At 42.6% G+C, this 115,343-nt stretch carries 101 protein-coding genes and 1 pseudogene (1 of these 102 running past the window's edge); 60 read left to right on the top strand and 42 right to left on the bottom strand.

What is annotated here, in order from left to right; all coding sequences use genetic code 11:
- From JMX07_RS04940 to cobA, 3 genes are all read left to right on the top strand, one after another.
- Positions 1 to 1,072: the 3' portion of an NAD(P)/FAD-dependent oxidoreductase gene (locus tag JMX07_RS04940; RefSeq protein WP_227522874.1), read on the top strand. 407 nt of this gene lie to the left of the window's left edge; the window shows 1,072 of its 1,479 coding nt (coding positions 408-1,479); its start codon lies beyond the left edge, outside the window; its stop codon occupies positions 1,070 to 1,072.
- Complete coding sequence (locus JMX07_RS04935) at positions 1,069 to 4,560, top strand: nitrate reductase (protein WP_201606675.1); 3,492 nt, start codon at positions 1,069 to 1,071, stop codon at positions 4,558 to 4,560. The genes JMX07_RS04940 and JMX07_RS04935 overlap by 4 nt, the downstream gene beginning before the upstream one ends.
- A 205-nt stretch (positions 4,561 to 4,765) precedes the next feature.
- On the top strand, positions 4,766 to 5,629 hold the full coding sequence (cobA, locus tag JMX07_RS04930; RefSeq protein WP_227522881.1) for a uroporphyrinogen-III C-methyltransferase: 864 nt from the start codon (positions 4,766 to 4,768) through the stop codon (positions 5,627 to 5,629).
- Positions 5,630 to 5,793: 164 nt separating this feature from the next.
- On the opposite strand, the gene JMX07_RS04925 is transcribed toward cobA, so the two are convergent.
- Positions 5,794 to 6,678: a LysR family transcriptional regulator gene (locus tag JMX07_RS04925; protein ID WP_102094142.1), complete on the bottom strand. Its 885-nt coding sequence runs from the start codon at positions 6,676 to 6,678 to the stop codon at positions 5,794 to 5,796.
- A gap of 174 nt (positions 6,679 to 6,852) precedes the next feature.
- On the opposite strand from JMX07_RS04925, the gene JMX07_RS04920 reads away from it, so the two are divergent.
- Both JMX07_RS04920 and JMX07_RS04915 read left to right on the top strand, forming a co-directional pair.
- A complete protein-coding gene (locus tag JMX07_RS04920; RefSeq protein ID WP_101204543.1) occupies positions 6,853 to 7,992 on the top strand; it encodes an alkene reductase in 1,140 nt (379 codons plus the stop codon).
- A 171-nt stretch (positions 7,993 to 8,163) separates the two neighbouring features.
- Positions 8,164 to 8,385 carry a hypothetical protein gene (locus tag JMX07_RS04915; RefSeq protein ID WP_057760053.1) on the top strand — a complete coding sequence of 74 codons (222 nt, stop codon included), beginning with the start codon at positions 8,164 to 8,166 and terminating at the stop codon, positions 8,383 to 8,385.
- 35 nt (positions 8,386 to 8,420) lie between these two features.
- Here the strand turns inward: JMX07_RS04915 and JMX07_RS04910 are convergent, their stop codons facing one another.
- From JMX07_RS04910 to tnpA, 7 genes are all read right to left on the bottom strand, one after another.
- The gene (locus JMX07_RS04910; protein ID WP_227684627.1) at positions 8,421 to 8,888 is read right to left on the bottom strand and encodes a DUF305 domain-containing protein; all 468 of its coding nucleotides are present in this window, start codon (positions 8,886 to 8,888) and stop codon (positions 8,421 to 8,423) included.
- 43 nt (positions 8,889 to 8,931) lie between these two features.
- Positions 8,932 to 9,999: a copper resistance protein B gene (locus JMX07_RS04905; protein ID WP_201606673.1), complete on the bottom strand. Its 1,068-nt coding sequence runs from the start codon at positions 9,997 to 9,999 to the stop codon at positions 8,932 to 8,934.
- Between the two features lie 25 nt (positions 10,000 to 10,024).
- Complete coding sequence (locus JMX07_RS04900) at positions 10,025 to 11,725, bottom strand: copper resistance system multicopper oxidase (RefSeq protein WP_320157998.1); 1,701 nt, start codon at positions 11,723 to 11,725, stop codon at positions 10,025 to 10,027.
- Between the two features lie 117 nt (positions 11,726 to 11,842).
- Entirely contained in the window at positions 11,843 to 12,478 is a 636-nt protein-coding gene (locus tag JMX07_RS04895; RefSeq protein ID WP_165597927.1) for a DUF411 domain-containing protein, read from the bottom strand.
- Between the two features lie 155 nt (positions 12,479 to 12,633).
- A complete protein-coding gene (locus JMX07_RS04890; RefSeq protein ID WP_201606671.1) occupies positions 12,634 to 13,227 on the bottom strand; it encodes a c-type cytochrome in 594 nt (197 codons plus the stop codon).
- Positions 13,228 to 13,421: 194 nt separating this feature from the next.
- On the bottom strand, positions 13,422 to 13,700 hold the full coding sequence (locus tag JMX07_RS04885) for a hypothetical protein (RefSeq protein ID WP_201606669.1): 279 nt from the start codon (positions 13,698 to 13,700) through the stop codon (positions 13,422 to 13,424).
- 185 nt (positions 13,701 to 13,885) lie between these two features.
- Positions 13,886 to 14,284 carry an IS200/IS605 family transposase gene (tnpA, locus tag JMX07_RS04880; protein WP_058025812.1) on the bottom strand — a complete coding sequence of 133 codons (399 nt, stop codon included), beginning with the start codon at positions 14,282 to 14,284 and terminating at the stop codon, positions 13,886 to 13,888.
- 74 nt (positions 14,285 to 14,358) lie between these two features.
- Between tnpA and JMX07_RS04875 the strand changes: the two genes are divergently transcribed.
- Positions 14,359 to 15,666, top strand: a complete 1,308-nt coding sequence (locus tag JMX07_RS04875) for an RNA-guided endonuclease InsQ/TnpB family protein (protein WP_201606668.1) — start codon at positions 14,359 to 14,361, stop codon at positions 15,664 to 15,666.
- A 111-nt stretch (positions 15,667 to 15,777) separates the two neighbouring features.
- Here the strand turns inward: JMX07_RS04875 and JMX07_RS13570 are convergent, their stop codons facing one another.
- A complete protein-coding gene (locus tag JMX07_RS13570) occupies positions 15,778 to 15,939 on the bottom strand; it encodes a hypothetical protein (protein ID WP_227511550.1) in 162 nt (53 codons plus the stop codon).
- Positions 15,940 to 16,301: 362 nt separating this feature from the next.
- Here JMX07_RS13570 and JMX07_RS04865 point away from each other — a divergent pair, with 362 nt between their 5' ends.
- The 3 genes from JMX07_RS04865 to JMX07_RS04855 all read left to right on the top strand — a co-directional run bounded on the left by JMX07_RS04865 (position 16,302) and on the right by JMX07_RS04855 (position 19,909).
- Positions 16,302 to 17,024, top strand: coding sequence for a heavy metal response regulator transcription factor (locus JMX07_RS04865; RefSeq protein WP_201606667.1), 723 nt, complete (start codon positions 16,302 to 16,304; stop codon positions 17,022 to 17,024).
- 1 nt (position 17,025) lies between these two features.
- Positions 17,026 to 18,573 (top strand): ATP-binding protein, encoded by a 1,548-nt coding sequence (locus tag JMX07_RS04860; RefSeq protein ID WP_201606723.1) that lies wholly within the window; start codon positions 17,026 to 17,028, stop codon positions 18,571 to 18,573.
- Between the two features lie 208 nt (positions 18,574 to 18,781).
- Complete coding sequence (locus tag JMX07_RS04855; RefSeq protein ID WP_201606666.1) at positions 18,782 to 19,909, top strand: M14-type cytosolic carboxypeptidase; 1,128 nt, start codon at positions 18,782 to 18,784, stop codon at positions 19,907 to 19,909.
- Positions 19,910 to 19,975: 66 nt separating this feature from the next.
- On the opposite strand, the gene JMX07_RS04850 is transcribed toward JMX07_RS04855, so the two are convergent.
- Both JMX07_RS04850 and JMX07_RS04845 read right to left on the bottom strand, forming a co-directional pair.
- Positions 19,976 to 20,941 (bottom strand): EamA family transporter, encoded by a 966-nt coding sequence (locus JMX07_RS04850; RefSeq protein ID WP_201606664.1) that lies wholly within the window; start codon positions 20,939 to 20,941, stop codon positions 19,976 to 19,978.
- A gap of 139 nt (positions 20,942 to 21,080) precedes the next feature.
- Positions 21,081 to 22,460, bottom strand: a complete 1,380-nt coding sequence (locus JMX07_RS04845; protein WP_201606663.1) for a PLP-dependent aminotransferase family protein — start codon at positions 22,458 to 22,460, stop codon at positions 21,081 to 21,083.
- A gap of 265 nt (positions 22,461 to 22,725) precedes the next feature.
- On the opposite strand from JMX07_RS04845, the gene JMX07_RS04840 reads away from it, so the two are divergent.
- On the top strand, positions 22,726 to 23,907 hold the full coding sequence (locus JMX07_RS04840) for an MFS transporter (RefSeq protein ID WP_201606662.1): 1,182 nt from the start codon (positions 22,726 to 22,728) through the stop codon (positions 23,905 to 23,907).
- 259 nt (positions 23,908 to 24,166) lie between these two features.
- Positions 24,167 to 25,384, top strand: a complete 1,218-nt coding sequence (locus JMX07_RS04835; RefSeq protein ID WP_201606661.1) for an acetamidase/formamidase family protein — start codon at positions 24,167 to 24,169, stop codon at positions 25,382 to 25,384.
- Positions 25,385 to 25,517: 133 nt separating this feature from the next.
- Here the strand turns inward: JMX07_RS04835 and ampC are convergent, their stop codons facing one another.
- A complete protein-coding gene (gene ampC / locus JMX07_RS04830; protein WP_057760078.1) occupies positions 25,518 to 26,693 on the bottom strand; it encodes a class C beta-lactamase in 1,176 nt (391 codons plus the stop codon).
- Positions 26,694 to 27,119: 426 nt separating this feature from the next.
- On the opposite strand from ampC, the gene JMX07_RS04825 reads away from it, so the two are divergent.
- Together JMX07_RS04825 and JMX07_RS04820 are read left to right on the top strand one after the other, a co-directional pair.
- Complete coding sequence (locus JMX07_RS04825) at positions 27,120 to 29,477, top strand: ATP-binding protein (protein ID WP_201606659.1); 2,358 nt, start codon at positions 27,120 to 27,122, stop codon at positions 29,475 to 29,477.
- Between the two features lie 33 nt (positions 29,478 to 29,510).
- On the top strand, positions 29,511 to 30,437 hold the full coding sequence (locus JMX07_RS04820; protein WP_201606658.1) for a response regulator: 927 nt from the start codon (positions 29,511 to 29,513) through the stop codon (positions 30,435 to 30,437).
- 188 nt (positions 30,438 to 30,625) lie between these two features.
- On the opposite strand, the gene JMX07_RS04815 is transcribed toward JMX07_RS04820, so the two are convergent.
- Positions 30,626 to 30,931: a LysR substrate-binding domain-containing protein gene (locus JMX07_RS04815; protein ID WP_201606657.1), complete on the bottom strand. Its 306-nt coding sequence runs from the start codon at positions 30,929 to 30,931 to the stop codon at positions 30,626 to 30,628.
- Positions 30,932 to 31,219: 288 nt separating this feature from the next.
- Here JMX07_RS04815 and JMX07_RS04810 point away from each other — a divergent pair, with 288 nt between their 5' ends.
- The 3 genes from JMX07_RS04810 to JMX07_RS04800 all read left to right on the top strand — a co-directional run bounded on the left by JMX07_RS04810 (position 31,220) and on the right by JMX07_RS04800 (position 33,836).
- Positions 31,220 to 32,083 (top strand): SDR family NAD(P)-dependent oxidoreductase, encoded by an 864-nt coding sequence (locus JMX07_RS04810; RefSeq protein ID WP_201606656.1) that lies wholly within the window; start codon positions 31,220 to 31,222, stop codon positions 32,081 to 32,083.
- Between the two features lie 298 nt (positions 32,084 to 32,381).
- Entirely contained in the window at positions 32,382 to 33,431 is a 1,050-nt protein-coding gene (locus JMX07_RS04805) for a zinc-binding alcohol dehydrogenase family protein (RefSeq protein ID WP_201606721.1), read from the top strand.
- Between the two features lie 99 nt (positions 33,432 to 33,530).
- Positions 33,531 to 33,836, top strand: coding sequence for a putative quinol monooxygenase (locus tag JMX07_RS04800; protein WP_165597920.1), 306 nt, complete (start codon positions 33,531 to 33,533; stop codon positions 33,834 to 33,836).
- 145 nt (positions 33,837 to 33,981) lie between these two features.
- On the opposite strand, the pseudogene JMX07_RS04795 reads toward JMX07_RS04800, so the two are convergent.
- From JMX07_RS04795 to JMX07_RS04780, 4 genes and pseudogenes are all read right to left on the bottom strand, one after another.
- A pseudogene (locus tag JMX07_RS04795) lies at positions 33,982 to 34,365 on the bottom strand (transposase family protein); the annotation flags it as partial.
- Between the two features lie 8 nt (positions 34,366 to 34,373).
- On the bottom strand, positions 34,374 to 34,814 hold the full coding sequence (locus JMX07_RS04790; protein ID WP_201606655.1) for a transposase family protein: 441 nt from the start codon (positions 34,812 to 34,814) through the stop codon (positions 34,374 to 34,376).
- A gap of 65 nt (positions 34,815 to 34,879) precedes the next feature.
- Complete coding sequence (locus JMX07_RS04785) at positions 34,880 to 35,047, bottom strand: zinc-binding dehydrogenase (RefSeq protein ID WP_201606654.1); 168 nt, start codon at positions 35,045 to 35,047, stop codon at positions 34,880 to 34,882.
- A gap of 79 nt (positions 35,048 to 35,126) precedes the next feature.
- Positions 35,127 to 35,600 (bottom strand): winged helix-turn-helix transcriptional regulator, encoded by a 474-nt coding sequence (locus JMX07_RS04780; RefSeq protein ID WP_191115303.1) that lies wholly within the window; start codon positions 35,598 to 35,600, stop codon positions 35,127 to 35,129.
- 102 nt (positions 35,601 to 35,702) lie between these two features.
- Between JMX07_RS04780 and JMX07_RS04775 the strand changes: the two genes are divergently transcribed.
- Positions 35,703 to 36,431, top strand: a complete 729-nt coding sequence (locus JMX07_RS04775; RefSeq protein ID WP_201606653.1) for an SDR family oxidoreductase — start codon at positions 35,703 to 35,705, stop codon at positions 36,429 to 36,431.
- Positions 36,432 to 36,496: 65 nt separating this feature from the next.
- Positions 36,497 to 37,084, top strand: a complete 588-nt coding sequence (locus JMX07_RS04770; protein ID WP_201606651.1) for a 2-hydroxychromene-2-carboxylate isomerase — start codon at positions 36,497 to 36,499, stop codon at positions 37,082 to 37,084.
- Positions 37,085 to 37,255: 171 nt separating this feature from the next.
- On the opposite strand, the gene JMX07_RS04765 is transcribed toward JMX07_RS04770, so the two are convergent.
- Both JMX07_RS04765 and JMX07_RS04760 read right to left on the bottom strand, forming a co-directional pair.
- A complete protein-coding gene (locus JMX07_RS04765) occupies positions 37,256 to 38,002 on the bottom strand; it encodes a carbon-nitrogen hydrolase family protein (RefSeq protein WP_201606649.1) in 747 nt (248 codons plus the stop codon).
- Positions 38,003 to 38,124: 122 nt separating this feature from the next.
- A complete protein-coding gene (locus JMX07_RS04760) occupies positions 38,125 to 39,015 on the bottom strand; it encodes a LysR family transcriptional regulator (protein ID WP_101204563.1) in 891 nt (296 codons plus the stop codon).
- Between the two features lie 131 nt (positions 39,016 to 39,146).
- Here JMX07_RS04760 and JMX07_RS04755 point away from each other — a divergent pair, with 131 nt between their 5' ends.
- Together JMX07_RS04755 and dddP are read left to right on the top strand one after the other, a co-directional pair.
- Positions 39,147 to 40,016 carry a DMT family transporter gene (locus tag JMX07_RS04755; protein WP_228153121.1) on the top strand — a complete coding sequence of 290 codons (870 nt, stop codon included), beginning with the start codon at positions 39,147 to 39,149 and terminating at the stop codon, positions 40,014 to 40,016.
- A gap of 198 nt (positions 40,017 to 40,214) precedes the next feature.
- Positions 40,215 to 41,564 carry a dimethylsulfonioproprionate lyase DddP gene (dddP, locus tag JMX07_RS04750; protein WP_201606647.1) on the top strand — a complete coding sequence of 450 codons (1,350 nt, stop codon included), beginning with the start codon at positions 40,215 to 40,217 and terminating at the stop codon, positions 41,562 to 41,564.
- 88 nt (positions 41,565 to 41,652) lie between these two features.
- On the opposite strand, the gene JMX07_RS04745 is transcribed toward dddP, so the two are convergent.
- Both JMX07_RS04745 and JMX07_RS04740 read right to left on the bottom strand, forming a co-directional pair.
- A complete protein-coding gene (locus JMX07_RS04745; protein WP_201606646.1) occupies positions 41,653 to 42,267 on the bottom strand; it encodes a GNAT family N-acetyltransferase in 615 nt (204 codons plus the stop codon).
- A 134-nt stretch (positions 42,268 to 42,401) separates the two neighbouring features.
- The gene (locus JMX07_RS04740) at positions 42,402 to 43,277 is read right to left on the bottom strand and encodes an MBL fold metallo-hydrolase (RefSeq protein WP_201579997.1); all 876 of its coding nucleotides are present in this window, start codon (positions 43,275 to 43,277) and stop codon (positions 42,402 to 42,404) included.
- Positions 43,278 to 43,424: 147 nt separating this feature from the next.
- Here JMX07_RS04740 and JMX07_RS04735 point away from each other — a divergent pair, with 147 nt between their 5' ends.
- Positions 43,425 to 44,318 (top strand): LysR family transcriptional regulator, encoded by an 894-nt coding sequence (locus tag JMX07_RS04735; RefSeq protein WP_201606644.1) that lies wholly within the window; start codon positions 43,425 to 43,427, stop codon positions 44,316 to 44,318.
- Between the two features lie 180 nt (positions 44,319 to 44,498).
- On the opposite strand, the gene nfsB is transcribed toward JMX07_RS04735, so the two are convergent.
- From nfsB to JMX07_RS04720, 3 genes are all read right to left on the bottom strand, one after another.
- Positions 44,499 to 45,155, bottom strand: a complete 657-nt coding sequence (gene nfsB, locus JMX07_RS04730) for an oxygen-insensitive NAD(P)H nitroreductase (protein ID WP_101205838.1) — start codon at positions 45,153 to 45,155, stop codon at positions 44,499 to 44,501.
- Positions 45,156 to 45,668: 513 nt separating this feature from the next.
- Positions 45,669 to 46,817 carry a DUF1624 domain-containing protein gene (locus tag JMX07_RS04725; protein ID WP_201606642.1) on the bottom strand — a complete coding sequence of 383 codons (1,149 nt, stop codon included), beginning with the start codon at positions 46,815 to 46,817 and terminating at the stop codon, positions 45,669 to 45,671.
- A gap of 160 nt (positions 46,818 to 46,977) precedes the next feature.
- A complete protein-coding gene (locus tag JMX07_RS04720) occupies positions 46,978 to 47,952 on the bottom strand; it encodes a hypothetical protein (protein WP_201606640.1) in 975 nt (324 codons plus the stop codon).
- Positions 47,953 to 48,127: 175 nt separating this feature from the next.
- On the opposite strand from JMX07_RS04720, the gene JMX07_RS04715 reads away from it, so the two are divergent.
- Complete coding sequence (locus tag JMX07_RS04715) at positions 48,128 to 49,042, top strand: LysR family transcriptional regulator (RefSeq protein WP_160022907.1); 915 nt, start codon at positions 48,128 to 48,130, stop codon at positions 49,040 to 49,042.
- 82 nt (positions 49,043 to 49,124) lie between these two features.
- Here JMX07_RS04715 and JMX07_RS04710 read toward each other — a convergent pair whose 3' ends face one another.
- The 6 genes from JMX07_RS04710 to pqqA all read right to left on the bottom strand — a co-directional run bounded on the left by JMX07_RS04710 (position 49,125) and on the right by pqqA (position 53,496).
- On the bottom strand, positions 49,125 to 50,180 hold the full coding sequence (locus tag JMX07_RS04710; protein ID WP_201606639.1) for a dipeptidase: 1,056 nt from the start codon (positions 50,178 to 50,180) through the stop codon (positions 49,125 to 49,127).
- Entirely contained in the window at positions 50,177 to 51,349 is a 1,173-nt protein-coding gene (gene pqqE, locus JMX07_RS04705; RefSeq protein ID WP_201606638.1) for a pyrroloquinoline quinone biosynthesis protein PqqE, read from the bottom strand. The genes JMX07_RS04710 and pqqE overlap by 4 nt, the downstream gene beginning before the upstream one ends.
- Positions 51,346 to 51,642, bottom strand: a complete 297-nt coding sequence (gene pqqD, locus JMX07_RS04700; protein WP_057760106.1) for a pyrroloquinoline quinone biosynthesis peptide chaperone PqqD — start codon at positions 51,640 to 51,642, stop codon at positions 51,346 to 51,348. The genes pqqE and pqqD overlap by 4 nt, the downstream gene beginning before the upstream one ends.
- Positions 51,639 to 52,397, bottom strand: coding sequence for a pyrroloquinoline-quinone synthase PqqC (gene pqqC / locus JMX07_RS04695; protein ID WP_101205842.1), 759 nt, complete (start codon positions 52,395 to 52,397; stop codon positions 51,639 to 51,641). Before pqqC ends, pqqD begins: the two co-directional genes overlap by 4 nt.
- A gap of 41 nt (positions 52,398 to 52,438) precedes the next feature.
- Positions 52,439 to 53,350 (bottom strand): pyrroloquinoline quinone biosynthesis protein PqqB, encoded by a 912-nt coding sequence (gene pqqB / locus JMX07_RS04690; RefSeq protein WP_101205843.1) that lies wholly within the window; start codon positions 53,348 to 53,350, stop codon positions 52,439 to 52,441.
- Positions 53,351 to 53,421: 71 nt separating this feature from the next.
- The gene (pqqA, locus tag JMX07_RS04685) at positions 53,422 to 53,496 is read right to left on the bottom strand and encodes a pyrroloquinoline quinone precursor peptide PqqA (RefSeq protein ID WP_075107140.1); all 75 of its coding nucleotides are present in this window, start codon (positions 53,494 to 53,496) and stop codon (positions 53,422 to 53,424) included.
- A 361-nt stretch (positions 53,497 to 53,857) separates the two neighbouring features.
- Between pqqA and JMX07_RS04680 the strand changes: the two genes are divergently transcribed.
- Positions 53,858 to 54,109, top strand: coding sequence for a hypothetical protein (locus tag JMX07_RS04680; RefSeq protein ID WP_201606637.1), 252 nt, complete (start codon positions 53,858 to 53,860; stop codon positions 54,107 to 54,109).
- A 255-nt stretch (positions 54,110 to 54,364) separates the two neighbouring features.
- A complete protein-coding gene (locus JMX07_RS04675; protein WP_201606636.1) occupies positions 54,365 to 54,610 on the top strand; it encodes a hypothetical protein in 246 nt (81 codons plus the stop codon).
- Between the two features lie 165 nt (positions 54,611 to 54,775).
- On the opposite strand, the gene JMX07_RS04670 is transcribed toward JMX07_RS04675, so the two are convergent.
- Together JMX07_RS04670 and JMX07_RS04665 are read right to left on the bottom strand one after the other, a co-directional pair.
- The gene (locus tag JMX07_RS04670; protein ID WP_101205846.1) at positions 54,776 to 55,672 is read right to left on the bottom strand and encodes a 3-hydroxyacyl-CoA dehydrogenase; all 897 of its coding nucleotides are present in this window, start codon (positions 55,670 to 55,672) and stop codon (positions 54,776 to 54,778) included.
- 542 nt (positions 55,673 to 56,214) lie between these two features.
- Complete coding sequence (locus tag JMX07_RS04665; protein WP_101205847.1) at positions 56,215 to 57,120, bottom strand: LysR family transcriptional regulator; 906 nt, start codon at positions 57,118 to 57,120, stop codon at positions 56,215 to 56,217.
- Between the two features lie 266 nt (positions 57,121 to 57,386).
- Between JMX07_RS04665 and JMX07_RS04660 the strand changes: the two genes are divergently transcribed.
- From JMX07_RS04660 to JMX07_RS04650, 3 genes are all read left to right on the top strand, one after another.
- Entirely contained in the window at positions 57,387 to 59,093 is a 1,707-nt protein-coding gene (locus JMX07_RS04660) for an L-lactate permease (protein WP_227684625.1), read from the top strand.
- A 33-nt stretch (positions 59,094 to 59,126) separates the two neighbouring features.
- Positions 59,127 to 60,878: a D-lactate dehydrogenase gene (gene dld / locus JMX07_RS04655; protein WP_101205848.1), complete on the top strand. Its 1,752-nt coding sequence runs from the start codon at positions 59,127 to 59,129 to the stop codon at positions 60,876 to 60,878.
- A 302-nt stretch (positions 60,879 to 61,180) separates the two neighbouring features.
- Positions 61,181 to 62,863 carry an NAD-dependent malic enzyme gene (locus JMX07_RS04650; RefSeq protein ID WP_160022925.1) on the top strand — a complete coding sequence of 561 codons (1,683 nt, stop codon included), beginning with the start codon at positions 61,181 to 61,183 and terminating at the stop codon, positions 62,861 to 62,863.
- Between the two features lie 1,649 nt (positions 62,864 to 64,512).
- On the opposite strand, the gene JMX07_RS04645 is transcribed toward JMX07_RS04650, so the two are convergent.
- Both JMX07_RS04645 and paaZ read right to left on the bottom strand, forming a co-directional pair.
- Positions 64,513 to 65,835, bottom strand: coding sequence for an MFS transporter (locus JMX07_RS04645; protein ID WP_201606634.1), 1,323 nt, complete (start codon positions 65,833 to 65,835; stop codon positions 64,513 to 64,515).
- A 249-nt stretch (positions 65,836 to 66,084) separates the two neighbouring features.
- On the bottom strand, positions 66,085 to 68,136 hold the full coding sequence (paaZ, locus tag JMX07_RS04640) for a phenylacetic acid degradation bifunctional protein PaaZ (RefSeq protein ID WP_227684624.1): 2,052 nt from the start codon (positions 68,134 to 68,136) through the stop codon (positions 66,085 to 66,087).
- Positions 68,137 to 68,401: 265 nt separating this feature from the next.
- On the opposite strand from paaZ, the gene paaA reads away from it, so the two are divergent.
- The 16 genes from paaA to JMX07_RS04560 all read left to right on the top strand — a co-directional run bounded on the left by paaA (position 68,402) and on the right by JMX07_RS04560 (position 86,054).
- Positions 68,402 to 69,358: a 1,2-phenylacetyl-CoA epoxidase subunit PaaA gene (gene paaA / locus JMX07_RS04635; protein WP_201606632.1), complete on the top strand. Its 957-nt coding sequence runs from the start codon at positions 68,402 to 68,404 to the stop codon at positions 69,356 to 69,358.
- Positions 69,359 to 69,400: 42 nt separating this feature from the next.
- Positions 69,401 to 69,691 carry a 1,2-phenylacetyl-CoA epoxidase subunit PaaB gene (gene paaB, locus JMX07_RS04630; RefSeq protein ID WP_201606631.1) on the top strand — a complete coding sequence of 97 codons (291 nt, stop codon included), beginning with the start codon at positions 69,401 to 69,403 and terminating at the stop codon, positions 69,689 to 69,691.
- Between the two features lie 15 nt (positions 69,692 to 69,706).
- Complete coding sequence (paaC, locus tag JMX07_RS04625; RefSeq protein ID WP_201606629.1) at positions 69,707 to 70,462, top strand: 1,2-phenylacetyl-CoA epoxidase subunit PaaC; 756 nt, start codon at positions 69,707 to 69,709, stop codon at positions 70,460 to 70,462.
- A gap of 27 nt (positions 70,463 to 70,489) precedes the next feature.
- Complete coding sequence (gene paaD, locus JMX07_RS04620) at positions 70,490 to 70,990, top strand: 1,2-phenylacetyl-CoA epoxidase subunit PaaD (RefSeq protein ID WP_201606627.1); 501 nt, start codon at positions 70,490 to 70,492, stop codon at positions 70,988 to 70,990.
- A gap of 108 nt (positions 70,991 to 71,098) precedes the next feature.
- Positions 71,099 to 72,157 carry a 1,2-phenylacetyl-CoA epoxidase subunit PaaE gene (gene paaE, locus JMX07_RS04615; protein ID WP_201606625.1) on the top strand — a complete coding sequence of 353 codons (1,059 nt, stop codon included), beginning with the start codon at positions 71,099 to 71,101 and terminating at the stop codon, positions 72,155 to 72,157.
- 92 nt (positions 72,158 to 72,249) lie between these two features.
- Positions 72,250 to 73,020, top strand: a complete 771-nt coding sequence (locus JMX07_RS04610) for an enoyl-CoA hydratase-related protein (RefSeq protein ID WP_201606622.1) — start codon at positions 72,250 to 72,252, stop codon at positions 73,018 to 73,020.
- The gene (gene paaG / locus JMX07_RS04605) at positions 73,020 to 73,811 is read left to right on the top strand and encodes a 2-(1,2-epoxy-1,2-dihydrophenyl)acetyl-CoA isomerase PaaG (RefSeq protein WP_201606621.1); all 792 of its coding nucleotides are present in this window, start codon (positions 73,020 to 73,022) and stop codon (positions 73,809 to 73,811) included. The genes JMX07_RS04610 and paaG overlap by 1 nt, the downstream gene beginning before the upstream one ends.
- A 2-nt stretch (positions 73,812 to 73,813) precedes the next feature.
- Complete coding sequence (locus JMX07_RS04600; protein ID WP_201606620.1) at positions 73,814 to 75,370, top strand: 3-hydroxyacyl-CoA dehydrogenase; 1,557 nt, start codon at positions 73,814 to 73,816, stop codon at positions 75,368 to 75,370.
- A gap of 26 nt (positions 75,371 to 75,396) precedes the next feature.
- A complete protein-coding gene (gene pcaF / locus JMX07_RS04595; RefSeq protein ID WP_201606719.1) occupies positions 75,397 to 76,602 on the top strand; it encodes a 3-oxoadipyl-CoA thiolase in 1,206 nt (401 codons plus the stop codon).
- A gap of 64 nt (positions 76,603 to 76,666) precedes the next feature.
- The gene (gene paaK / locus JMX07_RS04590) at positions 76,667 to 77,968 is read left to right on the top strand and encodes a phenylacetate--CoA ligase PaaK (RefSeq protein ID WP_201606619.1); all 1,302 of its coding nucleotides are present in this window, start codon (positions 76,667 to 76,669) and stop codon (positions 77,966 to 77,968) included.
- A 67-nt stretch (positions 77,969 to 78,035) separates the two neighbouring features.
- Positions 78,036 to 78,971 (top strand): PaaX family transcriptional regulator C-terminal domain-containing protein, encoded by a 936-nt coding sequence (locus JMX07_RS04585; protein WP_201606617.1) that lies wholly within the window; start codon positions 78,036 to 78,038, stop codon positions 78,969 to 78,971.
- 81 nt (positions 78,972 to 79,052) lie between these two features.
- The gene (locus JMX07_RS04580; RefSeq protein WP_201606718.1) at positions 79,053 to 79,652 is read left to right on the top strand and encodes a gamma carbonic anhydrase family protein; all 600 of its coding nucleotides are present in this window, start codon (positions 79,053 to 79,055) and stop codon (positions 79,650 to 79,652) included.
- A 78-nt stretch (positions 79,653 to 79,730) separates the two neighbouring features.
- Positions 79,731 to 82,061: a primary-amine oxidase gene (gene tynA, locus JMX07_RS04575; protein ID WP_201606615.1), complete on the top strand. Its 2,331-nt coding sequence runs from the start codon at positions 79,731 to 79,733 to the stop codon at positions 82,059 to 82,061.
- 175 nt (positions 82,062 to 82,236) lie between these two features.
- Entirely contained in the window at positions 82,237 to 83,661 is a 1,425-nt protein-coding gene (locus JMX07_RS04570; protein WP_201606613.1) for an aldehyde dehydrogenase family protein, read from the top strand.
- A gap of 224 nt (positions 83,662 to 83,885) precedes the next feature.
- Positions 83,886 to 85,544 carry a GMC family oxidoreductase gene (locus JMX07_RS04565; protein WP_201606611.1) on the top strand — a complete coding sequence of 553 codons (1,659 nt, stop codon included), beginning with the start codon at positions 83,886 to 83,888 and terminating at the stop codon, positions 85,542 to 85,544.
- Between the two features lie 246 nt (positions 85,545 to 85,790).
- A complete protein-coding gene (locus JMX07_RS04560) occupies positions 85,791 to 86,054 on the top strand; it encodes a hypothetical protein (RefSeq protein ID WP_201606603.1) in 264 nt (87 codons plus the stop codon).
- 703 nt (positions 86,055 to 86,757) lie between these two features.
- On the opposite strand, the gene JMX07_RS04555 is transcribed toward JMX07_RS04560, so the two are convergent.
- The gene (locus tag JMX07_RS04555) at positions 86,758 to 88,632 is read right to left on the bottom strand and encodes an FAD-binding monooxygenase (protein WP_201606601.1); all 1,875 of its coding nucleotides are present in this window, start codon (positions 88,630 to 88,632) and stop codon (positions 86,758 to 86,760) included.
- Positions 88,633 to 89,061: 429 nt separating this feature from the next.
- Between JMX07_RS04555 and JMX07_RS04550 the strand changes: the two genes are divergently transcribed.
- From JMX07_RS04550 to hpaR, 12 genes are all read left to right on the top strand, one after another.
- On the top strand, positions 89,062 to 90,483 hold the full coding sequence (locus tag JMX07_RS04550) for an aldehyde dehydrogenase family protein (RefSeq protein WP_201606600.1): 1,422 nt from the start codon (positions 89,062 to 89,064) through the stop codon (positions 90,481 to 90,483).
- 101 nt (positions 90,484 to 90,584) lie between these two features.
- Positions 90,585 to 91,733: a tyramine oxidase subunit B gene (locus JMX07_RS04545; protein WP_201606599.1), complete on the top strand. Its 1,149-nt coding sequence runs from the start codon at positions 90,585 to 90,587 to the stop codon at positions 91,731 to 91,733.
- 88 nt (positions 91,734 to 91,821) lie between these two features.
- Positions 91,822 to 92,238: a RidA family protein gene (locus JMX07_RS04540; RefSeq protein ID WP_201606598.1), complete on the top strand. Its 417-nt coding sequence runs from the start codon at positions 91,822 to 91,824 to the stop codon at positions 92,236 to 92,238.
- A gap of 22 nt (positions 92,239 to 92,260) precedes the next feature.
- Entirely contained in the window at positions 92,261 to 93,574 is a 1,314-nt protein-coding gene (locus JMX07_RS04535; protein WP_201606596.1) for an NAD(P)/FAD-dependent oxidoreductase, read from the top strand.
- 252 nt (positions 93,575 to 93,826) lie between these two features.
- Entirely contained in the window at positions 93,827 to 95,287 is a 1,461-nt protein-coding gene (locus JMX07_RS13665; RefSeq protein WP_265088343.1) for a fumarylacetoacetate hydrolase family protein, read from the top strand.
- Positions 95,288 to 95,361: 74 nt separating this feature from the next.
- Positions 95,362 to 96,816, top strand: a complete 1,455-nt coding sequence (hpaE, locus tag JMX07_RS04525; RefSeq protein ID WP_201606594.1) for a 5-carboxymethyl-2-hydroxymuconate semialdehyde dehydrogenase — start codon at positions 95,362 to 95,364, stop codon at positions 96,814 to 96,816.
- A 1-nt stretch (position 96,817) separates the two neighbouring features.
- Positions 96,818 to 97,717, top strand: a complete 900-nt coding sequence (gene hpaD, locus JMX07_RS04520) for a 3,4-dihydroxyphenylacetate 2,3-dioxygenase (protein ID WP_201606591.1) — start codon at positions 96,818 to 96,820, stop codon at positions 97,715 to 97,717.
- Between the two features lie 91 nt (positions 97,718 to 97,808).
- Positions 97,809 to 98,201, top strand: a complete 393-nt coding sequence (locus JMX07_RS04515) for a 5-carboxymethyl-2-hydroxymuconate Delta-isomerase (protein WP_201606589.1) — start codon at positions 97,809 to 97,811, stop codon at positions 98,199 to 98,201.
- Positions 98,202 to 98,262: 61 nt separating this feature from the next.
- Positions 98,263 to 99,099, top strand: coding sequence for a transporter (locus JMX07_RS04510; RefSeq protein ID WP_201606587.1), 837 nt, complete (start codon positions 98,263 to 98,265; stop codon positions 99,097 to 99,099).
- Between the two features lie 144 nt (positions 99,100 to 99,243).
- A complete protein-coding gene (hpaH, locus tag JMX07_RS04505) occupies positions 99,244 to 100,056 on the top strand; it encodes a 2-oxo-hept-4-ene-1,7-dioate hydratase (RefSeq protein WP_265088342.1) in 813 nt (270 codons plus the stop codon).
- A 205-nt stretch (positions 100,057 to 100,261) separates the two neighbouring features.
- A complete protein-coding gene (locus JMX07_RS04500; RefSeq protein ID WP_201606585.1) occupies positions 100,262 to 101,059 on the top strand; it encodes an aldolase/citrate lyase family protein in 798 nt (265 codons plus the stop codon).
- Between the two features lie 193 nt (positions 101,060 to 101,252).
- Positions 101,253 to 101,675 (top strand): homoprotocatechuate degradation operon regulator HpaR, encoded by a 423-nt coding sequence (gene hpaR, locus JMX07_RS04495; protein WP_201606584.1) that lies wholly within the window; start codon positions 101,253 to 101,255, stop codon positions 101,673 to 101,675.
- Positions 101,676 to 101,840: 165 nt separating this feature from the next.
- Here hpaR and JMX07_RS04490 read toward each other — a convergent pair whose 3' ends face one another.
- The 4 genes from JMX07_RS04490 to JMX07_RS04475 all read right to left on the bottom strand — a co-directional run bounded on the left by JMX07_RS04490 (position 101,841) and on the right by JMX07_RS04475 (position 105,844).
- On the bottom strand, positions 101,841 to 103,250 hold the full coding sequence (locus JMX07_RS04490) for an APC family permease (protein ID WP_201606583.1): 1,410 nt from the start codon (positions 103,248 to 103,250) through the stop codon (positions 101,841 to 101,843).
- Positions 103,251 to 103,912: 662 nt separating this feature from the next.
- Positions 103,913 to 104,179 carry a MoaF C-terminal domain-containing protein gene (locus tag JMX07_RS04485; RefSeq protein WP_201606582.1) on the bottom strand — a complete coding sequence of 89 codons (267 nt, stop codon included), beginning with the start codon at positions 104,177 to 104,179 and terminating at the stop codon, positions 103,913 to 103,915.
- Positions 104,180 to 104,514: 335 nt separating this feature from the next.
- Positions 104,515 to 105,105, bottom strand: coding sequence for a 3'-5' exonuclease (locus JMX07_RS04480; RefSeq protein WP_227684623.1), 591 nt, complete (start codon positions 105,103 to 105,105; stop codon positions 104,515 to 104,517).
- Between the two features lie 328 nt (positions 105,106 to 105,433).
- The gene (locus JMX07_RS04475) at positions 105,434 to 105,844 is read right to left on the bottom strand and encodes a helix-turn-helix domain-containing protein (RefSeq protein WP_201606581.1); all 411 of its coding nucleotides are present in this window, start codon (positions 105,842 to 105,844) and stop codon (positions 105,434 to 105,436) included.
- Positions 105,845 to 105,922: 78 nt separating this feature from the next.
- On the opposite strand from JMX07_RS04475, the gene JMX07_RS04470 reads away from it, so the two are divergent.
- On the top strand, positions 105,923 to 106,414 hold the full coding sequence (locus JMX07_RS04470; RefSeq protein WP_201606580.1) for a DUF2938 domain-containing protein: 492 nt from the start codon (positions 105,923 to 105,925) through the stop codon (positions 106,412 to 106,414).
- A gap of 567 nt (positions 106,415 to 106,981) precedes the next feature.
- Here JMX07_RS04470 and JMX07_RS04465 read toward each other — a convergent pair.
- From JMX07_RS04465 to JMX07_RS04455, 3 genes are all read right to left on the bottom strand, one after another.
- Positions 106,982 to 107,206: an antitoxin VbhA family protein gene (locus JMX07_RS04465; protein WP_198332402.1), complete on the bottom strand. Its 225-nt coding sequence runs from the start codon at positions 107,204 to 107,206 to the stop codon at positions 106,982 to 106,984.
- A 750-nt stretch (positions 107,207 to 107,956) separates the two neighbouring features.
- Positions 107,957 to 110,218, bottom strand: a complete 2,262-nt coding sequence (locus JMX07_RS04460; RefSeq protein WP_201606578.1) for a DUF262 domain-containing protein — start codon at positions 110,216 to 110,218, stop codon at positions 107,957 to 107,959.
- Positions 110,219 to 110,232: 14 nt separating this feature from the next.
- Complete coding sequence (locus tag JMX07_RS04455) at positions 110,233 to 111,714, bottom strand: DUF262 domain-containing protein (RefSeq protein WP_201606576.1); 1,482 nt, start codon at positions 111,712 to 111,714, stop codon at positions 110,233 to 110,235.
- Positions 111,715 to 111,899: 185 nt separating this feature from the next.
- On the opposite strand from JMX07_RS04455, the gene JMX07_RS04450 reads away from it, so the two are divergent.
- From JMX07_RS04450 to JMX07_RS04435, 4 genes are read left to right on the top strand one after another with little or no spacing between them, the layout of a single operon-like run.
- On the top strand, positions 111,900 to 112,757 hold the full coding sequence (locus JMX07_RS04450) for a PP2C family protein-serine/threonine phosphatase (protein WP_201606575.1): 858 nt from the start codon (positions 111,900 to 111,902) through the stop codon (positions 112,755 to 112,757).
- 54 nt (positions 112,758 to 112,811) lie between these two features.
- Positions 112,812 to 113,903: a helix-turn-helix transcriptional regulator gene (locus JMX07_RS04445; RefSeq protein ID WP_201606571.1), complete on the top strand. Its 1,092-nt coding sequence runs from the start codon at positions 112,812 to 112,814 to the stop codon at positions 113,901 to 113,903.
- Positions 113,904 to 113,930: 27 nt separating this feature from the next.
- Positions 113,931 to 114,605 carry a hypothetical protein gene (locus JMX07_RS04440; RefSeq protein WP_201606569.1) on the top strand — a complete coding sequence of 225 codons (675 nt, stop codon included), beginning with the start codon at positions 113,931 to 113,933 and terminating at the stop codon, positions 114,603 to 114,605.
- A 50-nt stretch (positions 114,606 to 114,655) separates the two neighbouring features.
- On the top strand, positions 114,656 to 115,108 hold the full coding sequence (locus tag JMX07_RS04435) for a DUF1810 domain-containing protein (protein ID WP_201606568.1): 453 nt from the start codon (positions 114,656 to 114,658) through the stop codon (positions 115,106 to 115,108).
- Positions 115,109 to 115,343: the final 235 nt, after the last annotated feature.

Raw genomic sequence — 115,343 nt, 5'->3', positions numbered from 1 at the left:
GGCCACAGGATCAACTGCTCGAGTCATTCCGTTCCCCAATCACACGGCTAAGGGCGTGCATGTGTTTCGAGACCTTGCCGATGTGACCGCTCTGATGGACTATGCCCGCCAAGGAAAAACGGGTTTGGTGATTGGCGGTGGCGTACTGGGATTGGAGGCTGCCTGCGCGTTAGCGGCACAGGGCGCGAGTATGACGGTCATTCATATGGATGGTTATGTCCTCAATCGTCAATTAGACCTGCCAGCCGCCGAACTTTTGCAAGCCGAGCTCCGCCGCCGAGGGGTTTGTCTCGCGGTTTCTGCACACACTGAAGCCATTGAGATGAATGACGCAGGAGAAGTATGCGGACTATCTTTAAAAGACGGGCGCATGCTAGCGGCCGATTTTATCGTGATGGCAGTGGGTGTGATACCCAATACAGCGCTTGCTAAGCAAAGCGGACTCGAGGTTAATCGCGGTATTGTGGTCGATGATTTTATGCATACCAGTTGTCCCAATGTTTATGCGATTGGTGAGTGTATAGAGCGAGAGGGCGAGCTATTTGGAATGGTGGCGCCGGTCAATCAACAAGTAGATACGTTGGTCACGGTTTTAAAAGATGCTTTGATAAAAAACGATACAAATGTGATAGACAATAAAACTGCCGTACCAGATCACTGGGTTTCTTTTGTGAGCAAACCGTTGTCATTAAAATTAAAAGTATCTGGTATGTCGGCATTTTCTGCAGGGCAAATCGCTTTTGATGACGAAGCCGCTGATACTGTTGAAACCCTCGTATATCGTCAGCCTGAATTAAACCATTATCATTGTCTGTACCTCAAAGAAAACAAACTCATTGGTGCTGTGCTTTATGGGGACACCAGCGATGGCAGCTTTTATAGCCAGTTGATTATAGATAACGTTGATATTACGTCCATCAAAGACACACTCATATTTGGTGAGGCATATTGTCATTTGGATGAAATCACACTTAACAATTTGCCAACTACGGAAGTAGATATAGAATTTAATGAGACAGACAAGAACGTCGATCATCATAAAGCGGCTGAACTGTTAGAGGATGCATTATGAATGACGCTATTGCCAATGAATCTGCTGCAAGCAAAGTAGTATCAGCTAATAAATCGAACGGCCTACCTAATAGCGTGCAAAAAGCAACAGACTGCGTCATTGAAACACATGATATAAGTGCTGCCAAAAATATAAAAAAAGCACTGACGTCTTCTGATGGCGATTTGATTGATAGCTCTATCACTACTATCCGCACGACGTGCCCTTATTGCGGAGTGGGATGCGGTGTTTTAGCGAGCGTAAATGAGACAGAGGTGCTGAGCGTTAAAGGAGATCCTGAGCATCCGGCTAACTTTGGTAAATTGTGCTCCAAAGGGAGTGCGCTAGCACAAACACTGGGCACTGCGCGCCGCTTGACCGAGCCATATTATCAAAACAAGCAAGCAGTCATGAAACAGCATCAGCCTATGCAATTGGGTAATGATTTCAATGCTATAGACGTATCCGACAAGCCACTTATAAATCAGACAGACTGGGACACCGTTTTAGATGACGTAGCCAGTCGTTTAAATGACACTATCGCTAAACACGGGCGAGACAGCATTATGTTTTATGTCTCAGGTCAATTGCTGACTGAAGACTATTACGTGGCTAACAAATTTATAAAAGGGTTTATTGGTAATAATAACATCGACTCCAACTCTCGGCTGTGTATGTCATCTGCAGTAGCTGGGCACAAACGTGCGTTTGGTGCAGACCTTGTGCCGGGTAATTACGAGGATTTGGAAGCTTGTGATTTATTGGTACTGGTAGGCTCCAATATGGCGTGGTGCCATCCTATTTTGTTTGGTCGATTTTTAGCAGCCAAAAAAGCCAATCCTAATAAAAAACTGATTGTAATAGACCCGCGCCGTACGGACTCTTGTGAATTTGCTGATTTGCATTTACCAATTGCTGCGGGTACGGATACACATTTATATAATGGGTTGCTGCATTACCTAGATCAGCAGGGTTGCCAAGATGATGAATATGTTAACCAAAGCTTGGGCGTTGATGATGCGGTGAATGTTGCCAAAGCATGGAGCATTGACAAAGTTGCACACGCCTGCCAAGTGTCGGCAGATAGTATCCGCCAGTTCTATGAATGCGTTGCCGCCACTGATAAAACAGTCACTGCCTTTAGTATGGGCGTTAATCAATCACAAAGCGGAACCGATAAGGTCAATGCTATTACCAATACCCATTTGTTCACGGGGCGTGTGGGCAAAGTAGGGGCCAGTCCGTTTTCACTTACTGGACAGCCTAATGCAATGGGTGGACGAGAAGTCGGCGCCCTTGCAAATCTGTTGGCGGCGCATTTAGAACTAGACAATGCCGATCATCGTCAGCTTGTGGCAGACTTTTGGCAGTCGCCTCAACCTATCTCCCCAAACGTGGGTGTCAAAGCCTGCGATGCTGCCGCTGCCATATTGGATGGTCGTATCAAGGCCATTTGGATTATGGCCACCAACCCTGTGGTCAGCTTGCCAGATGCGGATAATTTTCGTCAAGCGCTTGCTGCATGTGATTTGGTAATTGTCTCTGATTGCTCGGTAGACAGTGATACGGTAAAGTGTGCCGACATTGTACTGCCTGCTCAAGGGTGGGGTGAAAAATCTGGAACGGTCACCAATTCTGAACGGCGTATCTCTCGGCAGCGGACATTAATGCCTGCAGCAGGGCTTGCCAAACCAGATTGGTGGATACTGTCTCAAGTTGCCACACGAATGGGATTAACGGGGTTTGATTACCAACATCCTAGCGAGATATTTAATGAGCATGTGGCATTGACCGCTGATGGTAATACGCATAGCCACAGAACATCTCACTCTAATAAGAATTACCCTCGTTATCTGAACCTTAGCAAAGACTTGTCTGCTTTAATGACAGATGAGGTACCAGCCGATAAACCTGCTCAACAATATATTAGCCAGCATATTAACCAGAACGGCAATCAAATACATCAGCCAATCGTACTCAGTCAGCAAGCATACGAAGAGATGCTACCGTTTCAATGGGGTGGCACGCGTATCTCTATGATTGATAAGATAAAACCTTTAGAAAACGAGATTATTAATTCCGCTGCTACTATTACTAAGTCACAGTTAATCGCTATTACACCCTCTAATGAAGCGAGCGTAGCTAATGTGCATCGATATCAAAGCAGGCAAAAACCCCAACTGATTGTTGATAATCGAACACCCTCTAAACACGAGGTTGAGTATGATACTCAATCTGAAAACGAAGTGTTTCATGTACGCCTGATTACTGGCAGGCTGCGTGATCAATGGCACACCATGACTCGCACTGGCCTTGCATCGCAGTTAAATCAACATCAGCCAGTACCGACACTGACCATACATCCTAATGATGCACGGCAGCTAGGTGTTCAAGACAATGATTTTGTGCAACTGCATCGTAGGTATGAAAACTACGGAAAGTATGAAAGTTATGAGAACGGCGTGACCAATAATGGCATAGTCATTGATATCGCGATGAGTACGGCTAGGGATGGCAACGAGCCCGCAAGTACCGTAATGGCGCAAGTTGCCATTAGCGATACGTTGCGCGTTGGTGATGCGTTTATGCCCATGCATTGGAGCAATGCTTTTGCTAGCTTTGCTCGGGTAGGTCCCCTTATTCCAACAGTCGTCGATCCACATTCAGGGCAGCCAGAGCTCAAAAATTCGGCGATCAGTGTCACGTCCGTTCCTATGCAATCATTTGGCAAGATTTTGGTGCATCCTGAGTGGCAAGACGCCGTTATAGTGCAACTACGTACTATTTTGGCCAATTTTTCTGCGCAATCGTCAGAGAAAGAATTGTCTGAAACAAAATGCGAAGCACATTCGAATAATATTTTGCCAGAGGCATTACCTGCACTTACTTGGAGTTTGAGTCATCAAAATAACAGTGTCTTGATAAATCTCGCTAGCCCGATGGTGGAGGCTAGCAGTACCTTAGCGTGCCCCGAGTTTTGGCAGCAGTTTATGGCCTCTATGCAATCATTATCACAGCCAAACTGTCAAGAGCGTGTCATGCATACGGCGTTTACGGTCGATAATGTACAGAATCAATTGCGTTTTATTGTGACGCAATCTGCGCCTGAGACGGACTCAAATAACGCTGCCATAAATAGTGGGTCATCTGATGATGAGAGACCCAGCACACAACTGATTATGGCTATTTATGTTGCTCCAACGCAAAAGCAATTACCGAGTGTACGTTGGCTCGATAGCTGCTTTACGGATACTAGTCAAATACCTGTTAATCAACGATATAAATGGTTGCTAGCGGGGCGGCCTGCCAGCGGCTATGTTGATCCAGGACCTTTAGTGTGCTCATGTATGTCAGTTGGAAAAAATACCATTCTCAACGCTATCACACAGCATGGTTGTATTAGTGCGACGGCAGTGGGTAAGCAGTGCCGAGCAGGTACCAATTGTGGCTCTTGCGTGGGGCAAATTAACGCATTAATCGCAGAATGCGGCCCATTGGCACAAGCTTAAATGATGTTATGGCACGTCGCTTGCAGCCTTTTATATGCAATTACTGGTTGAGTGTTGTGTTATGAACAATAAGCCATTTTAGGGTAGGGGTTTATTGACAACTTTGCTTGTGGTTGCCCATTTTGCTGTATTCACGCTGTTATCAGGAGTCACCACCATGACCAATATATCTGCCGCTACCTCAATGCATGAGACCTATCAGCTAATGGATCAACACTGCGCAGAAAACGTGCAAACTTGCACCAAAAGAGGCACTGTGCATCTGATTGGCGCAGGATCTGGTGACCCTGAGCTATTAACATTAAAAGCGTGGCGAGTAATGCAGCGCGCAGAGGTAGTGTTATACGACAGTCTGGTGTCTGAGGATATTTTGGATATGTGCGCGAGCACGGCTGAAAAAATATTCGTTGGTAAGCGCCGCGCCAATCATGCATTGCCACAAGAAAGTATTAACGAGCTACTGGTCAAACACGCGCTGGCAGGTAAGATGGTGGTTCGCTTAAAAGGTGGCGACCCTTTTATTTTTGGACGCGGCGGCGAAGAGCTACAGGAAGTGGTACGTCATGGCATTCATTTTGAGTCTATTCCAGGTATTACTGCCGCCAGTGCCGCTGCTAGCCGTACAGGAATTCCACTAACGCACCGTGACCATGCTCAATCGGTCAAGTTTGTTACTGCTTGCAAAAAAAATGGCGCGCCTAATAACGATTATAGTGAGCTAATGGACAGCAGCCAGACAGTTGTGTTTTACATGGGTTTGCACCGTTTGCATGAGATGACACAAGGGTTGATAGCAGGCGGACGTGACAGCGAAACGCCTTTTGCTATCATTAGTCATGCCAGTATGCCAACGCAGCAAGTACTTATCGGCACATTAAGTGATATCGCTGATCAGCAAGCTGAAGCAAAACTGCCAACCCCTGCACTATTGATTATGGGTGATGTGGTCACTTTATATCATGAGTTTGCAGACTATAATCTTGGCGCCATGGGTAAAGGTGAGTTTGTTGATGTTGATAAAGTGATAAGCAGTAATGATTTAATACCCAATTTGGAGAGTATTGCGTAGGATAACTATGTTTAAAAGACTGTTATTTTAAGAAACTGTTACTAAGGTGATTATGTGCACCCGTCTAGAATCTTGTGTAGAACCATGTTTAGTCTAGATAATACTTACATCAAGTTTAAGAGTGTTCGATGTCGTTTCAAGGTTGGCTATAGCTAAGTTACTTATTATAGATTTCGTAATTGCTCGATTAACCAACGATGTATGCCACTGTCAGCAGTACGTGGATGCCATGCTGCGATGACCTTAAAAGTAGGCGGCAATGCTTCCACCTCAAGTTCTTTGACCTTATTGCTCGGCAATAATCGCGAAGGATAAAACGCAATCATGTCAGTCGTGTGCAAAATATCTGGTACAGCCGAAAAGCTAGGAACCGACATCACAATATTTCGTTTTAGACCTTTTTCTGCAAACCATTGATCATGAGAGCCGCGTAAATTAGCACGCGAGGGTGACACGACTAGCTGCGCGTGTGCAGCCACTTGCGACAGCGTCAATGGCTCTGTGGCAAAGGTATTTTCACAACCCGTCACGCATAAATGTTGCTCTTCAAATAAAGTCACATATGATAAGTTATCAGGGATAAATTCAGGGAAGGTAATCAACAAATCAAGCTCGCCTGCTGCAATCAGCTGATTGATATTGTCTGAGGCAAAATCACGTACGATTAACTTCAAATCTGGTGCTTCGCGTCGCGTAATATTAAACAATTGCGGTAATAATGCCTGCGTCGCATAGTCAGTCGCACTAATCGTAAATATGCCTTTGTATGTGTGCGGCATAAAAATCTCTGGCTCTAACAAATCTTCCAACTGCTTTAATATATGGTCAATAGGTTGCTGCATCGATAGCGCTTTTGGTGTTGCCACCATGCTATTGCCTTGACGAATAAACAAACGATCATCAAACACCTCACGTAACTTGCGTAACTGCTCACTGATGGCTTGTTGGGTCAGCCCCATTTTGCGTGCGACTTGCGACAAGTTTTTTAGATCAAGTAGCGCCTGCAATACTCTAAGTTGCTTGATATCGAGCCGATTCATACCATTCATAATTTCATACCATTAATAATTGTATCTTAAACAAGAAACGGTTGTTTCTAATTGTACCTGCAAAACGCTATGCTGACCAACATTGCTTAAGTAGCCACTAAATGAGCTGTTAAGCATTAAAACAGGCTCAATACATTCAATAATAAGCCATCAGCTGCTTTAAAAGAGATACTTATGACACAAACTATTCCAGGTACAAAGACATTATTTTCCTCTGTAGCACTTGGGCCTTATACGCTCAACAACCGTATCGTAATGCCGCCATTGACACGCTCTCGTAGCACGCAACCTGACAATATCCCTAATGACTTAATGGCCAGCTATTATGCACAGCGTGCGTCAGCAGGCTTTATGGTGACGGAAGGTACGCAGATTGAGCCAAGAGGTCAAGGTTATGCTTGGACACCGGGTATCCATTCACCAGCCCAAGTTGAAGGCTGGAAAAAAGTCACGCAAGCAGTACATGACAAAGGCGGTATTATTTTTGCTCAGCTTTGGCATGTAGGCCGTGTGTCGCACACCAGCTTGCAGCCTAATGGTGCTCAGCCGGTAGGGCCGTCTGATATTACCGCTGATAACGTCAAAGTATTTATTGAAACAGGTCCAGGTGCAGGTGCATTGGCTGATCCAAGTGAGCCACGCGCTCTCAGTACCGATGAAGTTGGTGAGTTGGTAACGATGTATGCGGCCGCTGCGCGCAATGCATTGGAAGCGGGTTTTGATGGGGTAGAGTTGCATTGTGCCAATGGTTATTTGGTCAATCAGTTTATCTCTGAGCACACCAATCACCGTGATGATCAATATGGTGGGTCGTTGACCAATCGTTTGCGCTTCTTAAAAGAAATCGTCGCTGCTGTCAGTGATGTGGTGGGTGCTGATCGTTTAGGCGTACGCTTTGCGCCATTATTTGCGAGTACGGATGAGACGCGCGTGTATTTAGGCTTGGTAGAGTCAGATCCCCATCATACCTATGTCGAAGCAGTCAAATTGCTTGAGCAAGCGGGTATTGCTTATTTGTCCATTGCAGAAGCTGATTGGGATAATGCGCCTGATTTACCAGACACTTTTTATCAAGCAGTCAGAGAAGAGTTTTCAGGCCGTATTATTTATGCTGGCAAGTACACGGTACAAAAAGCTGTGAACATTTTAGAAAAAGGCTACGGTGATTTATTCGCGTTTGGTCGTCCTTTTATCGCCAATCCTGATCTGCCAGAGCGTATTGCCAATAACTGGCCATTGAATGAAGTAGATCCTACCACGATGTATGGTGGTACTGATGTGGGCTACAGTGATTATCCTTACTATCAAGAATAGCAAAGTACATAAACAGTGACTGAGATAAGGCCATTAATACTAATGGCCTTATTTTCATTTATAAATTTGTGACTTGTTGGATATTCACAGACAGTCAATCTTTAAGCGACAATTATTGTTTTTGTCGCTTAAAGGTTTTTCTTTTATCGTTTTATCAATAGGTAGTAGGCAATGAATCAGAATTCCAAAGACAGACTTATACGCATATTGATAGGATATGTCGGACTTTATCCAACGCTCCTAATCGTATTGACGTTATTGAAGCCTGTGACCCAAGGATTAAGCCTGCCAGTGGTGGTATTAATTGAAACGATAATACTTGTTCCACTGACACAGTTGGTGTCTTTCCCACTAGCAGGCTGGGTCATTGAGCGTCTGAGCAGAAAAAAGTAATCGCTTTTCGCAGCGTTCACTGGTACGCTATTCTCTTATTCAAGCTCATCAATCAACTGCTTCATCTCAGCGATTTCACGCTTTTGTGCTTTTATAATATCATCAGCAAGCTTTTGTACACGCGGATCTTCAATATCAGCGCGACTACTAGTGAGAATGGCAATCGAGTGATGCGGTATCATCGCCTGCATCCAATCGACTTGATCGACAGTCCCTTGAGATCTAACGCCCCAAATACCAACTACAAACATCAATACACTTAGACCATAGATCATCAAATTGACCTTGGTCTTCTTATACATATTGGTCATAAATGCCAACATGACGACTGCCATACCGGCACCCATGTATAGCGCCATATAAGCTCGGGTTTCACTAAAGTAAATGTGATCCCACTGGTAGGTATTGAAGTACATCATGATATACATGATGACAGTCGATGTCAGAATCATTAAGGTAAATTTTACATAAGGGTTCATATTTTTTTGCTTAGCAGCTTCCATGATATGACCTCCATTGTTTTGTTAAATTAAAATGGGTAGACAGTTAAAACCAGAATTTAACCCCCGCAGTCAAACTACTGCTATCAACTGATTCATTTTCTTGACGTCGTTGGCCACGAGCCTTGCCAAGCGCTGTCTCATAACTAACACCTACATAAGGAGCTAGCTGGCGACTGAATGTCTCGTAAGTCAGCCTGACCTCAGTTTCCATCTCATTAAAGCCTTTGGTAATACCATTATCATGGTCATCTTTACTAAAGGCAGTCAGTCCAACCTCCGGTATGACTACCCAATGCTGATCCAAACGCCATTCGTACTCTGCGCCCAGATCAAGACGAAGTTGACCATCGGTATATAAGTAGGCTCTCGCATCCGTTTCTATAAAATAAGGCGCGGTACCGACAATACCTGCCATTACGGCAGCGTTGTCGTTTTCAGTATCGTAAGCGACACCAGCTTCACCATTCCAAAAAATACTTAGTGGTTTCCAATAGGCAAGGGAGCTTAAGCTATCGATTTCTTTATCATCTTTAGTCTGAGCACTACCTTCCGTGCGTAGTCTTATACGATTGCTATCAGTACCATACCAACCCGTCGCCTCAAAGTTGATTTGGTCTTCATCAAACTGATAACCCAAATCGTCTACTGATACTCCCCATAATGGCATGCTGCCCATCATCATGGGCTTACCATACTGCCCGTATGGAACCCCATTTGAATAGTCTGGACTGCGAGCATCAGCTGGTGGCTGCCCACCTTGCATGCCCGACATATCCATACTGCCATGATCCATGCCACTGTGATCCATATCAGACATACCACCTGACATATCCATGCCACTGTGATCCATATCAGACATACCACCTGACATATCCATGCCGCTGTGGTCCATATCAGACATACCACTTGACATATCCATGCCGCTGTGGTCCATATTGGACATATCACCTGACATATCCATGCCGCTGTGGTCCATATTGGACATATCACCTGACATATCCATGCCGCTATGATCCATACCAGACATATCAGCAGCCGTTGCAAACGATGATGTGAGCAAGACTAGCGATGACAAACCAATGAATGACAGATTTTTCTTAGATATTTTCATAATAAGCCTCATATTCGAAGGTTTGTTAAACGACGGCAACTTCTCTGAACATGCCGGCTTCCATGTGATACAGCAGATGACAGTGCCATGCCCATCGTCCAACTTCTCCCGTCACATCGAAGCTAATTTTTTGCGCAGGCTGCACCACAATCGTATGTTTACGTACTTGAAAGTCTCCAGATGGTGTGCGTAAGTCACTCCACATTCCATGCAGGTGCATAGGATGGTTCATCATCGTGTCATTGACTAAGGTAATACGTACGCGCTCGTTAGGCTTAATATTGACAGGCGTTGCATCCTTAAACATGACACCATCCAACGCCCAAATATAGCGCTCCATGTTACCCGTTAAATGTAGCTCGATCTCTCGGGTAGGCTTACGCTGCTCTGTAAATATAGTCTCATCCACGGAACGTAATTGGTCATAAGTCAAAACCTTTCTATCAATATCACGCAGATTAATACCGGGGTCATCGAGGTTCATACGTGGACTGTCGACACGCATATCAGATTTAAAGTCATACTCGGTCTTGGCGTGCTTTGCTTTGTAGCCTTTATCACCCATCGCACCCATCATATCTGCCATAGTCAACCATTCGATCTTGTCCATAGCAGGTATGGCAGCTCGCGCACCTTTTTTGGTCGCAAGTGTGGTCGCGACATAGCCTGAACGATCGATATTTTGGGCAAATATCGTATGTGCATCTTGAGTAGGCGTGACGATGACATCATAGGTCTCAGCCACGCCAATGCGGAAATCATCAATCGCAACGGGTGCGACATCAATACCATCTGTTGCTACCACCGTCATTTTGAGACCCGGTATACGCACATCAAAAATGGTTTGCGCTGAAGCATTGATAAAGCGTAATTTAACGGGCTGTCCCGCTTTCACTAGCTGTGTCCAATTAGCCGCTGTGGTTTTACCATTCATCAGATAGGTAAAGGTCTTTTCGCCAGATAAATCAGTAAAATCCGTCGGCATCATGCGCATCTGATTCCACATTTTGCGCTTGTCATAAGCAGCTTCTAAATCTGTTGCGGCAATATCAGACAATAGTTTTTTGAAATCCGGCAAATGATAGTTATCAAAGTCAGCGCGCTGTTTGAGCAACTTCAAGAGATTGTGCGGATCGCGGTGCGTCCAATCACTCAGCACGATTACATGGTCTTCCTCGATTGGATGACGCTCACGGCCTTTGGGTTCAATGACGATAGCACCAAGCATACCGGTTTGCTCTTGGAAACCACTGTGTGAGTGATACCAATAGGTGCCTGATTGTTTAAGTTTGAATTTATAGGTAAAGGTGCTATTTGCAGGAATACCATCGAAACTGATACCTGGTACGCCATCCATCTCAAAAGGTACGAGCAAGCCATGCCAATGGATAGAGGTTGACTCATTCATCTGATTATGAACACGAATGGTTACTGTATCGCCTTCACGCATCTTTAGCGTTGGCGCTGGCAGCGAGTCATTAATCAGCGTCGCCATACTCGACTTGCCATTAACAGTAACGAGCTTCTTGCTGACATACAGATCAAACTCATTCCCAGTTAGGATAGGTACGATATGGTCAGATTTATCACTGCTGACGGCTACATTCTGCTGGCCTTTACCGAGCGCACTATTGGCAATAGACGGTAGGGTGGACAGCATGGATGCCCCTAACAAGGTAGAAGATCCTGTCAAAAAACGCCTGCGGTTAAGCATAGTTTTGTTCATAATTATTCACCTGATTTATGTCCATAAAGTGAGAGTTGAGTCTGTATTTATCAGCTAAGCCTATGTCTTTGGCCGCTTATTAATAGAGCTGGATAAGCTATTTAAACGACAACCAAGCTAGATTTGCTGCTGCGGTGAGTCAATAGTTGCATAAATAGCTGTTGAGCCATCTTTGTTAAGCTGCATCACTTTATATGGCATAAATTTATCTTGGTATTCCATACCTGGGCTACCGACTGGCATGCTCGGTACAGCAAGTCCGATCGCATCACTTGGCGGGTTTTTTAGGAACTGCGCCATATACTTTGCAGGGACATGACCTTCGAATACGTAGCCATCAGTAGTGACGGTGGTATGGCAAGAGCGCATTTGCTGCGGTACGCTGTATCGCTCTTTAAACAAGGACACGTCTTCGACATTCTGTGCAGTTGCGTTTAAACCATGACCTTCGGCATAACCGACCCATTCTTTGCAGCAGCCACAATTGGCATCTTTATAGACGGTGGCTGAGATATTTTTTAGGATAGTTGATTGGGTATCTGAAGGAGCGCTGACTGGCATTATTTCAGCTGTTGGTTGCTCCGTGTGCGTAGCAACAGTTGGCTCAGTCGCTGGTGTTGAGTCAGCAGCAGCGGAGTTAGGTTGACTACAAGCGGCAATCGTTAACGATAACGGCAATACCACGATCGCCGAGAGCACACGGCCAGATATCAGATTATGTTCATTAATAAATCTATTAGTATAGCGTCTCATAAAACCACTCCCGAGCGTCTGTCTGACGATTAAATATTATAAAAATTAGAGCCACATCACTGGATAAAATAGCACTGGACAAAATAGTGCTAGCAAAGCTTAAAACTCAAATCGCAAAAAGCAGCACTATTGAGCACTGCATTTTGTACAAAACATCAATGTTGCATGCCGGATCCATCACCTGACATATCCATCTCACCATCAAATGACATATCCAACATACTATCGTCTAACCGAGTCGTTAGCATGGTGTACTGGTTTTCATTTAAGTCAGGTAACGATCTAATAAAAGCAACCATCGCCCATATTCTGTCATCATCGTGAGTAGCGCCCCAAGCGGGCATGCCAGACGCCATAATGCCATGTTTAATCGCCCAAAAGCTTTGTCTGGCACCAGCCTCGTTTTGATAGCGCTTAACGATATCCGCCTCAGTAAAGTTAGGAGGCTTTGGGTACATACCGCTATTTAAATCTGTGCTGTTGACGCCAGGAGACAAATGACAGCCAGCACACATATCTTTGTAATCTGCACCGCCCGAGCTGATCATTTCTGCCTTCTTTAAATTGGGAACCAAAATATTCTTACTGGCATGTTCAATTGAGCGTGTGCGGGCAGTTTCTAAAAAATCGTAAACCAGTGGACTATGAGCTCGATCAGCACCGATATTTATCATGCCGCTAGTCACCGTAATAAAAATACCCGTAATAGCGACAAAGACAGTAAAAAGTATTCCTAACAAAAACTTCATAGGTTTGTCCTAAAAATCCATTTTCTTTAATATTCCATTACTGCTTGATCAGCTTCTCTGACAATATAGTCAAGTCTATATAAATCCGCTACAGCGTCATCCTCGCTAAGCATACTAATGTATAACTTGCACTCGGTTTCCTTGTATTGAAATTATATTGAACTGACTATAGTATTGAACTTATAAATTGATATTTAAGAGTCGCTATCGCTGCTCACACAGTGCTTTTGGTACATCGCTTTCATTTTGCTCATGTTAGCCATCATGGCTTTCATAGCAGGATCATTCATATCCATTTTGCTATGATCCATTTTTTGCATCATCTGCATATGCTTTTGCATTTTCTCACAGTTCATTTGGTCTTTTTTAGCATGCATTTTTGGATCGTGTGCCAACGCAGAGGTTGAAACGACTAAGGCTATAGCAGTTGCTACGATTGATTTAGACAGTGGCGTTGATTTGAATAATGACATGGTAAATCCTTATTTGATTTGGTATGTAGTCGAAAAGACTTTAAGATATTAAGTTACTTTAAAGCATACTTTAGTGATTCTGACAGAGAGATGACGGTAAGATTACAACTCTGTCATCCTACTATCAAAAAAACGAAAGAGGACTCCACCTGACATTAGGGTGGAGGTGAATTTCGCATCACTGGTTAGCCTCGCTGGTTCTGAATATATTGCTTAATAATATCTAATGCCGCACCGCCACAAGAGCTTGCAAAGTAGGAGCGTGACCAAAGCACAGGCTTGGAATAAGCTGCTCTTAAATCAATGAAATCACCCCTCATTCGTCTACTTGTGACTGACTTCAAGTTATTAACCAATTTGCTTAATTGCACCGTTGGCGGGTACTGGATAAGCATGTGGATATGATCTGTCTCACCGTTACATTCTTTCAACTCAGCATCAAAACTTTTACATACCTCAGCAGCACACTCACTGAAATAATCATGATGCAGCTCACCTAAAACTTTTTTTCGGTACTTAGTGATAAAAACCAAATGAACGTGGAGGTTAAAGGTAGCATGGCGGTTTTTATATACCTCACTCATTGCAATAAATATCCTTAAATGCTAGTATTATAAGCATAATATCAAATACACACTCATTAATAAATAACGCATTTATGAAAATCAACAAAGCGTATAAATTTAGGCTTGAGCCTAATGCGGAGCAGGAGATTGTTCTAAATAATCTTGTCGGCTCTGCACGTTTTGTTTGGAATCAAATGCTAGCGATCTCATTTGAGATGTTTGCTAAAGATGAGTTTATCAATGCCACGAACCTTGTTAATAAAATCATGGATCTAAAGAGCAACCCTGATTTCGAGTTCTTAAAAACCAGCTCAAACGCTGTATCTTTACAACAAAAAGTACGTGATCTGGCATCGGCTTGGTCGCGTTTCTTTGATCCTAAAGTACATGCCAGATTGAAAGAAAATAAAAAGAAACCTCGCAAACCCAAGTTCTTTAAACTGGCTGATGGCACAGAAATCCAGCTACGCCCGTTGATGCCAAAATTTAAGCGCAAATCAGATGGGCGTGACTCAATTCGCTTGGTTCAGTTTGACAAATACTGCCGTGTTGAGGGCAATCGAGTAAAACTACCGAATGGCGTGGGCTTGGTGAAGTTTAGAAAATCGCAAGACATCATCGGCACGGTTAAAAATGTCACCATTAGCAAGAAATCGGGGCACTGGTATGTGTCGTTTGGCACAGAGCGCGAACTGGATGAGAACCCACGCCATCCTGCCACAAGCGCCATTGGCTTGGACGTGGGCATCAGCAAACTACTCACCACCTCAAACGGTGAATATATTAAACCTAAGAATAGCTTTAAAGCCAATCAACTCAAACTTGCCAAGCTGCAACGAGGGCTAGCAAAGAAAGTAAAATTCAGTGAGAACTGGAAAAAGCAAAACCGCAAGATTCAAAAACTCCACAGCCACATTGCCAATATCAGACATGACTACTTGCATAAAATCACCACCAGCATCAGCAAAAGCCACGCCATGATTGCTTGTGAAGATTTAAAAGTCGCCAATATGTCAAAATCAGCCAGTGGTACGGTGGAGAACAAAGGTCATCATGTCAAAGCCAAATCAGGATTAAATAAATCCATCCTAGATCAAGGCTGGGGCATGATGGTCAATATGCTTGAGTACAAGCAACAATGGCGCGGTGGGTTACTGATTAAGGTAAACCCACGATACACTAGCCAAACCTGCTCTGAATGCCATCATATCGCTGTCGATAACAGACAAACTCAGTCAAAATTTGAGTGCGTCAAATGTAGGTATGTTGCGAACGCTGATTTTAATGCGGCTCGTAACATATTAGCGGCAGGACATGCCGTTTTGTCTGCGGAGGGAGGATGCAGTAAAGGTCGCCCGTTGAAACAGAAAATAAGCGACCTTCGTGAGAAAGTCGCCTAAGAGCATCTGCTTTTAGAATCCCCCACTTGAGCTTCGCGAAAGTGGTGGGAGTGTGTCAATTATGGTTTTTAATGTTGTCAATAATCCTTTAGTATGACATCAGAGCTGATGTTACTTATCGCTACCATATTTATTGATAAAGTATTTTTCAGACTGTAGATGTTGATCTTTGTGTTCAATCTCACAAGCCACCCTCGCATCGATATAGCTTTTCATTTGTGAATTTGAGAGCTGAGCATCGTTATGATCCAAGTTTTTTGCAAACTCAGTCACAGCATCGCAGTTATTGATGATTGAGGTGCTTAGATCAGTCGTATGCGCATTGGCAGTGGTAGTACCAATAAGTACAGAGACTGATAGCAGTACTGCTTTTTTTGAATGAGCCGTGAATTTTCATATAAAACCTCTTTTGTAAGTTGTTTACATTGATTACCGATAAAAATAATTCATCGTAGCTAAGTATTGGATAGTAGCTAGGCATTGGAAACGAGCACCTATGTACCGTTTATATAGATTAGCAAAATAAAACTGACAGTCTGATTACGAGCACATGACATCTTTGTCAGTTACCCATCAATGTTGTCACCTGTGCTGGTTAGAACGTTAAACAATCATGACCGTATTGAGGAATCACAATGAAAGTACTGCTGGTAGAAGATGAATTGAAGCTTGGCGAGTATATAAAAAAAGGCTTAACCGAAGCTGGGTTTATCGTGGATCATCAGCTAACAGGATTAGATGGATATCATGCATTGATGACGGAAGAATTTAGCGTGATACTGATAGATGTGATGCTACCTGACGTTAGTGGTTTTGAGCTGGTGCGTAATTACCGAGCGGCTGGCAAGCATACGCCCGTGCTATTTCTAACCGCAAAAGATGACTTAAGTGACAAGATAAAGGGGATTGAGATTGGTGGTGATGATTATTTGACCAAACCTTTCGCCTTTGCAGAATTGATCGTTAGGATGAAAAGCTTATTACGACGTGCCAATCAAGCCGACTATCAAAGTACGATTATGCAAATAGCGGATCTCAAGATGGACATTGGCAAGCGTACGGTGCATAGAGGAGATAAGCCTATTAAGCTCACGGCAAAAGAGTTTTCCTTACTACAGTTTTTATTAGAGCGTCGCGGTGAAGTGCTTCCACGCTCAATCATCGCCTCCCAAGTATGGGATATGAACTTTGAAAATGATACCAATGTGATTGATGTGGCGATAAGGCGTCTGCGTATAAAAATAGACGATGATCATGACGCAAAGCTGATTCATACGGTGCGCGGGATGGGCTATCGGTTAGAAGCTGTCGATACAGCGCTTGATAGCAAACCATCTCACGAAGCTGGCAATGTCTAATATGAAATATAGGTTTGATAATCGGCGCTTGCCACTATTATGGCGTACTGTGCTATTGCTCACGATATTTGTTGTTATATCGCAGGTTATTATTTATATATGGATACAGCGTTCTGTTAAAGGCCATTTTGAGCAAATGGACGCTGAGATTATGACCCATGCGGCTTTTAACCTACGTAAACGAGTGATAGAACCTAGTAGCCCTATAACTTCTCAAACCCTACCTAGCTCTCAAAATCTATTGAATAGTCAACAGCCGCTAAGAGCGGCACCTGACGTAATGCCTGATGGAGATACTTCTACCGCAGTGATATCAGAGGAAGCTGATCATCAGCATTCTTCTTGGCTAGATTACGATCTAAAAACCATTATCGCTAATAAAGAAGGGCAGATACTGTCTAGTACCCCCAATAACTTTGCTCAAGAGCTAGGGGAAAGGTTTAATCTGTCATCACTGAAACAAGATAATGATAAGCAACAGTTTGTGATGAATATCAATAGCCGATACTATCGAGCAATGGTCATTGAAGACGACAAAATGCTCGCGCTTATCGCACTGCCTATAGATGTGCATCATCAGTATTTATTACAGTTCAATCGTCAGCTTAGTATGATTTTGTTCGCGATTACCTTGTTACTCGTCTCAGTAGCGGCGTTGAGTGTGTACTGGGGTTTTGCACCTTTGGCGACCATCGTCCAAAAGATGAAAACAATGAATCCTGACAGATTGGATGACAGAGTCACGGTCAGCGATATGCCGTTAGAGCTGCGACCACTAGCAGAATCTTACAATTCGATGATGGCCAAGCTTGAAAGTAATTTTGAATCATTGTCACGGTTTTCAGACAATATCGCCCATGAGCTGCGCACTCCAATAGCGACACTCAGCACGCAAACGCAAGTCATGTTAAATAAACCAAGAGCGGGCGATGAATATATTGAGCAGCTACATCATCAGCATGACACGTTAGAGCAGCTGTCAGCCATGATAAATAATATGCTACTGCTGGCAAAAACCCAAAAAGGATTGAGTGACTCGCAAATCAGTCACGTGGATACGGACAGCTTAATCACCAAGCTCGTTGATTACTATGAAATGATTGCAGAAGACCGAGGTATCGCTATTGAAACCAAAGGTGAGTTCAGCGCTGTTTTAGGAGATAAAAGTTTATTACAAAGGCTCTTTGCTAATCTGATATCGAATGCGATTTATTATGCTGCTCAAGATAGCGTTATAACCATTAGGGCAGATAGAGTAATCTCAGATGAGATAGTGGGCACAATGATAACCAGCCTCCAACAATCAAAACAGGCCGTTCTACGAATCACCATCACCAACCAAGTAGATGAGCCATTGGCACAAAGTGAAGCAGATAAGTTGTTTGAGCGCTTCTATCGACATCACAAGACAATAGATCGCCATACAGGAACAGGTTTGGGGCTATCTATCGTACAGTCTATCGTTGGGGCGCATAATGGTAACGTCAGTATTACTATAAAAGACGATGATTACTTTCAAGTAAGTGTCGAGTTATTGGCGGACGTTTAATCTTTTAGTAGTCAACGATAGATATTCAATCTGAATAGATAGATTTGGCAAGTGATTGCCTTGAAAACGAGCTGGTAATGACCAAGTAAATGTATGTCTAGTGCCCAATATAAAGCTAGAGATTATTAAAAGGCAATAGGTAAAATAGTAAGTCGATAACGAACATAATACTTAAAACACAATCATAAAAACCAATTAGGGAATGACTATGCATATCACGGCTAATTTTGATGCAGGCAACATCGACATTATTAATGCAGATGACAAAAAAGACATTCAATTAGCGATTCGCCCAGATGTTGGTGGCGAGTTCTTTCAGTGGTTTAACTTTCGTCTGTCAGGTCAAATAGGGGAGCAGTATGTTCTCAACATTTTGAATGCAGGAGAGGCGTCTTATCTGGAGGGTTGGGAGAACTACCAAGCGGTGGCTTCTTATGATCGTCAGCATTGGTTCCGTCTGCCAACGTCTTATAAAGATGGCAAGTTGACCATCGTGGCAGAGTTAGAATGCGAAACCATTCAGATTGCTTATTTTGCGCCTTACAGCTATGAGCGTCATCAAGATTTATTGGCCGCCGTGCAAGTGCATCCGCTAGTGACGTTAGAGCATCTAGGCGAAACCCTTGATAAACGTGACTTGACCCTAGTCAAAATAGGTGACGGTGCTGCTCACAAGCGCAACATATGGATTACTGCTCGTCAGCATCCAGGTGAGACGATGGCTGAATGGCTGATCGAGGGTTTGTTGTATAGCTTGTTAGATAGCGATAATGCGACTGGCAAACAGTTGTTAGACAAGGCAAACTTTTATATTGTTCCCAATATGAACCCTGATGGCAGTGTACGTGGACACTTGCGTACTAATGCTGTCGGAACCAACTTAAATCGTGAATGGCAAAGTCCAAGCTTAGACAAAAGCCCTGAAGTATTTCATGTGATTAATAAAATGGAAGCGACAGGCGTGGATCTATTTTACGATGTGCATGGCGATGAAGCATTGCCGTATGTATTCCTAGCTGGGTCACAAGGGACGCCAAGCTATAGTGACCGTCTTGCTGGTCTGCGTGATAGATTTTCAGAAGTATTAAAGTTAGCCAGTGCTGATTTTCAGTCTGAGATTGGCTATGAGATCGATGCGCCGGGTGCTGCCAATATGACCGTTGCCACCAATTGGGTAGCAGAGCGTTTTGATTGCCTCGCTAATACGTTAGAGATGCCATTCAAAGACAATGATAATCTGCCCGATGAAGAGATGGGTTGGTCACCCGAGCGTTCTATCAAATTAGGCGAAGCATCACTGGTAGCAATGCTAGCTGTCGTGGATGATTTACGATAACTATAGAAAAAAAGCTGCAGAAAATAAAAAGCTGCTATTGATGGCCAAGTGTTTTAGTGGTCATCGTTAGCAGCTTCTTTTCATTTTCACATTCGCCAATAATAGTCCTGATAAGATCAACATCATGGCCAGCATTTTCCACCACGTCACTACTTCTCCTGTGAGTAGTACTGAGGTCACCATACCGAATACGGGCACCAATAGTGCAAACGGCATAACTTTGGAGGCGGTATTTTGACTGAGTAAGTGTGCCCACAGACCAAAGCCAATTAAGGTTGAGATATAGACGATAAACCCAAGTGAGAGCCAAGACTTGAGTGATGCTTTAGTAAACGTCGCCATCTGCCATGCATCAGTCTCAAATGTAAGAGAAGATATCGTCAACATCACGCAAGCAATGAGACCGCCCCAGACTACCAGCGCTAGCGCAGACAAAGCAGAGGCTTTATTTTTTCCAGTGCTAGGTTTGACAACAGATCCCCTTGTTTCTTGCTGCGTCTCTTGTAGGGCAGCTTTCTCTGACGCTTTTTCTGAGGCCTGTTTTGATGCTTGCTTGGATGCAATATTGCCAAAGCTCCAACCGATGGCCGCAATCAAAATACAGATGAACCCTGCCAAAGGCATATCACCGCCAAGGTTTAACGCAATCACGCTGAGTCCTAGTACACCGACCAACATACCGACGATTTGCATACGGCTGACTGCTTCACCCAATATAAAGTACGCTAGCAATACCGTGATAAAAATCTGAATTTGTAGCAGTAGTGCCGTCAGCCCCGGGGATGAACCCAGATGCATCGCCGTGAATACAAAGGCGTACTGCATGACAAATGTACCGATGGCATAAATAAACAAGGTACGGTTAAATTTAGGCGACTTTAGAAACAATACCAGTGGTACAGCAGTAAAGAAAAAACGCAGGGCGGTAAGCATCAATGGCGGAAAGCTCTCAAGACCCCACGCAATAAAGGTAAAATTTACGCCCCAGATAAAGGTAACCAGTACAGCCAATGCAGTATATATAGGGGACATATGAGCTATCCTAGAGAAATAGTATCCGTTGCCGGGAGTGGTTAGATTTGATTGTGTTTGGCTGATATTTAGGCTTAGAATTATAGTCGAAAGGTTACTATATAATAAGACGGTACTAGCACTATAAATTTTTGATTGATCAGTCTAACGATTGAGCCAATACCTCGAAAACTTTTGAATGACTCATCTGCGCCACATTGAACCGCATAAAGTTCTCAGCATTGTCCGATTGGCTAAAAACATTGCCAGGCGCCAATACCACACCTTTGGATAAACAGCGATTGGCCAATTCGGTCGCATTATTATTCTCAGGTAATCGGCACCATAGGAACATACCTGCTTGTGGGAGCAGCCACGGTACGATGCCTAATTTGGCCAATCGTAGTAGCGTATGAGTACGCGCGCTTGCCAGCCGAGTATGGATATCATTCATATGCTTACGGTAGCCGCTATCAGTCAATGCTGAGAACACAACCGCCGCTGCTAACTGACTGCCACCAAAGCCAGTCGCTATCTTTAAATCTACCAAACTCTCAACCCATTCTGTAGGCGCTGCAATATAACCACAGCGTAGGGATGCGGATAACGTTTTAGAAAAACTGCCGATATAGAATACGCGTGATAACCCATCCAAAGCCGCCAATCTCGCCGCAGGCTTGACTTCAAAATCTGCAAAAATATCGTCTTCGATAATGTACAAACCAGCAGTCTGAGCCAACTGTAATACACGGTATGCCGTAGCAGGTGATAACGTTGCGCCCGTAGGATTATGAATGGCAGCATTGGTGATGTATAGGCGCGGCTTATGCTCATCTAAAATCGCTGCAAAGGCATCTACATCTGGCCCATTTGGCGTATAAGGGACGCCTACTACTTTAACCCGATGGGCAAGCAGCTGTGCTCGAAAGTTAAAATAACAAGGATCATCGACGATTACCGTGTCACCTGGTGTCAGCAAAAATCGAAAAATCAAATCTATCGCTTGAGTGCCGGAATCCGTCAATATAACCTGTGACGGTTCTGCATTGATACTTAATCCTGCCATACGCCGCGTGAGTAGTTGACGCAATGCTAACAGTCCTAGCGGCGTTGCATACTCACTGATAATAGACGCATCAGCCTTGGCCACATTTCGCAGACCACGGCGCATACCTGCTTCAAACAGCCAGTCCGCTGGTAACCAGCCGCAGCCTGGCTTTAATGCACCATCGGGCGGCTCCAGCGATTGCCGCGATACCCACAATGGATCTACCACTCGATCAATTTTTGGTGCTATATCTGTCAATGATAGCGGCGCTGTCGTCTCTGCCACATAAAACCCTGCACCAGGACGGGAGTAGATGATTCCCTCAGTTTGCAGGCGCTCATAGGCTTCAACCACGGTCGATGGTGAGAATCCATAATCTTTGGCAGCGGCACGGACAGACGGTAGTCGCGACTCTGGCATGTAGATAACGGTTGCTATTTTCTCTTTTACGTCAGCCATGACAACTTCGATGCGTGTTAGCTTCTTATTCATATTTTTTACAATTTTTGGTAAGGCGGATTTTTTGAAGGTTTTATCTTAAGGTTATAGCTAGGACAATATATGGGTAGGATATCCCAACTGTATGGGTTTTATAGACCAAACAGTTCTGTCTAATTGTACTGTATTGTATATAGATAACCTACTGTACTTTTGTTTTAATCATTGGACGTAAACGATGTAGAGGTTAGTGTCATTCTACTGTGAATCACACTAACCTCAGTCAATTCAACGATTATTATTCAAAAAGCAGCGATATATGACCACTAAAAAATATAATAAATATCTGGCCTTTGCCTTATGTGTGATAACGACAAGCGTCAATATCCAAGGGCCGCTTTATGCCGTTTATGCGCACAATGATGGCTATGGCGTGCTAGCAACTACGATAGCGTTTTCCTTTTATGTATTGGGTGTCATACCTGTATTGTTAGCTTTTGGCGGATTATCTGATCGCATCGGACGGCGCAAGGTGATTTTAATCTCTCTAGCCCTATCGGTAGCAGCGACGGCTCTTATGTTGTTTTATCCATATACGCGCGCGTTAGCAATAGCGCGATTCGTACTGGGTGTGGGAACGGCTCTGATGGCTGCTACGGCGACGGCCTATATGATTGAGCTGCTCGGCTCAACAGATACGATGCGTGCGACAGCGTGGGTGACGGCCAGTACAACGATAGGTTTTGGTCTTGGCCCTGTATTGACGACGGTTTCTTTGATGTTTTATGAAACTGATCAACCAGCCAGTTTTTTCTTACTGCTAGCGAGCGAGATATTCGCTATGTTTTTGTTATATCAATTACCAGAGACGGCACCTAAACGCACTAATTTTCCCACCTCTATGCTACGGCTACCTTATTTTAATCGTGAGGTCATCTGGTATGGCAGCGGTATCTTGATCTGTTGGGCGACGACCGGATTGGTGTTGTCAGTTATTCCCTCAGTACTGGCCACGCATGGACTGGCTAAATATGCAGGGGTATCCTCTATGTTAGCCATCAGTTGTGGATTGATCGTTCAGCCAATCGTCCGAAAGCTTGACCCTCAAGTTTCAAGCAAGCTAGGTCTTCTGATCTTACTACCAGCTTATGCTTTATTGGCTTGGGGGACGTTGAATGCCAATCTACCAGTCATTCTTTTGGCGGCATTTTTGGCCAGTACTAGTTGCTATGGCTTTGTCTATCTAGGAGGTATGCTAGGAGTCGCACGCTCGGCTGGCAATGAGCAGGCACGTGCGAGTGCAGGCTATTTCTTAATGGCTTATATAGGGCTTAGTGTACCCGTCATCTTTACTGGTTTGATTGTGGATCGGTATGGTGCTGCTACTGCGTTCTACGCCTTTGGTGTGTTTTCATTAGTTGGTGTGATTGTCTTATTTGCCAGTCAACCTATATTGAGAATTGGACGTCGTTCGAACGCCAATTTGCATAGCGTGACTTAGAATAAAATTGATAATGCAGTTTTCTATCCATCATCTTTTCATTCAATACCTTTTAATTTAATACCTCTGCATGCAATGTCTATGCTCTAAAATAACGCTCTTTTTTTGCTGGGGCACCACGATAAAGCAAACAATTGTATCAATATAGTGCTTTTATCCCTAACTTTAGTAGAAAACACCGTTTTGCCCATGGCATAGAACTTGCCCTTTATACAGGTATGACAATATTGTCATGTTTTAACTAAAGAGGGTATGTTCTATGTTCAAAAAAACCATTCTTTCACTGTTTATTCTAAGCGCGTTTGGTATATCAGTATCCCAAGCAGAAGACTTTACGGTTCTTAAGCAAATAGCAGATAAACCTACTCAGTTGAGTAGTGGTGAATACAAAGGCAATTACTACGTACCTTCTACTTTGGACACCATAACATGGGGATATTTGCCAAACAGAGACGCCAGTCCCGTTATGTCTGTTGCCTCTGGTAGTATGGTGACTTTTGATACCGTCTCACATGAAGGTTTGCTCGAAGATCAGGGCCGTGATGCAGAAAAATACTTTAAGTCAAAAGGGGTCAAAGACGACTTTATTTTAGATGAAGCAAAAACAATAACAAAATCAAAATTAAAACATGACTTTGATAAAGATGGTCCACATATCGTGACAGGCCCTATCGAAATCAAAGGGGCGCAACCAGGCGATATCCTAAAAGTAGAAGTCATCAACGTTGAACCGCGCGTGCCGTATGGTGTCATCTCTAACCGCCATGGCAAAGGCGCATTGGCAGGCGAGTTTCCCAAAAAAGCAAAACAAGACAACGCGTCTGCCGCTCACCCTGAGCGCTACGGCAATGTCTCCGTATTTACGCCTATCGAAAAAAATGCCAAAGGTGAATACGAAGGTATCCTAAAAACAGATTCTGGTAAGTCTATACGTTTTCCACTCAGTCCCTTTATGGGTCTAATGGGTGTCGCAGCAAACACCTCAGAGCGAGTGCATTCAGTTCCACCTGCTATGTATGGTGGCAATATTGATATCAATGAATTGGGTGCAGGGGCGACGGTTTATTATCCGGTACAAGTGGCAGGTGCACTGTTTTATACAGGTGACAGTCACTTTGCCCAAGGCGATGGCGAGGTTGCATTGACTGCCCTTGAAGCATCTGCTCGCGCCACTTTTAAGTTTACACTGCTAAAAGCAGGTAAGGATAAGATTCCGGGTAAAGAGATTGTGCAACCTTTGGCAGAGAATGCTGAATTTTGGATCACGCCAGGACTAGATGAAGATTTGGATGAAGCGATGAAGAAGTCTACTCGTGAAGCGATTCGTTTCTTAAATCAAGAGTATGGTATTGATGAGGCAATCGCTTATGCTTACCTAAGTGCAGCGACAGATTTTGAAGTATCGCAAGTCGTGGATAAGACCAAAGGTATCCATGCCAAAATTCGTAAAGCAGATTTCAAAGAGTTTGAAAAATAGTAAGAACTAACACTCTCAAGTTTAGAAAAAAAGTCCTTTATACTGATATAAAGGACTTTTTTTACATTCATTATATTGGTTTAAAAAAGGTGAATATCACTAGAGACACAGCAACGTTCTGTTTTCTTCTACTTCAATTAGCCATCGCACTTTGCAGGATGGTGTAAGCCGCTTTGACCCTCTCTGCGTTGGGGTAGTTCTTATTTGCCAAAATGACAATACCAGATTTTTTTGCGGGAATATAAGCGATATATCCACCGAAACCATTGGTAGCGCCTGTCTTGTTCACCCATACATCGTTTAAAACAGGTGTCGGCTGATTGTTCGCTATGATGGGCTGTGGCTTGAGTACCACATCCGTTGAATTACCTTCAAGCAGTGTGTCTAGCTGAGTGGGGAATGGATACATCTCCCACGCCAATCCCTGTGTAACAGTGCTCGCTTGATAGTATCCCTTTCTAGTGTTTTGCAATGACTGTTGAATATTTTTATCCAAAGGGATTAACCCCATGTTAGCCGCCATGTAATGGGTCATATCCGCGCTGGTTGATTTAATACCATAAGCTTCGGCGTCCAAAATCCCAGGGTTAACTCTTATCGGCTCTCCAGCAGCGTTATAACCAAACGCATAATCGTCCATTTTGTCGTTAGGAACATTGACAAAGGTACTAGGCATATTGAGTAAGGGCAGTATTTTATCTTCCATCACCTGTGTGTAATCCGCGCCCATACTCAAGGCTGATATATGGCCGAATAGTCCTATACTGGCGTTAGAGTATAGACGTTTTGAGTTGATAGGGAAGGCAGGTTGCCACGACTTATAGTAGCGGAACAATTCCTTATTGTTTTTGACATCGTTAGGTACTTGAAGTGGTAGACCACCTGCCGAATAGGTGGCTAGGTTGATAAGCTTGGTGTTACCAATGGCGCTGTCTTGTAGATAAGGAATGTATTTATCAGCGGTATCCTCCAAGTCGAGTGTGCCATTGAGTTCGGAGTAACTGGCCAAAGTCGCGGCAAAGGTCTTACTGATAGAGCCCAACTCAAAGATAGTGTTTTCTGAAACAGCCTTGCCAGATTGTTTGTCAGCCAAACCGTAGTTATAAAAAGACGACTTTCCATCGACAATAATACCAAATGCCATACCTGGAATATCATGTGCTTTCATTAGCGACTTGGCTTGTGCATCTACTGTGCTTTTCAGATGACTGTCGCTGTCTGCTGCTTGCACTTGTCCAGATATCAATAAGGCGGCAACGACAGCAGTCAGACCAACTCGGCTAAAAAGTGTTCGCACTGATTTTTTCATGATTATATTACTTGTCCGTTTTGTTAGAAGTAGCGGAGGTCTATTCCTTTACTATGAATGTTTAAACGTATTTATCTCTCATTTATTGAGGAATTGTCGTGTGCGCGACAAACTTCTAAGCGCTGTTATGAAATTATAGTCTACAGGCAAGGGATGTCGTCAATGATAAACCTTAACTTATCACTAAATAAATTAATCAGGGATGAATGATGAATAGTAATCAAAATGCTTATGGTATTGTCTGCGCTGTTTTTTTTGTTGTGTTTAAAATGAGGATAAACCCTAAAAACACGACTTTTGTCATTATCTTGTCATAACCGCATCGTATCCTTGAGCTCACTATGAATGGTGGCTGCGTATGGCTGATGTCTTGACTTATTGTATGAGTCATTGATAACAGTAGGCGCATCAATACAAGGTTTGTTTATGAGTGTGGCTAATCGGCTTGGTAGTATTTCCACGCGCATGCTGATTATTTTGGCATTGGCTTTTTCATTGATTATTCTGATGGTGTACTGGGTTATTGAAACCCAAGCGAAGCCGCGCCTACTAGAGATGACTTCAGAAACAGTGGTTGAAACGGGTAATGAAGCAATCAATAGCATCATGGCGAGTATCAGCCATGTCGATGGATTGGCAAAGGCGACCAGTACGATGGCTGGTGGCTTGCCAAAAGAAGACGTTCTTTATAAAGAAACCTTTGGCAATCTCATGCAGCAGACGGACCTGCGAATCGTGGGCGGAGGTGTATGGTTTGACCCCAATATGTATGAGCAAGGTCGAGAGCGTCAGTCGTTTGTGTGGGCGCGTGATGATGCAGGCAACATGCAACCATCAGAACGCTATAATCAAGTGAGCCAAACACCCAATCCTTATTATCGAAATTGGTGGTACATTCCAGCGATGTATGCACGTCATGACCACTGTGTCTGGAGCCGTGCGTATGTGGATCCCGTGAGCAATCAGCCGATGATGACTTGTGCCAAGTCGTTATATGACAGTCGTAACCAAGCTTTTGATGGCGTGGTGAGTTTTAATTTGTTATTGGATAATCTCGATGATGCCATGCAAAAATGGCAAGATAAGGTAGGTGGTTACGTCTTTTTGGTAGACCTGGACAATCGGTTTTTGACCTTTCCTGATCAGTCGATGGTCACTCAAGTGACGGAAGATAATCCTCAGGGCGAAATGGTAACCGCACATCAATTGGCCAAGAAAAACCCTAGCTTTGCACCTATTGCTGATCGCCTAGATAGTATCAATCGCACACTGATCGATGAAGCGACTGCCAAAGATGAAGGCCGTTTCACGCTCGCCGCCCGTAGTATTTTGAGCACGACCAATTTGGACAAAATCAGCGAACAAGAATCCCAATTACTCTCCGCATTATTGCTGTTGAACATCGATCAGACGTTTAACTTAGTCGGCAGTCATTTGGTCGATACCATCGCTGTGCCCAATGATTTTGTGTTACAGCAGTCTGCCACCGCTTTTGTGTTTCGTATGCCATTTACGTATTGGAAGATGGTCATCGTTAAGCCTGATAATGACATGATGAGCGTGGCAGATGCACTGTCAAACCAGCTGATTCAAGCCATGCTATTGGGGTTTATTCCGATTTTATTACTGACTGCATGGGTATTTCGTCGCTACTTTACGCGTCCATTGAAGCACATGGCAATGGCCGTGGCTGATATGGGTACATTGATTGAGCAAAAACAATATCAAAAATTAAGTGTGCATAAATTGCCACACTCAAATGTCAGTGAAATCCAAGTCATCAGTGAGCAGACCAATCAACTGATTGATCGTGTCGTCGAAAACGAAGGCGCGCTTGCTGAAATAAATGTCCATCTAGAGAGCCAAGTGACCGCCCGTACGAAAGATTTGCAGCAAGCCATGGACGAATTAAAAGCCTCACAAGTGCATCTGGTACGCTCCGAAAAAATGGCCACACTCGGTCAGATGGTGGCAGGCGTGGCGCACGAGGTCAATACGCCTCTTGGCTATGTGCGTAGCAATATGGAGCTGGTCGGTGATAACTTCATGCGTTTTGATGAGCTGATACAGCATACCGATCAATTATTGCATGCGTTAAAAGAACCAGAGGCTGACCAAGCACAAGTGACTCAATTGATAGAGGAGACCTTGCAGTGTTGCGAGGCAATTAAAGAAGATGAAGTCAGGGAGGATTTGACAGATTTGATCAAAGACGGCCTGTATGGCGTCGATCAGATTGCGGAGTTGGTCGTGAGTTTGCGTGATTTCTCTCGAATTGACGAATCCAAGGTAAAAGAGGTCGATATCAATGACTGTATCAACACGTCTTTGGTGATGGCACGTAATAATCTAAAAACTCTAGATGTCAGCACCAGTCTGGCTGAGCTACCATTGATTCAATGCAATCCTTCGCAAATCAACCAAGTATTACTCAATCTATTTAATAATGCCGCCCAAGCCATGCCAATGGATCATAAAGGGGCATTACAGATCCTCTCGTCTGTTGATGAGTCGCGACAATACGTGGCAATCAGCATTACAGATAATGGTGTTGGTATCAAAGAGAGTATTTTAACGCAGATCTTTGAGCCTTTTTTCACCACCAAAAAAGCCGGTGATGGCACGGGGTTGGGATTGGCTATCACAGCACAAATTATCGAACAACATAGCGGTCGCATCGAGGTCAGCTCAATCGTTGGCACTGGAACGACGTTTACCATCCTGCTGCCGATACAGTCTATCGCTCATAAAGCCAAACCTTCGCAGGCCTTATTTGAAAGTTGAGAGACTTCCAACTACTTATTTAAAGAGAGCCTCATGCAAAAACCAAAAATTGCCTTTATCGATGATGAACCACGCATTTTACGCAGTTTAAAAATGCACTTCCGACAGTCACACGATGTGTTTACCACTACTGATGCTACTGAGCTGATGGAATATATCAACGCGAATGAGGTACAAGTGGTCGTCAGCGATCAACGCATGCCAGATAAGCAAGGTACAGAAGTGTTGCGTGATATCAAGGCGGCATCCCCGAACACTATTCGTATCTTATTGACGGGATATGCAGATCTGAATGCAGTGATTGATTCTGTGAATGAAGGCGAGATTTATCGCTATATCACAAAGCCTTGGCAGAATGATGAACTCAAAAAAACCGTTAATAAAGCTACAGAGATTTCTCAGAAAACCCAAGAAATTACTGGAAATCATGATACTCAAAACCGTATTCATGCCAGCATTGATAGCAAGCGTAGTATATTGGTGTTAGATGATGATGAGAGTGTCTATCAGCAAATAAAAAGTCATTTTAAGAGTGCTTATACCGTGAGCTGGGCAAGCAATATTGAGCAGGCTGCCAGCTTATTACAAAAAAAACGCTTTGGCGTCACTATTACGGATTCGACGCTCAATAAAGAAAATATCACTCCCATTGTTTATGCGCTAAAAAATATCCAGCCTGATCTGATGGTACTCATGTTGACCGAGTTCAAAGATGCACATATGGTGATTGATTTGATTAATAAAGGTCAGGTATATCGCTGCCTACCACGACCGACCAATTTTTCTATGATGAGTATCAGTCTTGATCGGGCGTTTGATCATCACGAAAGATTGGTACAGCAACCGATATTGGCAGCTCGCCATCATGTTGAAGCAGTGCCAGAATCAGAGACATTGAACTTTTCTGACAAAATAAACCGTTTTTTTGCCAAATTTAGAGGTTGGCGTATTGGAAGGTGACGTCAATCCAACATAAAAGTGATACATATGATTGTCATCTTGCTAGTAGGTTTTACTATGTGCTGATGGTTATAAGTTTTCTCGTTGGCTGCTCGCAAGCACAACAGAGGCTGCACAATATTTACCCCAGTAGAACCGTATGCTCTTTAAGAGGAGTCGACTGTATTTTGTTTAAGGTCGAACGCTATTCAAGCCAAAACATTTTGCACGCAGTCGATTAAATACTCTTTTACGGCATTGAACAGTGGGTCAATCAATCGTCGTTCAGGACAGATCAAATATAGTGGATAGGGGGTAACTTGCCAACCCCCTAGTTTAATTTCAATGTGCCGTCCTTCTTTTATATCAGAAATAATGTCCAAACGAGATTTTAGTGCAAGACCATGTTCCATTATTGTCCAACGCCTGACCACGTCACCATCTTTTGCCCGATACAGCGGCGCTCGTTTGTTTGTCCAAGCCTTCAAACGTCCATTGACTAAAATATTTGTCATTGTGTCCCAGACACAGACAATTATATTCAGCCAATGCTGAGGGTGTCTTAGGTTCACCAAACTTCTCTAAGTACATAGGCATTGTCTCAAATATAACAAACAATCGCTTAGATAATGCTCTACATAGCCCCTTAAATATACCTCACTTTCAAAATTATATTGAAAGTGTTTTAGGTGATGGCTACTGTTTGAATCACAACACTTTCATTACAATGGACGCTATCACGACGGATAAAATAGAACAGGTATCCAAAACTGAAACAATAATTCAAACAATAAGGGCGGTTTATGACTCTGAATAACACTAAAACAATTTTAATTACTGGCAGCACAGATGGCATTGGCAAATTGGCAGCGTTAAAACTGGTAGAAGCTGGGCACCAAGTGTACTTGCATGGCCGCGATGCTGACAAGCTTGCTAGCGTCATTGCAGAAGTTCGAGCAGTCGCGACAGGCGCAGCAGTAGATAATATTGATGGGTTTGTGGCTGATTTTTCTGATCTGACGGATGTGCTAAAGATGGCAGCAGACGTCAATGAAAAACTGACCAAGCTTGATGTGCTCATAAATAATGCAGGGATTTATACTACGGCATCAGCAATGACGAAAGACGGTTTGGATGTACGTTTCGTAGTCAATTACCTAGCGCCTTATGAGCTGACCAATGCTTTGTTGCCTTTGCTCAAGCAGTCTGATAAAGCGCGTATTGTGAACTTAAGCTCAGCTGCGCAAGCGTCAATATCTTATCAAGCACTTGCAGGTCAAACCCGCCTCGATGATAAAGATGCTTATGCCCAAAGTAAGCTGGCATTAACCATGTGGAGTATGGCATTAGCTGACACAGTCGTTAGCAACGATATCAATGTCATCGCCGTTAACCCAGGTTCGCTACTGAATACAAAAATGGCTAACGAAGCGTATGGTCAGCATTGGTCATCAGCAGACAAAGGCGCAAATATCCTAACGGAGTTGGCCATCTCGGATGAGTTCGCTGACGATACTGGTACATACTTTGATAACGACATCAAAGGTGGCGCACATGGCGATGCAAGAGGAGAATTTGGTCGACCACATGCTGATGCTTTAAACCAAGCAGCCATTGCAGAGCTTGAGCAGCAGACTCAAACATTATTGCAGTCAATTTTTGCATAAGATGCATAAGATTTATATTTTGCGGCATCAATAAATTTCGAACAATTAAACCATTACTAGGGCGTGTCTTCATTTCAAAAATGGTGATAAAAATGAGATAAGTTGCCGTCAAACGAGGAAAATAGTGCAGATAATATCGGGATATTAACCAGCGGTTTGACGATGTTTGGCAAAATTTAGCTATTTTTAGCCCATTTAGATAACTATCGAGTGAATTGAAGACACGCCCTAACTATATTTTCAAATTTTATTATTAAAAAATTTTTCATTAAAAACAGGATACAATATTATGCAAACTATCAAAGCCATTGGTTATCAAAATAATCTACCTATTGATAATGAACAATCGCTACAAGACATCACCCTTGATAAGCCAATTGCTTCAGGCCGCGATATTCTCGTAGAAGTAAAAGCCATATCAGTCAATCCAGTAGATTACAAAATCCGTGAAGGGCGTCCTGCCGCAGAGGGTGAGTATGCTGTTATTGGTTGGGATGCTGCTGGTACTGTGACGGCTGTCGGTGAAGGCGTCAGTTTATTCTCAGTAGGCGACAACGTCTATTATGCTGGAGATTTGACCCGTTCAGGCAGCAATGCTGAATATCAGTTGGTCGATGAGCGTATCATTGGAAACATGCCAGCCTCTTTGTCTTTCGCTGAGGCAGCTGCATTACCACTCACGACGATTACAGCTTGGGAGATGTTGTTCGACCGTTTACAAGTACCTGTCTCTGATAGCGCAGCGAATGAGAGCGGTAGTAGCGAGAATGCTAATAACGTCTCAGTATTGGTCATTGGCGCAGCGGGCGGTGTTGGATCTATCTTAACTCAGTTATTAAAGACAAGAACGTCTGCCACGATTATTGGTACGGCTTCGAGAGATGAGAGCGTGCAGTGGCTCAAAGATTTGGGTGCTGATCATGTTATCAATCACCGCAACCCATTGTCTGATGAACTACAAAAAACAGGTATTGCTGAAGTAGATTACGTGGTGAGTCTCAATAACACTGAAGATCATTATGAAGAAATCATTAAATGCTTAAAGCCGCAGGGTAAGCTTGGACTGATTGATGATCCAAAATCACTAGATGCCAACCCTCTTAAAACCAAAAGCTTAAGCCTGCATTGGGAGTTTATGTTTGCACGCTCAATGTTCAATACGCCAGACATGATTGAACAGCATCATTTATTAAATGCAGTGGCAAAATTGATTGATGCAGGCGAGATCAAAACCACGGTCGCTCACAATCTTGGGGCTATCACCGCTGAACATCTACGTAGTGCGCACCAAATGCTAGAAAAACAGCAAGCGCATGGCAAGATTGTATTAGAAGGCTGGTCTGCATAACGCATAACGCCATTTAGATTAATAGGTCCAATGTGACGTTTTTAGCAGACACGTTGGACCTATTTAAATCAATGATAATAATAAACATAGGATAAATAGATGAGCACGCAAGCAAACAAACCACTTACCATCGTCGCCACGATCAAAGCCAAACCTGAGCACGTTGAACAAGTCAAAACTGAGCTGCTTAAACTGACAGCAGCATCACAAGGTGATCAAGGTTGTATCCAATATGACTTGCATCAAGAAAATGCAAATAGTAACGGTTTCGTGGTTTATGAAATTTGGGAAAACAACGAGTGTCTTCAGCAACATGTACAAAGCCCGCATTTCCAAAACTATGTACAAATAACAGATGGAATGGTCGATGAATTTATCGTTACTGAAATGACAGTTATCTCATAGGTTTGATCTATATTCTGCTGCTAACAATAAAATGAATGGTTGAAAGTCATGACTGATAAGATTGGCTTTTATACTTCAAAACAGTAGCTATTGATTTATACGCTATTTATTTGCTATTGATCGATGATTAGACCTCTTGCAAAAGTCATAGTCTAAGCTCGGAATTAATGATACCAGCAAACAGCTTCATTCTAAGATCATAGCGCTGACGACGGTTGCGATATTTATGAGCCACGATTTTGAACAACTTGATTAAGCCTATTTTGTGCTCAACCACAATACGGAACTTTGCCAGATAGTGATTGGCCTGTTTGCATATCTCCAATAACTGACCACCACGAGGTTTCTTAAATGGTGTGAAGGTTTGCTTATGTAGATTTGCTATACCCTGATAACCACTGTCTGCTAGATAGTTAGTATTCTCAGGCAACCAATCAGGACAAGTATCTTTATACAGCTTAAAATCGTGGATTGACCCTTTGCAGGTTTGTACATCAAGTATCAACCCTGTTTGCCAATGAACGATAACCTGCGCTTTTAAGGTGTGTTGTTTTTTCTTACCGCTATAGTAGTCGCTTTGGTTTTTTTTGGACGCTCAATAGGGGTTTCGGTGGCATCGACAATGACGACTGACCAATTGGTATCCTCATCGACACGACTAGGCAGCTTTTTAGGCAATTCAAACTTGCCAGAGTCAATCAGGATGTCTTCTACTTTACGAATGATACGGCTAGCAGAAGACTCATGAATACCAAAGTCCATACTGATATGATAAAGCGTGCGGTATTCACGCCAATAAGTCAGGGCTAATAGTATTTGTGCTTTAAGACTGAGCACACTTGGTCTGCCTGATTTGGTTTTAGATGCTTCATGCTCTTGCATGGCCTCAAGCATGTCATAAAAGGTGGCTTTATGAATGCCTGTATAGCGTTTAAAACCAGCGTCACTTTGTTTGAGTAGCTTATCTATGTTTGGCATGGTTCCTAAAAAGTTATGAGTGTCTTCTTATTTTAATTCCCTTTGCTACTTTTGCAAGAGGTCTATTATTCTTGAGCAACGTTCAAAACGATTTTACCGACATGTTTCTTTTCTAAGAAAACCGCTTGAGCAGTATGTATCTCTTTTAATGGAAAGGTACACGCCACGATTGGATTTATTTTACGTTGTTCGATACAGTTAACGAGGGTTCGGAATACTTTAGGCTGAAGCACAGTACAACCGTAAAAGGTTAAGTCTTTTAAATAAAGTGTTCTGATATCTAGCTCTAATGGCTTATAAACCGCTACTAAGTTAAATACTTACTTCATCATTACCGATCCATTTGGGACCTATTTCAACCTCAATATCACGTGCGGTAACGGCTTCAGCGCACTCGGAGCATACTGTCACCGGATGCATAATGTGACCACATGCCTTGTGTCTATGCAACAGCGGTGCCCCGCGTTCATCAGCCATGTGTTTATCACCCCAACTGACCAATGCCAGTACGACAGAGTGCAAATCTAATCCACACTCTGTCAGTCTATATTCCTCACGTAGCGGCCGCTGCTGATAGGCGACTTTTTTTAAAATATCGTATTCAACCAATTTACGAAGACGGTTAGATAGGACATGGCGTGTAATGCCCAAGCGTTGCTCAAATACGTCGAATCGTCTGACTCCCAAAAAACAATCGCGTAAAATCATGAGCGTCCAACGATCACCAATGACTGCTAAAGTGCGAGCCACCGAGCAAGACTGTTGGTCCAGTTCATCCCAGCGCATAGGTTATCTCCTTTATCTTTAAGCTATAGGTTAGCTTGACAGGGTATAAAAATAAAGCTATATTTTTGTTAGTTCTAAAAAGGAACCTATAAGGAAATAGACATGAGCAGAGCACCCGTAGCAGTTGTAATCGGCGCAGGCGATGCCACTGGCAGCGCTGTTGCCAAACGTTTTGCGCGAGAAGGTTTTACTTTGTGCGTGACCAGAAGGACTGTTGAGAAGCTAGAGACATTAGTCAGTGATATCGAAGCGGCTGGGGGAGTAGTCAAGCCATTTGGTTGTGATGCGCGTGTAGAACAAGAAATGGTTGAGCTGTTTGCCCATATTGAAAAAGACATTGGGCCGATTGAAGTAGTAGTGTTTAACATCGGGGCAAACGTTCATTTCTCAATCTTAGATACGACAGAGAGGGTCTATCGAAAAGTGTGGGAGATGGGTGCCTTGGCTGGGTTTTTGACAGGTAGAGAAGCAGCAAAAGTCATGATTCCACGTGAGAGGGGGACAATTATTTTTACAGGTGCAACAGCGTCTTTACGCGGTAGTAAAGGTTTTTCGGCTTTTGCGAGCGCTAAGTTTGCTCTGCGGGCATTGGCACAAAGCATGGCGCGCGAGTTGGGGCCTAAAGGCATCCATGTCGCACACCCTATTATTGACGGTGCCATTGATACTGACTTTATTCGTGACAACTTTCCCGAGCGCTATGAGCTAAAAGACCAAGACGGTATTTTAAATCCAGAACATATCGCTGAGCAGTATTGGCAGTTGCATTGTCAGCCAAGAGATAGCTGGACACATGAGCTGGATTTACGCCCATGGATGGAGACTTTTTAATCTTATCTGGTTAATAACCGTCAAAATTTTTAATGGATTTTTAACATATTGCAAGGAATGCCAAGATGAATAAACAAGTAGAGTTTTTCTTTGATGTGGGCAGCCCGGCCAGTTATTTGGCATGGACACAGTTAGCGAGTATTGCGCAGCGTCACAATGCCGAGATCGTTTGGCGACCTATATTACTTGGCGCAGTGTTCCAAGCCGTTGGTAATACCTCACCAGCTGCCGTACCTGCTAAAGGCGCTTATATGCTCAAAGACCTTAAGCGTTTTTCAGCCATCTATGACGTGCCTTTTCGCTTCAATCCGTTTTTCCCAGTCAATACGATGCAGCTTATGCGCGGTGTTACCGCCTATTTGGGGACACCTAAATTTGAGAGTTATTTGTCCGCTATCTTCAATGCGCTATGGGCTGAAAAGTTAAATATGGAATCACCAGAAGTCGTAGCTGAAGTTTTGTCGAAAGTAGGCATTGAGGCGACTGATTTTATGGCGCGTATTAGCGAGCCTGAGGTTAAGGCGCGTTTAAAATCTAGTACCGAAGAAGCAGTAGCACGAGGCGTATTTGGGGCACCAAGTTTCTTTGTAAATGGTGAGATGTTTTTTGGTCAAGACCGGTTGAGCTTTGTTGAAGATGCTTTGAGAGACTGAGAATAGTAAGTCATAGGATATATAGGCTGCGCTGTACTAGCTCAACGATAGTCCATTGGCTCTCAAGCCACCAGACGTCAGCCGCGATAAGTAACCGTGATTTTTCTTCACTGTGGTTTCTCCAGAAAATAACCTTGTTACTCAGTTTAATGATTAAGCTCTATGGTTACATTAAGACAAGTCTATATATTGATAGTTTTGCTTAGACTGCTCTAGTTCCTCTAAATCTATATCTACTGTTACTATATCTGGCGACGAACCAAGTTTTTTGATAATTCGTCCTGTAGGAGAGACCACTAGACTCTCTCCTACAAACTGACCGCCATGACCGACGCCCACACCGTTGCAAGTAATCACAAAACATTGGTTTTCAATGGCACGCGCTTGAGTCAATACATAGTGGGTATTTGCATAGGGAGACATATTGCCGTTTGGCATAAATATGATCTGTGCGCCTTTTTTTGCCAGTGCTCTTGAGCCTTCTGGAAACTCTAGCTCAAAACAAATCTGAGCACCACAAACCATATCATTAATGCTAACCACTGATAAGTCTTCTCCGCTTGTAAATACCCCAACATCATCAAGCCAAAGTTTTGACTTTCGGTGTTTATGAATGATTTTGCCGTTTTTTATAAAAGAACATGCGTTATAGAAAAGTTGATCCTGTTTGTCAATATGTCCAATAATGATGGTTGAATCTGTATTTTTGCTTGCTTTCAATATGCTGTGAAAGTGCTCTGTTGATTGATGATACAACGCTTCAATATTGTCTAGCGTCGGAAAGCCAGTCAAAGCAAGTTCTGGAAAAATCATAAAGCCATCGCAGGCTTGATTGTCATGGATTGATTTTAATATCGCAGCAGCATTTACTGATACTTGATAATCGGTAATATCCATTTGATTGAGGATTATTTGCATAGGTCTTGCTCTTTACCGTAGGGGGTTGATACTTTCACAGTGCTTATTGGTCGCAATTATAGGTAATATTCGTTAATGACGGTCTTTAGAAACACTTATTTAAAATGCTATTTAAAACACTTTTAAAGACATTGTGACTCTAACCAACGACTCAATTTAATGATGTCTGGTTGATTTGACTTTAAGTCATTATAAAAGAAATAGAAACTGTCGCCAGTGAGTAATTCATGCATTGGGATTTTGACAAGATTTTGCTGATGTGTTTGTTCTAGCATCATATAGTTGTCGGTAAGCGTAATACCTAAGTTATAACGTGCAGCCTGTGCGGCAAGCAGTACATGGCTAAATTGATTAATCTTTACCTCGCTTGGCAGCTCAAACCCGCCTGCTTTACACCATTTTAGCCAATCATTAGCCGTACCTTCACTTTTGTCAGAATATTTTACGGACAGTATAGGGTGTTGCCATAACGCCTCAGGCAATGGCTGATCCTTTATTTCTGCCCAAAGCTTTTGGCCACAGACAGGAAATAGCTTCTCAGCGAATAAAAGCTTGCTGACTACATTGCGTTTCGGTAGATTGACGGTAATAAAGCAATCCGAACATTGCTCATTATAGTCGTCTTGGTCTGTCACCATATTTAAGGTCAGCTCAATCTCTGGGTGCTGTTCGCGGAAGTTTTCTAACCGAGGAATCAACCAATTGACAGCCACTGAACTATACAGTGCTAGGCGAATATGGCCAGGCTTATCATGGCGAATGGCCTGACTGGTATTGGATAGAGTAGTCAGCGATTGATTCACTTCTGTGAAATAGCGAGCACCTATATCTGTTAAAGAAAGGGTTCGGCCCTGCCTATAAAACAACGCTTCACCAAGATATTCTTCAAGCGTTCGAACCTGATGACTCACAGCACTTTGCGTTACGTTGAGGCTTTCTGCCGCTTTAGAAAAACTATTGAGCCTTGCTACAGATTCAAAGCATTGTATGGCACGTAATGGGGGGAGTTTCATTATGAGTTCAACTAATACTAAACGTTTTTATATCATTATACGTCATGAGTATGCGCGAATATACTATTTATCCGACCATTAGATTAAATGGCTTAATTGAAAATTTTATGTATTTTGAGATAGGTATAAGCATGATAATGCCGAAGATGAGTGTTGGATTTGCAATGATACTGTTGGTTGCAGGAAACATGATTGCCGTCCTTTCAGATGCGCTGATAAAAGAATTGCCTGATGGCGCAGCCGTCTATCAGTTTGTGCTATTGCGTCAGCTAACAGCTGTCTTGATGCTGCTACCGTTTTGTTTATTCAACCAAAAAGCCAAGCTACTTAGTAACGTAAAATGGCATTTTGTACGTGGGCATATTTGGTTGTTTGGCGCGGTATTCATGGTGTTGTCTATCCAAGCGCTACCGCTAGCCACGGTCAATGCGATTTTTTATACTGCACCTTTACTGATGTTGCCGTTAGGGTTTCTGTTTTATAAAGACAGACTCACAGCACCAAGCATCATTGTGGCAATACTAGGCTTCATAGGTATTCTTGTCGTGGTAAAACCAACACAAATTAATATGGGTGCTATATTTGCGCTGATCGTGGCCTTAACCATGGCGACAAACAACCTACTAGTGCGTAAATTGCCTTCGAATCACACCGTTGCTCAGACCTTGTTTTTGACCAATTTAGTCGGAATACCGTTGGGGCTTGGTTTGGCTATTTGGGAAAATGCCCCTTTGAGTTGGTACGCGCTATGGATAGCAGCAGGCTCAAATTTGTTTATTTTGATCTATGCGGGTATCTGCGTACTGGTCTACCGAGCGGTTGAAGCACATAAAATATCTAGTGCAGAATATACCGGTCTGTTAGGAGCAGTGGTTATCGGCATCATATGGTTTGATGAAATACCTGATATCAGTCTTTTGATAGGTTCGGCTCTTATTGTCTTACCTTTAATTTGGCTCGCCACGCTTGAGTCTATTAAATATAAAAGAACAGCCTTATAGCGTTTTGAAACATAGAGAGCGGAGAAAGAAAGCGTCATAATATTAGCATGACTTTATGTCATGAATTCGTGTGTTTAAATCGTTTTTTCATACTCATTTTCTGTGGCAAATTACTATAGATACAACCATTCACGCAAGGCTCTAGTCTTCAATGGAGCCTGTGTTTGTTGGAGTTATTACTATGAGGTAGGCCAAATAATGAGCAATATAACCACATTCTCAGTCACATCTTCAAATCGAAAAATAGACCCTTCACAGCGTCGAGGTGGCACGTTCAAAGCTGATGGCTCTCTTAACGACAATGACCGTGTCGAGATAGGTCCAACAGATCTTGCATTCAATGAGTGGGCTGAGCTAGGGCTGACACCTCCTAACCTTACACGAATGCGCGAATACCGCCTCCAAAGAATCGTAAAAGAACTACAGAAAAGAGATCTTGGCGGCATCTTATTGTTTGATCCTCTTAATATTCGATATGCGACTGACTCCACAAATATGCAGGTATGGGTAACCCATAATCACTCTAGAGCCTGTTTTGTATCGGCATCAGGCCATCTTATTTTATGGGATTTTCACAATTGTGAGCACTTATCAGCACACCGTCCTTTGATCAAAGAAGTCAGAGGAGGCGCTTCTTTCTTCTACTTTGAAACCGGTGATAGAACTGACGAACATGACTCTAGGTTTGCTTCAGAAATTCAATCTATTTTACAGGAACATGCTGGAGACAATAAAAGATTGGCTATCGATAAAATGGAAATTGCTGGTTTCAATAAGATAAAACAATTAGGAATCGATGTTTTTGATGGTCAGGAAGTGATGGAGTTTGCTCGATCTATTAAGAACGAAGATGAAATTAATGCCATGCGATGTTCAATTGCCTCAACAGAGGTTGCGATGAAGTGCATGCAAGAAGCAATAGTACCCGGTATCACTGAGAATGACATATGGTCTATTCTTCATGCGGAAAATATTCGTCGAGGTGGTGAGTGGATAGAATGTCGAATTCTTTCTTCAGGGCCTAGAACCAATCCTTGGTTTCAAGAAAGCGGCCCTCGAATTGTGAAGGAGGGTGAGTTACTTGCATTCGATACAGATCTGATTGGCCCTTATGGAATGTGTGCAGACTTGTCTCGAACTTGGATGATTGGAGAGAGCTTGCCAAGTGCAGAGCAAAAGCATCTCTATCAGGTAGCTTATGAACATATCCAACACAACATGAATATATTGAAACCAGGAATGACATTTGAAGAGGTGACAAAATCTGGTTTATTGCTTCCTGAAGAATATAGAGCGCAAAGATATGGTGTGATGATGCATGGCGTTGGTCTTTGTGATGAATACCCGTCTATTCGTTACCCCGAAGACCTTGAATGCCATGGCTATAGTGGTGTGTTGGAGCCGGGCATGGCACTCTGCGTTGAAGCGTATGTAGGTCGAGTTGGTGGTAAAAGTGGTGTCAAACTTGAAGATCAAATCATTATTACAGACACTGGGTTTGAAAACCTTACTAATTATCCATTCGAAGCCGCTTTATTGGCTAATTAAAGATAGTTTATTGGTTGTATGAATATTGTCTCAGAGCTTTTGGATTATGCTTATTTGAATATCATTGATGGTCATCTATAAAAGCTTGTTAAGATAAAGATTTGACATAGGTATAGTGTATTATCTGCGGATTTAGGTGGTTAGGATACTGATCAACACGTTGATAGCCATTATTATCGTAGTACTGATAAGTACATAAAGTGTCTGTATGTAATGCATACGTGGTTACGCCCTGTGCCACGAGATAAGTCTCAAATGCCTGAATTAGCGTCGCTCCAATACGGTGGCGACGATAGTCAGGATCTACACAGAAGAACTGTAATTCGTTATCAAAATCGACTTTCTTTTGTTTCGCGCCAGCCGATTCTTTTTTCTGTAAATCACTTAATACCTGTCGACCTTGATCAGATAAACGCAGCTTGTTTTCTATCTGATCAATAATGGGCTTATCATCGAATGACAAAGCTTTATGTGGATCTTGTCTAGTGATCCCTATCACCACACCGCAAATAATGTCACCATATTCTGCAACTTGTATAAAAGTAGCATGATGACAGTCTTTAGCTAGAAATAGGGTAGCCAGTTGCTTTAGAACCTGCTTATCTGTTGCAGTAGTAAATACACTCAAATTCATATTGACGACAAAAAGGTCAACAATGGCTGCAAAGTCTTCAGGCGTAGCACGACGATACTGTATTGTCATAAGTTGCTCTCATTTATCATTAAAAGTACTGGCGTACGCTGATTGACCCGGCATACGCCAGCATTTTGACACTAATATCTGGTTAGTGGGTTTAGTAAAGTATTAGTGTTTTTTACTTAATAGTTGTCCTATATTTACCACTCTATTTCACCTGTATTGACTTGACTGCTCAACTCTAAATCACTTCCTCCGGGCAACGCTGGATAAGCTGACTTCATGATTGAAATTACTTTTTCTGATTGCTTAGAATCTTGTTTTTTTGCCTCGCCCAGTGCTTGCTCAAAAGTTTTTAGATAACTGAGAGTGAAATCAACAGCATAGTCTTTTTTGAGTAGGTTGCCTGAATAGTGACCTGGTATCACAAGGTTTGGCTTTAATTGCTTCATGTGTTCCAATGATTGCATCCACTCGCTACGAGCTTCTTTAGTTTGGGTATCAGCAGTCCACACATGCATACCTGATGTTACCGACACACCGCCGAAAACGGTTTTTGACTCTGGTACCCACATATATGCTTGATGGGTTCCCATCTCTTTGATTTCGATTTTGTGACCTTCTAGGGTCAGTGTAGACTGATCAAGTGTTTGCGGTACTGTGATCTTGGTAGGCGCATGTTTACCAAGGATTGGGCCCCAATGCTTTAATTTTGCATCTTTAGTCGCTTCAATGTGTTTAATAATAGAAGGGCTAGACATAACCTTTACATCAGGGAAGGCTTTGACTAAAGGCTGAAGACCGAAATAGTAATCTGGATCGCCTGCCGTGATATAAATCATTTTTAGGTCTTTATTGCTCTTTTTGATCATATCAACCAATGCCTCACCGTCTTTGACACTAAACTGTGCATCGAACAAGATAGCATCTTTCTCGCCACTTGCCAGCACAGAGGTCACTGGGAAAATAGCATTTTGATCAGGTTTATATGCTTGCAGTTTTAGATCGGCTGCGTTTACTTGGGTTGCGAGCAGTAGCACACTGGCCGCCATAGAAGCTGTCATTAATTTTTTCATAGTTCACCTATATTTTCGTTTGAGTAAATAGACCGCGTTAATAGCGGTATTCGTTGTTAATGGCTATTCTATTCGATTGTATTTCGTTTAAATACGCTATAATTCGGCATTTACTGTTTCAGTTTTCGCGCAAATAAGGATGGAGAGATGGACAGGCTGACCGCGTTGCAGGTGTTTGTTACGATCGTTGAACAAGGTAGCTTGAGCCGTGCCGCGGACAATTTAGACATGTCTAGAGCTAAGGTAACGCGCTATCTGACAGAGCTTGAGGGTTGGATGGATATGCGCTTATTACATCGCACGACTAGAAGTCTAAGCCTCACTGCACCTGGTGAGCAGACCCTTGAGGTGGCGTATCAGTTACTTGGATTAACCGACTCGTTGGATCAGATACGCAATCAAAATACTTTGGAGCTAAAAGGACAGTTGAGAATCACGGCCAGCTTTTCGCTAATTGATAGCCTTCTGATGGATGTGGTTGGTCGCTTTGTTTCTCACTGGCCGCAAACAGCAATTGATATTCTTACCACTGATGATTCGGTCAATTTAGTTGATGCCCGTATTGACTTGGCGATTCGTATCACCAATGACTTGGAGCCAAATGTCGTTGCCAGACGTATCGGTGAGTGCCACTCTGTCGTATGCGCTGCCCCTGAGTATTTACAAAAGCGTGGCAGACCTACAGATGTACAGTCGCTTGTACATCACAACTGTCTATCGTTTGCGTATTTTGGACGGTCGGCATGGGTGTTTGATGGGCCAAATGGTCCAGAGTCTGTTCCTATCTCTGGCAATATCAGCGCCAATATTTCTGAAGTCTTGCTCTCTGCCACGTTGCGTGGACATGGGATTAGTTTACAGCCATCTGGCGCAGTCAAATCTTTGATTGCCTCTGGCCAACTTATTGAGTTATTGCCTGAATGGAAACCTAAAACTTTGGGTGTTTATGTGGTTTATGCCAATCGAAAGCAGGTGACACCACTACAAAGAAAGTTTATTGATTTTCTTGCCGAAGAAATAAAGCGTTCACCTTATTGGTAGCAAGTAATGGATGGATCGGGATGTTTGTTTATACTATTTTAAACATAATAAAGTAGATCAATAAGAAATTTTATTAAAAAACGTCAGAAAATCTATAGTAGAAACTCAAACGGCCAATAGCAACGCTAAAATGATGATTACTGACCATCTGATAATGTCTAGACTTCGCTTAATGATTGCTTAAGCCTTGATAAAAATAGTCTCTTCACTTAAGCGTGATTTAGGTATTTTGGCATTAAAGTCTTCATCGCTGCGATAGCCAAACGATACCACTGCTACAGCAGAATATCCTTTGCTACGTAAGTCGAACTCCGTATCAAGCGCCTGTAAATCAACGCCTTCCATAGGAACAGTATCAATACCTAAGAGACCGCTGCCCAATAATACCGCGCCCATATTTAGATATACCTGTTTGGCAAGCCAATGTGCCTCATCTTTGACATCGTAACGATGAATGTCTAAAAATAATTGGCGTGCTTGGTGCATCTGCGTTTTAAACTCTGGCTGCGCATAGCGACCATCTTGATCTTCTTTTTCTAACACCGCCTGCATATACTCATCGTCGGCATGGATACGAGTACAGAAAACCACCACATGTGAGGCATCTAAGACTTTAGGTGTATTAAAATGAAAGGCGCCTTGCGTGCTTTTGGCAATGCGTGCTTTGCCTGCATCATCATCTGCAATGACAAAGCTCCATGGTTGAATATTGGTACTTGATGGACTCATCTGTAGCATGTCTTTAATCTGCTCAAAATCTTCAGCAGATATCTTTTTATTGGCATCAAATACTTTGGTGCTGTAACGCCAGTTTAGTGCTTCATTAATGGTTTTCATGATTGTCCTTAAGTAAAGTAAGTTTCAGTTTTTTAGTCAGCTGGTAATACAAACGGATTTAACAAACGGTGCTACTCAATCCTTATTGTTCATCAAGTTAACTGATTAGCCCGTCCTAGTGATGACTCATAATAGTAAAGTTCATACATCGGAACCAGTAGCTGTAAGAGTAAACACTTTCAATATTATTTTGATAATATGACGTTTTTAATTCATTAAAAGGTTATTTATCACTATACTCAAGTCGGTGATAAGCTTGATCCTAACCAAAACATTTTGTAATGGAAGAATGTTTTCGATATATTTTAGGAAAAGTAGATTGTGCTAAGGTAGGAGATGTTTTTTGAGTTGTTTGGAAGTATTTTACTTGTCTACAAACATCTAATACAGATGGTTGAGCTGATTGATTTAAACAGCTTATAAACAGGCGTGATACACCCAATATAGGATGGCCAAGCCTGCTTATAGGGTTGTTGTTCTTTTATACAGTTCTTATATCGTTGGGAGCTATCGCTATAAATATTTGAGGATAGTAATGTGCTTATTACTATGTTTGAATTTAGCAAAAGCACGCATTAAAGGATACAGTAAAATGCTCAGTGCAATCGCAATGAACCAAAGTGTACTGACGTCATTTACACCAAAATATTCTCCATGCGTCATACCGAACTGTTGAACGGCAAATACATACAGCAGTTTCAATACATAGAGATGTACGATATAAAAAAACATTGGTACAGAACCAATGACTACCAGTGGTTTTATCCATGATTTGGTTTCAATCTTTTGGAGCATTACTAATAAGACCAGTCCTATGCCTACATTCCACAATATAAAGAGTAACGATGGTGGATATTTGGTGAGATTCATAAAGCTCATGAAGGTTTCACTCAGAGTCGGCATCATCAGCCATGCTTGATCGCCGTATATATTGGCCAGTCGCAGTACTACAAATAACGCGATACTCACCATGCCAAATGTAAGTAACGTACGATTTCTCTTTTGCACAGACGTAGAGTCACCGAACACAGATGTACCGATACAGTAGCCCAGTATGATAACGCCAATCCAAGGTAGTACAGGATAAGAGGTTCTAAAACGAATCACCTCACCAAACTCAATCCAGCCGCGTTCATGAAGTATCAGCCACAGTTGATGCATAATAGGAATGTCGGCAAAGGAGATGGTATCTAATAAATTGTGACCAAATATAACCACCAAGCTCAGTAGCCACAGCCACTTCTTAGGCAGACCAATAACCGCTGAGAGCGCAATCATACTGAAGCCAATCGCCCATATCACTTGGAGATAAACGACATCAGGTGGAAATTGTGCTGTCCAAGCAAAGTTGATGACAATCAGCTCCAAAAACACCAAAAAAAGCCCGCGTTTGATTAAAAATTCGCGGGTCATTTGGATACTATTGTGCTTGTGTTGGTACAAATAAGTAGACAGTCCCGTCAGTAACACAAAGACAGGCGCACATAAATGGGCAACCATTCGGCTGAAAAATAGTGGTTCATCCGTTCCTGGTATCAGCATTGGATCAGGAACTTGATGGTGTAAGTAAAAGGTCTCTCGAACATGATCCACCATCATGATGAGCATCACAAGCCCTCGAAGTGCGTCGATCGCTTGTAACCGTTGAAACGGTGTCGGCATACAATAGCCTTTATATAATTAAAACGAAACATTATAACATATCAATTAATAGCGCTTACTCATTCAAGTGTGCATTTTCGTAGAGGTAATCATTCATTTAAATGTTCATGCTTGTCTTAACCTTTTATGCTGTGTCTGACCTAACGATAGCGTACCGCTGTTAAAACGGCGCGAAATTATCAGGCTGACTGTGCGTAGCAGTCCAACGTTGATTGGCATCAATATGACTATTAAGCCCAACTCCTCGTGGTACTTGCATATTATCGCCATATAGCCAAAGCACCATATTGGTACGTTTGCCACTGGTGATTGGATGTGCGGCATGAGGCACCGAGCCTCTATGAATAATCGCCATGCCAGGTTTAAAAATGGCACGTTTGGTTTGCCCCAAATGGCGATCAACAAAGTCAACTTCTGATCCAGTAAAGTCTTCGCCTGGCAGATTTAGGTTAATATTCATAGTCACCGCTGAAGCATCAGTATGCAGTTGTAGCGATGTGTCGCCTGTCGGCTGGTATTGAATCGAGAACCCAAAGGTCTGAGTGTCATAGCCATAAACATTGGCAAATAATAGCCGAGCGATAGGACGCATATATTGATTCATGACTTTATGATAAAACGCCTGAACATTAGGGGTGGCCAAATAGCCTAGTGAGCGGGCATCTAGCATGGCCCCATTACTGTTCAATGCGATACCGTAAGGAGGACGTATAGGAATGTTAGCGTCTGCGATTGCTTGCAGATAACGGCGCAGCGTTGATAGTTGTGCTGGGTCAAAGAGTTGCCCTTGGTATACGTCAGGTAGTATCTCTTGCCATAAGTTTTTAACAGCCGTCTCCGTAGAAGGAGTGCGCCATGCTTGCGTCACTACATCACGTAGAGTTGGATCAAATAATGAGTCATCAAGTACAGGCAAGTCATGCTCAGTGGTTTCCCATTCTGCCCACGCTTGCTCTAGTAACTGGCTGTTTTGATGCCAGAAATGCTCTACCGATGCTGCACGTCTCAGCATATCTGATTTTGACGGTAGTGGTAAGTTGCGTGCCTGCTGTAGTGCGCTCTGTTGAGTATCTCCATCATGGTCGCTATAGTGTTGAGTGTCCTGTGTGCTCGTAGGCCGTATTATAGTATCCATCGTGTATCTCCAAATGTGTGAGTGAACCTTATAGGTGCATGCTACTATAATTAATGATTTTGATAATCAGCAGGTTTAGAGAAATAGTTTCAATAATTTTTATATAATGATGAGGCTAGCAGCAGCAAGTGATGGTGTTTGCTAAGTTAGACGCTAATTGAACGAAGGCATGACGATGAAAAATTTGCAGGATTTACGTATTTTTATTGAGACCGCTCGCTTAGGTAGCCTATCTGCCTGTGCTCGGCACTTAGATCTGTCGCCTGCAGTTGTGAGTGCAGCGGTCAAGCGATTAGAAGCGGAAATTGAGACGGTATTATTTGTTCGCTCTACTCGTAGGCTGCGTCTAACTAGCAAGGGTGAGCAATATTTAAAGCATTGCCGAGATGCGGTGGCTATTTTAGACAACGCTTATGCAGGACTACATGACAATGATGCTGAGCTGACGGGTACCATTCGGCTGTCGGCATCATCAGATTTGGGACGAAACTTAATTTTGCCTTGGTTGGACGATTTTATAGACATTCACCCAAAAGTGACGGTGCAGCTACATATGTCAGACAGCTATGTGGACTTGTACGGTCAGCAGATTGATTTGGCACTACGTTACGGCGCGCCCAAAGATTCATCACTGGTCGCACTACCTATTGTATTGAATAATCGCCCTATATTGTGTGCGTCAAAGGAGTATTTGAGCAAAATTGATAAGGATATTGGTATGCCAAAAATGCCGGAAGATTTATCGCAGCATAATTGCTTACGTTTGGGGCATGATGAAAAGTATTTGAGCGAGTGGACTTTTGAGAAAGCGGGAAAGACTAAACGTGTGGCCGTGGATGGCAATCGCAGAAGTAAAGACGGTGACGTTGTGCGCCGCTGGGCAGTGGCGGGTAAAGGCATCGCATTAAAGTCTCAGTTAGATATAGCCGGCGATTTGAAGGCAGGGAGACTGGTTGAGGTAGAGTTGGACGGCTGGCAAGTGGCCAACTATCCACTATATTTGATTTGTCCAGAACGGCGATTAATCGATCCACTGTTTAATACGGTCAAAGAATACTTGATTGAACGGGTAGAGCAGGTGTTAAGGTAAAACAAAAATTAATGGTTACCCTATTTAATCAGACGAGCAAAACAACAGTCACTAGACAGTAATTGCTGGATGGCTATTATAATTATTGCCATACCTTATCAAGCACCGTAAACCAGTTTTTTGACGTTATCTTTTCAATCAGTTGATCAGAGAAGTGCCGTTGCTGCATTCGCTCAATCAACATAGAGATTTGACTGATATCAGATAACTCATCAGGTAGTAGGCAACCATCGAAATCAGAGCCAAACCCAACGTGATCTTCGCCTAGATGGTCGATCAGATAATCAAGATGGTCGACAATCACATCGAGTGATGTTTGCGTATTACGTTGCCCATCTGCACGAAGAAACGCCACATCGAAATTCACCCCAACCATACCATCGCTTTGTTTAATAGCAGCCAGCTGTTGATCGGTCAAGTTCCGTGCTTGCTGACAGAGAGTATGTGCATTTGAATGTGTCGCAACAATCGGCTGGCAGGCAATCTCTAGCGTATCCCAAAAAGCACGCTCATTCATATGCGACACATCGATCAGCATATGCTTTTCACTGCACTTAAGAATGAGGTCTTTACCTTGAGTCGTGAGCCCAGATCCTGTATCGGGAGAATGCGGAAAAGACGCATTTAAGCCATCACCGAAGAGGCTCTTTCTATTCCATAGTGGGCCAATGCTTCTGAGTCCTGCCTCATAAAACACATCCAGCAGGTCAGGCTGTATGGCTAAAAACTCAGCACCTTCCAAATGCAAAACGATGCCCAGTTGCTTATTCTGCTGACAGGCCTGAATTTGTTCTAACGAGGTGCAAATCTGGATTTGACCATCAGATCTTGCCTGTAGTTGCTGGGCTAGTTTCAATTGTTCACAACAGATATCGACGATTTCTTGCGGAGTAAAATCTGAATGTGATGGGTTGGCTAATTTGTCAGGATGGTTGTTTTTCACATAAGCATAGGGCGGTAAAAATATAGAAAATAATCCGCCCATCCAGTTCGCGTCTTTGCAACGTTGTAAGTCCAAATGCCCTGGTAGCGTGCCATAAATAAAGTCATGTACCGGATCGGCAGCTGAACTTAGCCAAAGGCGGGTCAACAGATCGTTATGTCCATCAAATATCACAGGCTTAGTATTAGCATTCATATTTCACCTGTTACCATACGAGTAGGAATCAATTTGTCTTTATTCAGCTGTTTGTTACTCAGTGATTTAGAATTCTTTGGATTGCGAAAGCGCAACTCTTCAAAAGGTACAGGCGTCTCGCTGTTGATACGCGCCTCCTCAATCAGGTAGTGATAAGGCGATTTACCACAGACAGGATCGGCGTTTTTGGCATCCCCAGTTAGCATAAACGCTTGGCAACGGCAGCCGCCATAATCGCGTTCTTTATCTGGGCAGCTTTGGCATATATCGGGCATCCAGTCATCACCGCGAAACTGATTGAAGCTCGCAGACTCATACCATATATCCGACAGTGGTGTATGTCGTACATTAGGAAACTGTATTGGCATTTGTCTGGCAGCATGGCAAGGTAGGGCTGTACCGTCTGGTGCCACTGTTAAGAAAATCTTGCCCCAGCCATCCATACAGGGCTTTGGACGTTCTTCATAATAATCAGGCACCACAAAAATAAGTTTGCATTTGATACCACGTTCTTCAATCTGCTTACGGTATTCATTGGTAATGCGTTCAGCTCGGACCACTTGCGCTTTGGTTGGTAGCAAACCCTCTATGTTCTCAAACGCCCAACCATAAAACTGACAAATAGCCAACTCAACCGTGTCGGCTTCCAGCTCTAAGCAGAGATCAATAATCTGGCCAATCTGATCGATGTTTTGCCGATGAATCACAAAGTTAAGCACCATCGGGTAATCGTACTGTTTGACCAGACGTGACATCTCATACTTTTGCTCAAAGGCATGTTTTGAACCTGCCAAGGCATTATTGACCGTTGGATCACTGGCTTGAAAGCTGATTTGAATGTGCTGAAGACCTGCTTCTTTTAAATGCGCAATCCGAGCTTCGGTCAATCCCATACCCGACGTGATCAAGTTAGTATAAAAACCTTGATTGTGCGCATAAGCGACCAATTCTTCTAAGTCTTGACGAACCAGTGGCTCGCCGCCAGAAAAACCAAGCTGCACCGCGCCCATTTGCCGCGCCTGATCAAACACATCAAACCATTCCTCTGTCGTTAGCTCCTCTTTATACTGAGCGTAATCGATAGGGTTTGAGCAATAAGGGCATTGTAAGGGGCAGCGATAGGTCAGCTCAGCAAGCAGCCATAGCGGTAGCCCGACTGGCGCAGTCATACTAAATCAATCCAATGTTCACGCTGGGCGACCAGCATATATTCAATGATGTCTTGTTCGATTTCGGGAATATCGCCAAACATAGCTTGTACCTTTTGGATAATATCAGCAATGGACGCTTGACCATCAATATGTTGCCCAATGATGCTGGCACTGTCATTGAGCTTAATCATGCCTTCAGGGTAAAGTAGGACATAGGCGTTTTGCGCAGGCTCAAACTGAAAACGATAACCGTGACGCCATACCGGTACGATGGATTGATCCAGCTCAGGTAAGCTAGCAGGTATACTCATTTGAATAATCCTTTATGCCAAACATTGTCAGTGGTAACGCTTTGATAAGGGGCTTGATTATGCACATAGGCCAAGCTCAATGCATCCAAGATCGTCCATAAGATATCGAGCTTAAACTGTAGGATCTCAAGCATACGCTCTTGTTGCTCGGCGGTTTTGAATGAGTCGAGTGTGATGGTCAGACCATGCTCAACATCGCGGCGCGCTTGACTCAAGCGTGAGCGGAAATAGGTATAGCCTTGCTCCTTTATCCAAGGGTAGTGCTTGGGCCAAGACTCTAAACGTGACTGGTGAATCTGCGGGGCAAACAGCTCGGTCAGTGAGCTACTGGCGGCTTCTCGCCATGAGGTGCGCCGCGCAAAGTTCACATAGGCATCCACGGCAAAACGCACACCCGGTAGCACTAGATCTTCAGAAATCACTTGCTCACGGGTCAAACCAACTGCCTCTGCCAGACCCAACCATGCTTCACGACCACCGCCGTCAGGATATACGCCATCTTGATCAATCATACGCTGGATCCATTCTTGACGTACGCGCTGATCAGGACAGTTTGCCATAATGGCTGCGTCTTTCAATGGGATGTTGATCTGATAATAAAATCGGTTGGCGACCCACGCTTGGATTTGCTGCTGGGTCGCTTTGCCTTCATGCATCATGATATGAAAGGGATGATAAATATGATAATACTGACCCTTAGCCATAATCGCTTGTTCAAACGCTTCTGGGCTTAGCGCTGTGTTTTCTTCTTGCATTGTTCTCACCTTACGATTGCTATCTTGCCTTACCGTTTGTCTTAAAGCTCAATCTGCATACCATCAAATGCTACTTCAACACTATGTTGTTTTAATGTCGCAGCCTGTTCAGACTGTTCATTCAATATCGGGTTGGTATTATTGATATGGATTAGCACCTTACGAGCGTTATCTAACTGGTCTAGATAATGCAATGAGCCATCTTCACCACTGATATGCAAATGTCCCATGTCTTGGCCGGTCTTCGTACCGACGCCGCACTCTTGCATTTCATTGTCCGTCCATAGCGTACCGTCAATCATCACGCAATCAGAGCTTTTCATAATCTGCATCACTTGATCATCAATTTTACCGAGACCTGGCGCATAAAAGAGTTGTTTTTGTGTTTTTAAGTCTTTTACAATCAGGGCAATATTGTCGCCATCATGTGGGTCATTACGATGCGGAGAGTAGGGCGGTGCAGAGCTTCTAATCACCAAAGGCGTCAGCTCTAAATTGCTGTAGCCGTCAATTTGAAAGCTCTGTTTTGGATCGATTTGATTATATTGTAGACCCCCATTCCAGTGCTTTAACATATTAAACAGTGGAAAACCTGTGCTGAGGTCTTGATGCACCATGTCCGTACACCAAACAGGCATTGGACAGCCTTCACGTAGGGTCAACAGGCCGGTCGTATGGTCAAGTTGACTGTCCATCAACACCACATCTGTGATACCTGTGTCTCTTAAGTTACGTGCGGGCTGAGCTGCCTTAAATTCAAATAACTGTTGGCGAATATCAGGGGACGCATTGAATAAGATCCAATCTATACCATTTTCTGATATGGCGATTGAGGATTGGGTACGGGTCTTTGCCTGAATCGTGCCTTGACGCACACCATGGCAGTTAGCGCAATTGCAATTCCACTGCGGAAAACCACCACCAGCAGCTGAGCCTAAAACGTGAATATACATAAATCAATATTTCCAAAAAAATAAAAGCCCTAGTCATCTAGGGCTTTTAATGGGTTTAGTGCTCGTAAATTTTAACGGGCTTCGAAATACATCGTGATTTCGAAACCAATACGGATGTCTTGAAAAGCTGGTTTAGTCCACTGCATGGGATTGCTCCTGAATGAATATTATTGGTACATCAGTAAGATGAATGAAAGTAATTATCAATGGTAGTATAAGCTGACCCCTGCTGTCAATTTCTTAGATGTTAGTAAAGCGTTAACGAGCATCGATTAAGCAGTCTTTTATAGCACCAATGAAAGCCTGTTTATCGTACCGAAAAGACAGTATATCGAGCATAAGATTAAAAATATCTTTGAATAGTTTGAGCATAAATTCTAACTATAAAAAATCTGCTTGAAGTGAGGTAAGCGTATTTCGAGAACTTATGGGTTATACAGATATATTGCAAAAACCGAATTTATCTATAAAGTAATAGTTTAACTTGATAGATATTGGAGCCTGAAGATGATTGCTGAATTACAAGGCAGTGAATTAACCAAAGCCATCTTGGGAAATGTCAGCAACTATGTATGGTGTGCTGTCAGCAACGTTAGCGATGATTATGCTATCGCAACCATAGATAATGGTTACTATGAATTATTGGTCCCTATTGTAGCCTTTAATAAAGATCAGTTCGTTTGTGATAAAGGTGAGCTATGGGAATATGCTGTCTCAGTAAAGAGAGTGGCACTTACTCATGATGATGTGGGGCTATAACTCACTATCAATATAATGACTGTTATACTCTGCATGCAGATTAGTTTTAAAGCCTATGCATGAAAATCTACCACCTATCTACAACTTCTTGTTCTAGTTGACAATACATCTGTACTATCTATTTATAAGCTCATCTGTCTAGTCACCAATATTTTTCAACGATAGATATAACAGGTTCGAAGATGCTCAAGTAATTGTTGTTATGAAGCCACTTGTTTAGCTTACTAATCATTGTCATTGAATAGGAGTAACAACATGGATACAGTAACTGTTGGAAGCGAATTAACTCGTTCAATGCTTGAGGAAGGTTATCAAAGTATATGGTGTGCTGTGAGTGACGAGAGTGATGAGAACGCTATAGAAGATCAGGTATGTAATGACTTCACATCTCACATTGTGGCTTTTGAAGATGGCCAGTTCTATTGTACGGGCGGTATGCCTTGGAAGTATGCAGTGCCAATTGAGATCGTTGCATTGACGCGATATGACTTTTCTTTTTAGTGAACAAACATAACGTAGATAGGTTTGGATAGTCATCGCCGAAAGTAAACCCTAATATCAAGATATTTAGTTAGATAAAATGCGCGACTGACAAGGCCATTCAAGCGATGCAATATACAGCTTGAATGGCCTTTTGTGTTTTGGAGCCAGTTTGAAAGCTATTTATTATTTTAAAAACTCAGGGCGCATAAAGGCTGGGTTTGGATACGTATAAAATCCTTCACCAGTCGCGAATCCTAGTTTGTTTTGATCGATTAATTGCTCTTTTAAATATTGAGCAGCCTTAAACCTTACAGGGTTTTGAGTTTTTTCAGCAGATAGCTTCGTGATGTTGTAGGCAGTATTGATACCGATAGTATCCAATATGGCAAAGGGACCTGACGGTGCGCCAGTTACTATCATCCACGTTTTATCTATCGTATGTGGATCGGCGACCTCTTTTGCAACCAATTGCAAAGCTGCATCTATAAAAGGCGCCAACAAACTGTTCATAATATAGCCGGGTTGCTCCTTATCCAGCGGCATTGCCACCATACCGATGGCAGTAGCAAAAGCAACAACCTCATCAAATACGTTAGGATCTGTCCCAGGATGCCCCATGATTTCGGCGACATTATGCATCCAAATTTTATTGGCAAAGTGTAGCGCTAAAAACTGCGCAGGTCGTCCCGTTGATTCTGCAAACTGACTAGGAAGTAAGGTAGAGGTATTGGTCGCAAAGATGGTTTTCTCTGGCGCTAGTTTGGCAAGTTTTTCATAAAATTCGATTTTAATTTCAGGAATCTCGGGAATGGCTTCAATCATTAGGTCAGCATCTTTGACCGCTTCTGCTAAGTCTGAAGTGTAGCTGAGATTGTCAAAAGCCTTATCCAACTGCTCTTGAGTTGCCCTCAAATCCTTTCGAAAAGCCTTGCACATCAATTGAAATTTTGACTTTGCTTTTTCTAAAACCTCATCATTGATGTCATAGACACTGACATTAAAACCATGAAATGCGGCCTGAAAAGCAATTTGATAGCCTAGGATGCCGCTTCCCGCGACAGTTACATTTTTATACGTCATTGTATTTATTTCCTAATAGTAGTGGATATAAGTTGCTAGATAAATGTCTAGAACCTATAGATCTATTATTAGATGGTTTTACCTTATTATTCAACCTGCATTTTTATAAAAACATTTAAGAGAACCTAAAAATATCGCGATGCAAGTATCAGATAAGTTTATACTACTTGACTTATTATATTATCAAATAATTCAATAACTTGCTGACTGTATTGCTAGCTTCATACCTAATGATTTTATAATGACTGAAGGCTAATTTAATATCATAATGGCATTTTTAATGACTGTTGATGTCAAAATATTGTCGACGAGGTTGTAAAGGAGGACGTAAGCAGTGATGTACGATGAAAATCGCATTTAACGCATTCGATATGTAAGGAAGGCTATTATCCCTATTATCATTCTTACGTATGAATCCGTTACTGAATTTTAAGGTTTACACTGGTATCATGCGCCATTTTCCCACTGTGCTATGCGCGTCAGGATTGCATTAGCGGAGAAGCAGCTAGAGTGGACAAGCCTATTGATCTGTCTAAAGGTTATTAGCAGTAGTAAGCCTGTTTTTGATGTAATGATTCTCGCAAATGCGATACAAGCAGTTTCAACTTTTGGTCCGGTTGCCGCGCCTTGGGATAAACCGCATACATACCCATTTTTTTTCGTGTAAAGCGCTGCAAAATCTGAGTGAGCGTATTTTGCCGCATTTCTTCATAAACAAGTGCTTGTGGTAAAAAGGCGATACCTAAATCGCTAAGGGTCGCTTGTTTAATCGCATTAAGATGATTGCTATGAAACCGACCCTGTACAGGAAGCAGTTGCTCCGTGCCATCTATATATAGCGGCCATATACCATTCGCCGTATGATCAAACTTATAGACCAAACACTCATGACTCCGTAATTGTTCAGGGGTTTGAGGTATACCGTGTCGCTCTAAATAGTCTGGTGTCGCACATATGACCCACTGGCTATCTATAAGACGTCTTGCAATGAGTGATGAGTCTTCAAGCTCTGCTGTCCTTATCGCCAGATCAAATCCTTCTTCTATCAAATCAACCAATCGATTGGTAATCTGTAAATCTACTGATATTTCTGGGTGTTGTTTACAGAATTCGGCAATGGATTCGCTCAATATTAGATTTGCAGAGACCGCTGGCATGGTTATACGTATGTTGCCTTTCATGTCCTCACCATAGCCTGTAACGGCATTTTCAGCTTCCTGAAAGGCAAATTTAGCGATTTTAGCTTTGTCATAAAGCGTCCTTCCTGCATCGGTTAAGCTTAACTTTCTGGTTGTCCTATACAGTAGCTGTGCATTTAAGCTTTCTTCTAATCTTGCAATGCGTTTACTTACCACTGAATTCGTTAATGACAGCTTTTCAGCGACCCGAGAAAATGACCCTTCATCAACCACTTGGACGAATAAAATCATATCGTCAGCTTTGCCCATACTTGTTCCCCAATTGGTGTAATACGTTTTAGATTATAGCAAAAAAAGAAAATAACATTGTCCTTTGATGCAATATATCAATGTATTGACAAGGCGTAGAATATTTTAGGGAATTTTGAGCATTTGTTTATTTAACCATTCTATTAATCATGTCACTGACAGAGATTGTCTTCGGCTTCGTCTGACCGACAGCGTGAAGTTATAAAAACAAATGCTTAAATGAAGTGGTTCAAGGAAGATTACACGATAAAAAAAGGACTATGATTTTGAATCAAACAATATATGGACTGTTGGCATTACTGCCAATCGTTCTCTGTGGTATTTTTTTGATAGGCTTGCAATGGTCAGCCAAAAGAACCATGCCAATCGTTCTGGCGGTTACTGCCGCGCTTGCCCTCTTTGTATGGGATATGACGCTTAATCGCGTGTCTTCATCTATTATTCAGGGAATGGTCATTACCGTCTCAGTATTGTGGATCGTATTTGGTGCTATTTTTTTATTGAATACGTTAAAGCATACGGGTGCCATTGCCGTTATCCGTGCTGGGTTTACCAATGTATCGCCAGATAGGCGGGTGCAAGCCATTATTATTGCTTGGTGCTTTGGCTGCTTTCTTGAGGGAGCGGCTGGCTTTGGTACAGCGGCCGCTATTGCCGCGCCTTTACTCGTCGCGATAGGATTTCCAGCGCTAGGTGCCGTGTTAATGGGAATGATGATACAAAGTACGCCTGTGTCATTTGGTGCAGTCGGTACGCCTATCGTTATTGGAGTAAACAAGGGATTAGATACAGTAGCCATTAGCCCCCAATTGGCACAACAAGGACTAGAGTGGGGCGATTTTTTACAACTAATTACCAGCCAAGTCGCCATTATGCACGGGGTCATTGGTACGTTTATGCCACTCTTTATGGTAATGATGCTGACTCGATTTTTTGGTAAAAACAAAAGCTGGAAGGAAGGTTTTGCGATTTGGCCATTTGCTATTTTTGCAGGTTTGGCATTTACGCTTCCTTATACTTTGACTGGTATCTTTTTAGGACCAGAGTTTCCGTCACTGGTCGGTGGTTTGGTTAGTGTCGCCATCGTTGTTAATGCGGCAAAACGTGGATTTTTAGTGCCAAAAACTACATGGGATTTTGAGCCGCAAAAAAACTGGCCAAGTGAATGGCTTGGTAAATTAGTAGTTAGTAAGGAAGATTTGACGCCGAATGTAGATGGTAAGAAAATGTCTATTTTCATGGCATGGTTCCCTTACTTGCTGGTTGCGCTGTTATTGGTTTTTTCAAGAGTGTTTGCGGGCTTCAAAGCTTTTCTTACTAGTGTGACGTTAGACTTTACATCAGTATTGGGCGAGACGGATATTAGCGCTGATTTTAGTCCTTTATACTTACCTGGTGGGTTATTGTTAATCAGTGCTTTGGTTGCCGCTTTTTTCCAAACCAAAAAGCCAGGTAGTGCACTAAATAGTGCGTTCAAAGAGTCAAGCAAGACGGTATTGAGTGCTGGTTTTGTTCTTATATTTACGATCCCAATGGTCAGGATTTTTATCAATTCAGGCGTCAATCTATCAGATGTGGCAAGTATGCCAGTTGCGAGTGCAGAATTATTTGCAGGTGCTTTTGGTAATGTTTTCCCCTTAATCAGTGCAACGATTGGAGCACTTGGGGCCTTCATCGCAGGTTCTAATACTGTCTCTAATATGATGTTTAGCCAATTTCAGTATGAAGCTGCAATTAGCTTGCGTATTTCACCTTCTATAATCATAGCAGCACAAGCCGTTGGTGCAGCAGCTGGTAATATGATTGCGATACATAATGTGGTGGCTGCCTCAGCAACTGTAGGTTTGCTTGGTATGGAAGGCGCTACCCTCAGGCGCACGATTTTACCTACTTTATACTATGTATTGTTCTGCGGAATAATCGTTATGGCTACCATTTACATTTTCGGTTTTCAAGGTCCTTTAGCACCATAAAGCACATGTAACCTCCAAGATAAAGAGATTGATATGCATTCATCAAACCTTTTCTCATCAAATATGCCTTCTCAAGACATCATTAGCCCTGATCAAGTGTTAGACAAGCTGACGAACGTATTAGGTGCTAGCAATGTACAAGCAGATCCAGAGAAAAACGAGCACTATAGAATGGGGTGGCGTTCTGGCGGCGGAGCTGCATTGGCCGTTTTGTTTCCACAAAAGCTGCTGGAGATTTGGCGTAGTCTAGAAATATGTGTGGAAGGCGACTGCATTATTATCATGCAAGCAGCAAAAACAGGGCTGACTGAAGGCTCAACCCCGAGCGGTAATGACTACGATAGACCAGTGGTTGTGATTAACACCCTTGCAATGAATCAGTTGTATTTGGTGAATGATAACGAGCAAGTGATTAGCTTACCTGGCGCCACGTTGCACCAATTGCAAAGTCAGCTTAAAGCCGTAAATAGAGCGCCTCACTCGGTCATCGGTTCATCGACGTTGGGTGCGTCAATTATTGGCGGTGTTTCTAACAATTCAGGTGGGGCTCTGGTGAAAAGAGGTCCTGCTTATACCGAGCTTGCTTTGTTTGCCCAAATAGACAAGCACGGTCAGCTAGTATTAGTTAATCACCTAGACGTAGAGTTAGGAGATACTCCAGAAGAAATACTCACTAACTTACAAACAGGTAATTTCGATAAAAGAGAACTACCTGACACTGGCAAGCTCGCATCTGACAAAGAGTACATCGCTAGAGTAAAAGATGTTGATGCAAGCACACCAAGCCGCTTTAATGCGGATAAGCGAAGACTGTATGAAGCAAGCGGCTGTGCTGGCAAGCTGGCGGTATTTGCAGTACGTCTTGACACTTATCCAACGGCTGTAAAAGAGAAAACCTTTTATATAGGCACTAATAGTGTGAGTGAGCTTGCACAGCTCAGAAGGCAAATGTTATCGAGCTTCGATAATACCCCTGAAGTGGGTGAGTATATGCATCGTGATATATTTGATGTATCTGCTAAGTATGGTAAGGACACGTTCCTGAGTATTAAGCATCTCGGTACCAATGCCTTACCTAGATTGTTTTCTATCAAAGGTGCTATGGATGCAAAATTCCATAAATGGTCATGGATGCCAAAGCATTTCACTGACAAAGTTATGCAGTTCGTTGCCAATATGTTCCCAAAGCATTTACCGAAGCGAATGCTAGAGTACCGCGACCAATATGAGCATCATCTTATCTTAAAAATGAGTGATGCTGGCATAGCAGAAGCACAGGATTTTCTGAAAGTTTTTTTCGACGCTTCAAATACGGGTAACTATTTTGAATGTAGTCAAGAAGAATCAGAAAGCGCCTTTTTACATCGCTTTGCCGCTGCAGGTGCCGCACTAAGATATGAAGTCATACATGAAAAAGAAGTCGGCGATATATTGGCATTGGATATTGCTATACCACGTAACGAGTTAGAATGGCTCGAAACGTTACCTAAAGAAATTGAACAGCATTTGGAAAAGAAACTCTATTATGGACACTTTTTTTGTTATGTATTTCATCAAGACTATATTTTGAAGAAGGGTAGTGATGCACATCTTGTTAAAAAAATGATGCTAGAGCTACTGAGCGCACGCGGAGCCAAATATCCTGCTGAGCATAATGTAGGGCATCTATACGAAGCAGAACCTGATTTGCAAAATTTCTATAAAAGCCTAGACCCAACCAATACCTTTAATCCGGGTATTGGTAAAATGTCGAAAACCAAACGCAATTGCTCGTGTTGTTTATAACTGAACTCTATAACTGATATTTAAAACTGGCCATGGGCTGATTATTTATCAGTAGCTAAATAGTTCAGTGTTTGTCCATTATAAATTGTTCGATACACCCTCAGAAGCACTGCCAATGGGTAGTGCTTTTTTATTATTTCTCGGTAAATGTATCAGTGGCCTCGAGTTTAGAAGCATATTTATTCAAAATGATTTTGTTATCTATTGTTAAATACCAGTCGATGCTATGTATAATGCAGCACTAGCATAGCTTTCACTTAGTATGGCTTTCACTCATATGCCTTTAATAAGAAGATTACATTATGTCAAACAAGCGTCCTTTATATATTCCTGTTGCTGGACCCGCTCTTTTAGAGACACCTTTATTGAATAAAGGTAGTGCTTTTTCATCAGAAGAACGTAGTAGTTTTAATTTAACGGGGCTATTACCTCATAATATTGAAACGATTGAGGAGCAATCATTACGTGCTTATCATCAACTAAGCTCATTCACTGATGCGATGGATAAGCATATTTACTTGCGTAACATCCAAGATACCAATGAAACCTTATTTCATCATCTAATTGAGCAGCATATCGAAGAAGTCATGCCGCTCATTTATACCCCAACCGTTGGTCAGGCGTGTGAAAAATTCTCGCAAATTTATCGTCGTAAACGTGGTTTGTTTATCTCATATCCTGAGCGTCACAAAATCGACGATATGCTACAAAATGCCACCAAACAAAATGTCAAAGTGATCGTTGTTACTGACGGTGAACGTATCTTGGGCCTAGGGGATCAGGGTATTGGTGGTATGGGTATTCCAATCGGTAAGTTGTCTTTATATACGGCTTGTGGTGGTATTAGCCCAGCTTACTGTCTACCTATTTTGCTGGATGTCGGCACCAATAACCAACAGTTGCTTGATGATCCTATGTATATGGGCTGGAGAAATCCGCGCATCTCTGGCGATGAATATAATGAATTTGTGGATTTATTTATTCAAGCCGTTAAGCGCCGTTGGCCAGAAGTGTTATTGCAATTTGAAGATTTTGCTCAGGAAAACGCGACACCATTATTGAATAAATATCGTGATCAGCTATGCTGCTTTAATGATGATATTCAAGGGACTGCTGCGGTATCGGTTGGTACTCTGATTGCAGCGTGTCTAAACAAAGGTCAAAAACTTAGCCAACAGAATATCGCATTTTTAGGCGCAGGATCTGCAGGTTGCGGTATTGCTGAGCATATTATTCGCCAAATGCAGCGTGAAGGATTGACTGAAGAGCAAGCTCGTAGTCAAGTGTTCATGGTTGACCGTTATGGCCTGCTAACAGATGGCATGACAGAACTGCAAAAATTCCAAGAACCGTTAGTACAAAAAGAATCAGCTATTGCAAGCTGGGACAAAAGTAAGAAACTCGGCTTAGCGCAAGTAGTTAAACAAGCAAAAATTACCGTATTATTTGGTGTTAGCGGACAAAAAGGTCTGTTCACCCAAGAAGTGATCGAATCGCTATGTGCTAATACTGAGCACCCAATTGTACTACCGCTTTCAAACCCAACGTCTCGCGTGGAAGCAACGCCGCAAGAAGTGACTAATTGGAGTAAAGGCAAGGCAATTATCGCAACGGGTAGTCCTTTTCCTCATACCACTTATAACGGTCAGTCGTTTGAGGTTTCTCAGTGTAATAACAGCTATATTTTCCCTGGCATTGGTCTAGGTGTTTTAGCAGCACGTGCGACAGGTATCAGCGATAATATGCTAACGGCAGCAAGCCAAGCTCTTGCAGATATATCAATGGAATACGAAAAAGCACCTGGTGCCATCTTACCGCCGATCAAAGTTATCAGAGAGATCAGTGAAAAAATAGCGTATGCAGTGGCATTGCAAGCGGCTCAAGACAAGCTAGCACTACCTATCACATCGGAGAATTTACAACGCCGATTAAAAGCGAACTTTTGGTTACCTGAGTATCGTAACTATCGCCGTACTTCTTTTTAGGTTAGAGATTAGATAGTTAGCTATTATCGATATTGCAAACACTATAAAAAATCACCTTAACTTGAACAGTTAGGGTGATTTTTTTATCTGTGCATTAATATAAAACTATAGCGTCTGTATGGTCGCTTGTTTTGGTGGTGAGTTAGTCAACGCCTTGATAATTTCAGATATTTTAAAGGTATTCTAAGAAGTGTTAGTCGATACCTTTATCATTAAGGTATGGAAGGTTAGGGTGTATTATAGACACGCAATAAAAAACCCTTGCAGCGTATGGCTTACAAGGGTTTAATCGGTACTACTCATATCTTAACTGGTGCGCCCACCACGCAACGACTAACTTAGCGTAATCCTTTACTATTAAGGGATAAGATTGTTAGGTATTTATTTTTAACAACAAATTTAACAACTTCCCAAAGTCTATTGATTTGCCATCCGATTGATATTGGCTTTTATATCACGAATGACCTGATTTAATAATTCTTTCTCGATATTGTGGTCTCTAATAACAGTCAAAAAATCTCCAGCCACTGATGCTACCTGATCAATAAAAGCTTGTGCCTTGTTTTGCTTAATATTAGCCAGTTTAGCTGGTTTGATTCTCTAGATTTTTCAGCATAGGTCAACTATCTTGCTAGTTATACCATCTATTTAATAGTTTTGATATCTCATGTGATAACTAAAATACAGAGCTAATTATCTACATCATCAAACCCCAATATTGGCAATATGACCTAAGTAAGATGCCGAATTAAAAAAGGTTACCGAGGCTATATTTAGTATATCGTTGGAAACCTCTTTTTAAGCTTTTAATATTTACAGATAAGTATGTATATTCATTATAATCAGATTTACAGTATCTCGATGGCGGAGTCATCATCACCTAAGCAATTATATTCTGGCTCGTACATTGCATGCGCTGATCTATGCTCAAAAAAATGGTAATACTATTGATAATGCAGCAGCGCAAAACTTAATTGCTCATATCAATGAGACCATAGCACAGACTTTAATAACAACTGAGAAAACTGGATTTCATGCCTCAGCCTTCTACGCTATACAGATAATAGCATGTATGGATTTTTTGACTCATCCCAGTAAAATAAATCCATGACATATGGGAATGTGACCTGATATTTGAGTGCCATAGCATCAGTCTGTGCTATCTAATAAGTTATAGCTTGATTTAAGGTAAGGTGTCAGAAAGTATGCTGAGGCAATAAAGGAGGGTAATAGACAAAGTAAGATAATATATTTGAGGTTATAAAAACACTAATAGACATTAATTGTACTAAGTGTCACAGTTGTAGTTTAAGGAAAAATAGCTCAAAAGCTATGGCAAACAGAAATATCAGCGTAAAGACTGTTGCAGATAATTTATTGGCGACCATTCTCTGAACTACTAAAAATAAACCTTTAAAACGCAAGCTAAATTCAAACTCTTACCCTCAAGCCAGTTTGTTCATTTTAGGCTTAGATCTGCTGGTTGAGGGCTTGCGTTTGGTATTTATCAATTACGATACTTCAGTATTTCAACAGTTAACCAGCTGTTTAACCGTTAAAGGTGAGGTAGGACTGGTTTCTTGTCGTGTGCTGGGAAAGCGTTTATACATTTCATATGGTGACATTTTCCACTATCTCTCTAAATTTATTTAAAGAGATAGATCAACGCCTTGTGGGTCTTTTTTAATCGTGTAAAGTGTGAATAATGAAATTAATGAGACGATAGTAATATACAAACCAATCATCCATGACTGTTGATAAGTTGCCATAATCCATTGTGCAATCATCGGAGCGAACGCACCACCAATAATGGAACCTAATGCATAGCTGATGGATACCCCTGAAAAACGTACTTTGGCAGGGAACATTTCAGCAAATAAGGCTGATAATGGACCATAAGTAAAACCTAGAGGAATAGCCCAAATTACTAATGCTAGCATGAACAAAATAGGAGATTTGGTATCAATCAAAAACCACATTGGTATCGACCATAAAGACAATAAGATATAGCCTAATTTAAAGATCTTTAGACGACCAATCTTATCACCTAATATACCTCCCCAAAGGGTTGATATTAGCCAAGAGAAAGCAGCCGCAACTACGATTAGCATGGTCAAAGTAGGGCTAAGTCCTAAGACTTTTTGACCATAACCCACCATGAAGGCTATAAGGATATAACCACCTGCATTCACTCCCATAAAGATTAAAGCTGCTTTAAGAACTGTTGGCGTGTGATTTTTGAATAACAATGATAATGGTGCAGAAGCTTCTGCTTTACGGCGATGCATGGCTTCAAACACTGGTGACTCTTTAACTGAACGACGGATAAAGGTGCCCACGATGATCAATGCAATCGATAATATAAATGGAATGCGCCAACCCCATTCGAGGTAGGCTTCTTTACCTAAAATCAAATTTAAAAGTAGCAGAACACCAGTCGCTAAAATCATACCGATGGGTACGCCAATCTGTGGGTAAGCCCCAAATAGTGAGCGTTTGTTAAGGGGTGCATGCTCGACAGATAACAATGCCGCACCGCCCCATTCACCACCTGCAGAAAAGCCTTGTATAATACGTAAAAATACCAAAGCCAAGGGCGCTAATACACCAATTTGCGCATAAGTCGGCAAGAAGCCGATTAAGGTTGTTGACGCACCCATCAAAATCAAGGTTGTTACCAATACCATCTTGCGACCGTATTTGTCACCCAATCGACCACATATGATTGCGCCTAATGGGCGAAATAGAAATGAGATACCAACGGTAGCAAAAGCGATGATTTGGGCTAGCATAGGGTTTGATTTGCTGACTTCAGCGAAAAACAAGGGAGCAAATATGAGACTTGCGGCTTGTGCATAGATGAAAAAATCATACCATTCAATCGCAGTACCAACTAGGGTGGCAGTGAGTACTTTTTTATCCTGATGTATAGCAAGCGAGGCGTTTTCAGCCATTGCAGTGGTGGTTGTCATTAGTGACTCCTTGTCTGTTGTTGTCCTAGAAACCCACTGTCCTAGGAACGACGGTATGGCTATCCTAGCCAAGCAGTGATTGATATTAATTAATGATACTTTTTATTTATTAAAAATAAAATTACGTATCATTTAAACTATAATTTAGCCATTCTACAATCTAACGTCAACATGTTTTATCAAAAAAGTTTACTTTCGTCGAAAAAAAAGGAGTCATGACGACTCCCTTTTGGCAAATTTATATGGGCATCAAGCCTGACGCTCAACTAAGGTTAAGATGTCATACGTGGCGACCAATTCGTCACGCTGGTTCTTCACTTTGATGTCCCATACCACCACACCATGCGCTTTTTCTTCTGGGTCGCGTTGTGCCTTTGGTGTCTTTTGTTTACAAGTTAACTCCACTTGAATGGTGTCACCAATCTTGACAGGCTCAACGAAGCGTAGGTTATCCATGCCATAGTTTGCGATAACAGGGCCAGCTGCCGCGTCGACAAACAAGCCAGCGGCTGCTGATACGATAAAGTAACCATGGGCCACGCGCTCGCCAAAGAACGAATCTGCCGCCGCGATTTTGTCCATATGCGCGTAGAAATGGTCGCCACTTAAGCAGCCAAAGTTGACGATATCTGCCTCAGTCACCGTGCGACGTGCGGTCAATAGACGCTCACCAATACGCAGCTCATCGAATGATTTTTTGAACGGATGGACGCGGTCTTCGAACACGTCCGCCCCTGCTGTCCAGCTGTGACTGACTTGGGTAATGGCATTGGGGGAGCCTTGCAGTGCGGTACGCTGCATGTAGTGTTTGACGGCGCGCAGACCACCGAGCTCTTCGCCGCCGCCCGCACGGCCTGGGCCACCATGTACCAGCAAGGGTAATGGTGAACCGTGACCCGTACTTTCACGAGCGCTTTCGCTATCTAGGATATGGACACGGCCATGCCAAGGGGCAATTTTTTTCAATAAGGCTTCGATGTTTTCGTCTGCATTGCGCACGATAGAGGCCACCAAGCTGCCTTCACCACGGGCGACAAGGGTACTGAGTTCACCGAGGTCGTTGTAGGGCATGAGGGTGACCACGGGGCCAAATGCTTCAATGCGATGGATGTTTTGCGCCTGTGTTGGCTGATGACAGACCAACACCGTTGGCGGATAACAGGCTGATTTTTCTGCGTCATCTACGTGTAGGATAAAGTCTTCCCGTAAGTGACTGCCAAATACCACGTCAGCTTCTTGGCTAAGCTCGGTCACTTTTTCGGTGACGTCACGTTTTTGCTTCACGCTTGCTAAAGCACCCATGGTCACCTCTTCGCGGTTTGGGTCACCGACCACAACTTTTTGTAGTTTTTTAATCAGGCGAGTCTGCGCGGTTTCTAGCAAGGCGGCAGGGACAAAAGCGCGACGAATGGCGGTACATTTTTGTCCCGCTTTGGTCGTCACTTCGCGGAAAACTTCGAGGACAAACAAATCGATCGTTTCATCGTTGGCGTCTGGGCTCAAAACCGCGCTGTTCACTGAATCGGCTTCCATGGTGAAAGGGATTGAATTGGCATTTAAGTGAGGATGGGCGCGCAGTTTTTGCCCCGTTACCGCAGAACCGGTAAAGGTGATGGTGTCTTGGGCGTTTAGATGATCAAACAAGTCATAGGTTTGACCACATATCAGCTGCAATGACCCCTCTGGCAACAGGCCGCTGTCATGAATCGCTGCAACCACGGCATGCGTCATCTCAGCGCCTTCGGTGGCAGGCTTGACGATACAAGGGACACCAGCCAATAGCGTCGGGGCGATTTTTTCTAACATCCCCCAGATAGGGAAGTTAAACGCATCAATATGCACCGCCACGCCCAACTTTGGGCTTAGGATGTGCTTCGCGCCGAACGTACCCTGTTTGGACAGCGGAATCCAAGCGTCTTCAATCAAGACCGTCTCATCGCTGAGTTCACGGCGCACAAGGCTTGAATAAGCAAATAAAGTACCGAAACCCCCTTCAATATCGACCCAAGCGTCTTTGCGCGTCGCACCCGTTGCCGTGGCTAACGCATAAAAGTCTTCTTTACGTTGCATCAGGTATTGTGCGACCCCTTTTAAGGCATTGGCGCGCTCGTGGAATGTCCAGTTGGCAAGCGCTGAGCCGTATTCTTTGGCGTAGTCAACCACCGCTTTGGTGTCGATACCAGCGCTACTGACTTGATAAATGGGCTCGCCAGTGATGGCGTGGTGTACGGTGCGAAACTCGCTTTCGGCAATATAGGCTTTGCCGAGGACGAGTGAGCTTAACGTTTTGATATCTGACATGTAGTAACTCCATTTACGATACGTGTTTATGAAAAAGTTATGATAAAACATATCATAATTTGTCGTTAAATCGCTAAAAAGTCAAGCGTGTCTACAGAATATAAGAATTTATTTAAAATAATTTATCTTAAATAATTATAAAAAACAAATACTTAGATATTAATCGGCCTAAGAAATAAAGTGATACGTTAAAATAATATTTGATTTTAAATAGGTATCGCTTTATATTATATAGAACGAACATTCTTTAAGGACGAGGTGTCACATGAATACACAAGTAGCCACGAAAGTAGCATTGTTTGATAGCAAGGTTGAAAAGGACATTTCAATTGAGCCAAAGGATTGGATGCCAGAGGCGTATCGTAAAACGCTCATTCGCCAGATCGGGCAGCATGGGCATTCAGAAGTCGTTGGTATGTTGCCTGAGGGTAACTGGATTACGCGTGCACCAACCCTCAAGCGTAAAGCCGTGTTGTTAGCGAAAGTTCAAGATGAAGCAGGCCATGGACTCTACCTATATAGCGCCGCTGAAACCCTAGGCGCAGATCGTGACGATATGATGGACAAGCTGATTGCCGGCAAGATGAAATACTCCTCAATCTTTAATTACCCAACTTTAACGTGGGCGGACATCGCTGCTATCGGCTGGTTGGTTGACGGTGCGGCCATCGTAAACCAAGTGGCACTGTGCCGCACATCGTACGGTCCCTACGCACGCGCAATGGTGCGTATCTGTAAAGAAGAAAGCTTCCACCAACGCCAAGGTTTTGAAGCCATGATGGCCTTAGCAAATGGCACACCTGAACAAAAAGCGCTGGCACAAGATGCCGTTGATCGCTTTTGGTGGCCTGCGCTGATGATGTTTGGTCCAAATGATGACAATTCCCCCAACAGTGCGGCGAGCATGAAGTGGAAAATTAAGCTGTTTAGTAACGATGAGCTGCGCCAAAAGTTTGTAAATAACACCGTGCCACAGGTGTTGGAGCTTGGCCTGACCGTTCCTGATAAAGACTTAACGTTTAACGAAGAAACGGGCAACTATGAGTTCGGTGAAATCAACTGGGATGAATTCTTTGCCGTGATCGCAGGTAAAGGCCCGTGTAACCATGAGCGTATCGAAGCGCGCCGTAAAGCGTGGGAAGAGGGCAAATGGGTTCGTGACTCTGCGGCGGTCTACGCGCAGAAACAAAAACAACAAGCCACGACTCAAAAAGTCGCTTAATACTGTTTGGTTTAATATTGTTTAAAGGAAGGAATATTCGCTATGGAAAGCAAAAATAACTGGTCACTTTATGAAGTGTTTATCCGCAGCAAACAAGGGTTAAGTCATCGTCATGTTGGCAGCTTGCGTGCGCCAGATGACGAAATCGCCCTACAAAACGCGCGTGATGTCTACACCCGTCGTAACGAAGGGATAAGCATTTGGGTGGTGAAGTCAGAGCTGATTACCTCATCGCAACCTGAGGAAAAAGCAGAGTTTTTTGAGCCATCACTCGACAAGGTATATCGTCATCCTACCTTTTATGACATTCCAGACGGTTTTGAACATATTTAAGGGAGGAGACAGTCGATGAATAACCAAGCATTAACACAGTTTTTACTTCACGTTGGTGATAGCCAGCTGATTCTCTCGCACCGCTTGTCGGAGTGGTGCGGACACGCCCCTGAGCTTGAGTTGGATATTGCCTTATCCAATATTGGTTTGGACTTATTGGGTCAAGCACGCACGGTGCTCAGTCTGGCAGGTCAAATCGAAGACTTGGGCCGTGATGAAGACAAGCTGGCGTTTTTTCGTACCGAACGGGAATATCGCAACCTATTGCTGTGTGAGCAGCCCAATGTGGATTTTGCCCAAACGATGGTACGTCAGTGGCTGATGGATCATTACCATATCTTGCTACTGGACGCGTTAAGCCAAAGCAGCCATGCAGATATCGCCGCCTTTGGTGTGAAATCATTAAAAGAAGCAAAATATCACTTACGTTTCTCTAATGCGTGGATGGAGCGCTTAAGCCTCGGCACTGATGAGGCACACCACAAAACGCAACAAGCGCTGGACAATTTATGGCGCTTTACCGCTGAATTGTTTGAGCTGACCGCTGACGAACAAGCCTTGGTGGATAGTGGGGTCTTGCCAAAGCTGGATATTTTAAAGGATAAATGGTCAGCGCAGGTTGAAAGCGAATTGGCACGTTTGGACTTAACCTTACCTGAAAATGGCGCATACCGCCGCGGTGCCAAGCAAGGCGCGCATACCGAGCACTTGGGTTATATCTTGGCAGAAATGCAGTACATGCAGCGCACTTACCCCAATATGAATTGGTAATAAACATACAAGACAGGGAGTCAACGTATGCAGTTAATTCCACAAGCCACCGATGCCTGCTGGCAAGCCCTGAGTCAGGTTCATGATCCAGAAGTACCCGTTCTGACCGTGCTTGATTTAGGCATGATTCGAGGCGTTGACATCAACGCCGATAACGAAATCGTGGTGCGTCTAACCCCTACCTATAGCGGCTGCCCAGCAACCGATATGCTAAAAGACGAGATTACAAGCACGTTTACCGAGCGCGGGCTTACCCCTGTCAAGGTAGTGGTTGACTTGTCTGAAGCGTGGACGACCGACTGGATGAGTGAGGCAGGGAAACAAAAGCTGCAAGACTATGGCATTGCACCGCCGCAAGGGGATGCGCACAGCTGTGGTAGCCATATGCCGCTCACAGGCGGGGTGACTTGCCCCCACTGTCGCAGTCAACAAACCGAAATCATTAGCGAATTTGGGTCGACGGCGTGCAAGGCCTTGTATAAGTGCCTCGACTGCCTTGAGCCGTTTGATTATTTTAAATGTATCTAATGTATTTGAGACAAGGGCAGTCGCAAGATGGCACCTACGGTCAGCTCACCAATTAATTAGTATGTTAAGCAACATGCACGCTAAGCAACATGCAAAAAGGAGTTTCGCATGAGTCAATTTTTACCACTCACCATCAAAGCTATCCAACCACAGACGGAGCAAGCGATTTGCATTGCCTTTGACGTCACGCCAGAAATTGCGGAAACCTTTGAGTACCAGCCGGGCCAACATTTGACCATCCGTCATATGACCGACAAGGGCGAAATCCGTCGTTGCTACTCCATCTGTAGTGATGTGCAAGAAGACATGAGCATCGCCATCAAGAAGATTGACCAAGGTCAGTTCTCTACGTGGGCGAACGAGCACCTTAAAGTAGGACAGACCCTAGAAGTCATGCCGCCTCAAGGCGTCTTCTTTCAAAAAGCTGCGAAAGCTGGTGGTCAAAACTATTTAAGCTTTGCGGCGGGTAGTGGTATCACCCCCATTTTATCCATCGTCAAAACGGTGTTAAGCACCCAGCCAGACGCCAATTTCACCTTGGTCTACGGCAATCGCTCATGGCAACAAACCATGTTTTCTGAGCAAATCATGGACCTTAAAGACCGTTTCAGAACGCGCCTACAACTGGTCAATATTTTCTCACGTGAACTGAGTGAGAGCGACTTGTTTAATGGTCGTATCGATGCGGACAAATTACAACAGCTGTTTGATGCGCAATTGATCAGCGCTGATGTGGATCACTGCTTTGCCTGTGGCCCAGAAGAGATGATGGAAGCCGTTGAGACCGTCTTGCCAAAGCTTGGTATCGATCGCAAGAACATTCATACCGAGCGTTTCCATACGGGGACGGTCAACAAACCAACCGCCCAGCAAATCGAAAAACGTAGCGAAGAGCGCGTCAACATCATTTTGGATGGTCGTGAGCTGATCATTGAAGTGTCAAAACAAGATGACAGTATTTTAGAGGCAGCATTAAATGCGGGTGCCGACTTACCCTATGCCTGTAAAGGCGGGGTGTGTGCCACTTGTAAATGTAAGGTGATAGACGGTGAGGTCAACATGGCGGTTAACTATAGCCTTGAGCAAGAAGAGTTGGACAAAGGTTACGTGCTCAGCTGCCAGTCCTTACCTGTATCACCCAACGTACGCTTGAGCTTTGATGCGTGATGGCAAGACGCCAGTAAATTGTCTGTCGTTTGTATGTCCACAGTAGGGTTTAGAAAAACCTCTTATTTCATTGTTTTTATTAGGATTCAGGGATGAATTACATTAAAACCTCCAGCCCAAAAGCAGGCGTTGCACTGATTGAGCTCAATCGCCCAGAAAAACGCAACGCCTTAAACAACGCCACGTTGCAAGAGATTGCCACGCAGCTGCAAGCCTATGACGCTGATACCAGCATAAAAGCGGTCGTCATCACTGGCAATACTCAATGCTTCGCTGCGGGTGCCGATCTTAACGAGCTGATTGAGCTTGATACCATCAGCTTGCAAACCGATATCCGCCCAACCTTATGGAAGCGCATTGATGAGTTTAGCAAGCCGCTATTAATGGCCGTCAATGGCTATGCCCTCGGTGCAGGTTTTGAGTTGGTGTTGCATGGTGACATCGTGGTCACGGGTGAAAACGCCCAATTTGCGCTGCCTGAGATTGGCTTGGGTATGCTACCAGGGGCAGGGGGGACACAGCGTCTTGCTCGCCTAGTCGGTCAGCAGCTTGCCATGCGTTGGGCGATGACAGGTGAGCGCATCAGTGCATCAAGCGCCCAGCAACATGGCATTACCACCCAAATCTGTCCAACCGAGCTTACCGTACAGTACACCATCGAGCTGGCAGCCAACATCGCCAAACAAGCCCCTTTGGCCATTCGCGCCATCAAACAGTCACTCAAAAGCATCCATGAAGTGAGCCTAAGTCAAGGCCTCAAGCAAGAGCGCCAGCTGTTTGTTTGGCTGGCTGCTACTCAAGATCGCGAAGAAGGCATCCGTGCCTTTTTAGAAAAACGTCAACCCAGCTTTAGAGGTGTGTAATGGACTACCAAACGATTCTCGTCGAAGAAAAAAATGCGGTCGGCTATCTGACCTTAAACCGCCCAAAACAGCTGAACAGCTTTAATGAAGCCATGCACAAAGAAGTGTCCAGCGTGCTCAAAGCATGGTCAAAGGACAGCAGCATTCGTGCTGTGGTGCTCTCGGCTGAAGGTCGCGGCTTTTGTGCCGGTCAAGATTTGGGTGATCGCGTGGTTGACCCGAATGCCGATTCGCCAGACTTGGGGCTATCCATCGAGACTTATTACAACCCTCTGATTAAACTGATTACAACGATGCCAAAGCCCGTCATCTGTGCGGTCAATGGCGTGGCGGCGGGTGCGGGCGCGAACATCGCCTTAGCCTGCGACTTGGTCTTGGCGGCTAAATCCGCCTCATTTATCCAAGCGTTTTGCCGTCTTGGGCTGGTACCCGATTCAGGCGGCACATGGTTTTTACCTCGCGTTGTCGGCCGCGCCCGCGCGATGGGCTTAGCCATGCTGGGCGATAAGCTATCGGCGGAGCAAGCGCTGGCGTGGGGCATGATTTGGCAGGTGTTCGAAGATGACGCGCTGCGTAGCGAAGCTGTTACCTTGGCTGAACACTTAGCCAGCCAGCCGACTTATGGCCTAAGCCTGATTAAAAAAGCCATCAACGTATCTGCGGACAACAGCTTAGAAGATCAGCTGATCTTAGAGCGGGACTTACAGCGACTTGCTGGGCGCTCAGCTGACTATAAAGAAGGTGTCCAAGCCTTTATGCAAAAACGCACCCCAACTTACCAAGGACGTTAATTATGGAAACGAGGGATTTATCAACAGCCGCCATTGCCGTTATTGGGGCAGGCACGATGGGGATTGGAATCGCCCAGCTGGCTGCCATGCATGGTCACACGACCTATCTGTTTGACGTGGATGCTGCCAAAAGCCAAGCCGCCTTAGCAGGATTAGAAAGCCTACTTGCCAAACGGGTCGAAAAAGGCAAGATGACGCAAACGCTACTTGATAGCACCCTAGCGAATCTATCGATTGTCACCGATATCAATGAGCTGGCAGCGGTGCAGATGGTCGTTGAGGCGATTGTTGAGCGTCAAGACATCAAGCAGCAGCTCTTTATCCAACTGGCGGATATTTGTGCCAATGATACTATTTTTGCCTCCAACACGTCGTCTATATCGATCACCGCGATTGCCGCCGCAGTACCCAACCCTGAGCGTGTGGTGGGTTTACACTTCTTTAACCCCGCCCCAGTAATGAAGCTTGTGGAGATTGTGCGCGGTTTACGCACCGCGCCTGAGATTACCGAGGGATTGTTTGACTTGATGCGCACTTGGAAAAAAGTACCCGTCACCGCCAAATCTACCCCAGGCTTTATTGTCAATCGTGTGGCGCGTCCATACTACGCCGAAGGCTTTCGCGCCCTGCAAGAAAACGCGACCACGCCTGCGCAGCTTGACTTTATCATGCGCGAAGTCGGTGGTTTTGCTATGGGGCCATGCGAGCTGACTGACTTAATCGGTCAAGATGTCAACTTTTCAGTGACCCAAAGCGTCTATCAAGCATTCTTTTATGAGCCACGTTACCGTCCCTCATTGGTGCAACAAGAATTGGTCGATGCAGGGTGCTTTGGTCGTAAATCTGGTCAAGGGTTCTATGACCATAGCCAAACACCAAAAGCTCCTGTCTATACACTGCCAAGCATCAATGTAAAAGATGACGTAAATGATGACATGAACGATAAAGAGATGCCCACCATTATCGTGCGTGGTGAGTGGCAGTATGCCAACGGTTTGGTTGAGCGCTTACAAGCGGCAGATGGTCTTACGGTGCGCCTTGAAGCGGCAGATGAGAGCATTATCGAAATCGGTGAAATCAGCATCCGTTTATCACTGGGTGAATCGGTGGAGATTGATCATGGTGATGCCAAAGTCATGCTGATGGACTGGCAGGCCGAGTGGACACAAGCGCGCGCGGTCGTATTGGCGGCGGCTATGACCTGTGATGATAACGAGCGCGCGCTAGTAGCACAAGTCTTTGCCCGTCTTGGCGTAAGTGTTATTTGGACTGCTGACCATCCTGGTCTTTATGTGTTACGTACCATTGCCATGCTCATCAATGAAGGCTGTGAAGCGGTGTTACATGACATCGCCTCTGAAGCAGACATCGACGCGGCCATGAAGTACGGCGTGAATTACCCCAAAGGGCCGTTTGAATGGGCAGCGCTGCTTGGCTATGACACCGTGCTGAGCACGCTGAATAACTTACAGCGTCTTTATGGGGAAGAGCGTTATCGCGCCAGCCTATATCTGATCAAAAAAGCCGCCACCTATCGCGCAGCGAGCGCTTACGCTTAATTGGTTTATTGTAAAGGGAAATTATGATGCAACAAGTATATATTTATGACGCTATTCGTACCCCAATCGGGCGCTATGCTGGTAGTCTAAGCAGTGTGCGTACGGACGATTTGGCGGCTTTGCCCATTCAACATCTAAAAGCTGAACATCCAAGCTTGCCATGGGATACCGTCGATGAAGTGGTGATTGGCTGTGCCAACCAAGCTGGCGAGGACAACCGCAACGTCGCGCGTATGGCAACGTTACTGGCAGGCTTACCTGATAGCGTGCCTGCCATCACCGTTAACCGTCTTTGTGCCTCTGGTATGGACGCGATTGGTATTGCCTCACGCTTGGTCAAAACAGGTGAGGCCGAGTTTGTTTTGGCTGGTGGTGTCGAGAGTATGAGCCGCGCACCCTATGTCCAATCAAAGCCGACCAGCGCCTTTCACCGCGCCCCAGAAATTTTTGATACCGCTATCGGTTGGCGCTTTATTAATCCATTAATGAGAGCCGCGCATGGTGTCGATAGCATGCCAGAAACGGCCGAAAACGTGGCTGACAAATACCAGATCAGCCGCGAAGACCAAGATCTATTCGCACTACGCAGCCAACAAAAAACCGCCGCTGCCCAGCAGGCAGGTATCTTCACTGAAGAAATCTTACCCGTTGAAGTCAAAACAAAAAAAGGCAGCGTGATGGTGGAGCAAGACGAGCACCCACGCGCAGATACCAGCTTGGAAGCCCTCGCTGGTTTGAGAACGCCCTTTCGCAAAGAAGGCGGCTCAGTAACCGCGGGTAACGCATCAGGCATCAATGATGGTGCGGCTTGTGTGCTGATGGGTAGCGAGGACTTTGGTCAGGCACATGATTTAACGCCGCAAGCACGTATTGTGGGTATGGCGAGTGCGGGTGTCGAGCCACGCTATATGGGTATCGGCCCTGTGCCTGCGGTACTTAAGGTGCTTAAGCAAACGGGACTCACATTAGCGCAGATGGAGGTTATCGAGCTGAACGAAGCCTTCGCCGCGCAGTCGCTTGCCGTGATTCGCGAATTGGGTCTTGCCGATGATGACGCCCGTATCAACCCCAATGGTGGCGCCATTGCACTCGGTCATCCGCTCGGCATGAGTGGGACACGTTTGGTCATCACCGCGATGAAAGAGCTAAAACGTCGTAACGGCAAGTATGCGTTATGCACCATGTGTGTGGGCGTGGGTCAAGGCGTGGCAATGGTGATAGAAAGTATCTGAGCGAAGCGTTAACGGAATTTTTAATTGGAAATGTAGTCAGGATGACTACGACAAGGAGTCTTATATGAATCATAATGTTATGGAACACATCGAAACCGCGTCGGTAGACGAATTACGTAGCGTACAGTTGCAGCGTTTGAAAGCAACCCTCAAACACGCTTACGACAATAGTCCTGTCTACAAAAAGAAATTTGACCAAATTGGCGTTCACCCAGAGGACTGCCAATCCTTGGAAGATTTGGCCAAATTCCCATTTACCACCAAGTCAGACTTGCGCGCCAACTACCCGTTCGGGATGTTTAGCGTGCCCCAAGAACAGATCATCCGTGTGCATGCCTCATCAGGGACGACGGGCCAACCTACCGTGGTTGGTTATACCAAGCAAGATATCGTGACGTGGTCAGATGTGGTCGCGCGCTCACTGCGTGCCGCTGGCCTGTCCAGCAAAGACACCATTCAAGTATCCTACGGTTACGGCCTTTTTACTGGCGGATTGGGTGCTCACTATGGTGTTGAACGCTTGGGGGCAACGGTCATTCCCATGTCAGGTGGTCAAACGGAGCGCCAAGCCCAGCTCGTCCATGACTTTAAACCAACCGCCTTAATGGTGACTCCCTCGTACTGCCTAAACATTATTGAAGCGTTAGAGAGAAAATTTGGAACGGCCAAAGACTGCTCGGTGAAAACGGGTATTTTTGGCGCGGAACCGTGGACGAATGCCATGCGCCAAGAGATCGAAGCGCGCTTGGGTATTGATGCGCTGGATATCTATGGCCTGTCAGAAGTCATGGGCCCAGGTGTCGCTATGGAATGCTTAGAATCTAAAGACGGCGCCACCATTTGGGAAGACCACTTTTACCCAGAAATCATCAACCCTCAGACTGGGGAAGTACTACCAGACGGCGAGCTCGGCGAACTCGTGTTTACCACCATTACTAAAGAGGGTATGCCCATCATTCGCTACCGTACACGAGATTTGACCCGCTTATTACCTGGCTCTGTGCGCACCATGCGCCGTATGGAAAAAATCGTTGGTCGTAGCGATGACATGATGATCATCCGCGGCGTCAATGTGTTCCCCTCGCAGATCGAAGAGCAAATTTTACAAATATCAAAATTACTGCCAAACTACCAAATTCATATCATCAAGCACGGCCACTTAGACACTCTACGTATCCACGTTGAGTCACGTCGTGATATCAATGATCTTGAAGTGGTGCAATTGGCCAATAAACTGAAACAAAAAATAAAAACGATGGTGGGTATCAGCGTACAGGTAGATGTCTTACCACAAGGCATGTTACCTCGTTCTGAGGGTAAGGCTCAACGTGTTGTTGACCTGCGTGATGTCGCTGTTCCTGCTTAATGTAATTAACCCAGCGCGATAGTCTCTTAGGTATTATCACGTGCTTTTTAAATAATGAATAAACGACATGAACGCGAAACTAAAACAATGTATCGATGAGCTTATTTGTGAAGATGTCTTGAGTGGCACATCATTAATTATGTCCATCTTTGGGGATTGTATCTTTCAACGAGGCGGGGTGATTAGTTTAGCCAGTCTGATTCAACTCATGGATGCGTTCGGTTTTAATGAACGCTCCGTGCGTACAGCGGTGTTTCGCTTGGGGCAAAACGACTGGTTAAGTTCCGAAAAAATCGGACGTACCAGTTACTACCGCATTACCGATGTCAGCCGTGAACGCTTTGCGACCGCCCATAAAAAAATTTATGGCTTACATCAGAGCGAGTGGGATCACAAATGGGACTTGGTGTTATTAAGCTCGGTTGAGCTTGGTAATAAAACCTTGCTCAAAAAAGAATTGGAGTGGCTCGGGTTTGCCAATATTTCCACCAATCTTATGGCCTATCCCAGCTGTGATCAACAGCAGCTGCAAAACTTGCTATTCAATCTCAAGATGACGGAGCAAGTGGTAGTGTTTCGCGCCGAGGCCTTGCCCTTATGGCAAGAGTCACATCCGACACTCAAGCGTATGGTTGAGGTGAACTGGCCCATCGAGCAGCTGCACCAACGCTATGACAAGTTCATTAACGATTTTCGTAATATTTTAAGTCTTATCGAAGATGATGATTTTGATGCACTACAAGCGTTTCAAATTCGCATTTTATTGATTCACCAGTACCGCCGTATTTTGTTGAAAGACCCGAACTTACCGCTAGAGCTATTGCCATCGGATTGGCTGGCACTGACCGCGCGTAACTTGACCAGTAATGTGTACCAAACGATTGTAAGCGCGTCCGAGGCATTTTTTCTGAATATTGCGCGTACGGCAGAGGGGACTATGCCACCAGCACGGCCCCAGTTTTATAAACGCTTCGGCGGCTTAAAGTTTGCTGCAGAAAGCTAATTAAAAGAAACTTAAGTAAAAGAAACCTAAACGAATGACGATGCTAAACGTTGTTTGCTATGTCTTGATAAGGAGAAGATGATGCCTTGCTATGCCATTGACGGAGTAGTACCCGTGATCAGCCCAGATGCTTATGTGCATCCAACTGCCGTCATTATTGGCGATGTTGTCATTGAAGCTGGCGTATATGTCGGTCCACTCGCGTCATTACGGGCAGACTTTGGTGGTATTCGTATTCAAAAAAACGCCAATATCCAAGACAACTGTATCATTCATGGTTTTCCCAACCATGTCGTGGTAGTTGAAGAATACGGCCATATTGGTCATGCCGCCATTCTACACGGCTGTATCGTGCGAAAAAATGCACTCGTCGGCATGAACAGTGTCATTCTCGACCTCGCAGAAGTGGGTGAAAATAGCATTATTGGAGCGAATAGTACCGTCAAAGCGAAGATGGTCATTCCGCCAAATGTCATGGCATTGGGCAGCCCTGCAAAAGTCATAAGAGGGCTTGAAGAAAAAGAGTTGGCTTGGAAAGCGCATGGTACGCAGCAGTATACCGACCTTGCCAACCGCTGTTTGCACTCTTTAAAAGAAGTGCAGCCGTTAACCATGGACACGGACGAGCGGCTAACACATAAGCACTTTACGGCCCAACACCATATCAAATCAGAATGTTAACAATACAGGCCATCAGTATTTAGCGGCTATTGCAAAAAGTAAAATCTATATCCATCCACCACAACAAGGAAGTTACTCATGAGACACGCTAGTCATCAGCAAAAAATCAACGCGACAATCAGTAAAACACCTCGTCAGCGTACCGCATTCAAGTCGGCATTAACGGCGTTAGTCGCCAGCTTGGCTTTTATTTATAGTGGTCAGGCACTGGCGCATGGTGGAGAGGTGCATATGGTTCCGCTTGAGGAAGCAATGTCCACAGCGGGTGCAGAAGTCACCTATGACAGCTATGCCGATATATACACCATTACCAAGGACGCGACACGGGTAAAAATCAAACCGAGCAGCTCGACGGCCATGATTAATGGAAAACCTTTAACAATCACTAATCCGCTGGTCATGAAAAACGGTCAAGCCTTAGTGCCCGACACCTTGGCCAATGAAATACTGCAATCAAATTTAGACCAAACCTTTAAAGTCGAGCGCACGCCGCATCCACTTAATAGTTTGAACAGTGATGAGATCAAGCAAGTGACCTCGATTATCCGTCAGTCAAAGCCAAAAGAGAAAAACTTAAGGTTTGCCGATATTCGCCTAAAGCAGCCTGACAAAGACGCTGTCTGGCGCAGTGTACTGGCGGACAAGCCTTATAGTGGTGATCGTGTGGCTACTTTTACCCTTTTGAAGGGTACCACCGCCATTGAGGGTGAGGTGAACTTAGATAAAAAGGCGCTTACCAGCTGGAAAACGCTTGAAGATACATTCGGTATGGTGCTAATAGGTGACTTTATCGCCGTACAAGAGATTATCCAAACCAGCCCAGAATACAAAGTCGCTTTGCAAAAGCATGGTATTGATGATGTGACAAAAGTAGTCGGAACCCCGCTGACGGTCGGTTATTTTGGAGGAAAAGACGGATTACAAGATAAGCAGCAGCGTATCCTCAAAATCGTCTCCTACCTAGATGTCGGAGATGGCAATTACTGGGCACATCCTATCGAGAACTTGGTTGCGGTGGTGGATTTGGATACCAAAAAAGTCGTCAAAATAGAAGAAGGTAGCGTCATTCCCGTACCGATGACCCCGCGTCCAATCGATGGTCGCGACAGAGACATTGTCACCAATAAACCTTTAAACATCATCGAGCCAGAAGGCAAAAACTACACCATCACAGGTCGAAACGTTGAATGGAATAACTGGAAGTTTCATATCGGTCTTGATAGCCGTACTGGTTTGCAGCTGAGTACGATGACCTTTAACGACAAAGGTGTCGACCGTAAGATCATGTATCAAGGTAACTTAGGCGGTATGGTCGTGCCCTACGGTGACCCTGATGTGGGCTGGTACTTTAAATCGTACCTCGATGCGGGCGAGTACGGCATGGGCACCTTGACCTCGCCGCTTGAGAAAAATATCGATGCCCCAGAAAACGCAGTGCTCCTTGATGCAGTGCTTGCAGACTATGAAGGCAATCCTTATACCATTCCGAACGCCATTGCCATATTTGAGCGCTATGCAGGCCCTGAATTTAAGCACCAAGAAATGGGACAAAAAAACGTCAGTACCGAGCGCCGAGAACTGGTGGTGCGCTGGATCAGCACCATCGGTAACTATGATTATATCTTTGACTGGGTACTACAGCCAAACGGTACTATTGGTATTGATGCGGGCGCGACAGGCATTGAAGCGGTCAAAGGGGTTCTAGCAAAAACCATGCATGACCCAAGTGCGAAAGAAGACACGCGCTATGGCACCTTGATTGACCATAATATCGTTGGTACCACGCACCAGCATATCTACAACTTTCGCTTGGACATGGATATTGATGGCGAGACCAATAACATCAAACATATAGAGCCTATAGTCACGAAAAATACGCGCGGCGGCCCGCGTACCAGTACGATGGAGACGCGTGAGACGACCGTATTGACAGAAACGAAAGCGAAAGAAAACTTTGATCCTTCTTCTGTACGTTTAATCAGTAATGCCAGTAAAGAAAACCGTATGGGCAACCCCGTGTCTTATCAAATGATTCCGTTTGCAGGTGGTACGCATCCGATTGCCAAAGGCGCGAATTTTGCGGATGATGAGTGGTTGTTCAATCGTCTGAGCTTTATGGACAAACAAATTTGGGTAACACAATACAAGCCAGATGAGTTATATCCAGAAGGTACCTATCCCAACCGTTCTGATAAAGACACAGGGTTAGGAGCCTTTATTGCAGATGATGAAAAAATTCATAATAAGGATCTGGTGGTATGGTTAACGACGGGCACTACCCATATAGCGCGCGCTGAAGAGTGGCCTATTATGCCAACTGAATGGGTGAATGTACTGCTCAAACCTTGGAATTTCTTTGATGAAACCCCGTCATTGGCACTTAATCAAGGCAAAGATGAAAGCAAATAAACCGCTCTAAAATAAGTGCAGCCTCAGTACAACCTTAGTGCAGCAATGATATGGCTGCACTAAGGCTAATGATATAAGCAGAGCGCTTATTTTTAGATGGTTTGATTCTATGGCTTAGCCTGAGTGTTTCCAGTCACCCCTATAAATAATATTTACGAGAATAAGAGTTAATACCATGAAAAAATTTAATCTAATTATCGATGGTAAACAAGTTTCAACGAATGACTATTTTGATGTGATTAATCCAGCCGACAAATCAGTGGTGGCACGCTGTCCAAAAGCCAGTGTTGAACAATTAAATACCGCGGTCGCCGCTGCCAAAGCTGCCTTTCCTAGTTGGTCAGCACTCACATATGCAGAGCGCCGTGATTACCTAATGCAGCTCGCTGATGCCGTTGAAGCTGACAGTGAGGCGTTTATGACAATGCTGACCAAAGAGCAAGGCAAACCACTGAAAGGCTTTGCCGACTTGGGTGCAGGCTTTGAGCTTGGTGGGACATTGGCTTGGATACGTGCGACCGCCAGCATGGCGTTGGAACCAGAAATCATTCAGGACAATGACTCGGCTCGGATAGAATTGCATCGCAAACCACTTGGCGTCGTAGGCTCCATAACGCCATGGAACTACCCGTTGTTGATCAGTATCTGGCATATCATTCCTGCGCTACTAACAGGGAATACGGTGGTTATGAAACCATCTGAGATGACGCCATTGACGGTATTATACTTCGGTGAAATTGCTAACACTATTTTGCCAGCAGGTGTATTAAATATCGTCACTGGTGAAGGGGATATCGGTGCGGCGATGTCTGAGCATGTGGACATTGCCAAAATTGTATTTACAGGCTCCACCCCGACGGGCAAAGCTATCATGAAAAGCGCTGCCATGACTTTAAAACGCTTGACACTTGAGTTAGGGGGCAATGACGCTGGTATCGTACTGGCCGACGCTGACATTGAAGCCATTGCAGGTAAGATATTCGCCACCTCTTTTATCAATAATGGTCAAACGTGTGCCGCGCTAAAACGACTGTATGTGCATGAATCAGTGCATGATGAGTTGTGTGCCGCCTTGACCACGATTGCCAAAAGCATGAAGACGGGTAATGGGCTTGATGCAGACACCGATTTTGGACCACTACAAAATAAGAAGCAGTTAGACATAGTCAAAGCGCTTGCTCAAGATGCCAAAGAGCGCGGTGCTAACTTTTTATGTGGCGGGGACGTGGTAGACGAGACTGGTTATTTTTATCCCATAACGTTGGTGAGTCATATCAGTGATGGCGCAAGATTGGTTGATGAAGAACAGTTTGGACCGATTCTTCCGATTATTAAGTTTAGCGATGTTGACGCGGCGATTGTCAGTGCCAACCGCTTATCTGTTGGACTTGGCGGTTCAGTGTGGTCAACAGACATCGAAAAAGCACAAAGTATCGGCTCACGTTTAGACTGCGGCACTGTATGGATTAATAATCATGCCATGGTTCAACCCGATGCCCCGTTCGGTGGTGTCAAAGACTCTGGGTTTGGTATTGAGTTTGGAGAAGCGGGTCTTAAAGAGTTTACTTCTATACAGACCATGCAAGTTTTTAAATCTTAATAGATATTTATTACATAATCAGTATCTAGTGATCGATAGTTAAATGCAAAAAATATAGCCGAAGTAGAACACGTAGTGAGTACTTATCTTTAGAGATGCTAAAAGCACCAGATTACATGGTTATTAGTAGGAAAATCAGTTATCTGAAGATGGTTAGCTAATCTAGGATTGAAATAAGCTCATCTAAAATAAAGGAATATAGCTGACAATAAAAAGGAGTTTTAATGTCTACTAAAAATAAGTCAAAAGGTATTTCACGTCGCAATTTTTTAGGATACACCGCAGTTGCTTCAGGTGTACTTATGTTGTCTAAGGGTGCTATAGGTGCAAGTATTAATCCTATAGATAGCCATAGTAAAGAATTCGATTATGTGATTATTGGCGCAGGTTCGGCAGGGTGTGTACTTGCGAATCGTTTAACTGAAGACGGTAGTCAGGTACTTATTATTGAAGCAGGAGGTCCCGATAACAGTGAAATGATATCAACACCTATGCGTTTAATTGAGCTATGGGGTACTGAATATGATTGGGACTATAAAACAATACCGCAAAAAAATGCACACTATCGTATCTTAAATTGGCCGCGTGGTAAAACGGTAGGTGGGTCGTCGTCGTTAAATGCCATGATTTATGTAAGAGGTAATGCGTCTGATTATGATCATTGGGCAAATGAATTAGGTTGTGATGGGTGGTCTTATAACGATGTACTACCATATTTCAAAAAGTCAGAAAATTACTCACGTGGTCCAAGTGTCTATCATGGCGGTGACGGGCTACTTCATGTTACTGCAGATTTTACTCCTCATCCAGTAACGAAAGCGATAGTTGATGCTGCTATAGAGTCTGGCATCTCTTTCAACGATGACAGCAATGGGGAGACACAAGAAGGGGTCAGTTATACTGATTTAAATACGAAAGATGGGAAGAGACACTCCACAGCAGTCGCTTTCTTACGGCCAGCTCTCAATCGTCCTAATTTATCATTGATAACTAACTCACGTGTCCATAAAGTAAATATAACAAAGGGTGTAGCAACAGGTGTTACATATCGTCAAGAAGGCACTATCAAAACAGTCAAAGCTAAAAAAGAAGTGATTGTATGTGGCGGTGCTATTGAATCTCCTCGTATTTTGATGCTATCAGGCATTGGGTCAAAATCAGAGTTAGAAAAGCTTGGTATTAATGTGTTTGTCGATAGCCCCAGTGTAGGTGAAAACCTCCACGATCATAACTTAAGCCCTGTAATATACGAAGGAAAGAAAGAGCTCCCGCCACCAAGTGACATGTCTATTCAAGTATTGCATGCTCATATGTTTGCAAAAACCCAGCCAGCTCTACCAGGAGCCGATATGCAGCCACTTTTTTTCCATGTTCCTTATTACGCACCTGGTCAAGATAGTTCCGTTCAAAATGCATTCTCTCTAGTAGCTGCAGGAGTTAGACCGACCTCACGCGGTAGGATTACACTAAACAGTTCTAATCCTGACGATAAGATGAATATCGATCCAAATGTACTTGATACACAATATGATGTCGATACATTAGTGACTTCGATTAAACAAATGCGTAATATCGCAAGCCAACCAGCCTTAAAAGAATGGCGTGGTCGAGAAATATATCCAGGTGAAGGTGTTAAAACAGATGAACAAATTGCAGAGTATGTGCGTTCGTCAGTTGTAAGTTACCATCACCAGAATGGCACCTGTAAAATGGGAAGTGATGGTTTAGCAGTGGTGACACCGCGATTAAAGGTTCGAGGTGTTAAAAAACTGCGTGTGGTAGATGCCTCTATTTTCCCGTTCGTTATGGCTGGTAATACAAATGCACCCACAATTATGGTAGCAGAGAAGGCAGCTGACATGATTAAAGAGGACAATGCATAAATTATATATAGAATCAGATACTTAAATTGGACTCAACATTAACTGATAGGACGCACAAAAGCTTTATCAAGTTTAAGTAGAAATATATGTATTACGCTTACCTATCCACGTACACACATATATATATTGTTATCGATATATTGGATAGTACATAGGTTTGGTTAAAACAGCCTGTTTTTTATGAAATGCTTATTTTATAAGAGAATGGAAAATACTTTTTAAATCACTTACGAACAAGGACGTTTTATGAGAACAGTATTGAATAAGGTTGTCTCAGTATCTGCGCTACTTGCTTTAAGTTTACCCTTTATTGCCCATGCCTCTGACTCTCAATATGTGCCGGGTCTTGAAGAAATAAAAGGCAATGTTATGCCACCACCGGGTGTGTACTACCGAGGCTATTTGGCCAACTATAGCGCTGATAAGAATGAAGCTTTACCAGATGGCGGTGAGGTCAAACCCCGACTTTCGCACAGCCATCTGGCAAATTTCATTATTAGCAATTTATAGTAGAAGCTTTGTAAATACTGACTTAGAGATTTTATCAGTATAGTGTGTCCATATTTTGGTTGATAATCAGTATGTTTATAAATGCTATTTGTAGACTCGTAATATTATAGGTAATCACATCTGATAACTTTTAAACATATGAATGTAAGTTAATGTTACAAGAGCTAATTATTTTAGAACCACCTTGCCAGCCATACCATCCTTTCGATAGTCTTTAATGTCCCCGGCGATAACCAAGTTAATTGCCTTGTCTATTTCAGCAAGAGGAACATTGAAGCATTCTGTTGCCTAATAAATTTCAGTTTAAATTAAATTCTGCTCTACTATAGCGTTAACTGACTTTCTTCTTTTGATTTCAGTTTTTTATATGGGTTTGTAATTTATTTCAAATATTTATAATGGTTAAATATATTAATCTAGCGACGAAGGCTTCTTGAGTTAAGGGTTTTTAGGTAAAATAAAGCATCGGCTCAGATAGTGTTTCCAATAGATTATATGCTATTTAATTTAGATAAATAGAAAACCCCCAGTCTAGTAACCGGGGGTTTTTGAATATTTACATAGTATAAATATAAAAACAGTGGTGCACTTATTAGATTAGACTAATGCTCTGTAAAAAAATAGCTGCCTTTATAGCGACTGTAATTCATATCTAAAATATTATATATGTAATATTAATCATTACGGGAAAACCAAGTTACGCTTAAGCTGGCAACATATTTTTAGCAAAGAAATCTGTTAGCTCGCTAGTCGTTGACAGGGGTAAGACATTAGCCACGTATTGATCTGGACGAACAACAACGATAGCACCGCTACGGTCAATCTCACGGGCTTCAAAAATGTCATTATCCATTCTAGTGGCGTAAATTTTTTCATAGTCGGTGACTTGATGCGGACCAACCAACGGTAAAAATACTTTATGAATATCAGTAATATCCACATCATGATGCGATTGTTGGTAAATAACTTTCACATCAAAAACACTGTCTCGGTCCGCGCCAGCAGGAGTATAGACGGATAATGGCGAGTTAGGATTACTATCTAGCCACTTAGCAAAGGTATTCAATGCCTCGGTTTTAGTATCTGCAAAAACATAAATACGCCAGCGTCCATCGGCTTTAGCATGATGTCCTAAGTGTGCAGGCACGGCATCAGCAATACGTACTACTGGTGCCGATTTGAATCGCTTACCAATTGGGAAGCCTTTCGCAAGGTGTTGATATTCATCGGTACCAATCAGCATAGAAGACTCATATTGAGTCATAAAACCTGCTGGAAACTCAACAGTGCGCACATAATACTCGCTAAGCTCGTTAGGATTATCAAACTCTTCAGGTTTTTTAGCCATCAGGCTAGACCATTCTTTATCAAATTCAATTAAGTCTTTTGCAACTACTTGGCGCTCAGCGGAGTAAGTAGCCAACAACAATTCTGGACTACGTTTAGTTAACACCGATCCTAGCTTCCAGCCCAAATTAAAAGCATCTTGCATCGACACATTCATGCCTTGCCCAGCCTTGGCGCTATGAGTATGGCAGGCGTCTCCACAAATAAATACATGTGGCATTTTGCTGTCTTCTTCGCCTACGTCCACATCATCAAATTTGTCTGTGACACGGTGCCCAACTTCATACACAGACCACCACGCTACCTCTTTAACATCTAGTTTATAGGGACTAATAATATTGTTAGCTTTATCAATAATATCTTTCAGCGGTGTAGCACGTACCTGATGGTTATCGTTTTCAGCCACATCACCAAGGTCAATATACATTCTAAATAGATGACCGCCTTCGCGTGGTATCAACAAGATGCTGCCACTATTTTGTGATTGAATGGCACATTTCATACGAATATCTGGAAAATCTGTATTGGCTAAAATATCAGCAACGCCCCAAGCATGCAGCGATGGTTTGCCAAGATGCTTTCGATTTATAGATTCGCGAACGTGACTGCGAGCGCCATCACAGCCTACAACGTATTTTGCTTTAATAGTACGTTTTTCACCCGCACGTGCCCCTGCTGTATATTGAATCTGAACAGAAACCGGATACTTTCCTTTACCGACTTCTAATCCACAAAATTCAATACCAAAATCAACCTCAATACGGGCAGGTGAGTTTTTGGCAACTTGAGCAAAGTAATCAAGGACACGGGCTTGGTTTACAATCAGATGCGGAAACTCACTGATACCGTGCTCATCATCTAGTGTGCGACGGGTACGAACGATCTTACTTGGGTCTTCTTTTGAGGGTGCCCAAAAGTTCATTTCACTGATTTGATAGGCTTCGCTAGTGATTTCATCTGCAAAGCCAAACGCCTTGAAGGTTTCTACACTGCGTGCCTGAATACCATCTGCATGACCGATGGCTAAACGATCTGGTCGTCTTTCGACGATGCGTGTAGTGAGTGATGGATACTGTGATAGTTGCGCAGCAAGCAACATACCTGCAGGGCCCGAGCCGACGATTAATACGTCTATTTCATCAGGAATTTCGGTTGGGCGATTAATACCAGTACCTTGAGCCGCTTTAATACGTGGGTCGGTAGAGACATACCCATGATGATGAAATTGCATAATATAACTTCCTTGTGGTTGAAATGATAAAGGTTATCTAGATTCAGTTCAGATAACCTACTATCTATGTCTTTTACTACATAATATCTTATAACTTTTGCAGACATTTAGAATTGCGATACATCAAAGAGCATCAAATTTGACAACTTAATATTACTAACATATAAGTAAAATATCAAGGGTCTTAAGCAATATTAGATAATCTTTGAATGTGTAATGGCTTGTAAAAATTTTCACCAGTTGAGATGAGATTGTAACCTCTCAAGCCTCAAAAATTTTATTGATAAAAGCATTTGACAGCCACCTATTATTTGTTAATATATTAGTAAATATACAAATATATTAGTAAACTAAGTTGCTAGTCATATTTAACGAGTAATAGATAAGACAGGAAATAGATAAAAAATTTATCCCTACAAGGAAGTGAACATGACATATCAAATGTTAATCAACGGTCAATTAGTCAATGGTGTAAGTACCTTTGAAGTGCTTAATCCAGCGACTAAATCAGTCATTACTGCAGCACCACAAGCTAGCGTAGAGCAGCTAGATGAAGCTGTTGCTGCTGCCAGAAGTGCCTTTCCCGCTTGGTCGGCATTAACTTACCAAGAGCGCCGTACAAAGCTATTAGCACTTGCTGATGCTATAGAAGCGAACAGTGCCGATTTAATCGAAACACTGACAAAAGAGCAGGGAAAACCGCTCAAGGGCTTTTTTGATATGGGTGCAGGTTTTGAGTTTGGCGGTACTTTGGCATGGATTCGTGGGACAGTGGAGTATGAGCTAACACCAGAAGTGCTACAAGAGGACGAAAATCTGCGTATTGAAATGCATCGCAAGCCACTTGGTGTGGTTGGCTCCATCACACCGTGGAATTATCCTTTAATGATTAGTATTTGGCACATCATTCCTGCATTACTGACGGGGAATACTGTGGTATTAAAGCCATCAGGTACGACACCATTAACTGTACTAAAGCTTGGTCAACTTGCCAAAGACATTCTACCAGCTGGTGTTTTAAACGTGATTACCAGTGCAAGCAAAATCAGCTCTGCTATGTCGGTTCATCCTGACATCGACAAAATCGTCTTTACAGGCTCAACGCCAACTGGTAAAGCCGTTATGAAAAGTGCCAGCACTAATCTAAAACGGTTGACACTGGAGCTTGGGGGTAATGACGCGGGTATCGTACTGGCTGACGCGAATATTGTCGCTATGGCACCAAAAATATTTGCAACTGCGTTCATTAATAATGGTCAAACGTGTGCCGCACTTAAAAGGTTGTACGTCCATGAATCAATACATGATGAATTGTGTGATGAACTAGTAAAAATTGCCAATTCTGTCAAAACAGGTAATGGTCTTGAGGCAGATAGCGATTTTGGTCCGCTACAAAATGAGAGCCAGTTTAATCTTGTCAAAGAGCTTGCCGATGATGCCAAAGTGCAAGGTGGAAACTTTTTATGCGGTGGTGAAGTCATTAATGATACGGGTTATTTTTATCCAATTACCTTAGTGAATAATATTAGTGATGGCGTACGTTTGGTAGATGAAGAGCAGTTCGGTCCTATTTTACCGATTATCAAATTTAGCGATGTGGAAGAGGTCTTAGCACGTGCTAACAGCTGTGAATTTGGCTTAGGGGGATCAGTATGGTCAACTGATATTGATAAAGCGACTAAGCTTGCCCAGCGTTTGGAGTGTGGTAGCTCATGGGTCAATCATCATGGTGCCATACAACCCAATGCGCCATTTGGTGGTGTTAAACAATCTGGCTTCGGTTCAGAGTTTGGCGAAGTTGGTCTAAAAGAGTTTACGTCTATTCAAACCGTGCATATTCATAAATGTTAAATGACTTATCTTGTCATATCAAAATAATTTTTATGAGCACTTTATTTTATTAATCTCTCTAGGAACGCGAGAGACATCTAATCAAAAGGAATGAAACCAAAATGTCGGATACTAATTCAGATACTAGAATTGATTTTATCTACCTATCAGAGCAAGACATGATTAAAGCAGGTGTAACAGATATGCTTGGTTGTGTAGATGCTATGGAAGAGATGTTTACGCTATTGTACCAAGGCGATTACCGCATGGCAGGTTCGAATAGCGACTCGCATGGTGCAATGATGACTTTCCCTGATCATCCGAAATTTGAGGGTATGCCGCACAATGCTGAAGACCGCCGTTTTATGGCCATGCCAGCATATTTGGGTGGTAAGTTTCAAACGGTAGGCATGAAGTGGTACGGTTCAAATATCGAAAACCGAAAAAAAGGTCTGCCACGTTCAATTTTAACCTTTATCTTAAACGACAAAGACACAGGTGCACCGCTTGCGTTGATGTCAGCAAACCTTCTGTCTGCTTATCGTACAGGCGCTATCCCAGGCGTAGGTGCACGCCACTTAGCTCGTAAGGACTCTAAAGTAGTGGGTATTATGGGACCAGGCGTCATGGCAAAGACATCGCTAAGTGCTTTCATTGCTGTATGCCCTCATATTGATACAGTAAAGATTAAAGGTCGCGGAGAAAAAAACCTAAACATATTCGTAGAGTGGATAAAGACTGAATATCCTCAAGTGACCACCATTGAAATTGTAGACAGCATTGAAGATGTTGTTCGTGATTGCGACATTGTGACTTACTGCACCTCAGGTGCACCAGGAGATCCTTCAACGTATCCAATGGTTAAGCGTGAATGGGTAAAACCAGGAGCATTTCTAGCCATGCCAGCCTACTGCAACATTGATGAAGATATGCAAAAATCTGATGTGCGGAAGGTTATGGATAATATCGGTTTATATGAAGCTTGGTTCGAAGAGTTGCCACGTCCAGCGCACAACTATGTGCCAATCATCGGCGTTAAATTCATGGACATGATTGAGCAGGGCATCATGAAACAAGACGAGGTTGAAGATTTGTGCTGTATAACTGCTGGTGAAACTAAAGGGCGCCAGAATGATGAAGAGATCATTATCATGTCGGTTGGTGGGATGCCCGTTGAAGACGTTGCATGGGCGACGGTTGTTTATCGCAATGCTATTGAAAGAGGCATAGGCGTATCTTTGAACCTTTGGGAAACCCCCGTATTGCGTTAAGTAAGTGTAGGTGACGCCAAGAAAAGCGACGGAAACGTTAAAGCCGCCAAATCAATTTATCCAAACATAAAACCATTAGGACAGAAAAATGACTAACGTTATCAAAGTAAAAACCGGTTCAAAATTAGAAGATCATGCAAGCTATTCACGTGCAGTTATGGTAGACAATTGGATCTTCGTCTCAAATACTGCAGGACGTAACCCAGAAACCAAACTTATCCCAGAAGATATCGAAGAGCAAACCTTACAAGTATTTGCCAACATAGAGCGAGCACTGGTTGCACTCGGCTCAAGCTTGCAAGATGTCGTAATGTCGAGAGTCTTTATTCAAAACCCAGAAGATACACATACAGTCATGGGTATCATTGGCGAAAAACTACGTGGTGTCGATCCCACCACTACTGTAACTTCACCACCATTAGGATCAAAGGCGTATAAAGTTGAGCTGGAAGTGACGGCATATAAAGGAGCATCAACAGCGAATGTTGAGTATCTGGATATTTAAAATTTGAATCAAGGATAAGACCATGGCAGCACCACAAACAACACCAGTTCAAGCAACACAGATCAAAAAACCGTCAGAATTACCCAAAAAAACAACCGTGGTGATTATCGGTGGGGGTATTGTTGGCTTAACGGCTGCGTTAACCCTTGTGGAGCGAGGTGTGCCAGTTGTGGTGCTTGAAAAAGGACGCTTTATTGGTGAGCAATCGTCCCGAAATCTGGGCTGGATACGTAAAACCAACCGCGCCGAAGATGATGTACCACTCGCCGTTGAGTCCGATAAACTATGGGCTGGTATGAATGAGCGTGTGGGTGCTGAAGTGGGATATCGTCAAGCAGGTATTATGTTTTTGGGCAAAACTGATACCGACATGGCAGGATACGAACGTTGGCTAAAATCTATCGATCATCTCAATCTTGGCTCAAAGCTACTCACACCAGATCAAATAGATAAGATGATACCCTACGGTGTAGGTCACTGGAAAGGAGCTTTATACACTCCTTCTGATGGCCGTGCCGAACCAGAGCTTGCTGCCAGCGCAATTGCTAACGCTGCCCAAAAAAAGGGTGCAATATTGATTGAAAATTGTACCGCACGCACGCTGACTACAACAGGGGGTAAAGTCTCAGGTGTGGTCACAGAGTACGGCGAGATACAATGCGATAATGTCTTACTGGCAGGCGGCGCTTGGTCGCGCCGTTTCTTAGGTAATATGGGTGTAAGATTCCCAACTTTGCCCCTATTTTTATCAGTATTCAAAACCAACCCGCTACCGCATATTCCAATCGAGATAGCGGTAGGAGCCCCCAATTTTTCTTTCCGAAAGCACATAGATGGTAGCTTTATTATGATGCAGCGTGGAGCGATAGATGCACCGTTAACCATCGATCATCTAAAAATTGGCACTCAGTTTTTAGGTGCACTCAAACACGGTAAGGATGTGATGCACGTCCGTCTGAATAGCTTCTTTTTAGAAGATTGGAAGTTGGGTCGCAGATGGTCCAAAGATGACGTTACTCCGTTTGAAAAGGTGCGTACGTTTAACCCCCCTATTAACCAAAGCTTTAACAAAGATGCATTGGATAATGTGAGAGAAGCTTGGCCTATTTTTCAAGATGCTCAAATTGAGAATGAGTGGGGCGGGGTTATCGATGTGACACCAGACTCTAATCCAGTCATTGCTAATATTGCAAAGGTTCCAGGGTTAACAGTAGCTATTGGCTTTAGTGGTCACGGTTTTGGTACATCGCCAGCAGCTGGTCAATTGGCTGCAGATTTAGTGATGGGTACCACACCTTTGATTGATCCAACACCCTATCTTTTTGAGAGGCTATAAACAGTCCAGCTGGCTGAGTTTCTTAAATAGAACGCTTCCAATGATGGTGTGCCTATTATGGTCTTTTAAGCACTGTAACTTCTGGCCTGTGATGCTTATCAAAGACTAAATAAAGATTGCGCAAAAGAAATGATTGACTCTATATTGCTAATATATTAGTATTTTATTAATCTTCGAGATAACGGAAGTTGGTTCAATTGATCTATAGAGATGTTGAGTCAAAATGTAAATAAAACATTGAAAGGATTTCAAATGACTATCAAAGTAGAAAACTTCGCTAATACTATCTATGGCGTTATCTTAAATGACACGAAAACGCTGACCACTCTTGAACATGAACTAAACCTGCCTCCATACAAGACTCCTGCCAAAGCACCTGTTATTTATATCAAGCCTTTTAATACTTTGAATACGACAGACGTCGTTAGTCTACCTACAGACGCCCAAGCACTAGAGGTTGGCGCAAGTATCGGTTTGGTCATTGGAAAAACAGCCAGTCGTTTAACGTCTGATGATGCGTTATCTGTACTAGCAGGGGTGGTTACCGCGGTTGATTTAAGCATTCCACATGACAGTTACTATCGTCCCGCCATTCGTGAAAAATGTTTTGATGGATCGCTTGTTTTAGGTGATATCCATGATGTGCCGGATCTTGCACACTTAACTCTCGACACAAAAATTAATGGTGTCTCAGTGAATACGCGTCATCTATCTGAACTCAAGCGCGATGCGGTAAATTTGCTGGTTGATGTGACCGAGTTTATGACTTTAAACGAAGGTGATGTGTTGTTATTGGGCGTTGAATATCAAGCACCGACCGTTAAAGCTGGTGATAAGGTGCAAGTTACGGCCAATCTTTTAGACACAGCGGTCGACTTTACAGTGGAGTCATCACTACCGTCTACTCACACACCAAATATTGAGACCGATTATGCTGCAATCAATGCTCAGCGCGTAGGCCGCGTCTTAATTGATAATACAGTAACACAAGTCACTCAGACTAAAAATGGGCAGGTGCAAACGAGTGATGGTCTCGTACTGACTGAATCTGATATACAGTGGCTACCACCAATAGAGATAGGTACTGTGTTTGCTTTGGGATTGAACTATGCTGACCATGCCAAAGAATTGGCATTTAACGCCCCAGAAAAACCTCTGGTATTTCTAAAAGGTAAAAACACCTTAGTTGGACATAATGCTCAAACCCGCCGTCCTAAAAATATTGAGTATATGCATTATGAATGTGAGCTTGCCGTAGTAATTGGTAAAACTGCCAGTAATATCAGCGCTGACGAAGCCAAAGATTATATTTTAGGCTATACCGTTGCGAACGATTATGCCATCCGCGACTATTTAGAAAATTACTATCGCCCGAATTTCCGAGTCAAAAATCGTGACCATTGTACGCCTATTGGACCTTGGCTAACCCGCGCAGATCAGATTGCTGATCCCATGAATCTGAAACTGACCACGCGAATCAATGGCAAAACCACACAAGAGGGAACAACTGCCGATATGATTTTTAGTGTGTATACCGTGGTGGAATATCTGTCATCAATTATGACTTTAAACCCAGGCGACGTAATTTTGACGGGAACACCAGAGGGATTGGCTGACGTTAAATATGGTGATGTGATAGAAACCGAAATTGAAGGTTTAGGCGTATTGCGTAACACCATTGTTGACGATGAAACCTACTATAACGCAGGTTAAGCCAAAGCCATAAACTCATCATATTGAGATGATACATAGCATATCAAGCAGATAGATAATATAAGGTAGAAGTCATGATTAAGCATATTATTAATGGTCAACATGTCGAGAGTGAAGACGTTTTTGAAAGTATTAATCCAGCGACTGGCAAAGTCATTGCTGAAGTAGCCAGCGGAGGTCAAAAAGAAGTAGATTCTGCAGTTGCTGCAGCAAAAGCTGCATTCCCAGCTTGGTCTACCATGCCAGCTAAAGAACGTTCAAAAATAATGCATAACGTAGGTGATTTGATTACCAAGCATGTACCTGAACTGGCTGAAATGGAAACGAATGACTGCGGTCAAGTCATTAGTCAGACACTAAAATCTTTGATACCGCGTTCTGCCAATAACTTCCATTATTTTGCTGAGATTGCAGAACACATGCATGGCGAATCTTACGATTCAGATACAGGTCATCTGAATTATACCATGCAAAAACCAGCAGGTGTTTGTGCGCTGATCTCACCTTGGAATGTACCTTTCATGACTGCTACTTGGAAAACAGGGCCGTGTTTAGCACTGGGTAATACAGCAGTTATGAAAATGTCCGAATTGTCTCCGATGACAGTCACACGCTTAGGCGAATTGATGCGTGAAGCTGGTGTGCCTGATGGTGTGTTTAATATCGTGCATGGTTTTGGGCAGCAAGCAGGCGAGCCTTTGGTATCACATCCCGATGTGAGAGCCATCTCATTTACAGGTTCTACCCCAACGGGCAATCGTATTATTAGATCAGCGGGTTTAAAAAAATATTCAATGGAGTTGGGTGGTAAATCACCGTTCATCATTTTTGATGATGCTGATTATGAGCGTGCATTGGACGCTGCATTGTTTATGATTTTTTCTAACAATGGTCAGCGGTGTACCGCAGGATCACGCATTATTGTACAGAGTACGATTTACGATAAGTTCGTAGCAGATTATGTAGATCGTGCTGCTAAATTAACCATTGGAGATCCGCTAAATCCAAATACCATTATTGGACCTATGATTAGTAAAGCACATCAAAATAAAGTTATGAGCTATATCGAAGCTGGTCAAAAAGAAGGCGCTCGATTGGTGCTAGGCGGAGGGACGCCGCAACTGGATGACAAATTCAAAAATGGGTTTTGGGTAGAGCCAACTGTATTTGCAGATGTTGATAACAAAATGAGCATTGCCCAAGATGAAATATTTGGTCCAGTGCCATGCATCATTCCTTTTAAGACTGAAGAAGAGGCCTTACAAATTGCTAATGACACACCTTATGGCCTGTCTTCATATTTATGGACAGAAAATACAGGACGTGTTTTACGTTTGTCCAAAGCCATTGATGCCGGTATGACCTTTGTTAATAGCCAAAATGTACGTGACTTGCGTCAACCATTTGGTGGTACAAAGGGATCAGGTACTGGCCGCGAAGGGAACCACTATAGCTTTGATGTATTCTGTGAGTTGAAAAACGTTGCCATCTCTTATGGCGATCATCGTATACCACGTTGGGGAGTATAAAATGGGAACCTTAGCGCTAGCCGCCAAAATTACGCATGTGCCATCAATGTATCTATCAGAACTTGATGGCGAGCATAAAGGCTGCCGACAATCAGCTATTGATGGGCATTATGAAATCGATCGTCGTTGCCGTGAATTAGGTGTGGATACGATTATTGTTTTTGACACACATTGGCTGGTTAATGGTGGTTATCACATTAACTGCGCCCCTCATTTTGAAGGGGTTTACACCAGTAATGAACTACCACACTTCATTAAGAATCTGCCTTACGACTACGACGGTAATACTGAGTTAGGTGAGTTGATTGCCGAAACTGCTAATGAGATGGGTGTACATACTCGTGCGCATTCTGACACCAGTTTAGGTCCAGAATACGGCACATTAGTACCGATGCGTTATATGAACGCAGATAAGCACTACAAAGTAATTTGTATTTCAAGCTTATTGATGGTGCATAGTTTAGAAGACAGTGCCACATTCGGATTAGCAGTACGTAAAGCGGTAGAAGAAAAATACAGCGGTACTGTTGCCATTTTTGCTAGTGGGTCGTTATCTCACCGTTTTGCTGAAAACAATAGTGGCAGTGAATTTTTCCACAAAATATGGGATCCATTTTTAGGTTCTGTTGATGAGCATGTCGTTAATCTTTGGAAAAAAGGTAAATGGGTTGAGTTTTGTGGCATTTTGCCTATGTATGCAGAAAAGTGTCATGGCGAAGGTATGATGCACGATACTGCCATGCTAATGGGCGTAATGGGCTGGGAGACATATCACGGCAAGGTTGATGTAGTCACGCCTATGTTTGCCTCATCAGGTACTGGACAAATCAATGCTATCTTTCCCGTTGAACCCATAGATTGTGACGCAGTTGCGAAGGCTATTTATAAGCAGTTTCACTAAGGTTTGATAGCAATACGCAGTAAGCTGTACCAGCCTTTTTATATATACCAAAAAGACACTCAATGAATATAAAAATCAAAGGACTGAAACCATGCCTCACTTAACTTATGAATACACCGACAATTTATTAGAAGAGGTGACAGAGCAGGATATTCAAACGCTACTAAAGAAGTCAGCTCAAGTAATCATTGACCAAAAAGATATGTTTCCTACTGGCGGTATTAGAGTTAGGGCACATCGTTTGAGTGAGTACGTAATGGCAGATGCCAGTCGTGACAGTGATGCCTTTGTCCATGCTCATCTGAAAGTTGGCCAAGGACGTACGCCAGAGCAATTAAAAAAAGTGTGTAATGAGTTGTTTGCTTTAATGGAAACGCATTTTTCTGATGTATTTAATAAGCGCGGGTTTGCCCTATCGCTAGAGTACTCAGAATTTGCCAATGGTACATGGAAAAGCAACAATTTACATCAATATTATCGTTAGTCAATGTCCTTAGAAAAGGACAGTAGATATTTTTTTAATCACTGATAAACAAGGATGTTTTATGAAAACAATGTTGAATAAGATTGCAGCTACCTCTGTCTTAGCTGTGTTCAGTTTACCCTTTGTCGCTCACGCATCCGACTCTCAATACGTACCTGGTCTTGAGGGAATAAAGGGAAGTGTATTACCGCCACCTGGCGTATATTACCGCGGCTATCTGGCTAACTATAGCGCAGATAAAAACGAAGCATTGCCAAATGGTGGTGAAGTTGATGTGACGGCACTGGTCAATCGAGCTGTATGGGTTACTCCGCAAAAATTCTTGGGTGCTGATGTCGTTTTGGACACTATTGTGCCACTTGTGAAGACCGATATTGAGATCAATGGTATTGCAAAGGATGATCGAACTGGGCTTGGTAATTTATATGCCAGTGGGCTATTAGGTTGGCATGGCGAAAGATGGGACGCAATTGCTGGTGCAGGCTGGTACTTTGGCAACAGCGGTGATTATTCGATTAATAGGATTGCTAGCCCTGCCAAAGACTATGACTCTTTGTCGTTTACCCTTGGCGGTAATGTGAAACTTAATAAAGCGGGTGATATTGATTTTAGTGCCTTGGGCACTTACGAGATTCCTCAAGAAGACGGGTTGGACGAAGAGTTAATGATTGAGTGGGGTCTTAGTAAAAGCTTTGGCATGCTCGATGTCGGTCTTGTCGGTTACAACACATTTGAGACGGGCGCGGGTGACGAAAAACGAAACGCAATCGGTGTATCGACGGCTTATTTCTCACCAAATCTATTGTTAGGCGGCGACGTTGGTGTCTATAAAGAGTATTCAAACGAAAACACCTTTGAAGGCAGTCTTATCAGAGCGTCATTAACCAAAGCGTTCTAAGACATGAGGGTATGCACGATTTATTTATAGTAAAAACCGTCTACCTAATAAAAAATTACATTCTTTTAAGTTTGACTAAACATTTATGTTTCCATTAAGTGAAACCAATACTGATATATCACATAAATGAAGGATAACGCGATTATGGAAAAACAAGACATTCAAGCCGCTGCTGAGCGATTATATCAAGCAGAAAAAAATGCTATTCAAGTCCGCCAAATCTCCCTAGAACATCCAGATATCACTATTGAAGATGCGTATGCCATTCAAAAAGCAGGTATTGCATTGAAACTTGCTGCAGGACGAAAGATTATTGGCCATAAAATTGGCTTGACGTCAAAAGCAATGCAGCAGTCCTCACAAATTGATGAGCCAGATTATGGTACGTTGCTAGATGACATGCTGTATGCCGATGGTAGCGATATTAATATTGATAAATTCATTGACCCAATGCTAGAGGTTGAACTCGCCTTCATTCTCAAAGATACCTTGCAAGGTGAGAAGGTTAGTTTAACGGATGTACTATCTGCAACAGAGTATGTGATTCCAACCATTGAGCTAATTGATGCCCGTTGTCATCGTATTGATCCAGATAGCAAACGCCCACGCAAAGTAATGGATACTATTTCTGATAATGCTGCTAACTTAGGCATTATCATGGGTGGTCGTCCCATCAAACCTATGGATGTCGATTTGCGCTGGATATCAGCTTTACTATATCGCAATGGGGTGATTGAAGAAACTGGCGTCGCTGCAGGTGTGTTGAATCATCCAGCAAATGGTATTGCTTGGCTTGCTAAAAAGTTTGCCCCGCATGGTATTGCATTAGAAGCAGGACAGATTATTTTAGCAGGATCGTTCACACGTCCTGTACGTATTCGTAGCAATGATACTTTTCACATTGATTATGGCTCACTGGGCAGTATCAGTTGCCGTTTTGTTTCAGATAAAAATTAGTTTTTAGCTTAGGACTTGCGTACTCAGAGCACACTCTCATGTATCACTGTTTTTGTTTGCCTGCTTTTATTAGAATGCCAATCATTTTTGTTGCATTGGCAAAGAAGCATATTTGACGACTTTGCTTGCGTAATCCTAAGTTAGGATTTTTAGACTTTATCGTGGATACGAACAGTCTTTAAGTCCCAAGAATAGGGAGATTATCGTGAAAATACCAATTAACCAATTTAAAAAAAACTTATTAGCTCATCAGCGTCAAATAGGCTTGTTTTTAGGTCTGGGCGATGCTTATATTGCGGAAGTATTGGCAACAGCAGAATTTGACTGGTTGTTAATAGATGGGGAGCATGGGCCAAACGATGTTCGTAGTATTCGTGATCAGCTGCAGGTATTGGCTGCGTATCCAGAGCAGCAAATTGTAGTTCGTCTGCCAGACCATAATACAGCCACTATTAAGCGGGTATTAGATATTGGTGCACAAACGCTGATGATACCAATGATAGAAACTGCGCAACAAGCAGAAAATTTAGTAAAAGCCATGCATTATCCGCCAAACGGTATACGTGGTGTAGGCACAGCCATGGCAAGAGCAGCACGTTGGAATGCAATTAATGACTACTTTTGTCAAGCTGATACACACATGTGTCTTATTGCTCAGATTGAATCAGTAGCTGGTATCAACAACTTAGCAGATATTGTTAATGTCAATGGGGTCGATGCGGTATTTATTGGTCCATCTGATCTTGCTGCCTCTATGGGCCATTTGGGAAATCCCTCCCATCCTGAGGTTAAGCAGGCAGTAGCCGATGCTATTAGAGATATCGTTAATGCAGGTAAAGCTGCTGGTATTTTCTCTGCTGACCCTAGCGTTGCACAAGAGTATGAAAAATTAGGTGCCAGTTTTATGTTGGTGGGCGTGGATGTACTGTTACTACGCAAAGCTGCCACAGAATTGGCCAATAAGTTTAAAGGTAAGGCAGTTAAGGATGCCTCTAGCTATTAGGTTATATAGCTGTTTATACCCTGTTTAAAAATCAAATAGATGCAGGTAAGAGGATACAGCTTTAGGTTGTTTCCTCTTTTTATTACCGGTTTTTAGTCAGTTGTTGAAATTCAAAGCGTCTATAGAACATAGCAATTGATACTAAAACAGGGTTACTGTAATATAGGATTTTTCATTTATCATTCAATATATTATGAGTCAAAGCTATCGAAATCTGCCATTTCTACTATTAAAAGCACGCGAAAATCTCATGGTGCAATTTCGCCCTATCTTAAATAAATATAACGTAACCGAACAGCAGTGGCGTATTATTCGTGCCCTAAAGGAACATGGTGATTTAGAGCCTCGTCAATTATGCCATTACTGTATTATCTTAAGTCCCAGTATGGCAGGCATTCTTAAGCGTATGGAGGAGGCTGAATTAATACAAAAAATTCCTATGGAAGATCAAAGACGAATAAGTATTCGTCTGACAGATAAAGCTCATGAGTTACATACTGAAGCGCTCAAAGAATCAAATCTTCAATATAAAGCTATAGAAGATAAAATTGGTAAGAAAGCGATGAAGGAGCTTTATGTTCTTTTAGATGATTTGATAGACGAATTTGTAGACTGAGTATCTAAAAGGTCTGTTAAAAAGTTGGTTTACAACTTTTTCTACATGTTCAGGATGATTTATTAAAACCTTTGCGATATTTACAGCGTATATAAAATAACCCCCATACATTCGATAAAATGTATGGGGGTTATTTTATATGTGCTATATATGGCTGATAAACGCTTATTTCTGTATTTTAATATCAATTTTGGGTGGTACCATCGGTTCACGCTCAAACAGACCTTTTTTCATAACAAATTTGACCCAAATAGCTGCCATAATCCCAACAGTTATCATTAATCCACCTGTTAAGGTATAGACTTTTTGGGTCATTTCAGGTGTTGGAGAGTTATTAATAAATAGATAAATCATCATCACTATACCTAATATTTGTGGTACTGGATAAAAAGGGGTTTTGAACGGTCTAAAGCGATCTGGGGCAATCTTACGTAAGATGAGTAAGTCAGCGTGCGCAATGCCATAAGCAAATAGCCATGTTGCTGCAGCTGCAATTAGCAACGTAACAATGGTGTCGCCATCTTGACCAAGAATAATGGTTGGCAGTAAAGTGATCCCACCCATGAATAAAATAGCTACCCAAGGCGTTTTAAACTTAGGGTGAACCTTTTTGAAAATACTAAAGGCTTGACCATTCTCTGCCATACCATAAAGCATTCTTGATACCCCTGCCAAGACAGTATTAACTGTACTACCACTGGCCGTTAGACATACAACGGCTAATATCCATTTTGCAGAATCACCAAATACATTAATAAAGTAGTTAAAATGCGGAACAGGGGAGGCTAATAATGCTTCACGGCTAATGTAAGTACCAGCACCTAAAACAAACAGAGTATAAACGACAAAAATAACTACCGCAGATATAAACATAGAAAGAGGGATGTTTCGAGCTGGGTTGCTGGATTCTTCGATCATGGGACAAACAAACTCAAGCCCAAAATAAGCCCACATGCCAAGAGCAATGAGCCCTAAAAAGCTTCCATCTATCGCGCCCCAATCGGAAAATGCTGTGTGCGGTTCAGGGATAGGTACGCCCGTCTGGCTGATAGCTACCACACTAACAATTGCTAAAAACGCTAGCATAACGTAGGTAAGTACGCTTTGTACGCTCGCAAAAATATCTGTACCCAAGATATTTAAAAAAGTAAATAAACCGATAACGATAAACGTAACCATCAATGGAGAAAAAACACCAGGAAAGAGCATATCCATAACTGCACTGACGAGCATTACCTCAGCTGATAGGCCAAACATGGTGAGCATGACATAGCCTGTCATCGTAGCGAGAATAGCGGGAAAATGTCCCATTGCTACTTCTGTGTAAGTACTCAAGCTACCTGCACTGGGAAACATCAATGATAATTCTGCAAAAGTGAAAGCATTGCATAAAGCAATTATCAATCCGATAAACAATACTAGAATAAAGTCAGTACCACCTAAACCGACACCCTGTAGTAGCGAAACAATAGGACCCTGTCCTATAACCACCCCAACACCAATAGCAAACAAGCTACTGAGTTTTAATAGAGGCTTAAATTTTCTTTTGCCAGAATCGACGCCTATTGCACTCATAACAAATCCCTTTATTAGTGATAAAATTTTCTAAAACAATAACTTAATATGAGAGTACTTAAGTATAGCCTTGTACACTTACGAATATATTAGTGATATTTATATTACTAATATATTCGTAAGTGTACAAGGGGTTTTTTAAGCTTTCATTCGACGCCTCAACTCGTTGCGAGACTTATTATGCCGTCGTGGAAGAATCACTATCACAGGCGTATATGGCATGCCTTCAGACTGTGTTTTGACATAAGATCTTTCGAGTCGGTTGATATTCCTTACTATTAATTTCAGAGAGGCAACGCGATATTACGTTTTTTAGAAAAAATCAACCGTGTACTATTCTCTGAAAAATACTATAGTTAGTATGAATAATGCAAAGAAAGAGGATATTGTTAGATAATACAAAGTGTACAGAGATTATAATTGTAAAGGTCAGCTCAACAGAAATAGTAGAAGAATATAAATAAAAATAGAAAGGCAAAAAAAGCCTCATACTTACATGAGGCTCTATTAAATGTTATTCAGTATAGGGAAAAAAGTTTTATTTTGAGGTGTATGGTAAGGACATATGAATGTTCAGCTCTCGATAACTGACTTTTTTCGCCGGCCGAATACCTGAAATATATCCATACTATTAGTTACCTGCAATTATAATAGTTCAACATTTAAAGGTCTTTAGGGTATTTAATGTTTGATAAGCGTTGGCAGTAGGAGGCTACTGGGAAGTTTGATAATGGCATATCTTCTGTATCGCCTACACCAACGATTTTCCCATCACTTCGATGATTTTGCTCATCAATCATGACGATACCAAGGGTGGGCACAATTTTTTCACGCCAAATGAACAAGTAAAGATCTTTTGCAATTTTATAGTGATGACAGGCATCGGTATCGCAAAGGCCTTGTTCAAACCCCGATATTAATAGCGTCACCTAAAAAAATTAAATTTCATACCCCCGCCCTCTACACTATATAAATAATAGCCTATAGAGCTTTTCTAGTTTGTCAGAGTAAGATTGTTCCATGGTATATGCAAATATTGATGATATTTTAAAAACCATAATATTGAGGGGTTTACTACCTAATAAGTTATAGTTTCAATCAGAACTTGATCTACTTTAGCGTTAACTATTTCTAGTATCGATTTGAATGTTGAGCATAGCTCGACTATAAAGCTGACTACATCAGTGTATTTATACGGACTCTAATGCTTGCTGACAAGCTTCAGCTAAATAAGGGTCCACCGTATCTTGTTTTAGTAGCCACTTCAGATATCTAGCCCCATCTGAATGGGTAGCCAAATCTGCAATAGCCTCACCTCTATGCTTGCCAAAACTAAATGCGTGGGTACACGTGCCATCTGGCTAAATCCATATAAGCTCTTCACATCACTTATTTCATGATACTGACTATTAGCCAAATCAATCAAGCTACCAAGCACCAGCTCAGCAAAGTAAATATTGGCAATGGTAGCATGAGCATCTCTTGCTTGAGCACGCGCTATATCTCGGTGAAAATGATAGATGAGGGGTGCTAGCTTATGACTTTTCAGCGTAGGAAGAAGGAAATTAGCCATTGCATTGATGCATATCAACTTAGGTGTATGAGTCACACCCACATTTTTAAGAACTGTTATATCACAATCGATATTATGACCAATTAAGTAATAAACACTGTTAGGCAGTATAAAATCTGTATGAGGTGGCTCACCTGCCACATCCTCATTACAGATATGTGATATCGCCATAGAGCCCAAGCTAATTTCTTTTAAAGGGTTGAAGTGCTTAGCTATCGGCCCCTGCAACACAGTCACCTTGACATCGATGATATCAACAATAGAGTAGGCGGCCTCGGTCATATGTGGCTAGATTAATCCTGTTGTTTCTATGTCAAGTATATATATGGTCATAATTAGCCTTCATAAGTATGAGGAGCTTAGCAGTCTGTTATAGATAGTTCTATTATATCAGTCTATTTTAAGTGGTCTATTAATGGGTTTGGAGGGTGAAATAACTGGTTCCCTTGGGGTATACGTATGGCGAACCAATCAAGTGACGAGGACTTGAATATTTAGCTGTAAGCAAGTAATACTGGTGTTCTAGGTTTTTGGATAATCACAATATACTTGTTAAGCGGTTCAATATTATTCGAGTAAACTAATTACCTAATAAAATCGTCTCTATTACTTATTTGTTCAAGGTATTACCTTTAACAGTGCCAGTGGCGGCTAGATTCATTAGACGCCGAAACCTCGAGCACTCCAAGTGGCTAGGAGCTGTGCAAGCCGCCGCATGTTGTAGTCCATCACGCATAGCGATTAATTTTTGAATCGTTTCATCCAGTTCCGAGGCTTTACTCAGTAATAAACCTCGATCAATATCTAGGGTTTTGTCAGACCCTAATATCCCAGCAATCTCATCCAATGAAAACCCCGCAACACGTCCTAAAGCAATCAAGGACAGACGCTCTAATATATCTTCGCTGAAAACTCGGCGGATACCTTGCCGACTAATAGAGCTAATTAAGCCTTTTTGCTCATAAAATCGTAATGTTGAAGCTGGAACACCCGACTGCTTAGCAACCTGCGAAATATCCATAATACCCTCTTGACTTAAAGTCGACTTGAGGTTGTATACTAGCACCACATTGATACCAAAACCAGTAAGAGAGTCACCATGGATAACGTCGTTTTTATAATATTAATCGGTATTGGCGCTACCGCTGTGATGGACTTGTGGTCATTACTCAGGAAGTATTTGTTTAATATTCCAACGACCAACTGGGGAATGGTAGGCCGCTGGATTGCTTACATGGGTCAAGGACAGTTCCGTCATGACATTATTGCAGAATCTAATGCTATTCGCGGTGAGAATTTTATTGGGTGGACAGCCCATTATTTAATAGGCATAGGTTACGCGGTATTATTAGTACTCATTGGTGGTCAGGAATGGGTCCAAAATCCTTCAATTGGAATCGCTCTGGCAGTGGGTATTGCCACCGTTGTCGCGCCTTTTTTTATTTTGCAACCTGGTATGGGTGCTGGCGTTGCCGCTTCTCGAACGCCCAAACCTAATGCAGTCAGATTGCAAAGCGTGATTAATCATGCCGTATTTGGTTATGGTCTATACTTATCTGCTCTAGTAGTAACATCTATGAAGACGCTATAGACACTGCAAGCGCTTACTTTGTTGTAGCTGTAATAATTGGTGCGATCATAGGAGAGGCTATCACTTATATAGAAATTGTCGCCTGACTACTTATTTATCCTTGGTGGTGTACTGCTCATTCAGACAGGCAGAAAAAAGTAGGATGAGTCAATAAAACATAGGTCAACGATTAAAATGTTAGCGAGCTTAAGAGTTACTGTTTATTCCCATAACAGCGCTTATGGTAAATAAAAATAATGAACCAAAAGCTCACGGCATGTACACAACGAAGTACACCGCAACTACCTAAATAATTTAATATACCGATATCACTAGCCTACACCCTAGTGTTCGAGTCCTCACTAGGGTACCGAACTATTGAGAGCACCTTATTGGTTCGCAATAGGTATATTCAATAAAATTCAGACGAGCAACAGACGCTTTAAAAACAGCGTGCGTTCCTGCGTCATTTAGTGTTTTTAACTTTTTTACGCCTGCAGGCACTAGTTGTAAATCCTCGATTGCAAATTTTTATTATTAGAGTAAAGACATAATTAATGGAGGCTAAAAGGGTATGTATCTAAACCATCAAGGCTTAGATAGATTCGCTATTTTAGAGTAGTGAGCATGTAACAGTTGGTTCACTTCCTCAGTAGTAGCAATTCGACCTTCGACGAAATCGTCAAAAATGTGCTGAGTGTCAGGGTTTGCGTGAAGATTATCTACAGCATGACTACCACGAATCCACGCACTAATACGCCGCCGCTCTTCTATTTCCGCTTGACTCACCAGGATAGGACGATCATCAGACATTTTTCTTTCCATTTCATAAGTTGAGGCAGTTGTCGCAATTTTTGCGATAACTGCATTTTAGAACATGGTGTAACTGTCGCAAAATTTGCGATAGTTACACCATTAACTATTTCTTACTATTTTTTGGGCTCTTGATTTCTGCGTCATTTAGTGCGATAGCGTGCAAATGGTACTTAAGCGTTGGATATACATAGAAAGCTCACAAGGTTTTAAAAGTCATTGAATGGAATAAAATATAGCCGTGATCAAACCCCAATATCAACAACGCCACCTGAGAAAAGTAGATTTCATACCGCAGTCTTCTGCACTATATAAACCATAGCATTTAGGCGGTTTTTGAATCATCAGAGTAAAATAATTTCATGGTAATGGAGAGGTTAATGATATTTTGGACACCATAATATTCAGGTGTTTATCACCCAATAAGTTATAGTTGGATTAATATTTAGTCTACTCTAGCATGAAATAATTCTTTAAAATTATAACCCCTCAATTTAATGTCTACGGATTTGACAGCAGAGGTCAAGCTTGATGCCACCTCTTAAAGAAGCGGCCTTTTCTAAGGTGCTAATAGTACGTGTGATTAGGGTACACTAAAATCGTGCTTTTTCTAACCATTGCTCCAAGGTATCGCGCTCTATGTTTTTATTGTCAGTTTAGTACTGTCAGCTGCATAGATAGCGATAGCCTAGTGTATCGGTAAAAAAGCGGATGACACGGTTTTGAGTGAGCTTTTCTATATCGTCCACGCTACTCATGAGATATACCTGATAGCTCCAGATGTAATCCTTGCAATATAATATTCAGCATTTCAGTTTCGTGCTGAGCAATCATTTTTTTATCCCAGGTATCCGGTTTACCTTGTATGTAATCAATCATTTTCAGTAGTTTTAAGCTATCGATTTGCCCCCTTTGAATGTCTCCATTTTGTGAGAAATATTTTACCTTAACATCAGGCATGTCATTACTCACACGTGAATTAAGGCTATGGCTAATCAAACATAAATTACCAAAGGAATGCAACAGTGAACTTTTTGCGTCTTTATCTTCCAAAAATATACTGTCGTTTCGATTATTTTGCGGATAAAAGTGCTCTACAGAGCTTCTAGCGGTAAAGGTAAACTTAGGATAGTCACCGTTTAACCAAAGCAAATAATCTAAATAATTAAATACAAAAATGTTGCGTATATTGCCATACCTAAGATACTGCTTAATTTGTATACGTAGATTATCAAGACTCAATCTATCATCGGTATGTTCAGCCGATAGCTTGTTGAAGTCTGAGGTTTGATAAATTATTTGATGGTAATCATCAGGTTCATCAGTCAAATAACGTCTTAACATAAAGGCGCGAGCTATTTCTTCTAAATGCTCAAGATAAGCGACACTATTAAGGCCTATTTCATCGTATTGATAATGCGTACATGCATAGTATAAAACTGCATTAAGCCAGTGTTTATAGTTCGTAGTAGGGGTTGAGACATGAAAAGCACTTTGTAACATTACTAGTTTGTCATTGTCAGTCTCAAAGCTATTTTTGTAGTAACTATTTTTTTTATCTTCATTCTTAATCAGTTTATTGAGTGTCCATTGTCCTTTACTGTCTTGAGTGTTACGCTTTATTATAAAGTGATCAAAGATAAATTTGCTTTTGAGTAAGGCGTATATAAAAGTTTTTACTTGAGATAAAGGCGTTATTTGAGCGTTAGTTTCTATACTCAGATCAGTATCTGAGATATGAGTATTTTCTAAGCTGGATGGTTTTAAAATAAAGGTTTCAAACTGAGTTAGCAGCTGCTTGTCATCAAGTGCAATGTCCTGTTTATATGAGGACTGCACGTTAACCATGATTCTCAAAGCATGCAAAAGAAAGCTCGAGAAATTCACTAAGCTATAGTAAGTTTCGCTATCGCCGTCATCTTCTTCTTTATCCGCGGTATTACTAGGGTTAGGTGGACTGTCAAAATTATCGTCAAGGATGTCATAAAGAGAGGGAAGTGGCTTTGTTTTATTGTTTTGAGCGTCGTCATTACAGCCAGAATATTGGTCATTATCTGGCTGGGAATTGTTCGGGTAATCATACTCTTTATATATATGAAGCAATTCATCAAAATCTTTAGGATGCAGAAGAGTTAAACTATCTGAGAATAACTTAAAACGTAAAGTAGGATTAAAGCCATACTGTACGTATTTATTCATATTGGCGCAAGCTTCCCAGACATTATGAATCAAAGCTTCAACTGGTTGTTTGTCCGCAAGCGCTATCTCACTTTCGTTTGCCTTTGCAATGACTGACAACAAACGTGCTTTGATAATTTCATGCTTCTCTAATTGCTCACCTCGGTTATTCATAACTTCGAAATAATGATTTAAATCCGTTTCGTCAGGCACAGGCACACGAGCAATTTGCACATATTGAAATAGATAATCACAAAACTCTTGAAGGGTTGTAGTGGGTTGTTGGTTGTCATTATTAGGGGTAACAAATTTACTTTTAATTACTTCGCTAATAGACTTATAGCCGTTGATAATAGCGGGATTTAGTTTAGCTTCATGAAGGTGCTCATAGGTCTCTAGATTGTCATTCAGTAGTAACTCTAACGTCTGAGTAGATTTCGGACGGCTTTCAAACTCAATATTTTGATCTTTATACCATGACATATCATAGTTGCTACCTATAGTTATAAAGTAATTCTTTAGATATATGATTAATAAGCTCAAAGTAGTAAAGCGTTGTTGACCGTCAATAACTTCAAACACTTTACGTTTTGAGGATATTTGCGGTCTTTCAAATACTACCAGTGTACCTAGATAATAGTTCTTATGTTCCTTTGCATTTTTCGCATCGATTTGAGCGTCCATAATATCGACAATAAGCTGTTCAATCTCACTATTCCCCCAAGCATAATTACGCTGATACATCGGAATCAGATAGTGCTCGGTGCCGTTAAGCAGCCCCTTTGGTGTTAGTAGTATCACTTGCTCGGTTGCGCTCGGATTATAGTTTTTCATAATTTTATTTTTCTCTATTTATCAGTCAAATAGTTGAGGTGATTAAATAATTGGTATATGTCGTTATCAGTTTTTTTATTAGACTCTTTTATGTCATTGCCTCTTAGAGGTTGAACACCAGCGATCCATACTTCTTTAGGCAATGTAGCGTCTTTGATACGTTTAAATAACATACCGTCAACTGCATGATTGTCCATCGTTGCGAGTTTTACCGCAAATTGTCTTAGGCGTATTTTGTATGCCCAAATAAACATGATCTCTATAACCTGTGATAAGTCTCGCATACCAAATTTATCAATATAGTAGATCAAAGCATTATCAAATAAGTTGCGAGTATATTTGTCACCCTGACGCCACTTATCACTATAAATATCTAATATCTTAACAATCTTCGATGCTCGTTCATTCAAGGTTTGGTTATATACAGTTGCATAGGAATGGTCGTCTTTATTCTCTGAGGCGTGTGCTATATCAATCTTTTTAGTGCGTTCAATAAGCGTATCGTAATATTCAACCATTTCAAAAAAACGACGACCGTTGACTATTTTTTGGTCTAGCTGAAACGGGTAGTTCATTGTTTGAGCATCAATATGACGGTGCATGTTGCTATTATAATCATCGATAAAATGATGGGTGATCATCATGGCTTTTGCATAGTGCGGTAAATTTTGTTTATGTAGAGATACCCCTTTAAAAATATCTACATGACGACTGGTAAAGTTGCGGGCTGGTTTATGATCTATCCAGCGCTTAATCCTAAATAAATGCTGACTAAACAGCCTGTGCAATTCATCATCTGCTAAGCTTTCCCAATGATCGACAGTTTGCGCTTTAATATTTGGGTTGAGCCGTTCATCATAGGCACTGAACTCACGTAAATGAAATGCTTTTAGTAAATCATGCGGATACAGCTCTTTACCGCGGGAGTTCTGTGAGTCAAAAAACTGAAAGGCTTCTGATTCATCTTCTAATATGAAGATGACCACCTCACACTGATTTAATAGAAAATCAATGTGCTCAATGCTTAGCTCACTACGGCTGATAATGCGTATTATCTCTTGAAAATTTGAATGCAAATTGTAGACGGATATATCGCTAGTAAACTCTTGTTTTTTAGCTAAAGCTGGTACGGTATTAGATAGTTCGCCTAATATTTTTCCGATAGCTTTTACTTCTTTAGGTTTGGTTGAATTATCAGGATGATAGCTTTTGATAATCGCCATGACGGTAAGCATTAGCGTTAGGGTGCGTTGTTGACCATCGACAATATTGAGTACGTCTTTGTCATCTTTATCTTTAGACTTATGAAGCACGATAGTGCCAAGGCGATAGGCTGGCTTGTCATATTGCATCTTAATATCATTGAATAAGCTTGCGATATTGTGCTGATTCCATTTGTAAGGGCGCTGATACTCAGGAATAGTTAGTAGACATTCACTCAGTAACTGCTTTACTGAGATTATCGTTCTGTTCTGGAGCGTTATTGATTCACTCATAATTAGTAATTATCCTTAAATTTACAGAATTATATAATAAACATTAGTTCTTTATATAACCTAGTTTTCATTTGTTTAAGTAAGATATTTGTCGTTACTAGTCTAGTATAGAGGGCAACCTATAAAATAAATTTACAAGTTGTCCTCTATACTGGCTTTTATGATAAACATATAGGCCTACCATCATGATTGCTTCTTCAAATTATTTTCCTTCATCAGAAACTTTATCTATCGCCCAAGCTTGTGTAATTACTTTTCAAGGTAATGCTAGTAACAATCTGCAGCAAGACGCTTTTTTCTTTTTAGATAACTGGTATCAAGAAGACTTAGGGGTAATGGTAGTGACACCAGTTGCGGCGCCATTCTGTCTAGCAGTGTCTGATGGTGTCGCAAGCTCTAAACACTCGCAGTACTGCTCAAAGGCGGTGGTAAAAGTGATCAGACGGTTATGGAACGATCAGAAAAGTATTTCTTCAGACAGTATTCATCAGCTGATTAATCAAACCAAGCATTCATCTAAGCGTCATGGTGCGGCGGCAACCCTCGCGATGGTTACCTGTGAGTTAAAGGATGATGGAACCATAAAGGCAACGATAACCCATGTGGGCGACAGCCGCGTTTATCGGCTGTCCAAAGGCGCATCACAGTGGCAGTGCTTGACTCGCGACCATAATCTATTGAACGAACTCATTGATCAGCAAGCAAAAGAGCAGGGTCGCCAAGTGGAGTTTTCTGACTATAACCGAGAAGGTATGGCAGGGAGTTTATATAGCATTACTGAGTGCTTTGCCTTGACCACTGATGACAGTTATATCAGCAGTGAAGCACCAGAGAGCATCTCTCGAAGGATTAATGTTAATAGTGGCGACTGTCTCTTGGTTTGTACTGATGGTATTCATGACTTAGTACCGAGCCACGAATGGCAAACTGTTAGTGCGGAGACGGATTTAAGAGAATGGTTAATCACTCTTAAAAATCAGGTCTATGATTCCGATGGCAATGCTTATGACAATGGCACAGCGATTTTGGTTCGTTTTGATTGAGCCTGTATTTTAATAATGAGTTGATTATTTCATCAGTTTAATAGAGTAAATACTATGCCTACATATTCAATCGCCAGCTATAAAAAATCAGAACGCCTATTTGCTTTATATCAATGTTTGCCTCGTAGTGAAGCTGATGCTATGTCATTAACAGAGCTTATGGTTGGTTATGGTGATGATCCTAACAATTATATAAATGAGCGTAAAAACTTAGAGAACGATCTGATTGGCTTAAACCAAATCTTTAACGATATCTTCTATAGTGACGCCTTAGTCCGAGTGCCAGCATGGGGCAATAATATCAGTGGCAAGACAGCACGGTTTTATATTGAACCCAGCTTTAGCATCGATATTATTAACGAGCAAACCGTGTTCTTTTGGGAGATGCTGGATAAATATACCGCAAACTACTTACCAGTATCTTTTAAACAAGAAATCACAGACAAGCTCACTCAATTACGTCGACAGGATAAAGACAAATTTCATCAAAGTCCGCTAGGACAATGGCAAGATCATCTCATCACCTTACCTAGTATCGTGCAAGCACCAAAGCTTGATAGTGAGGTGATTGGCAGTATTCATCAGGCTCTGCTACAGAATCGTCAATTACGAATAGGCTATCAAAATAAATGGGAAGAAAAACCAGTTCAAAGAGTGGTGTATCCCAAAGGACTGATCTTTATTGACAATATGATCTATCTCACAGGCTTTAATCCTACAGATGATCATATCGATGATAATAAACTGCTAGAGAAGCATCGCAATTTTGCGGTCAACCGTATTACCGAGGCAGTAGTCATAGATAAGCCAATACCTGACTGGGTAGGGCGTGACGTTTTTACATTAAATAGCTTACAGAAGCTGGGCAAGCTAGAGTTTGGTAAAAATGTTGAAATCAACTTGGTTTTAAAAGTACAGAAATATGCCTGTCAGCATCTTTATGAGCGTCCCTTATCGACAGATCAGCAAATTACTATTATCGATGACACTTGGAAACAAGTCAGCGCTAAGGTTGCTAATACTACTCGTCTGCAAGATTGGCTGGTCAGTATGTCGCAATTGACCGTCGTCATTGAACCATTAGAGCTAAAGGTAGTTATTCTTGAGCGCCTAGAAAGTGGGATGCAGCTTTATAACCGTAATTAATGATTTCACTTTAAAAAGGAACCGAGTATGACAGTAGATAGTATTTTTAAAGACAAACAGACTCTAAAAAATGACATTAAAAAAGAATGTAATGATGCGCTTCAGATAGAGCCCATACCTTTAGCTACTTTATATACGCCACAATCAAATAGCTACCTCTTGTCTGAGGTTGGGTTTATCGTTATCGAAGATGGTTGGGATGAACAGTCATTGCTAAATCTACAACAACAAGTCGGTTGCACATTGTTTGCGCTACAAACCACCAATAAGCAAATTGATAGATCCGAAGTAATAGACGGGATCATTATTTGCAAAGCGGATGAAGTCGAGCAGGTGATAAGCGTATTTGAATCGGTACTATCTGATCGGGATAAGATTGGTATAGATGTTAATGATATCAAAAAATCTTGCGGGGCTGAAAAGACTGCTAAATTTATACAGAATACTGTAACCGGTAAGCCGGACTCAGAACAAGTAAAAAGTACCGTTAATCATCTGCTCAATAAAATTCCTGAAGGTCTTAGTATCCAGTATATGATGCTTGATATTGAAAGTGATCATAAGCTATCTCTTGATGAGTTTTTTAGTATCACAACTGCGGTTGAAAGTCGGATTTCTGATGATTTAGAAGTGTTTTACGGCAATAGGATGATTGATAAACCTGACCATTGCTGGATGGGGTCGATATATGTGGCTGGTTAGCGTGGCAGGTAGGCAAACGCTCATTAATTAAATCGTAAGGAGTGTGAAAAATGACAACAATAGATAAAGATTTGTTTGATGATTTTATCCAAGCTCAAGATACTATCTATTCACAAGTGATTGAAGAGCTGACCCAAGGTCATAAGCGCACGCATTGGATGTGGTTTATTTTTCCACAGGTGAAAGGGTTAGGGCACAGTAAAATGTCTCGACGATTTGCAATAGGGAGTCTGGAGCAAGCAAAAGAGTATTTGCAGCATGATGTGCTGGGTGCACGGTTGCTAGAATGTGCTGAATTATTACTGTTGCATCCTGACAAAAGCGCTTTAGATGTCTTTGGTTCACCGGATTACTTGAAGCTGCAATCTTCGCTAACGTTATTTGCCTTTGCCGCTGGTAACAAGTGTGTATTTGAGCAGCTTTTATATCAATTCTTCGCTGGCAGTTACGATATAAACACTATAGAAATGCTAAAGCAAATCAATGACCAGAAATATAAGTAAACAAGACCTTCAGTACATTATCTAAGTAAAATATCAAACCCCAATTTTCACAGAGATACCTGATAAATATTATTATTAGTAACTTGTGCTATAAGCTTTACATGAATAGGCTTGGAGATATTATTAATATATTGTGTTCTGATTAGTATAACTATAAACGCTATTTATAGACTCGTAATATTATAGATATTCGCAATGAATAATTTTCAAATATATGTATATAAGTCAGTTATTT

The sequence above is a fragment of the Psychrobacter immobilis genome (genome assembly GCF_904846235.1).
In the GTDB taxonomy this organism is placed as follows: domain Bacteria; phylum Pseudomonadota; class Gammaproteobacteria; order Pseudomonadales; family Moraxellaceae; genus Psychrobacter; species Psychrobacter immobilis_C.
This window is presented reverse-complemented; position numbering and strand designations above follow the sequence as displayed.

Excerpts from the sequence above, each read along its gene's own strand:
- JMX07_RS04445 (WP_201606571.1), top strand. The coding sequence starts at position 112,812 with ATGCCTACATATTCAATCGCCAGCTATAAAAAATCAGAACGCCTATTT.
- JMX07_RS04540 (WP_201606598.1), top strand. The coding sequence starts at position 91,822 with ATGACTAACGTTATCAAAGTAAAAACCGGTTCAAAATTAGAAGATCAT.
- JMX07_RS04925 (WP_102094142.1), bottom strand. The coding sequence starts at position 6,678 with ATGAATGGTATGAATCGGCTCGATATCAAGCAACTTAGAGTATTGCAG.
- JMX07_RS04550 (WP_201606600.1), top strand. The coding sequence starts at position 89,062 with ATGACATATCAAATGTTAATCAACGGTCAATTAGTCAATGGTGTAAGT.
- JMX07_RS04865 (WP_201606667.1), top strand. The coding sequence starts at position 16,302 with ATGAAAGTACTGCTGGTAGAAGATGAATTGAAGCTTGGCGAGTATATA.
- JMX07_RS04440 (WP_201606569.1), top strand. The coding sequence starts at position 113,931 with ATGACAGTAGATAGTATTTTTAAAGACAAACAGACTCTAAAAAATGAC.
- JMX07_RS04935 (WP_201606675.1), top strand. The coding sequence starts at position 1,069 with ATGAATGACGCTATTGCCAATGAATCTGCTGCAAGCAAAGTAGTATCA.
- JMX07_RS04895 (WP_165597927.1), bottom strand. The coding sequence starts at position 12,478 with ATGAGACGCTATACTAATAGATTTATTAATGAACATAATCTGATATCT.
- JMX07_RS04890 (WP_201606671.1), bottom strand. The coding sequence starts at position 13,227 with ATGAAGTTTTTGTTAGGAATACTTTTTACTGTCTTTGTCGCTATTACG.
- JMX07_RS04875 (WP_201606668.1), top strand. The coding sequence starts at position 14,359 with ATGAAAATCAACAAAGCGTATAAATTTAGGCTTGAGCCTAATGCGGAG.
- JMX07_RS04450 (WP_201606575.1), top strand. The coding sequence starts at position 111,900 with ATGATTGCTTCTTCAAATTATTTTCCTTCATCAGAAACTTTATCTATC.
- JMX07_RS04515 (WP_201606589.1), top strand. The coding sequence starts at position 97,809 with ATGCCTCACTTAACTTATGAATACACCGACAATTTATTAGAAGAGGTG.
- JMX07_RS04845 (WP_201606663.1), bottom strand. The coding sequence starts at position 22,460 with ATGAATAAGAAGCTAACACGCATCGAAGTTGTCATGGCTGACGTAAAA.
- JMX07_RS04835 (WP_201606661.1), top strand. The coding sequence starts at position 24,167 with ATGTTCAAAAAAACCATTCTTTCACTGTTTATTCTAAGCGCGTTTGGT.
- JMX07_RS04610 (WP_201606622.1), top strand. The coding sequence starts at position 72,250 with ATGAATTACATTAAAACCTCCAGCCCAAAAGCAGGCGTTGCACTGATT.
- JMX07_RS04470 (WP_201606580.1), top strand. The coding sequence starts at position 105,923 with ATGGATAACGTCGTTTTTATAATATTAATCGGTATTGGCGCTACCGCT.
- JMX07_RS04745 (WP_201606646.1), bottom strand. The coding sequence starts at position 42,267 with ATGACAATACAGTATCGTCGTGCTACGCCTGAAGACTTTGCAGCCATT.
- paaE (WP_201606625.1), top strand. The coding sequence starts at position 71,099 with ATGAGTCAATTTTTACCACTCACCATCAAAGCTATCCAACCACAGACG.
- JMX07_RS04585 (WP_201606617.1), top strand. The coding sequence starts at position 78,036 with ATGAACGCGAAACTAAAACAATGTATCGATGAGCTTATTTGTGAAGAT.
- JMX07_RS04800 (WP_165597920.1), top strand. The coding sequence starts at position 33,531 with ATGAGCACGCAAGCAAACAAACCACTTACCATCGTCGCCACGATCAAA.
- JMX07_RS04860 (WP_201606723.1), top strand. The coding sequence starts at position 17,026 with ATGAAATATAGGTTTGATAATCGGCGCTTGCCACTATTATGGCGTACT.
- JMX07_RS04675 (WP_201606636.1), top strand. The coding sequence starts at position 54,365 with ATGGATACAGTAACTGTTGGAAGCGAATTAACTCGTTCAATGCTTGAG.
- pqqE (WP_201606638.1), bottom strand. The coding sequence starts at position 51,349 with ATGACTGCGCCAGTCGGGCTACCGCTATGGCTGCTTGCTGAGCTGACC.
- hpaR (WP_201606584.1), top strand. The coding sequence starts at position 101,253 with ATGAGTCAAAGCTATCGAAATCTGCCATTTCTACTATTAAAAGCACGC.
- tynA (WP_201606615.1), top strand. The coding sequence starts at position 79,731 with ATGAGACACGCTAGTCATCAGCAAAAAATCAACGCGACAATCAGTAAA.
- JMX07_RS04820 (WP_201606658.1), top strand. The coding sequence starts at position 29,511 with ATGCAAAAACCAAAAATTGCCTTTATCGATGATGAACCACGCATTTTA.
- JMX07_RS04710 (WP_201606639.1), bottom strand. The coding sequence starts at position 50,180 with ATGAATGCTAATACTAAGCCTGTGATATTTGATGGACATAACGATCTG.
- JMX07_RS04455 (WP_201606576.1), bottom strand. The coding sequence starts at position 111,714 with ATGAGTGAATCAATAACGCTCCAGAACAGAACGATAATCTCAGTAAAG.
- pcaF (WP_201606719.1), top strand. The coding sequence starts at position 75,397 with ATGCAACAAGTATATATTTATGACGCTATTCGTACCCCAATCGGGCGC.
- JMX07_RS04840 (WP_201606662.1), top strand. The coding sequence starts at position 22,726 with ATGACCACTAAAAAATATAATAAATATCTGGCCTTTGCCTTATGTGTG.
- JMX07_RS04915 (WP_057760053.1), top strand. The coding sequence starts at position 8,164 with ATGAATCAGAATTCCAAAGACAGACTTATACGCATATTGATAGGATAT.
- paaB (WP_201606631.1), top strand. The coding sequence starts at position 69,401 with ATGGAAAGCAAAAATAACTGGTCACTTTATGAAGTGTTTATCCGCAGC.
- hpaH (WP_265088342.1), top strand. The coding sequence starts at position 99,244 with ATGGAAAAACAAGACATTCAAGCCGCTGCTGAGCGATTATATCAAGCA.
- paaK (WP_201606619.1), top strand. The coding sequence starts at position 76,667 with ATGAATCATAATGTTATGGAACACATCGAAACCGCGTCGGTAGACGAA.
- JMX07_RS04780 (WP_191115303.1), bottom strand. The coding sequence starts at position 35,600 with ATGCGCTGGGATGAACTGGACCAACAGTCTTGCTCGGTGGCTCGCACT.
- dld (WP_101205848.1), top strand. The coding sequence starts at position 59,127 with ATGCATTCATCAAACCTTTTCTCATCAAATATGCCTTCTCAAGACATC.
- hpaE (WP_201606594.1), top strand. The coding sequence starts at position 95,362 with ATGATTAAGCATATTATTAATGGTCAACATGTCGAGAGTGAAGACGTT.
- cobA (WP_227522881.1), top strand. The coding sequence starts at position 4,766 with ATGGATCAACACTGCGCAGAAAACGTGCAAACTTGCACCAAAAGAGGC.
- JMX07_RS04850 (WP_201606664.1), bottom strand. The coding sequence starts at position 20,941 with ATGTCCCCTATATATACTGCATTGGCTGTACTGGTTACCTTTATCTGG.
- JMX07_RS04910 (WP_227684627.1), bottom strand. The coding sequence starts at position 8,888 with ATGGAAGCTGCTAAGCAAAAAAATATGAACCCTTATGTAAAATTTACC.
- JMX07_RS04570 (WP_201606613.1), top strand. The coding sequence starts at position 82,237 with ATGAAAAAATTTAATCTAATTATCGATGGTAAACAAGTTTCAACGAAT.
- JMX07_RS04775 (WP_201606653.1), top strand. The coding sequence starts at position 35,703 with ATGAGCAGAGCACCCGTAGCAGTTGTAATCGGCGCAGGCGATGCCACT.
- JMX07_RS04725 (WP_201606642.1), bottom strand. The coding sequence starts at position 46,817 with ATGCCGACACCGTTTCAACGGTTACAAGCGATCGACGCACTTCGAGGG.
- JMX07_RS04465 (WP_198332402.1), bottom strand. The coding sequence starts at position 107,206 with ATGTCTGATGATCGTCCTATCCTGGTGAGTCAAGCGGAAATAGAAGAG.
- JMX07_RS04765 (WP_201606649.1), bottom strand. The coding sequence starts at position 38,002 with ATGCAAATAATCCTCAATCAAATGGATATTACCGATTATCAAGTATCA.
- paaZ (WP_227684624.1), bottom strand. The coding sequence starts at position 68,136 with ATGTCAGATATCAAAACGTTAAGCTCACTCGTCCTCGGCAAAGCCTAT.
- ampC (WP_057760078.1), bottom strand. The coding sequence starts at position 26,693 with ATGAAAAAATCAGTGCGAACACTTTTTAGCCGAGTTGGTCTGACTGCT.
- paaG (WP_201606621.1), top strand. The coding sequence starts at position 73,020 with ATGGACTACCAAACGATTCTCGTCGAAGAAAAAAATGCGGTCGGCTAT.
- JMX07_RS04855 (WP_201606666.1), top strand. The coding sequence starts at position 18,782 with ATGCATATCACGGCTAATTTTGATGCAGGCAACATCGACATTATTAAT.
- paaD (WP_201606627.1), top strand. The coding sequence starts at position 70,490 with ATGCAGTTAATTCCACAAGCCACCGATGCCTGCTGGCAAGCCCTGAGT.
- JMX07_RS04670 (WP_101205846.1), bottom strand. The coding sequence starts at position 55,672 with ATGACGTATAAAAATGTAACTGTCGCGGGAAGCGGCATCCTAGGCTAT.
- pqqB (WP_101205843.1), bottom strand. The coding sequence starts at position 53,350 with ATGTATATTCACGTTTTAGGCTCAGCTGCTGGTGGTGGTTTTCCGCAG.
- JMX07_RS04885 (WP_201606669.1), bottom strand. The coding sequence starts at position 13,700 with ATGTCATTATTCAAATCAACGCCACTGTCTAAATCAATCGTAGCAACT.
- JMX07_RS04535 (WP_201606596.1), top strand. The coding sequence starts at position 92,261 with ATGGCAGCACCACAAACAACACCAGTTCAAGCAACACAGATCAAAAAA.
- JMX07_RS04825 (WP_201606659.1), top strand. The coding sequence starts at position 27,120 with ATGAGTGTGGCTAATCGGCTTGGTAGTATTTCCACGCGCATGCTGATT.
- JMX07_RS04565 (WP_201606611.1), top strand. The coding sequence starts at position 83,886 with ATGTCTACTAAAAATAAGTCAAAAGGTATTTCACGTCGCAATTTTTTA.
- dddP (WP_201606647.1), top strand. The coding sequence starts at position 40,215 with ATGAGCAATATAACCACATTCTCAGTCACATCTTCAAATCGAAAAATA.
- JMX07_RS04905 (WP_201606673.1), bottom strand. The coding sequence starts at position 9,999 with ATGAAAATATCTAAGAAAAATCTGTCATTCATTGGTTTGTCATCGCTA.
- pqqC (WP_101205842.1), bottom strand. The coding sequence starts at position 52,397 with ATGCAAGAAGAAAACACAGCGCTAAGCCCAGAAGCGTTTGAACAAGCG.
- JMX07_RS04665 (WP_101205847.1), bottom strand. The coding sequence starts at position 57,120 with ATGGGCAAAGCTGACGATATGATTTTATTCGTCCAAGTGGTTGATGAA.
- JMX07_RS04770 (WP_201606651.1), top strand. The coding sequence starts at position 36,497 with ATGAATAAACAAGTAGAGTTTTTCTTTGATGTGGGCAGCCCGGCCAGT.
- JMX07_RS04680 (WP_201606637.1), top strand. The coding sequence starts at position 53,858 with ATGATTGCTGAATTACAAGGCAGTGAATTAACCAAAGCCATCTTGGGA.
- JMX07_RS04740 (WP_201579997.1), bottom strand. The coding sequence starts at position 43,277 with ATGAAAAAATTAATGACAGCTTCTATGGCGGCCAGTGTGCTACTGCTC.
- JMX07_RS04580 (WP_201606718.1), top strand. The coding sequence starts at position 79,053 with ATGCCTTGCTATGCCATTGACGGAGTAGTACCCGTGATCAGCCCAGAT.
- paaA (WP_201606632.1), top strand. The coding sequence starts at position 68,402 with ATGAATACACAAGTAGCCACGAAAGTAGCATTGTTTGATAGCAAGGTT.
- JMX07_RS04720 (WP_201606640.1), bottom strand. The coding sequence starts at position 47,952 with ATGGATACTATAATACGGCCTACGAGCACACAGGACACTCAACACTAT.
- nfsB (WP_101205838.1), bottom strand. The coding sequence starts at position 45,155 with ATGAAAACCATTAATGAAGCACTAAACTGGCGTTACAGCACCAAAGTA.
- JMX07_RS04545 (WP_201606599.1), top strand. The coding sequence starts at position 90,585 with ATGTCGGATACTAATTCAGATACTAGAATTGATTTTATCTACCTATCA.
- JMX07_RS04600 (WP_201606620.1), top strand. The coding sequence starts at position 73,814 with ATGGAAACGAGGGATTTATCAACAGCCGCCATTGCCGTTATTGGGGCA.
- JMX07_RS04810 (WP_201606656.1), top strand. The coding sequence starts at position 31,220 with ATGACTCTGAATAACACTAAAACAATTTTAATTACTGGCAGCACAGAT.
- pqqD (WP_057760106.1), bottom strand. The coding sequence starts at position 51,642 with ATGAGTATACCTGCTAGCTTACCTGAGCTGGATCAATCCATCGTACCG.
- JMX07_RS04650 (WP_160022925.1), top strand. The coding sequence starts at position 61,181 with ATGTCAAACAAGCGTCCTTTATATATTCCTGTTGCTGGACCCGCTCTT.
- JMX07_RS04900 (WP_320157998.1), bottom strand. The coding sequence starts at position 11,725 with ATGAACAAAACTATGCTTAACCGCAGGCGTTTTTTGACAGGATCTTCT.
- JMX07_RS04790 (WP_201606655.1), bottom strand. The coding sequence starts at position 34,814 with ATGCCAAACATAGATAAGCTACTCAAACAAAGTGACGCTGGTTTTAAA.
- JMX07_RS04460 (WP_201606578.1), bottom strand. The coding sequence starts at position 110,218 with ATGAAAAACTATAATCCGAGCGCAACCGAGCAAGTGATACTACTAACA.
- JMX07_RS04435 (WP_201606568.1), top strand. The coding sequence starts at position 114,656 with ATGACAACAATAGATAAAGATTTGTTTGATGATTTTATCCAAGCTCAA.
- JMX07_RS04735 (WP_201606644.1), top strand. The coding sequence starts at position 43,425 with ATGGACAGGCTGACCGCGTTGCAGGTGTTTGTTACGATCGTTGAACAA.
- JMX07_RS04755 (WP_228153121.1), top strand. The coding sequence starts at position 39,147 with ATGATAATGCCGAAGATGAGTGTTGGATTTGCAATGATACTGTTGGTT.
- JMX07_RS04480 (WP_227684623.1), bottom strand. The coding sequence starts at position 105,105 with ATGACCGAGGCCGCCTACTCTATTGTTGATATCATCGATGTCAAGGTG.
- hpaD (WP_201606591.1), top strand. The coding sequence starts at position 96,818 with ATGGGAACCTTAGCGCTAGCCGCCAAAATTACGCATGTGCCATCAATG.
- tnpA (WP_058025812.1), bottom strand. The coding sequence starts at position 14,284 with ATGAGTGAGGTATATAAAAACCGCCATGCTACCTTTAACCTCCACGTT.
- JMX07_RS04475 (WP_201606581.1), bottom strand. The coding sequence starts at position 105,844 with ATGGATATTTCGCAGGTTGCTAAGCAGTCGGGTGTTCCAGCTTCAACA.
- JMX07_RS04715 (WP_160022907.1), top strand. The coding sequence starts at position 48,128 with ATGAAAAATTTGCAGGATTTACGTATTTTTATTGAGACCGCTCGCTTA.
- paaC (WP_201606629.1), top strand. The coding sequence starts at position 69,707 with ATGAATAACCAAGCATTAACACAGTTTTTACTTCACGTTGGTGATAGC.
- JMX07_RS04510 (WP_201606587.1), top strand. The coding sequence starts at position 98,263 with ATGAAAACAATGTTGAATAAGATTGCAGCTACCTCTGTCTTAGCTGTG.
- JMX07_RS04760 (WP_101204563.1), bottom strand. The coding sequence starts at position 39,015 with ATGAAACTCCCCCCATTACGTGCCATACAATGCTTTGAATCTGTAGCA.
- JMX07_RS04815 (WP_201606657.1), bottom strand. The coding sequence starts at position 30,931 with ATGACAAATATTTTAGTCAATGGACGTTTGAAGGCTTGGACAAACAAA.
- JMX07_RS04490 (WP_201606583.1), bottom strand. The coding sequence starts at position 103,250 with ATGAGTGCAATAGGCGTCGATTCTGGCAAAAGAAAATTTAAGCCTCTA.
- JMX07_RS13665 (WP_265088343.1), top strand. The coding sequence starts at position 93,827 with ATGACTATCAAAGTAGAAAACTTCGCTAATACTATCTATGGCGTTATC.
- JMX07_RS04560 (WP_201606603.1), top strand. The coding sequence starts at position 85,791 with ATGAGAACAGTATTGAATAAGGTTGTCTCAGTATCTGCGCTACTTGCT.
- JMX07_RS04920 (WP_101204543.1), top strand. The coding sequence starts at position 6,853 with ATGACACAAACTATTCCAGGTACAAAGACATTATTTTCCTCTGTAGCA.
- JMX07_RS04645 (WP_201606634.1), bottom strand. The coding sequence starts at position 65,835 with ATGACAACCACCACTGCAATGGCTGAAAACGCCTCGCTTGCTATACAT.
- JMX07_RS04555 (WP_201606601.1), bottom strand. The coding sequence starts at position 88,632 with ATGCAATTTCATCATCATGGGTATGTCTCTACCGACCCACGTATTAAA.